We start from the raw sequence: 115,343 nt of genomic DNA on the forward strand, positions 1-115,343 counted from the left end.
TGCTTTAACACCAGAAACTTTAGCTGCATTAATACGTTCAATAGCTTCCGCTACTTCTTCATTTGTTGTATCAGGATTTAAAGGTGCTTGATCAATTTGTGCTTGAACAACTTCGTCAAATTCTTCAAGAGCTGCTGCTTTAGCTGTTGTAGCAGGTGTAGTTTGATTAATATCATTGATTGCTTTTGTTTTAATGGCTTCTACTTGTGCATTTGTTGTTGCTGCATCAATATCTTTAATTGCCTTTGTTTCAATTTTACCAATTTTATCATTTGCTACATCTTTTTCATCTTGTAATGATGCATTTGACTTTTTAATTTGTTGTTTACGAGTTGTAACTGCTTGGATAATATCTTGTTTCGCTTGAGGTTTAACTGTTGGTGTAATCACATCTTGTTCTAACACTGCGATACCATTATCTTTTTCAGTTGTGACACCTTGTGATGTTGTTTGTTTATTAATTTCTGCGATTGCATTATTTTTATCATTGTTAATTTTAGTCACAAGCGCTGCAACTTCATCTTGCGTAACTTTTTTACTTTGTTGTGCTGCTGTAACCTTTTCTTGAGCTTTAGTATCTAATTCAGCAATTGCTGCTTGATTATCAATTAATGCAGCTTGTAATTTAGTTACTAAACCGTCAATATCCGCTTGAGATGCACGATTTGCAGTTTCAACGTGATTCGCATCTTCATTTAAAATAGTGTCTGCTTGTTGTTTAAGTTTATTGTATTCTGCAATTGATGCTGTTGTGTAATGACTATTATCAACTTGTGAGTTTACTTGTTGTTGCAACGCATCTTTGTTCATTTCAACCGCTACTGAAAATGGATCTGCAGTTAGTGTAACTTCTGGTTGCGCATTATTAATTACAACATCTGAAGCAGTACGATATGTTAATTTTTCATTAAAATCAATATTTTTAGGTGTATCGATATTCGCAACATTAACTTTATATGATAATTTTAAAGATTTATCTGGGAATAAAACTTCTTTAGTGTGTGTACCACGTGCCGTTGTCACACCTTGGCTTGTAAATGTAACTTTATTTGCAGTTTGATCATAATTAACAGTCATATTTTTCAATACTGTACTGTCTTCATTACCATTAGGGAATGTTGTAGTTAATGAATCATTAACGTAAGTTACACCTTGTGGTAATGTTACTTCATATTTAAATTGATCTGCTTTTAATGAAGCACCAAAATTACCATTGTTACCGATTTCAGTATTAATAGTATATTCTTTATTGTTAGTTGCTTTCGGTGCTAAATCTCTATTTTTGACATATAAATGTGATCCTGAGAATAGACCTACATTATCAATGAATGAATAGTATTTATAACCATCTTTATTTGTTGTAATTCTTGAAGCATCAGCAACTGCTGTATTGTCAGGAATAAATTGTAAATCTAAACGATCAGCATCAGTTGGTACTTTAAATAAATGTGCAGTACCAGTCTTAGCAACATTTACAGTTGCTAATTCAGTATTTTTCTTAGCATCTTTAATAACTAAATTTGTTGTACCTTGCTTACTATTCGTTTGCATAGTAGTAAAGTTAATAATTAATTCTGAATCTGGTTTTACATTTACAGTTTTTGTAATACCGTTAAAGTTACCATGATCTGTAGAATCATTTGCATTCACACGACCTAATGCAGCCACGTTTCCTTTAGCTTGATAGTTTTGAGGGTTATTCTTATCAAACATATCGCTTCGTCTTAATTCTGAGTTAACGAAACCAATCTTACCGTTGTTAATTAATGAATAACCATTTACTTTATCTGTAACAGTTACAGTTGGATCCTGTCTATTCTCATCTGTTGATATGGCAGGATCATCAAATGTTAATGTCGTATTAATACTGCCTTCACCAGTATTGCTAGCATTTGGATCTTGAGTTTGTGCGTTTGCTGCTACAGGTGCTGCTGGTTGCGCTGCTGCTGGAGCATTCGCTGGCTGTGTTTGATTTGCCGGTGTTGCATTATTATTAGGTGTTGCTTGGTTATTTCCTTGACCTGCTTGGTTTGCCGGTGCTGCTTGATTTCCAGGTTGTGCTTGTGCAGCGTTATTCGGATCAGCTTGATTACCTTGTCCAGCTGGTTGTGCTGCTCCTCCTGCTGGATTAGCCTGTCCACCTTGGTTTGCTGGCTGTGCTGCAGGATTAGCTTGAGCACCAGCATTTGCGTTAGGCTGTGTATTGGCATCAGCTGGTTGTGCTGGTTGATTTTGTGCAGGCTGATTTTGCTCTGCTGCAGACGCTGTTGTCGGGTTAGTAGATATAAAAGTAACAGTGGCAATTAAAGCTGAAAAAATACCGACATTAAATTTTCTGATACTAAATTTTTGTTGTCTGAATAAATTCATTAAGTCATCCTCCTGGTTGATTATTCTCGCTGTTAAATGATTTCACTTAATCAACTGTTAAGATAAGTAGTAGCATCTGCGTTAAAAACACAAAGCAACTCTATCTAATTAAAATTAATTTTATCATCATTATATATTGAGTACCAGTGTATTTTATATTACATATTGATTACTTTGTTTTTATTTTGTTTATATCATTTTACGTTTGTACTATAAATTATTTCTAGAAACACAAAAAAACCGATGCATACGCATCGGCTTATTTGTAATACAGTATTTATTTATCTAATCCCATTTTATCTTGAACCACATCAGCTATTTGTTGTGCAAATCTTTCAGCATCTTCATCAGTTGCTGCTTCAACCATGACACGAACTAATGGTTCTGTTCCAGAAGGTCTTACTAAAATTCGACCTTCTCCATTCATTTCTACTTCTACTTTAGTCATAACTTCTTTAACGTCAACATTTTCTTCAACACGATATTTATCTGTTACGCGTACGTTAATTAATGATTGTGGATATTTTTTCATTTGTCCAGCTAATTCACTTAGTGATTTACCAGTCATTTTTATTACAGAAGCTAATTGAATACCAGTTAATAAACCATCACCAGTTGTATTGTAATCCATCATAACGATATGCCCAGATTGTTCTCCACCTAAGTTATAATTACCGCGACGCATTTCTTCTACTACATATCTGTCGCCAACTTTAGTTTTATTAGATTTAATTCCTTCTTGTTCAAGCGCTTTGTAAAAACCTAAATTACTCATAACAGTAGAAACAATCATGTCATTATTCAATTCTTGATTTTTATGCATTTCTTGACCAATAATAAACATAATTTGGTCACCGTCAACGATTTGACCATTCTCATCTACTGCTATGATTCTGTCTCCATCGCCGTCAAATGCTAACCCAAAATCACTTTCAGTTTCAACTACTTTTTCAGCTAATTTTTCAGGATGTGTAGAGCCACATTTCTCATTGATATTATATCCATCAGGACTACATCCAATTGTTTCAGTATCTGCTTCTAAATCACCAAATAAGAATGGCGCTAGTGATGATGTTGAACCATTTGCACCATCTAAAACAATTTTCAAACCTTCAAAGTTAACATCTACTGTTGATTTTAAATAGCTCAAATATTTTTGTGCCCCTTCAAAGTAATCTGAATAATGTACAATATCATTGCCAACTGGTCTTGGTAATTCTGGATTTTCTTGATCCAATAATGCTTCAATTTCATTTTCTTGTTCATCTGATAGTTTAAAACCATCTGATCCAAAGAATTTAATACCATTATCTGCAACTGGATTATGAGAGGCTGAAATCATTACACCTAACTCTGCACCCATATCGCGTGTTAAATATGCAACACCTGGTGTTGAAATAATACCTAATCGCATCACTTCTGCACCAATTGAAATCAAACCAGCTATTAATGCTGATTCTAACATTTCACCTGAAACTCTAGTATCGCGACCTACAAGTACACGTGGGTGTTTTTCACCTTTATTATGTGCTAGAACATAGCCACCGTATCTTCCTAATTTAAATGCCAATTCAGGTGTTAGTTCTTGGTTTGCGACACCTCTTACTCCGTCTGTACCAAAATATTTTCCCATTGTTTACTCTCCTTTAATTTAGCTATTTATTTTACATTTATATAAGCCTTCGTTTCACTTGGTTGTGCTTTAGTGACATGTTCTGGTAAATTGATTTTTACAGTCTTTTCAGTTGATTCTGAAATACCATCTAAATCTACTTCTGCATCAACTTCGCTTATATTTTGTAAGTCATCTCGACTACCGAAGATTTCAATTTCTTTATCTTCTAAATCAATCGAACTTAACTCTTTATCATCTGCTAAACTACCTTTCTGTTTAACATTTACTTTAACCTTTTTGCTAAAAGGCTCTACTTTAACTTGTAAATTCACTTCATTAGGTTGAATCGATACATTTAATTTATTCAGTTTTTTATCAAAAGCCGTTACTTCTGCGACATCTTTTGTGTCACCATTAATCTTTTTATTAGTTTTAAAAGTGGCTTTTAAATAAGCGATATCATTCAATTGTTCTTCTCCACCTGTTACTTTAACTGTTTGTGGTGAAACTTCTTGCTTTGTAATTTTATAAAGTGGATCAATATCACTCTGACTTACATCAGGTTGAACTGTCATCTTTTTAGTTACTTTGTTTTCAAGCGTAATATTTGCTAATTTAGGTTTTACAGAATAATGAATGTCATCAGCTAACCCTTTAACTTGATACTTCTCTTGATATTTTCCAGCTTTAGCATTTGATAAATCAATCACTACTCTTAAATCTTCTGGATTTTCAATTTTTATTATCTTTGATTGTGGTCCTGAAATAGTCACATTAACTGTTTCAGGCGCTTTTGTTAAATGCAAATCTTTAGTGTTATAAAGAATTTCAACGGGTACATCTTGAATCGTTTTACTAGACTTTTGACCAAGATTACCAGTGTTAAAGATATTTCCAAAAACATTGTTAACAGATAAAAAGAAAAACAATGCCAAAAGAAAGGCAATAAATCTCAAGCCCCATTTACTTTCTAGCATATTATTTCACACCTTTCTTTTGAAAGCGTGTGCCAAACCAATGTTCAGCAAGCAACTCTTCAAAAATTTCGTTTGAAATGTCTCGTCGTAATTTTCCATCAAATGTTACCGAAATATCACCAGTTTCTTCAGATACAATAACGGTAAATGCATCAGATACTTCTGAAATACCAACCGCAGCTCTATGTCTTGTACCCAAACTTTTAGATATCTTAGGACTATCAGACAATGGCAAATAACTTGCTGCTGCTGCAATCTTAGTGCCTTGAATAATCATTGCACCATCATGTAAAGGTGTGTTAGGTATAAAGACATTAATTAAAAGTTCTTGCGAAATATTTGAATCCATTGCAATACCTGTTTCAATATAATCTTGAAGACCTGTTTCTTTTTCAAAGACAATTAATGCACCTATACGTCTTTTAGCCATATATTGCACAGCCTTTGAAACCGATTGAATCAATTTCTCTTCATCTTTACTATACGTATTAGAAGTATAGCGTTTTAAAAAGCTACCTCTACCAAGTTGTTCTAACGCACGTCTAATTTCTGGTTGGAATATTACTATTAAAGCTAATACCCCCCATTGAATAACGATATCGAATAATTTAGATGTTGCAGTCAAGTTCAATATCATACTTATCTGCTGACCAATAACAATTACTAATATCCCTTTAAGTAATTGTATCGCTTTAGTTCCCTTAAAGACCGTGATGAGAAGATAAAGTACATACCAAACTATCAGTAAATCAAGGATACTCGTTACAATTTTTAACGTACTGAGGTTTTGAAAAAAGTTGGAAAAATCCATAACATCTCCTCCGGGTAATATTTTTCCATAATACCCATTATACCAATCATTTACATCACTGTCATACGAACATATATTTAAATAGAAAAAATTTATTTTAAAGATTATAACTACTCTTAATCATTTTAGTGAATTAAAAAAAGTAGTGCAAAAAGCAAAATATACTTTATACACTACAAATCATTTATTTATAATAAAGTTTCACCAAAAAATGTTCCAACTAATGAAACCGCTTGTTCAGCAGTATGATTATTACTGTCAATCAATGGATTTACTTCAACTAAATCCATTGAGGAAATTAAATGTGATTGATGCAGTAATTCCAATGCAAAATGGCTTTCTCTATAACTAAGACCACCCAAAACTCTAGTACCAGTGCCTGGCGTTTCAAGCGGATCTAAAGCATCAACATCTAAAGATAAATGAACGCCATCAACATTGCGTGACTTCAAATATTCTATTGTATTTTCAATTACTTCCTTTATCCCTAATTTATCAATATCTGACATAGTAAATGTTTTAATATTATGATCTTTGATAAATTGTCTTTCACCTTTATCTAAATCTCTCATACCAATTAGTACGATGTTTTCTGGCTTGATTACATTACTATTTAATTCTAAAAGTTCTTTGGGACCTTCGCCTGTCAAAATCCTTAGAGGCATACCATGAATATTTCCACTTGGTGACTCTTCAGGTATATTTAAATCACCATGTGCATCATACCAAATAACACCTAAATTATTATAATGTTTACTTATTGCTGATACTGAACCTACCGCAATAGAATGATCACCACCAAGAACTAGAGGAAATCTGTTATTTTCAATTGATGCTGAAACCTCTTTATTTAATTTTTGATTAACATCTATAATTTCATCATAATTTCTTAATCCTTTTTGTTCACTATGAAATTTTTCAATGTTCACAGCAGGTACCTTAATATCCCCCTTGTCATATACATCAAGGTCTAATTGCTTTAATCTTGAAATTAATCCAGCATATCTAATTGCTGTTGGTCCTAAATCAACACCTAATTTTCTTTGTCCAAATGTTGATGGTGCACCTATAATATCAATTGCTTTTGTCTTTGTCATAAGCGTCCCCCTTTGCTCTATGTAATTAAAGAATAATGTATGCGCTTACCATTATCAAGCAATAGCTACACATATAATCTGTTTATCTTATTACTTCATAAAAAAAAGCACTTCCCAAAAATGGAAAGTGCAAGTAGTGAGCCATAGAGGATTCGAACCTCTGACCCTCTGATTAAAAGTCAGATGCTCTACCAACTGAGCTAATGGCTCTAATGGCTGGGCTAGCTGGATTCGAACCAACGAGTGACGGAGTCAAAGTCCGTTGCCTTACCGCTTGGCTATAGCCCAATATATAGATGGTGGAGGGGGGCAGATTCGAACTGCCGAACCCGAAGGAGCGGATTTACAGTCCGCCGCGTTTAGCCACTTCGCTACCCCTCCAGCTTATTCATATAATTTAATAATCAAAATGGTGGAGAATGACGGGTTCGAACCGCCGACCCTCTGCTTGTAAGGCAGATGCTCTCCCAGCTGAGCTAATTCTCCAAAATAATGACTCCTACGGGACTCGAACCCGTGTTACCGCCGTGAAAGGGCGGTGTCTTAACCGCTTGACCAAGGAGCCATGGCTCCACAGGTAGGACTCGAACCTACGACCGATCGGTTAACAGCCGATAGCTCTACCACTGAGCTACTGTGGATTAATATTATGCCTGGCAACGTTCTACTCTAGCGGAACGTAAGTTCGACTACCATCGACGCTAAGGAGCTTAACTTCTGTGTTCGGCATGGGAACAGGTGTGACCTCCTTGCTATAGTCACCAGACATATGAATGTAAATTATACATTCAAAACTAGATAGTAAGTAAAAGTGATTTTGCTTCGCAAAACATTTATTTTGATTAAGTCTTCGATCGATTAGTATTCGTCAGCTCCACATGTCACCATGCTTCCACCTCGAACCTATTAACCTCATCATCTTTGAGGGATCTTATAACCGAAGTTGGGAAATCTCATCTTGAGGGGGGCTTCATGCTTAGATGCTTTCAGCACTTATCCCGTCCACACATAGCTACCCAGCTATGCCGTTGGCACGACAACTGGTACACCAGAGGTATGTCCATCCCGGTCCTCTCGTACTAAGGACAGCTCCTCTCAAATTTCCTACGCCCACGACGGATAGGGACCGAACTGTCTCACGACGTTCTGAACCCAGCTCGCGTACCGCTTTAATGGGCGAACAGCCCAACCCTTGGGACCGACTACAGCCCCAGGATGCGATGAGCCGACATCGAGGTGCCAAACCTCCCCGTCGATGTGAACTCTTGGGGGAGATAAGCCTGTTATCCCCGGGGTAGCTTTTATCCGTTGAGCGATGGCCCTTCCATGCGGAACCACCGGATCACTAAGTCCGTCTTTCGACCCTGCTCGACTTGTAGGTCTCGCAGTCAAGCTCCCTTATGCCTTTACACTCTATGAATGATTTCCAACCATTCTGAGGGAACCTTTGAGCGCCTCCGTTACCTTTTAGGAGGCGACCGCCCCAGTCAAACTGCCCGCCTGACACTGTCTCCCACCACGATAAGTGGTGCGGGTTAGAAAGCCAACACAGCTAGGGTAGTATCCCACCAGCGCCTCCACGTAAGCTAGCGCTCACGTTTCAAAGGCTCCTACCTATCCTGTACAAGCTGTGCCGAATTTCAATATCAGGCTACAGTAAAGCTCCACGGGGTCTTTCCGTCCTGTCGCGGGTAACCTGCATCTTCACAGGTACTATGATTTCACCGAGTCTCTCGTTGAGACAGTGCCCAAATCGTTACGCCTTTCGTGCGGGTCGGAACTTACCCGACAAGGAATTTCGCTACCTTAGGACCGTTATAGTTACGGCCGCCGTTTACTGGGGCTTCGATTCGTAGCTTCGCAGAAGCTAACCACTCCTCTTAACCTTCCAGCACCGGGCAGGCGTCAGCCCCTATACATCACCTTACGGTTTAGCAGAGACCTGTGTTTTTGATAAACAGTCGCTTGGGCCTATTCACTGCGGCTCTTCTGGGCGTTAACCCTAAAGAGCACCCCTTCTCCCGAAGTTACGGGGTCATTTTGCCGAGTTCCTTAACGAGAGTTCGCTCGCTCACCTTAGAATTCTCATCTTGACTACCTGTGTCGGTTTGCGGTACGGGCACCTATTTTCTATCTAGAGGCTTTTCTCGGCAGTGTGAAATCAACGACTCGAAGACACAATGTCTTCTCCCCATCACAGCTCAGCCTTAACGAGTACCGGATTTGCCTAATACTCAGCCTTACTGCTTAGACGTGCAATCCAATCGCACGCTTCGCCTATCCTACTGCGTCCCCCCATCGATTAAAACGATTATAGGTGGTACAGGAATATCAACCTGTTATCCATCGCCTACGCCTGTCGGCCTCAGCTTAGGACCCGACTAACCCAGAGCGGACGAGCCTTCCTCTGGAAACCTTAGTCAATCGGTGGACGGGATTCTCACCCGTCTTTCGCTACTCACACCGGCATTCTCACTTCTAAGCGCTCCACATGTCCTTACGATCATGCTTCAACGCCCTTAGAACGCTCTCCTACCATTGTCCAAAGGACAATCCACAGCTTCGGTAATATGTTTAGCCCCGGTACATTTTCGGCGCAGTGTCACTCGACTAGTGAGCTATTACGCACTCTTTAAATGATGGCTGCTTCTAAGCCAACATCCTAGTTGTCTGGGCAACGCCACATCCTTTTCCACTTAACATATATTTTGGGACCTTAGCTGGTGGTCTGGGCTGTTTCCCTTTCGAACACGGACCTTATCACCCATGTTCTGACTCCCAAGTTAAATTAATTGGCATTCGGAGTTTGTCTGAATTCGGTAACCCGAGAGGGGCCCCTCGTCCAAACAGTGCTCTACCTCCAATAATCATCACTTGAGGCTAGCCCTAAAGCTATTTCGGAGAGAACCAGCTATCTCCAGGTTCGATTGGAATTTCTCCGCTACCCTCAGTTCATCCGCTCACTTTTCAACGTAAGTCGGTTCGGTCCTCCATTCAGTGTTACCTGAACTTCAACCTGACCAAGGGTAGATCACCTGGTTTCGGGTCTACGACCAAATACTAAACGCCCTATTCAGACTCGCTTTCGCTACGGCTCCACATTTACTGCTTAACCTTGCATCAAATCGTAACTCGCCGGTTCATTCTACAAAAGGCACGCCATCACCCATTAACGGGCTCTGACTACTTGTAAGCACACGGTTTCAGGTTCTATTTCACTCCCCTTCCGGGGTGCTTTTCACCTTTCCCTCACGGTACTGGTTCACTATCGGTCACTAGAGAGTATTTAGCCTTAGGAGATGGTCCTCCCAGATTCCGACGGAATTTCACGTGCTCCGTCGTACTCAGGATCCACTCAAGAGAGACAACATTTTCGACTACAGGATTATTACCTTCTTTGATTCATCTTTCCAGATGATTCGTCTAATGTCGTCCTTTGTAACTCCGTATAGAGTGTCCTACAACCCCAACAAGCAAGCTTGTTGGTTTGGGCTCTTCCCGTTTCGCTCGCCGCTACTAAGGGAATCGAATTTTCTTTCTCTTCCTCCGGGTACTAAGATGTTTCAGTTCTCCGGGTGTGCCTTCTGATATGCTATGTATTCACATATCGATAACATGACATAACTCATGCTGGGTTTCCCCATTCGGAAATCTCTGGATCAAAGCTTACTTACAGCTCCCCAAAGCATATCGTCGTTAGTAACGTCCTTCATCGGCTTCTAGTGCCAAGGCATCCACCGTGCGCCCTTAATAACTTAATCTATGTTTCCACCATTTTTATAAGTCAAACGTTAACATGAAGTTACGTTCTTTTATAAAAAGATTTAAACGCGTTATTAATCTTGTGAGTGTTCTTTCGAACACTAGCGATTATTTCTTATGAATTCAAGCTTATTTAAAACTCTTTATTCACTCGGTTTTGCTTGGTAAAATCTATATTTTACTTACTTATCTAGTTTTCAATGTACAATTTCTTTTTAGTCAAGCGCTCGCATACTGCTTTATTTTCAAAAAATCAAATGCTCATTTACAAAAGTAAACTCCGCTTTAATTTTTCTTAATGCATTGTCTGACAATCGCTTTCTTTAAAAAGAATAGATTGTCAAGCGCTCGCATAAGCAATATCACTTTAACCAAAAAATATTTGAATGTTAAATAAACATTCAAAACTGAATACAATATGTCACGTTATTCCGCATCTTCTGAAGAAGATGTTCCGAATATATCCTTAGAAAGGAGGTGATCCAGCCGCACCTTCCGATACGGCTACCTTGTTACGACTTCACCCCAATCATTTGTCCCACCTTCGACGGCTAGCTCCTAAAAGGTTACTCCACCGGCTTCGGGTGTTACAAACTCTCGTGGTGTGACGGGCGGTGTGTACAAGACCCGGGAACGTATTCACCGTAGCATGCTGATCTACGATTACTAGCGATTCCAGCTTCATGTAGTCGAGTTGCAGACTACAATCCGAACTGAGAACAACTTTATGGGATTTGCTTGACCTCGCGGTTTCGCTGCCCTTTGTATTGTCCATTGTAGCACGTGTGTAGCCCAAATCATAAGGGGCATGATGATTTGACGTCATCCCCACCTTCCTCCGGTTTGTCACCGGCAGTCAACTTAGAGTGCCCAACTTAATGATGGCAACTAAGCTTAAGGGTTGCGCTCGTTGCGGGACTTAACCCAACATCTCACGACACGAGCTGACGACAACCATGCACCACCTGTCACTTTGTCCCCCGAAGGGGAAGGCTCTATCTCTAGAGTTGTCAAAGGATGTCAAGATTTGGTAAGGTTCTTCGCGTTGCTTCGAATTAAACCACATGCTCCACCGCTTGTGCGGGTCCCCGTCAATTCCTTTGAGTTTCAACCTTGCGGTCGTACTCCCCAGGCGGAGTGCTTAATGCGTTAGCTGCAGCACTAAGGGGCGGAAACCCCCTAACACTTAGCACTCATCGTTTACGGCGTGGACTACCAGGGTATCTAATCCTGTTTGATCCCCACGCTTTCGCACATCAGCGTCAGTTACAGACCAGAAAGTCGCCTTCGCCACTGGTGTTCCTCCATATCTCTGCGCATTTCACCGCTACACATGGAATTCCACTTTCCTCTTCTGCACTCAAGTTTTCCAGTTTCCAATGACCCTCCACGGTTGAGCCGTGGGCTTTCACATCAGACTTAAAAAACCGCCTACGCGCGCTTTACGCCCAATAATTCCGGATAACGCTTGCCACCTACGTATTACCGCGGCTGCTGGCACGTAGTTAGCCGTGGCTTTCTGATTAGGTACCGTCAAGATGTGCACAGTTACTTACACATATGTTCTTCCCTAATAACAGAGTTTTACGATCCGAAGACCTTCATCACTCACGCGGCGTTGCTCCGTCAGGCTTTCGCCCATTGCGGAAGATTCCCTACTGCTGCCTCCCGTAGGAGTCTGGACCGTGTCTCAGTTCCAGTGTGGCCGATCACCCTCTCAGGTCGGCTATGCATCGTTGCCTTGGTAAGCCGTTACCTTACCAACTAGCTAATGCAGCGCGGATCCATCTATAAGTGACAGCAAGACCGTCTTTCACTTTTGAACCATGCGGTTCAAAATATTATCCGGTATTAGCTCCGGTTTCCCGAAGTTATCCCAGTCTTATAGGTAGGTTATCCACGTGTTACTCACCCGTCCGCCGCTAACATCAGAGAAGCAAGCTTCTCGTCCGTTCGCTCGACTTGCATGTATTAGGCACGCCGCCAGCGTTCATCCTGAGCCAGGATCAAACTCTCCATAAAAATTATGATGTTTGATTAGCTCATAAATACTAAATAATGTTTGTAACTTATAGTTACGTTTTTTGGAATTAACGTTGACATATTGTCATTCAGTTTTCAATGTTCATTAATGTTCAATCTCTTTTATTCTACTTCATTTGTTTCTTGAAGTCAATAACTTTTTGAACGATTACTTTATTTATTCTATATTGTTTTTATAGTTATTTCAATGGTAAGTTTTACACTTTTGAAATTCTTCTTTAAAAACAACTGCGTCGTTTTTGACGACTTTATCATATTATCAACTTTGGAATTTAAAGTCAATAACTTTTTTAAAACTTTTTGTGTTCACAACCCGCTTCTTTTTCAACGCGTTTATTGCTTAACACAAGAACTTATTTTACCAGCATTCCAAAACAAATCAACATAAAAACGTACAAAATAAAAGTAATTTTGTACGTTTAGCATATATTATACCTATTTATTTGTAGCAGCTATAACTTTTTGTGCAATCGAGCTATAAATTTTACCTAGACGATCATCTGATTGATATATTGACGGTGCAAAATCTTTTGGATTCCAAGATGGTTGCTCTAAAGGTAATTCCCCAAGTAATTGAGTATTAAGTTCATCAGCTAACTTAGTTCCGCCACCTTTGCCAAAGACATATTCTTTATTACCCGTCTCTTTACTTTCAAAATAACTCATGTTTTCAATTACGCCAAGAATAGAATGATCCGTATGTTTTGCCATCGCACCTGCGCGAGCTGCAACAAATGCTGCTGTAGGATGAGGTGTCGTTACAATAATTTCCTTACTTGAAGGTAACATCGTATGAACATCTAAAGCTACATCTCCTGTTCCAGGTGGAAGATCGAGTATTAAATATTCAATGTCTCCCCATTTAACTTCTGTAAAGAAATTCGTCAACATTTTACCTAACATTGGCCCTCTCCATATAACTGGCGCATTTTCTTCCACAAAAAAGGCCATTGATATAACTTTAACGCCATGACGTTCAACTGGAATTACTTCCTTCCCTTTAATTCCAGGCTTTTCATCAATACCCATCATATCTGGTACACTAAATCCATATATATCGGCATCTACTAATCCGACTTTTTTCCCTTCACGAGCTAAGGCAACGGCTAAATTTACTGCAACAGTAGATTTACCGACACCACCTTTACCGGAGGCTATTGCAATAAATTCGACTGGATTATTTTGAGATAATAGGCCTTCTATCGTTTTAGGTTTATTTTCTTCTTTTGGTTTAAATTGATTTACTTTTTCTTCCGGCAATGTTTCAAATCGTATACCGACCGTTTTCGCACCGTTTTCTTTTAATGCATTAACAACAGCCATCTGTAAATCTAATTGCGGTGCACCACCTAATTGTGCCATTGCTAATTTAACACTCACATGTTCTTTTTCTTCCTTAATAGAAACTTCAACAATACCTTCTGTTTCTTTTAAAGGCACATCTATAATAGGATCTTTAATTTCTCCTACCAATTCTTTCACTTGATCTACCGTTAACAAAGCAAATCCCCCTTAATCATTTTAAGACATCTACATCATAGCAAATAACAATTTTTGCTTAGTCTATCACTAAAAGTATAAAACTTTTTATTAAATAAAAAAAGCAGTTAGCCTATTATTTTAAATAGACCAACTACTATAATTATTTTAAAATTTCCTTCTATTACTTTCTATTTCTTTAGGTTCTCTTATAAAAAGTGCTATCACATAAGCTGCCATAACAAGCACAGCTACAAAAGCAAATGAGATATCCACCCCTATAGCAATGGATTGCTGTTTAATTTCAGTTGCAGTTAAATGCGATGGCGATGTAGATAAAAATATTTTTGCACCAAAACTCATTAATGTAACCATTAAAGCTGTGCCTAGTGAACCAGCCATTACACGACCAAAGTTCATAATAGCCGTGCCATGTGAGATTTCTTCATTTCTCAAAGAATTAATTCCTGTAGTATTTATCGGCATCATGAGTAAAGAAACTGAAAACATTCTAATTGCATATACGACTATTAAATACGTATAAGATGTGTCTGTATGCAAGAAACACAACATAATTGTAGTAATTGTTAAAATTGTAAAACCAGTATAAATCAATGGTCTAGGACCATACTTATCATAAAATTTACCTGTAAAAACTGACATAATACCATTTATTATTGCACCAGGCATGATAACAAGTCCTGATAACAAGGCAGATAAAGATAAACTATTTTGAACATATAGCGGTATAAGCAGCGCAGGTCCAACCATTGACATCATTATAATCATTGAACTAATCGTACATAATGCAAATGTTCTATTTTTAAAAACCCTTAAATTTAAAAGTACATTAGTAATATTAAATTGTCTACGTATAAATAAATAGATAATAACCATACTTATTATCAACGCACCTATTACTATTGGACTTGTAAATCCTAAATCTCCTGCACTACTAAATGCGTATAGCATTAACCCGAATCCAATAGTTGAATACATTACTGAGCGCTTATCTAATTTCGTATATTTCACTTCATTGTAACTTGAGATTGAAACTAAGCCGAAAACAAAGGCAACTAAAGCAATTCCTACAATTATAATAAATGGTACTCGCCAACTCGCTTGATCAATAATTAATCCTGTAACTGTAGGGCCTATTGCTGGTGCAAATTGAATTACTAAACCTGCTAGTCCCATTGCAAAACCTCGATGTTCTTTACTGAACAATGTAAATAACGTAAATTGCATTAAGGGCATAAGTACGCCTGCACCCATCGCTTGAATTACACGTGCTAACATTAAAACTCCAAAATTCGGAGCTAAGGCTGCAACAATAGAACCTAATAAAAATGTCCCCATCGCCGCTAAGTATAAAGGTCTAGTTTTAATTCTATCCATTAGATATGCCGTCAGAGGTATCATGACGCCATTAACAAGCATAAACCCAGTAACTAGCCATTGCGATGTACTTTCATTAATATTTAATTCTCTCATTATACTAGGTAACGCTGTATTTAATAATGTTTGATTTAAAATAGCTACAAACGCACTAATCAACATAACAGCAACTATGAAGTTTCGTCTCCGGGTTGTTAATTCAACTTTAGCCATCATAATTCCTCCTTTTTAAAACAGATATACACTTGTCCCTTTAATACATATAGCCATTAACATAATGGGAGTAGTACTCAAATGATAAAGAAGCACTACATAATAAATCATTATTGGTTCTTACACATTAGGCACAGCTAATGTGTACTTAAAAAACTAACAATATAACATTGTAGGGCCTAATAATTTATTTTATTTCTCAGACTCATACAATGGTTATTTAACTTATTTACCACAAATTGAGCACTAAGACTCACTATTATCGATTCTTCTATTGAACAAAAAGAAGTTGGAACACATATGTGCCCTCAACTTCAGATATCTATTTTCTATTATTTAAATTTTTACTTTCAGGGTAAAATTGAAGCTTACAAACATATAAGAACCCTATAATAACCATGATGACCCAAAAATCGATATTGATATAAACATAATTTAAATGAATGATGAAATAAAATAACGTTGTTGCAACTGTGTAAGAAATCAAATGAAAAGTCGCGCCTCTAAAATATGCATTTTCAGGCAACATTTTTCTAAAATAATCCATTAAATGCTCGACTGCAAATATGATGAAGTACCCAAAGATTATATAACTGCCATAATATAATAGGTTATCGTACATACTTCTATTATATGTAAAGTCACCCAACCTAAAATAAATAAGTATTCTACTTAATCCATATAAACCAAACCCTAGAAATGTTAAAAAAATCGCACCAGAAAGTACAAAAATAAAGAGAACAATCATTGTAGTTAACAAGTTATAAAACTTATGTTTAAGATAATTCACAATCATTGGCCTCCTTATTAATAAAATATTGAACGATTTATCTAGTATCTAGGAAATTTATTATTTCTTACTTTAATTACACTACATCAATTTTAATCATAATTCTATTCTTTTGATTGAGATGACTGTTCTTTAAAAAATACGACCCATAAAACAATAAGCCCAATGCTAATTACAGCAACAGCACTTAACACATTGTGTAAGTTTGGACCAAAGATTCCTGATTGTATCGCATAAAGATATCCCATTATTGTTGAACCTATTGATGCCCCAAGATTTTTAGTTAATCCATAAAATGACATCATTTTCTTCATTTGTAATGGGCTAGTTTCCTCTTGGACAATTACACTATCTTTCGTATAAATATATCCAAAACTTAATCCTGCCAAAATTAACACAAATGCTATAAGTACCGGCAATTTAATACCAAATGAAATGATAATACTACTTACTAGTAACAATGTAAATGATAGTAAGTAAATAACTTTCCTTGATAGTTTTGCTTCAATTCGATGTAAATTAAAATTCAATGTAATCCAAGCTACAGATAAAGGAAAAATAACCAATCCACTTTGCAATGGAGATAATCCTAGTTGTTCTTGAAGGTAGACTGGAATATATAAATTGAATCCCATTAAACAAATAGCTGTTAGAAGGTCCGTTATAAAAACTAAAGTAATCGAACGATTAAATTCAACCACAGGTAAAAATGGTGAAGAAACATGTTTTTCTACTTTAAATAAACACATTGCCACAACGATAGCTAAGATAAAACTCAAGAAATTTAAAAGTAATAGCTGTTGGTTTAATAAAGCAAACATAATCAATCCAATAAATACATAAAATAGCGTGAGCCCTTTAGTATCAAATTTTGATTTAGCAACTGTTTCTTCCTCTGGAAAATGAAATGTCCATATAACTAATATAATGGCAATGATCGCAATCGGTATATTTATGTAGAATAACCAATGCCATGTTGCAAATTCTAATATACCACCACCTAGAAGCGGTCCAATGATACTCGAAATACCCCAAACACTGCCAACTATGCCCATAATTTTATATCGTAACGGAATTTCAAATGCTAACTTTGGAACAATTTGCGATAATGACATCAATACACCTGATCCAAAACCTTGTATCACGCGTGATATAATTAGCATAGTAAAATTAGTACTTAAACCACACATAAAACTACCTATACTAAATAAAAGTAATCCTGCAATTGCCACATAAATAATTTTAAATCTCGAAAGTAATTCTCCCACTATAGGATTGGCAATTACTAATGCGATAAAATACGCTGTAAAAATTAATGAAATTAAATTTCCTGCATTTAAATCTTGTTTAATTGTAGGTAATGCAAGCGAAATAATAGATGATTCAATCGCTGACATAAACATAATTAATATTAAAGCTATAACAGTTATGATTGACTTTAATCGCATGAAATACCTCCTTCTATATATTTATTTATAAGATTTTATTTACAAATAATTGGTTTTCATATGTATAAACACTTTTGACTTTCAAATCTTAACGATAATTCTATTACAATACAATCCCCTATTAGAATGATTTATGTAATAAAAAAAGCGGAGTTTCCCCCAGCTTTTCTAAACGACTACATAAAATATAAGATCGCAATTAAATGCAATAGTGATGCTATTACAATAAAAATATGCCAAATCATATGAAAATATGGTCTATTCTTTTGTGCATAAAACCGTGCACCAATTGTATAAGACACACCACCTAAGAAAATGAATAATATGAATATCCATGATGTGCGAATAAAAATAATTGGTAACAAGATAATACCTACCCAGCCCATCACTAAATAGACAATTAAGCTTAACTTTTGGTTAACTTTGACAGCTATGGATTTATATAAAATCCCCCAAAGTGTCGTTCCCCATAATAAAATAAATACTGTCCAACCTATCCAACCACCTACAACTGTTAACAAAATAGGCGTATATGTACCAGAAATTGCTACGTAAATCATACTGTGATCGATAATCCTTAAAATATATTTATGAGGTGTTTCATTTTGCATAGAATGATAAATAGTAGATGAAATAAACATCATAAAGATAGAAATAACATAAATAGACATACTCACAGACGCAAGCGTACCATGTGCAATATAACTGTGCACAGCCGCATAGGGTAACACTAATAATGTTAACAAAGCTGCAACACCATGAGATGCCGCATTACCAATTTCTTCTCCAAATGATAAAGGGATGATATCCTTAAATGTTTCTACGATTGTGTCATTACTTTTTTTAGTTGATTTGGACATCATAGTCACCGCCTATCATTAAATTAAACCCATTCTACGTAAATCTTCTGTTGCAGTTGCAACACTATCTTTACCTTCTTTATTTTTAAGAGGTGAAAATTCTTCTTCTCTAGGAACTTGTAACGTGACAAAACTAGTTCCATAAGTAAATATGTCAAAATAGAACAATTCGAATTTTAAAGTTGGTTGTTCAATAACCCCAAAGTTCTCATCTAATTGTTTCAAATTCTTAATAGCTAAATGATAAGGTAACTCACGATTTACAGCGTTTAAAATAAAACCAAGTTTAAATGCATGAATACCGATATTAGCATTGTTAAATTGATTTGCAACTTCTGGATCTAATTCTGAATACTCCAGTACTGTATCTTTACAATCGACATTAACTAAACGTCCAACACTTTCTCCTGGTTTTGGTTGAATCGTTTTAGAAGTAATATCGTAATCATGTTCTACCGTAAATCCTGCAAATAGTGGATCCAACACTTTTACTAAAACATTGTCGATATTATTCAAGAAAATATACTTAACGCCATTATTAGACATTTCTTCTAAGTATCCTGCCTTGTCTAAAGATTTAAACACGCCACCATTACCATTCGGCGTTTCCATAATACGACCCTGTTGATTTAAAATTAACTTCCCTTCTTCACTAAGCGCCACAATATTATCTTGTTTAAAGAAATGGATTGCTTCTTGATCATATCCAAAATAACTATGTGCTTCGAAATAAGCTAAAGTTTCTTCATGATTGATATCACTTGTCATAATATACCATTGAATCGTATGTCCAGATTGATGATTCAATGTTTTTAATTGGTTAGCTTGAAGTTCAAATAAACTTACACCTTCAATTTCAAACGAACCTTTAGGGCCCTTGTAACCAAGTCTTGTTCCTTGACCACCTGCCATCAAAAGTACTGCAAATTGTCCTTCTTTAATAGCTTGAAGTCCTTGTTCCTCTAAACGCTTAATCTCATCATCACTCATTTGTGATTTAATATCATATTTCACTTCAGAAACTGCAGATACATCATCTATTGTTTTCTTATTGATGTATAAATCGTTATATAATTTGGCAATAAAATCTAAATCTAATGACGCTACCTTCTCTTCAAGTGCTTCTTTTTCATTGTTACTCATTATTTTTTCATATTCACACAAATGATCTTGTTTATATTTAGCTAATTGATTTTTATCTAGCATTTTATGCCTCCTGCTGAGTTTGTAACCTTTAATAATTTATTTTCTATAAAAACTTAGTATTCCAGTTGCTTATTATATCATTGATGAAAGGCTGAAATAAAACATAAACTGTTCCGACCATTAACGCTGTAGCTAAAGATAAGTCTACAAGTCCACCTGTTTTAAATTGAATCGGTGTCTTCACATTAAACGGTAACGGATAAAATAATTTCACGCCTCTTGGTGTTATCATATCTAGTATAACATGTGACACTAACCCAATTATAATTGCTGCCATATAATAATTAGGCGTCTGAATAATTTGCAATAAAAATGCTATGATTGCGATAAATAATATTGAATGCGTAAAGGTTCGATGTCCAAAGATCAATCTCACAAAAAAACTAATTACCTTAAACCTTCTGCCAATCTTACTTTGAGTGTGACATATATCGGGTAATAAGCTAGCTAGAGTTGCTAGAATGATAACCGTAACCGACGAAAAAATATCCGTTTGAAAATATTGTGTTGTTAGCGCTCCAACGAGCATGCCACATGAAGCATGTGTTTTACCTGTCATATTTGTTCTCCTTTAATACTCACATTTTACCACATCCCTAACAAAAACACGAACATATTTTCGGGTTAAAATTCATTAGTATGACACAATTTAAAAAAGTATCACATAACTCTTGAAAACGATTACAAAATCGTTTATGATGTATTTACAAAATATTTAAAGGATGTGTTTGAATAATGGCAATGACAGTAAAGAAAGATAATAATGAAGTGCGTATTCAATGGAGAGTTGCTGATATCAAAATTCCTACAAGTGAAATTAAAAATATTACACAAGACCAAGATATTCATGCAGTTCCTAAATTAGACAGCAAAGATGTATCTAGAATCGGCTCAACGTTTGGTAAAACGAATCGCGTTATTATCGATACTGAAGACCACGAATACATTATTTATACTCAAAATGATCAAAAAGTTTACAATGAATTAACTAAATAAATTGTATAAAAAAATCATTCATGGTGAGGGCTTCATGAATGATTTTTTTAATTGATTCAACACCCAGCATAAACAAATACAAAAGGACAACTGTTCTCATAATTTTAACAGTTGTCCTTTTTCACATATATTTATAACAAAAGATGTGCCATCAAAGAAATAATTGGTAGTGTAATGATTGTTCTAATCAAGAAAATCATAAACAATTTGCCGATGCTTACAGGAATCTTCGAACCAAGTATGACGCCACCTACTTCAGACAAGTATATTAACTGCGATATACTAAGTGCCCCAATAACAAAACGAGTTATATCATTTTGTACACCTTCAATTAATATAGAAGGTAAAAACATATCGGCAAAACCGATAATAATCGTTTGAGAAGCCTGTGCCGCTTCAGGTATTTGCATTAACTCTAAAAATGGAACAAAAGGTTTACCCAATATGACAAAAAAGGGCGTGTAGTTCGCAATAATGGTAGCAATAGTACCAATACTCATCACTACAGGCAAAATAACAAACCACATATCAATGACTGTTTTTAATCCTGACTTAAAAAAGTCAATAACGCCCGGTGCTTTAATACCAACTTCTGTTGCAGTATCAAAGCCATGTCTCAATGCCGTCTTTCCTTCTGGCAATGCCTCAGTACGCGCACTTTCAGGTACCTCCTTAGCATACTCATCAGGAATTTTATTTAAAGGCCAAATTCTTGGCATAATGACTGCTGCAACGAGGCAGGATACTATCACTGATAAATAGAAAGCAAAAAATTGATTTTGCATGTGCACTGTTTCAGCAACTACAATTGCAAAGGTGATAGAAACTACACTAAATGTCGTTGAAATAACTGTTGCCTCACGACGAGAATAATATCCTTCACCATATTGTCTACTTGTAATTAAGACACCAACAGTTCCGTCTCCAATAAATGATGCTAAATTATCTACCGTCGAACGTCCTGGCAATGTAAATAAAGGTCTCATAACCGGTCTAAAAATAGGACCCAACATCTCTAACAAACCGTATTCCATTAATAGCGGTAAAAATAGAGCTGCAAATAAGAATACTGCCACTAATGTTGGCAATAAACTTGAGAACAATAATCCACCCGTTTCATCTGAGTAAATAACCTTTGAACCAATTCGTAAAAATGTCATCCATGCAAAAACAACTGCTAATATTCGTAAAATTAACCAACCAATTCTAACGTTAAAAGCATTGTTCATTAGCCCGTCAGGTTTCAATTTATCTTTTAAAATAGTTGAACAAATCAGAGTTATGATACCCGATAAAGTAATTATCGTCACAATTAAAAATGGCATTACGCCACCTAATACATCTTTAAGCACGCCTGCTAAAAATGCTACGGGCAACGTTGTTTGCTTCTGTCCATCTTGTTCGACTGGAATTGGTACTAGAAATAATAAGATACCAATTAAAGACATCGTAATAAACTTAAGTCTCCCAATAACTATCTCTTTCCTTGAAAAGCTATCCATAAAATCAATCCATTTCTCTATGTATTCGTTTTAAGTATATACAGAATTCTATTCAGTTAACAAACATATTCCTTATCATTCTATCTTTCAAAATGTTTATGTATGCAAAATAATGAATAATTACAGTTATTAAATATACGCTATTACTTGTAATTTTTCAAGATGAATTCAAAAAAGGTTAAGTACAATTACTGATTTCGTACTTAACCTTTTTTAAACTCTAATCATATGTTAGTTATTTCATTCTTCGTAATAATATTAAGAAGTATGGTGCACCGATAATTGCAATGATAACCCCTACAGGAATATCCAGTGGCGGATGAATGCCACGGGCTAAACCATCTCCAAATGTTAACAATATAGCACCAATTAACCCCGACATGATAATAACGTGTAATGTTTTATTTCCTATTAATTGTCTCGCAATATGAGGTGCAATTAATCCTAAAAAGCTAATACCACCGACAACTGAAATTGCGGATCCTGCTAATATTACTGCTAAAATTAGCAATAGCATTTTAATAGTTTTAACTTTTAAACCGAGTGCGGTTGCAACAGCATCACCTAGATTCAATACATCTAATTGATAACTCAATAAAATGATGATTGGTATCGTTATTAAAAACCAAGGTAATATAGTATAAATATTCGACATATCATGTCCATATAGACTACCTGTCAACCAAACAAGCGCTTTGTTTGCTTCCAGTGGATTTCTGATTAATAAGAACTGCACAATCGCCGTACATATTGCGCCTATTGCTAAACCAATTAAGGCAAGCTTTGAACCTTTAACATCATATTTTGAAATTAAAAATGATAAAAATAAACTTACTGCAAAGGCACCTAAGAATGAACCTATAGGTAAAACAAACAATGGTGCTGTTGGAAAGATCATAATAATAATTACAGCAGCTAAACTGGCACCTTTAGAAATACCTATAACATCAGGTGAGGCTAACGGGTTTCTTATTACAGCTTGTATAATTGCACCTGATATAGCCAAGCTACTACCGATAATAATACCAAGTAATGTTCTAGGTATACGATACTCATTTAAAATAAAATCATCTTGTGTAAAGATTCCCTTAATAGCATCAATCGGATGAATCATGACAGACCCTACACATAAACTTATGAATATACTCACAATTAAAAGGATTGTGATTAAACTATAACGACGTATAATTTTCGTTGTCATCATATTCTTTTCACCCCTTTAATCGTTATAAATAAGAAGTAAAGTGCACCTACGAATGATGTCACAATACCTACAGGTGATTCGTAAGGATAAGTGATTAAACGACTTAATACATCTGATAGTAGTAACAAATCTGCACCTATAATAAATGTTAATGGAATCATGACTAAATAATTCTTACTCACATAGCGTTTGACTATATGCGGTACGATTAAGCCAACAAATCCAATTGGTCCTGCCACTGACACCGACATACCTGTAAGAATAATGACTAATAGCCCAATGATAATTCTAACTTTATTTATATTTTGACCCAATCCCTTAGCAATGTCATCGCCTAGTTCCATAATCGTTAGTTGACGTCCAATAAAAATCGTTACAATTAAAGCACCAATAATCCATGGTAAAATGGTTAAAATTTCATCCCACTTCATACTGGATAATGAACCGACAAGCCAAAACATCACTTGTTCGTTTGAATTCTCATTCAAAATAATAATACCTTCAGTCATACTACTAAAAAACAAATGGATGGCCATACCAGCCAATGCTAATTTAATGGGTGTCATACCTTTCGTAGCACCTGAAAGTGTATAAACAGTTAAACCACCTATAAATGCACCTATCACACCTAAATATAATGCATAATATTCTAATGATGGAATGATAATCGTCACAAATACAATGAAAAACGATGCACCAGAACTGACACCAAAAATTTTAGGTGATGCTAGCGGATTGCGTGTCATTGCTTGCATTAACAAACCAGATACCGCTAATGCACCGCCAATAAATAACCCTGCAATCATCCTTGGCATACGTACATTATGCAATAAAAACGTTGCTTTCGTATCTGTATGACCAGTAACATAGTGAATGATATCGCTAAAATTAATTTTCGAAGAACCAATCGCCATATTTAAATATATACAAATAAAAAGAAAGCACAAACTCACTATATACGTGAGTGTTGTGCGTCTTTTTCTTTTATGATCTATGGCAGATTGGCTACTTATTTCTTTTATAGCCATTTACTTCCACCTTACTTTTGTTCTTTTTTTGATAATTCAACAAGTTCTTTAGCCATTTCTTCAGAAGAAATTAAGCCACGAGATCTTGCCCAAACATCACGGTCAACAATATCCACGCGATTATTTTTAACTGCATTCAACTTTTTCCATGTTGCATCTTCTTGTAACTTCTTGAATTCAGCAGAATCTTTTTTAGCATGATCTGTCATAATGATCATACGCTCTGGATTTAAATCAGCTAAATGTTCAGTGTCTAATTGTAAGTAAGGTCCTTTCAAATATTTACTTAAACCTTTTGTTACATCGTCACTTAATGCATTTTTAAATCCTAGTTCGTTTAAAAATTGTCCAACATATGAATAGTTTGGATGTGCTAATAAACCAGCTTTAGCAACTACTGCTGGAAGCACTTTTTGATTTCTATCAAATTTAATTTCATCTTTATACTTATTGATTAATTTATCATGCTCAGCAAGACGTTTTTCGCCTTCTTTTTCTTTATTTAAAGCTTTAGCAATTGTTTTGAACGAATTAATATTTTGTTTGTAGTCTCCATCAAAACTCTTTAATGATAATGTTGGTGCAATTTTGTTTAATTCTTTATTAATACCTTTATGTCTACTGCTATCAGCGATAATTAAATCCGGTTTTAATTTACTAATTTCCTCTAAGTTTGGCTGTTTACGTGTACCTACAGAAGTATAATCCCCAATTTTTTCTCTAACTGGTTTAATGATACGTTTTTTCTTACCATCATCAGCAATACCAACTGGTTTAACGTCTAATGCTGCTAATGCATCTGCAAATGAGTACTCTAATACAACGATACGTTTTGCATCTTTAGGTACTTTTACTGTACCATTTTCATCTTTTACCGAAATAGTATCTTTAGTTGATGATTCTTTTTTACTTGAATTATCCGTATTACCACAAGCTGCAACTAAAAGTAAGGCAACTATTAATCCCAATATACTAAAAGTTTTTAGACCTCTCATCGTTCCACTCCTTAATATGTATAACTTCATTTATTATTTTATTGATAACAATTATCATTGTCAAGTAGCGTTCAATCTTTTTTATATTTCTAAAATGTATGACTATATATTTCCTCTAATAATTATGACTACAATTAGCACATTTCCTTAGACAAAATACTGATAATGTATCATTGCTATATCATCTTTGCATTAATACAATTGACACCATTTAGCATGACCGTTATCCCTGTAATTCAGCTGATATTATCTGTTGCAATTTTATGTGACGAACTGTTGCACTTAATTTGATAAATCAACAAATACAAAAAATCTAAGTTGAACAATTATGATACAACCGTGCAAACGATATGTAGTATAACTTGTCAACTTAGAATTATTGATAAATATATTAATATTGGTTTACCATAGCAGGAGATTTCACATCAAAATTTTGAAGTAGCGTATCAATCTTTGAATCATCAATATATACCTTATGTAAATTTTTCATATACATCGAATGAGAAAGTGCTTCATAATTTAATGAAAAAGATATATGATCTCCAACTTGATAGTGTCCTTGACCATTTAAATCAAGCATTAAATGATCACTCGAAGCGCCTAAAATATTGATATGCTGATCCATAGGTGAAATATTATCGACTTTTGTATCTAAATAACCAATATCTACAATAGCTTGTAAGAATGATTCATGCGTTTGTGTATTAACTCGAGGTTTAATTTCTAAAATCTCAGCCTCCAATGTAATCGCATCTTGATATAACATAGCGATCGCTTGATTTGTCGTTGTATCAACACCTCTAAACAACGTTTCACCTATTCGCAATTCATTTATTTTACCCAAATCATTATATAAAAGTTGTGGTAACATGCTCGAATTACCACCTGAAATAATTTTCAATCGATATCCTATTTCTCTTTCAACAGCTGAGACGAATCGATTAATCATAAAGATATCATCATCACTTGGCGCATCAGATTTAAAACACATAAAATTGAATGCTAAACCTACAAAATGGATATTTTTCAAGTGAATAATCTCTTTAATATAATCTAAAACATCATAAGTCAGAACACCTTCACGGCCATCTTTCCAATCTACCATTAATAAAATCTTATGTTTTTTTCCTAAAACTTCTGCTACTTCATTTATTTGATGTATGGTAGATAATTCTGTTTGGATACTCATATCAACTTTTTCTATCATATCTGAAATCTCTTTTTTGGCAGGCGTACGCAATAACGTATATGTTAAATCCTGATCTGCAATACTAATTATGTTATCCAATCTGGATTCTGCAACATGATTGATACCTAACGCTTTTAAGCTTTCTACAATTGTACGGTCACCAGCTATACACTTAATTACTGGTGTGAATTGTATATTTTTACTTTGAAAAACTGTTTGAAGTACTTTGGCGTTATATTTAATCTTCGATATATTTATGTTAACGTGTGCCATGTAGTACTACACCTCTTTTTTTATCGGATTATCTAACTCAATATTTAAATATTGCTTTACTTTATTTTCCATTCTCATATTTAACAACGCTTTGACAGTAATTGTTGGTCCAAACAAAATATCTTTTAACTCATTTGCATGTGGTAGTGTTGGGTTAATAGCATGCGCTACTACTTGCTGTACTATGTTAAATAATTCGGTTTCTTCAACACAATCATACTGATTAAAATGATGGATTAATTCTGCCATTTGATTTTGAATAACAGCATGTTGGAATTTTGCAATCACTGCATCTATAGAATCAGCTATTAAACTATCATTTGTAATTTTAATATCTGATACACGATGTTGTAATGTTTCTAAATCAATTCTAGAACCACCTAAATCTCTCACTAAAAATTGAATGTCAAAATGTGGCCCCAAGTTCACTACTGTATTTTGCATGTGTGCTTCTAATGCAATTCCATAATTTTGAATAAAAGCAATTAAAGGCGGGATTAATGCTTGAGCGTATCGTTCAATAAATGTCGTAATACTTTCTTTAGTAATTCCTTGATTTAACCACTCTAAGTAACTATCCACGATAACTTTTTGATCTATTGGATTTTTATTAACTAGACTTGCACTAACTACTGTTGCACCTTTTCCATCAATTTCAGGCTTTTGTCTTATAATACAAGCAAGCTGACGTGCCCTATCTTTATCAACATTTGCATATTCACCGAACGGTTCCATAGCAACTTTAAATCCTGGATATTGATTCAACATGTTTTGTAAAGCATAACTTAACTTTGGTCCATCTACAGTAGTCACAGTTGAGACTGTTCTAACGGCACTTGTTGCTTGTGCATCGACGGGCAACTTAACATGGTATGGTTTATCAATTAAAGACATCGTCCTAAATGATAAAGTTGCTTTTGAAAGTATTGTAAACGGCGTTGGAATTAATATTTTTTTAGCAATCCATGCTTCAAAATATTTCCCTATCGTATGATCATATTGCCAAGGATGTACTAAAATCGCTCTATAGTCTTCACTTTTCAAACCTAAACTCTTTAAAAACACACGAATCTGATTGTAGTATTCGGGAATTATTTCATCAATAATAAATTGATCATTACCATCCATAGCTGTGCACACAACATGATCTTTTTCAATCATCATAATTTGCAAAGGGATTTCTTTTTCAAACTCAGGTGCATATGCTCGTACTTCTTCCATAGTTAAGGGCAATTTCGTTTTGGTTAAAGGGTGTGTTGGATGCCCCTCTGGTACCAAGCTCTCAGAATAAGTTAAATCATCTGTCTTATCACTATCTTTTACATGTTGTAACCATGAAAAAAAGTTAATATCTTGTGGTAATCTTGAAAATTTAAAACTTTGACTTATTAATGTTTGTCTGTGAGACATTTGCTTATATGTTTCAACTAAACTATCTCGACTGTGTATTAACTCTTCGCGTAGTCGCTCTGAAATAGGGATATCAAAGTCATGATTCAACACATCTAACAAACCTTCTAAAGTTATAATTAATGACGTTTCACCTTTATTTAAATAAGTAATATCACCTGTAAACTCATAGCGTTCTAATGCACTTTTTCTAACAACTTCAATAGTCAACACATGCATATGATACTGAATTTCAATTAAAGATCCTTTTTGCGAAATAAATGTTTGCTCGGGGTAAATACGTTCTTTAATAATGGCGTTAATTACACGATATTGAATATTTCTATCTGCCTTTGCCCATTCAAGATATACCATGATTACTTTCCTCCAACTTTAACTTCAACTTTCTATTTATAAAATAGAATACCATTGTAATGCATATAGTACTTATTCCCATTATTGAAAAAGTTCTAACAATGCCAAACACATCTGCACATATACTCATTAACAGACTTCCCAATGGAATCATACCTCTATCCATCATAATAATACTCAGTACTTTACCACGTTCATAATCTTTAACATTATTTTGAAAATAAACGCGATTTGTCGTACGTGCCCATTGACTAAATAACCCAATCAATGTAATACAAATGAACATGATGACAATATTGTGAAATACCACACCTAACAAAGCAATGCCAAATAAAAGTGAACTTAAATAATACATATTTACCATACCAATATATTTAAGTACTTTAGGTAAAACTAGCGTTGCAATAATACCACCAATGGCACACATCGTCATAGCGATACCAAATATTTCAGATTTCCCCGGAAATACTTTGTTTGTCAAAACTGGTAAAAGTGTCGTATATGAAAAACCTGTCGCCATAATCAATAATGATGTTATAAATATTTGTCGACCTTCCATATGTAATTTGAAGTAATCTATAATAACTTTTAACGGCATGTATCTTGTTGCATCTTCAGGTATTTTAGTTACTTTAAAATGTAATGGTAAGCATAATAAAGCTGCGATAAAATAACAAATTGCCTGTGCAAGAAATGTTGTTGGCGCATGATAGACTGCTAATATGACACCAGCAATGGCAGGCCCTATTGAACGACAAATATTAATGATGAATGAATGAAATGATACAGCTTGTGTAGTAGATATTTTATCTGATAAATCTGGTAAGATTGCTTGTCTTAAAGGTGTTTCAACCGCACTTAAAATCCCTCTTAATGTCGCATATATAATAATGACGCTAATTGGAATTGCAGTGAAACTATACGTGAGCACACATAAAATTGCAGTTACTAAAAATGATGATGAAATTGTAATTCTCAGCAATCGCCCTTTATCATATTTATCGGCAATTGCCCCTGCCCACACACTTAGTAATAATATTGGTACAAGTCTGCAAAAATTGACAATCCCCAGATAAACTGCGTTATGATAAGTGGTAAGTACAAACCAATTTAGCCCTATTTGTCCAATCCAATTACCTAGAAATAGTAGAAAAGAACTGCTAAAAAAATATTTTGTCATAAAACTTACACCCGCATTCTGTTGATAATAAGAATCATTATCATTAATATGGATTATACAAATCTATCTTGCTTTTGTAAAATATTTCATAGAGGTGAATTATGAACTTGAACTTAATTTTTAAAGAACAGACATTAAAATTTAACAAAGAAGAACAAGAAACATATTTATTTTTACAACAACATAATAGCGATTGGGCTAATATTTTTAAAGAGATGATTTTACAAGGAAGAGATAAAGTCACTCAGAGATTAGTCACATCAATGCATCGCGAAAACTTAGTTAAAGCGCGCACTCAAAGTAAGAAAATATTGAGTCGTGATTTGATTATGTTAGATATCTCAACGACTCATATACTAGAAATCCAGTTCCCACAAGCTAAGCAAACATTATATGCTCCTATCACTGGAGAACACGCCTTTGATCGAATTGATGTTGAAGGCCCTTTCTACATTAAAGATGACATTACAAATACGATTACACGAGTACACCATCCAAATGAAATTCTTGAGTGTATTTTAATTGAAGCACCAGATTTAAAAAATGCTGCTAGTGATCAATTTCAGCAAGATTTAATAAACAGTGCAACTAATATGACATTTGCAATTAGCTATCAAGCACTGTCAATGCAACATGATTCTGCACCTTTATTTAATATTATCGAAAATAGCGAAGATAGTTACTTGCGTTCAGAGCAAGCCGTTATTGAAGGTCATCCGCTACATCCTGGGGCTAAATTACGTAAAGGTTTAAATGCATTACAAACATTCCTATATTCTTCAGAATTTAATCAACCTATTAAGTTGAAAATAGTACTGATTCACAGTAAATTAAGTCGTACTATGTCACTGTCTAAAGATTATGATACAACTGTTCATCAGCTATTTCCGGACTTAATTAAACAATTAGAAAATGAATTTACGCCAAACTTTAACTTTAATGATTATCACATTATGATTGTACATCCATGGCAATTAGATGACGTATTACATTCTGATTATCAAGCAGAAGTAGATAAAGAATTAATCATTGAAGCAAAACATACGTTGGATTATTATGCCGGTTTATCTTTCAGAACATTAGTTCCTAAATACCCAGCTATGTCGCCACACATCAAATTGTCGACAAACGTTCATATTACAGGTGAAATTCGTACATTATCAGAACAAACGACGCACAATGGTCCACTAATGACACGTATTTTAAATGATATTTTGGAGAAAGATGTCATATTTAAGTCCTATGCATCAACAATTATTGATGAAGTTGCTGGTATTCATTTTTATAATGAGCAAGACGAAGTAGACTATCAAACTGAACGAAGTGAACAATTAGGTACATTATTTAGAAAAAACATATACCAAATGATTCCACAAGAAGTCACACCAATGATTCCTTCAAGCTTAGTTGCAACCTACCCATTTAACAATGAATCACCTATCGTGACATTGATTAAACGTTATCAATCAGCTGCATCATTGTCTGATTTTGAATCATCGGCGAAATCGTGGATTGAAACTTATAGTAAAGCATTGCTTGGTCTCGTAATCCCACTAGTTACTAAATATGGCATTGCATTAGAGGCTCACTTGCAAAATGCTATTGCAACATTTCGGAAAGATGGTCTATTGGACACGATGTATATTAGAGACTTTGAAGGTTTAAGAATTGATAAAGCACAACTAAATGAAATGGGATACAGTACATCTCATTTCCATGAAAAATCAAGAATTCTTACTGATTCAAAAACGTCTGTGTTTAACAAAGCCTTTTATTCTACCGTTCAAAACCATTTAGGCGAATTAATTCTTACAATCTCTAAAGCATCAAATGATTCAAACTTAGAAAGACATATGTGGTATATCGTTCGTGATGTACTAGATAACATTTTTGATCAACTTGTACTTTCGACACACAAATCTAATCAAGTAAATGAGAATCGCATAAATGAAATTAAAGATACCATGTTCGCGCCATTTATAGATTATAAGTGTGTTACAACAATGCGTCTTGAAGATGAGGCACATCATTATACTTATATTAAAGTTAATAATCCTTTGTATCGAGAAAATAATTAAAATTATAGAATTTTATTAATCGTGAGCTCAAGGATTACATTAACTTATTAAATACAATCTATACAAATGAGAGAATAATACATTTTCCATATTCAAATTATTAAAAATCACAAAAAAGCTCGGCACTAAAATGGTGTGCCGAGCTTTTTTATCGAATAACTTATTGTAAACCTTGTCTTTCTTGGTTATTGTTTTCATTATTTTTTTCGTGTTTTTGTTTCCATTCTTTTTGAGTCATTACATCATCAACTTGCATGTTAACTTCAACAACATCTAAACCAGTAATATATTTAACTTGTTCTTTAACTAATTCAGTTACTTTACGGAAGATTTTTGGTGCTGATTCACCATATTCTAAAATTACTTTTAAGTCTACAGCAGCTTGTTTTTCACCAACTTCAACAGATACACCTTGAGTAACGTTATTTCCACTTGAGAATGCATTAGTGAATGTATCAGTTAAGCCACCTTTCATGTCTAAGATACCTTTAACTTCACGTGCAGCGATACCAGCAATTTTTTCAACAACTTCATCAGAGAAAGTTAATTTATTTTTGAATTGAGGCTCTTGATTTTGTTCTTGTTGTTTTTGACGCTCTTCTCTTTCTTTTTCGTTAACACCAGTTTGATTGTCGTATGCTTGTTTTGCTTTATTGTTATCTACAGTCATAATAGATTCTCCTTTTACTTGTTAATTTTTATATTTTTTTAATTAAATTCTAAATTGATGAATTAACTCCATCGATTTAAAAAATTCATAAAATCTTGCTTACGGTCTTTCATATACCCAATACCTACACCAATTAAACATAAAACGATGATAAGTACTGTTTTCCAAAAACCTAACGTTAAGAATAATATCGCGATTAATAGAAACGCTAGGAAACCAACGATTCTCCATTTAAATACTTTTAAAAAATTAATCACTTGTTGTGTAGAGTCTTGTCCGTTTTGGTTATGATTGTTAGCCATGATATACCTCCCTTACAACACTCGTGGACCAGAAGTTTTCTGATCTCTCACATTAACTTCTAACTTACGTACTGGCATTTCTGTGAAATATTCTACATTCTTTTTAATATCCGAACGAATTGCTTCAGTTAAAGATTGAACTTGAACATTATTTGGTACGAAAAAGTCAGTTTTAATGTCGATATAAGATTTATTTTTTTTGTTATATAGTTTCGCAACTACATTTGGTTGTCTTACTTGATCATATTTTGCAACCGTATCGAATGCCGTCTTTTCAACAGCTTTACGAGATACGTAAACATGACCATCATCGAAGTCTTTGTATAATCCAGGTTTTCGATGCGTAGGTTTGAAGATACTAAATACTAATATAAGACCTATTAATATCAATAGTGCAGCAAGTGAAATAAGTAATGGTTGGAACCATTCAAATTGAAGGAAGTAGTCTTGATATTCAGTTATACGTCCATCTTGGATATACATGAATAACAGGAACCCCACGATTACTACTATTAATAAGCCAAGGATAAAGTTTTTAAGTCGTTTCACCCCTAACGACACCTCCTTAGTTAAAGTTAATTTAAAAACATATTAAATATGTACCCATCAGTTTTTTTCTTAAACATAATAAATTAATAACTTTAAATTTATTTTTAATATATAAGATGAAGTACCATTTAGTAATATATTCCCTAGTTTTTGTAAATAAAACCTCATTATTAATTAATTTTCGTCAATATGTTTTGAAGAACGATATTCTAAAATATCTGGGTCACGATGTTTAATTAAAACCTTATTACTATTTCTAGGTTTTTCTTCACTTAAAGATTTTAAAAGCGACCATATCATCGCTATAATGACCACGGAAAATGGTAACGCAGCAATGATTAATAAATTTTGAATCGCTTGAGTACCACCTGTGTAGATCATGATAATTGCAAATAATGCCATAATGATACCCCAACTCACTTTGACAAATGACTTCGGATTAATATCACCTCTTGAACTCAACATACCTAAAACATAAGTTGCCGAATCCGCTGATGTAACAAAGAAAATCATAATAACAAGTAAAGTAATTAAGCTTAATACAAAACCTAGTGGGTAATGTTGTAGCGTTGCAAAAGTTGCTGTTTCTGTCGCTGCTTTAGCAATATCGGCAATATGATTATCTTGTAAGTAAATTGCTGACGCGCCGAATACCGCAAAGAATATAAAGCAAACTAACGCCGGGACAAAAAGTACACCTAGAATAAATTCTTTAATCGTACGTCCTTTTGACACACGTGCAATAAATATACCTACAAATGGTGCCCAAGATATCCACCATGCCCAGTAAAAGATTGTCCAATTTTGTAACCATTGGAATTTTTGACCGCCTGACGGAATACGTAAACTCATACTAAAGAAATTTGCAATATAATTACCTAGACCATTTGTAAATGTATTTAAAATGTAAAGCGTTGGCCCAACAATAAAAAGACCAATAAGTACTACAAAAGCAAGTAACATGTTGATATTACTCAACGTTTTGATACCTTTATCGATACCTGACCATGCTGACCAAGTAAATAATATGGTTGCAATGACAATCAAGATTACTTGCATCGTGAAGTTACTCGGTACATTAAATAAAAAATGTAAACCTTCGTTTATTTGCAATGCACCGAAACCTAATGTTGCAGCAACGCCTGTTACTGTAGCTATGACTGCCAATACATCAATGGCACCACCTAAAGGTCCACGCATTGCCTTTTCACCTAATAAAGGCGTCAATGTAGCGCTGACTAAGCCAGGATATCCTTTATGAAAGCTAAAATATGCAAACACAAGCGCGACAATACCATAGACTGCCCATGCATGAATCCCCCAATGGAAAAATGAAAACTGCATTGCATCATTAATTGCAGATTGCGTGCCAGCTTTATGAATAGGCGTTAATTTGAAGGCATGACTGATTGGTTCTGCCGTTGTCCAGAACACAAGTCCTATTCCCATACCAGCACTAAATAACATAGCAAACCAAGACGGCAATGAGAATTCAGGATCTTCGCCTTCTTCACCTAATGTAATGTTTGCGTATCTCGAAAATAAAATATACACACAGACAAATAAAATAACTAAAACGAGCAATAAATAATACCAAGAAAAATGTAGCGCAATAAATGTAGTAATGTTTTGCGTGAGTTTTTCTAATTGTTTCGGAAATATTGCTCCAAAAGCAACAAATATCGTACATATCACTAAAGATACCCAAAACACTAGACTTACTGATTTATTTTTCATAAATACAAACCCTTTCTGTGTAATGGTAAGTTCATACCCATAACTGCAACATTTTAATCATTTGTAATTTTATATAGACACAATTAATAATGCCTCATCTTTTAAAAATGATATATAAAACACACTCAAATTATTTATCATTGAGCAACAAAGTATTTTATTGTATTTAAGTAATGCCTTTCTAGTGCATTATTGATTTGATACCTGTAAAGTTGCCATATTTCCGTTTAGAATCAATAGTCGCTAGACACAAAAAATAAGTCGCCCTATACAGTATTTTCTGCATAAGGCGACTTTACTTACTAATCTATATATTAATTACTAATTTCCCAATCATTGATTGTTTTTCCAACAATTGATGTGCTTGATATAAGTTTTCAGGTGATAAACCTTCAAAAACTTGTGTCGTTGTTGGTTGGTAATGCCCTAATTCTATATTTTTCGTAATATCTTCTAAATACTCATGTTGTTTAATCATATCAGGCGTTCGATGAATTGGACGCGCAAACATAAATTCATGTGTAAATGTTATACTTTTTAATTTTAATGCATTTAAATCTTGATCTTCATTAAAAGCTACGATAGTCGTAATATGCCCTAATGGTTTTATCAGTTCAATCATAGTATTGTAATACAAGTCTGTATTATAAGTGCAAAATATATAATCTACTAATGGAATTTCTTTTTCTTTAAATTGACGCACTAAATCCTCTTTATGATTCAATACGATATCTGCGCCCATCTTTTCACACCACTCTGTTGTTTCTTGTCGTGATGCTGTTGTAATGACAGTTAAACCATACCGTTTAGCAATTTGAGTGGCTATACTGCCTACACCACCGGCACCATTAATGATTAACACGGATTTACCTACATTTTCAGAAGGATTATGTGAAATTTTAAATGTATCAAAAAACGTTTCATATGCCGTAATACCAGTTAGCGGTAGACTAACCGCTTCATTAGCACTTATGTTGTGTGGTGCCTTTGCAACTATAGCTTCTGACACCAATTGATATGTCGCATTTGATCCTTGTCTATTTGGCGATCCAGCATAAAATACAACGTCACCCGGACTAAATAATGTAACGTCTGGTCCGATAGCTTCAACAGTACCAATAGCATCAAACCCAAGTACACGAGGTGCTTGAGTGACTTTCATTTGACGTTGTTTTGTATCTACAGGATTTACACTAATACTATTTACTTTGACTAAGATATCATCGTTTTCTGGCGTTGGCTTTCTTTGTTCGTATACTTTAAATAAATTTCCTTCTTCCAATTTAAAGGGCTTTTCAAATCCTATCATTTTCATATCGTTTCACCTCATTTATGAACTTATTTCTTATTATACAAAATAGAAGCCATGTGTGCTTATACCGCAGCATCATGACTCCTTTTTCATTTGAATATATAAATAATTACAGACGACTTTCGTATTACATTTTAGACTTATTTCTACCATGTTACTGAACAAATTTGCTTTAGATAAGAAAGTTATTAAATTTTGATCAATTAACAAAGTTAGTTTGTTAAAACGTATACTTTATTATTCCGTTACTTTAATAACTTGTTTACCAAAGTTATCGCCAGTAAATAAATTTTTAAATGCATGTGGCGCATTTTCAAAACCATCTTCAATGGTTACTTGTGACTGAATTTTACCTTCTTGAACCCATGTTGCGAGCTGTTCACTAGCTTCTTTAAAAGCATTAGCGAATTCACTTACTAAGAAGCCTCTCATCATTACTTGCTTCTTAATAAGCGTACCTTGAATACGTGGTCCGATATCTGCTTCAGGATGATTATATGACGAAATTGCGCCGCATACTGGTACACGTGCAAAACGATTTAAATGCTTAAATACTTCATCGCCAACTGTACCACCAACATTTTCAAAATAAACATCAATACCATCTGGTACTGCTTGTGCTAACGCTTCTGCAAAATCCTCTTTCTTATAATCAATACCAGCGTCAAAGCCCAGTGTCTCTGTTAAATAATTTACTTTTTTGTCGCCACCCGCAATACCTACTACACGGCAACCTTTAATCTTAGCAATTTGACCTACAACTGAACCTACAGCACCAGATGCAGCTGAAACCACAACAGTATCACCGGCTTTAGGTTTTCCAATATCAAGCAGACCATGATATGCTGTTTGTCCTGGCATTCCTAAAACACTTAAATATAAATCAAGTGGTACATCTGTCGTTGGAACTTTAGTAATTTGATCCGCTTGGACATGATTAATGATTCGCCAAGGCAACATACCTACAACGACATCTCCTTTTTTATAATCTGCGAGTGTCGAATCAATTACTTTTGCAACGACATGGCTAACAATCGGTTTACCAATTTCAAAAGGCTGTACATACGAATCTGCCTTAGTCATACGTCCTCTCATATATGGATCCACTGAAATATACAGCGTTTGTACAAGTACACCATCGCTCTCAAGTTTAGGCGTGTCAATCTCTTCAATTTTGAATGTATCCTCTTGAGGCATGCCTTCTGGTATTTTGTTAAAAAGAATTTGTTTATTTTGCATCATTAATCACCTTTCTTTATTTGAAACTTTTACTTATTTGTTACTTAAGCGTTAAGTTTTAATTGTGTCTTCGTGATGTCTGTATGCAAATACATTCTTAGTTGTTATATTTTGACTTAAGCACTGATTCATTTAACTTCAAGTACATTATATTTGCTGTAAACATAAATTAAAAATGTTACGACTTAGACATTTTATGGAAACTCTCAAACAATAGATAATTTTTGAAAAGCTCTAATATTACAAGCTTTTTTGCCCCAGAAAACTAGCAGTTGCTTTATTTTTTCCATAAGAAGTCGATTAACTCATTAGCAACATTTTCATTCTCATGAAGCTGACTATGTTGTGCAGGCTCACCTTCATATTTAGATTCTCGATAACTTTTCGGACTATTTCCCAGTAAATATTTTAATGATTTCGAAGAACTATTAGACACTCTGCCGTCTGAATGTGTACCATCTTTCAAATCTCCATAAATATTTAGCACTTCGATACCTTTACCTTTATAAATATCTTTTAGCACGCGTAATTGCTGATAAGGTTGATTCATTCGACTTGGTTTACCATCTTTATCAACTGTAATTTCATTGACATCTTCATTCATATTTAAAACACCATTAAATGTCCCTGCAATATTCACTTGTTTGTTTAACTGTGGCAGTGACTTGTCGTTACCATATGTCATCATATATTGTGCAAATGTTAAGTTCCCCATTGAGTGACCGACAAAGTTGAATTTATCGAAATTGTATTCAGATTGTAACTTAGTCAGTACATTTTTAAACCACGCAGCATTCTTATCCAAATAGCCTTGTCTGTTATTTTCAAGTTCAATTTTCACAATAGGATTCACTGCATCTTTTCTTAGTTTCCCTTTAAATGTCACTGCACCATCCTTTGAAACGTAAGCAGTGATGATATCTTTAGTTACCCCTCTTTTTTCTGCTTGCTTCACCATAAACTTTTCAGAATTGGCACTACCACCAAATCCATGTAAGAACAATGTTGGAATTGGCTTTTTAACAAATTGCTGTTGTTGTATTTTAAATGTTTGTGCCTGTCGTTGACTAAACACCACCGTAATAATAGAGCCTATAATAATAGCGACCGCTAACAATGTCGTAATAATTACAAAAATTTTCTTCACACTTTTAACTCCCATTCATGTCTTTTATATAAGTATAAAGGATGTGATTAAAAATGTCCTTTAGTTGATTTTGAATACATCATTAACTTTTAAGATGACTTTGGAAAGTTGTCCGTTAACGTTTGTTAATTGATTGCTTCTTTAGCTTTCAATGGTGTGTCACCCATTGATTAATATATAAATATGTATATACTTGTTTAATTTATCTCTTTCTATAAATAAAGACCTACCAGCACTCGACTGATAGGCCTTTTAATATCTATAATTATTTAATTTCTTTTGTTTCGGCTAACTCTTTGTACCAATAAGCACTTTTCTTAGGATAACGTTCTTGAGTCTCAAAATCGACATAGAATAAACCATATCGTTTTTCATAACCATTTGACCAAGAGAACACATCCATTAATGACCAAATAAAGTAACCTTTAACATTTGCACCATCTTTAATAGCATCTGCAATAACGTTCAAATGTTGTCTTACATAATCAATACGTGCATCATCATGAACTGTTTTTTCAGATTCAATAAATTCATCTTTATATCCTAAACCATTTTCAGTGATATAAATCTTGTGATAGTTAGGATAATCTTTAACAACACGCATGATTTGATCATATAAACCTTGAGGATAGATCATCCAGTCCCAGTCTGTGCGAGGTACGTCGACATCAAATTCACGTTGTCCGACACCTTTAAGTTGGTATTTAGAACCGCCTTTATCACCTGTCGCATTATGCGTGATTTCAGATTCTCCATCGTAACCTCTCATCCAGTCACTCATGTAGTAATTGATACCTAAGAAGTCGTTTAAATCTTTGGCTGCATCTAAAATGGCATAATCTTCATCTGTAATATTTAATTTACCGCCATTAACAGATAAGATATGTTGCACACCTTCCATCGTTTCACGAGAATACTTACCTAAATATGTTGCATCTAAGATGAATTTATTATGGATGATATCTTCTAATTCTGCTGCACGAACATCTTCAGGATTTGATGGATCGAACGGATATTTTGTTGGCAATGCGTGTACAACACCAATTTCTCCTTGATAGCCGCCATCTTTAAATAATTTTACTGCTCTTGCATGAGCAACCATCATATTGTGATGTGATTGGAAAACTTTTTCAAAATCATATTTAATACCTGGAGGGAATTTACCTACTAAATATTGACCATCACCAATAGGTCCAATTTCATTGAATGTAGTCCAATATTTTACTTCTGGGAATTCTTTAAAACAATATTCAGCATAATCTACAAAGTAGTCAATCGTTTTACGATTTAGAAAATCGCCATCTTTGTGTAACACTTCTGGTGTATCAAAATGATGCAATGTTACAAATGGTTCAACATGACGTTTATGACACTCTGCAAATAACTTATGGTAATACTCAACACCTTTAGGGTTAACTTCGCCATATCCATTTGGGAAGATACGTGACCATGCAATTGAAATACGGATACCATTAACACCGAATTTTTCACTTAATTCTAAATCCACTGGATATCTGTTATAAAAATCACTCGCTGGTTCTGCAGTGTACCAATAGTTTTCTTCCAAATACGTATCCCATGCAACACGACCTTTACCATCTGTATTTGTCGCACCTTCTGCTTGATATGCTGCTGTTGCTCCACCAAAAATAAAATCTTCAGGTAATGTTTTAGTCATATGAAAAACTCCTATTCTTAATTTTCAAATTGTTGTTGAACGAAATCAAGGGCTGCTTGGCCGTCTCGTGTCAATTTGATATATTCAGCACCTTGAGTCTTCGCTAATTTAATACCTAATCTATCTGTATCTTACTTAATATCTTCATAGTTAGACGCAACTTGTGGCGCTAAAATGATTAATTGGTACTCTTTCATAATGTCCATATGTGCGCCGTATCCGCCAGCTGCTGCTTTCACTGGCACATGATATTCTTCAGCTGCTTTATTAAGTGCGTTGGCTAATAATCCACTTGTACCACCACCGGCACAAAGTACTAAGACATTTGTTTGTTCTGTGATATTTGAAGCTTTAGCTGCATCGTCTGATACACCACTTGCCGCTAAAATTGAATCAGCTTTTTTCGTATCAAAGTTTGCTGCAACTTTTTCTTTTAAATCTGAATTACTTTCTTTACGTCCTTCTTCTTCATCAAGAATTTCACTATCATAAACTTTTAGGAATGGGTAGTAAATAATAATATCTACAACAATCAAAGTAATAGCTAGTACGAATGACCATAAACCAAAACCTGTACCCATGATAATGCCCAATGGACCTGGTGTTGTCCAAGGTAAATTTACACTAAAACTATTCATTCCTAACACTTCAACGAAAAGTTTGAAAATCCATACGTTAACAATTGGTGCTAATACAAATGGAATAAAGAACACAGGATTCAATACTAGTGGTGCACCAAATAAAATTGGTTCGTTTACACCAAAGAATGTTGGTACAACTGATGCACGTCCAATCGCTTTGTTTCGTTTAGATTTCGTCATCCACATAAACATGAACGGGACGACCAATGTTGCACCCGTACCTCCAAAAGTAACGATAAACATTTGTGTACCTGATGTAATAATTTTATCTGCGTGTTCTCCAGCTTGAAGCAACTTGAAGTTCGCTTCGATATTCGCATATGTAATGGCTGCAATTGCTGGCTCTACTATTGATGGACCATGAATTCCTACAAACCAGAATAATGCAAAGGCACCAAAGATAATTGTGACACCAATCCATCCATCTGCTGCTGTAAATAATGGTTCGAATAATTTTAAAATACCTTCCGCTACATTTGATTTAAAGCTGTTGCGAATGACTAAATCTAATGCATAAAGAATGATGATTACCGCTGAAAATGGAATTAAGTCCTTAAATACTTGTGAAATATTCGGCGGTACTTCTTTCGGCATTTTAATTGTAATATTGCGCTTCACACAGAAGTTATAAACAATAACAGTTACAAATGCTGATAAAAATGCTGTTAATAAACCTTTAGTTCCCATAAATGCACTTAAGAATCCACCATCTTTGGCTGGATCAGAAGCTAAGAACAAGAATCCACACATCGCTGCTAGCATTGTAGAAATAAAGTTAATTTGATTTGTACTTTCTAGCTTACGGTTAAATGAATCTGTTAAAGATTTCGCTGTCGTTCCTGCTACTAAAAATGCTACAAGCCCCATCGTATAGTTATATGGTTTCATTAAAATGGCTTCCATGCCTTTATCCCATTTAAAACCAAATATATTTGGCACGTATGCAATTAATAGAAAGATACTTGAGAATAAGATGACAGGCATTGCAGAAATAAATCCATCACGGATGGCTCTTAAATATATGTTACGTGATAATTTCTCGAAAAATGGCTTCCCTTTTTCAATTTGTGCGATCAATTTTTGCATCATTGTCATCACCCTCTTTTATAAAATTCTAATAAATGCTTCATTAAATCTTTCAGTAAAATTGTTGTCATTAAATGATCTTGACCATGCATCATCGTTACACTGTATGCAATATCATCACCTTGCGCTTCTTTAGCTAACAGGCTTGTTTGTGCTCTATGCGCTTCAGCAATGCAATTGTTTCCTTCTTCAATCAATGCATCTGCTTTTGCAAAATCTCCAGCTTGAGCTGCTGTCAATGCTTCTAAAAACTTAGAACGTGCATCCCCTGCAAATGCAACAATTTCAAAACCTAATAATTGGACTTCTTCTCTATTCATAGCATTAATCCCCTTTTATACTTATTTTCTTTGTTTCCAAGATGTCGCAGTATCTTTTAATACTTTATTTAAGTCATCAATATTTTTGAAACCAGTTGTACGTAACCATTCACGAGCAGCATCTTCACCTTGTTCAATGTATACTTGAACAGCACCAGACCATGTAGCACGGCCACAAAGTACACCGTTGAATTTAGCACCAGCTTCGTGAGCAAATTTTAAAGTTTCTTGGAATAATTCCGCAGAAACACCAGCACTTAAGTAAATGTATGGTAAATGAGTTGCTGCATCTTGATCTTTAAAGTGTTGTGCCGCTTCCTCTTTTGTATAAACCACTTCACCTTCAGCAAAGCCTTCTACATACTTCATGTTTACTGGTACTTCAACTTTCAATACATCAACATTAAAGCGTGGTTCTGAGAATAATTTCATTGCTTCGTTAACCTTTCTAGGCTTAACTTTTGCGAATTCAACACTACCGTTATCAGGAATGTTGTCATCGTATGTTAATACTTCTAAGAAGAAAGGAATGTCTTCTGCAACACATTCTGAACCGATTCTTTCAATGTATGCTTTCTTTTGAATGTTAATTTCTTCAGCATCATCAACATCATAGTAAAGTAAGAATTTAACAGCATTTGCACCTTGTTCTTTTAAACGTTTTGCAGACCACTCTACTAAACAGTCAGGTAAACGACCTTTAGCATTTACGTCATAACCAGTTTTTTCATAAGCTAGCAATAATCCACAATCTTTGTTACGTGCATCAGATGCTGGTAAACCGTATTCTGGGTCTAATAAAATTGAAGACGCATATTGTGTTAATTCTTCCGCAACCAATACTTTTAATTGTTCAATTTGAGCGACAGTTGGCTCTTCCGTTTGATGTTTAGCCATCATTCGTTTTAAAGCACCACGTTGGTCAAATGCTAATGCAGAAATGATACCTTCGTTATTACTTAATTGTTCAATTGATGCGATTTTTTGATTAGATTTTGACATTATTTACACCTCTAAAACTTCAATTTGATTGAATAATTCATCATAATTATTTAAATTGACATATCCTGTTTGTGCTTCTTGCGCATTCAGCATGCCTAAAGTATTAGCTTTTTTTAGTAAATCGTGGTCGTTTTCATGATTGAGAATTGCTGAAGTAATTCCAGCAACTGTAGAATCACCTGAACCAACCGGATTTAATACGTTTATTGTCGGAATATTCACTCTATAGAATGTATGATTGTGCTTAGCGAATGCACCTTGTGCACCTAAAGACACAATAATCCACTCAATCCCTTCGAATAAGGGTTGTGACACTGCCTGTTTCAAACTTTCTAAACTTTCATCAAGTGGCTGGTTAAGCAATTGATATAGTTCAGAAATGTTTGGTTTAATGACTGTTGGTTTGTATGGATTTTCCAAAACTGTTTGCAAAGTTGCACCCGAGCAGTCCAATATCACAGGCACACCTTTGTTTTGGCATCGTTCAATAATTTGTGCATAATAATCTTGATTTAATCCTTTAGGTAAGCTACCTGAAATAGCAACTGCTTCAACTTTTTCTAATAATTGTTCAAAATGTTTAATAAATCCTGCAGCCTCTTGATTATCAATCTCCGGTCCCTGCTCTAAAATTTCTGTTTGTTGCCCTTCATGTAAAATTGCAATGCAGTTTCGTGTTTCACCCTTAATGTTATAAAATGCATGCTTGATGTCGGCATGATCTAATTTTTTAGCAATAAATTGACCTAATTCACCGCCAATAAAACCACTCGCAAGGACTGGCTCGCCTACTTGCGCAAGTACTCTTGTTACATTTAAACCTTTACCACCAGCTGTTTTACTTACTTCTTGAACACGATTAACATCATCTAATTTCAATGCTGTTAATGGATATGAAATATCAACGGATGGATTTAATGTTAAAGTTAAAATCATATGTGTCGTCCCTTAATCGTGGTATTCGCCTCTGTCCCATTTTTCTAAGAATTCATCAAAGAAATGTGGATCAGCTTGATCTGCATTGCTTGTTTCTAAATGTTTAATTTTAGCGATTAATTTTTTGTTCTCTTCAGTTGCTTTATATTCAGCGTTAATAAATGCATCGATAATATCGCACATTAATAACTCACCTATAATACGTCCACCAAAGCCAATAACGTTCGCATTTAATTCTTCTTTAGCATATAACGCTGATGTCATATCACGTACTAGTGCTGAACGAACGCCAGGTACTTTATTTACAGCATTGTTAATACCAACACCTGTTCCACAAATACAAACACCTAAGTCTGCATTACCGCTAACAACTTGTTCGCCAACTTTTTTACCAAAAATTGGATAATGTGTTCTTGTAAAATCGTATGTTCCTACGTCAATGACTTCATGTCCTTTTGATTTTAAAAATTCAGATACACGCATTTTTGTATCTGTAACAATATGGTCGCATCCTAATGCAATCTTCATAGTAATTTTTCCTCCTTAGCACATTTTATTAAGCATATCTACGCGGATTTGGTGTCTACCACCATCGTATTTACCTTCAACAAAACCTTTAACGACATTTTTCGCTAATGTGTCTCCAACAATTTCAGATCCCATAGTGATCATTCTTGAATTGTTATGGCCTCTAGTCATATATCCAGAGCGTTCATCTGATACTTCAGCAGCAATCATGCCTTTGATTTTTGTAGCAACCATAAAGCTACCTGCACCAAATGCATCGATAACAATACCTAAGTTACCTTCTTGACTTTGAACATCTTTTGCTACAGCCAAAGTTGCATCAACAAAGTCAACTTCCTGTCCTTCTGTTACGTCAACAACATCATATTTATTGTCTAATAAGTATGATTTGATGACTTCTTTTAATCGTTTGCCAGCTTCATCTGAACCAATAATAATCGCCATAATAAGACTCCTTTTTACTTTAATTTTGAAATACCTTTCTTAAAATATGACATATTTATTTGTAGCTTATGAAAATCTTGAGAAAAGGCTTTCAATTTGATTACGTTTAAATTATAAACATAAACAAACAATAAATCAACATAATATGTTTATAATCTGTTTGTTTATGACATATTTTCAAACAATAAGTGAACATTCCTATTGTGGTGTTGTTTTAATTAGGTATTCGTCTGAAATTGTAGTAAAACTTTGTCGATGTTCCCGTTTACATAAATTTGCAAAAAAATAACCCATAAATGAATGCAAATTCACATTCACTTATGAGCATATAGATACATATTTTAACAATGCAGTTATACTTTTAATTTAGTCGACTACTTCAATATATGTTTTAATCGTTTCTACTTTTTCTTCATCTTCATAGTCCATGACCACTGCAGTCAATTCGTTTAACTGACAAAATGATGTAAAATCTTCTTTGCCAACTTTCGTATGATCGATTAACAAGTATTTTTCAATTGAATTACTTAGTGCCAATTGTTGCGTATAGGCTTCATCTAATGTAGATGTCATCACAGCACCTTTATTTACTGCGTTACTACTAAAGAACATCTTGCTAAATCTTAGTTTTTCCAACATGGCATTCGCCATTTCACCTACAAATGCTTCTGTAATATGGCGCATTTCACCACCAATTAAATAGACACGAAAATGTGCTGTTTGTTTTTCTAACAAAATTTTATACACCGGCAAACAATTCGTAATAATTGTGAGCGTATGATGATTGACTTCTTCTGCTAATAGTTCCACTGTTGTTCCCGGTCCGAAAAACAAAGTATCCCCATCTTCAATTAATGATGCAGCTTTCCTAGCTATATATCTTTTTTCAGCAATTTGACGAGTATGTTTTTCTTTATGTGATATTTCTTTATACTGAAATGTTGAATTACTGCGTGCACCACCATGAATCTTCGTTAAAATGCCCTTATTTTCCAACTCAATTAAATCTCTTCGAACTGTCATATCAGACACATTTAAACCTTCGACGATTTCATTCGTTCTTATCGTGCCCTTTTTATTCACTAGTTTAGCAATTTCGTCCAAACGTTCATGTTTATTCAATGTAAAATTGCCTCCTTTATTTAGGCGATGGGTCATTATCCTTTATGTTTAGACATCAATTTTAATATACATGCTTATTCTATAATAAAAATTGCGTAAAAACTAATATAATTTAACTGTTCGATTATATGTATAATTCATTTTTAAAAAGAACTGTTTAAACTGCGCTTTTGATAATCGTAAAATGAATATACTATAATAAAAGCAAAAGACGTTATAAATCATTCATTATTTTGATGGGGTGTTTATTTTGAGAAATGATTTAGAGACATTAAAACATATTATAGATAGTTCGAATCGTATTACATTTTTCACAGGTGCTGGTGTATCTGTCGCAAGTGGCGTTCCAGATTTCCGTTCAATGGGTGGCTTATTTGATGAAATTTCAAAAGATGGACTTTCGCCAGAATACTTGTTAAGCCGTGATTATTTAGAAGATGATCCTGAAGGTTTTATCAATTTCTGCCATAAGCGTTTACTATTTGTCGATACGAAGCCTAATATCGTTCATGATTGGATTGCAAAATTAGAACGTAATCAACAATCTTTAGGTGTCATCACGCAAAATATCGATGGTTTGCACTCAGACGCTGGAAGTCAACATGTTGATGAATTACATGGCACGTTAAATCGTTTTTATTGTAATGCATGTCATAAATCTTATACGAAGTCAGATGTTATTGATAGAACTTTGAAACATTGTGATAATTGTGGTGGTGCCATTCGACCGGACATCGTATTATACGGTGAAATGTTAGATCAACCTACCATCATAAGGGCATTAAATAAAATTGAACATGCTGACACCCTTGTTGTACTAGGTTCATCACTCGTTGTACAACCTGCCGCAGGATTAATATCACATTTTAAAGGCGACAATTTAATTATTATCAATAAAGATCGAACACCTTATGATAGCGACGCTACTTTGGTCATACATGACGACATGGTTTCCGTTGTAAAATCATTAATGACAGAGTAATCAGTAGGTAAAAAGCATTTCCCGAGTAACAGGGAGATGCTTTTAATTTTGGAGTTGCGTTTTTGGAATTTGGAGTTTGGTTTTCGGAATTCGACATTTGGAATTCAGAATTATAATGAGTGGAAAATTTTAATTATTGCGTGTTTAATGACTTGGTTTTGTAGCGATTTTTATTTGATGAATTGTTTTTTTGTTTAATGTTGGGATGCTACTTTATAACATTTTCAATCGCTAAAGGCCCATTCGTAAAAAATTAACTGTAAATCTTATGCTTACAACTCATTTTATTGTTTATTTTTATTGCGATTTTTCTTACTAAAGATATTTGTTTCATCAATAGATTTTTTATTACTAAAATAGACTGTAAAAATAATCGCCATTCCTGCAAATATTGGTATTTTATGATATCCAAATGGTACAAAGTACATTGCCGTGAGCATGACGATGCCTGTAATTAAAGTAATAATGGCAAAATGTTTATATTTCATGTTATTATCCCCTATACAATTTATTCTACATTCATTATATACTTCATTTTATAAAATTATCAATACTATAATTATTATCTTAGGTAAGTTATTGCATAATACAAAAATTCATAATAACTTATTTGCTTGCTCCATTCACTTTTTAAGAGTAATAAAATAACCTGCAACATAGACTTTAACATCCAAGTTTCAGGTTAGCGTAATGTAAATTATTTACTTTGTTATATTATGATTAAACATCTAATTCTCTGCTTGTAAGTGCTTTAATCATCTCTGGATCAGCATGTGAGAAAAATTGGCTATTACTTTCTTCTAATGTCGCAATTTGTTGTTTATCTTCTTCTGTAAGTTCAAAATCAAATATATCTAAGTTTTGAGCCATACGTTCTGGATTCACTGATTTTGCGAGTACAACAATGTCACGTTCTACTAACCAGCGTAAAATAACTTGTGCAATTGATTTGTTGTATTTATCTGCAATGGCCTGCAACAATTGATTTTGGAATAATTGATTTTTAGCTTCTGCAAATGGTGCCCAAGCTTCTACCACAACATTTTCTTGTTGAAGTGCTGCAACTTGTTCTTCTTGTTGATGGAATGGATTAATTTCTATTTGGTTCACTTGTGGTTGAATTTGATTGTGAATACCTAAATCTACAATTCGATCAACGCCGAAGTTAGATACACCGATTGCTTTAATTTTACCATTTTCTTTTAACTCTTCTAATGCACGCCATGAGCCATATACGTCATTGTAAGGTTGGTGAATAAGCACTAGATCAAGATAGTCCAAATTTAATCGTTGTAATGATCGTTCGATTGATTTGATAGTATCTTCATAGTTAACATTTTCAATCCATACTTTAGTCGTAATGAATAGTTCACTTCTATCAATACCTGAAGCTTCAATACCTTGACCTACTTCAGTTTCATTTAAATAACTTTGTGCTGTATCAATATGTCTATAACCCGCTTTAATTGCTTCTTTAACCGCTTCTGCTGTTTGTTCTTGAGGAATTTGAAATACTCCGAAACCTAATACTGGTATCTTTACATCTTTACTTATTTCAATATGATTCATAAAATGAACCTCCTTTATCTTGTATGTCCACTATAAACCATGGAGCGAACTCTATAGCAAGCCAGAGGTTTACTTTCTCTCCCAAAGACGTTCAACATTGTCATCATGATTATCACTAGCATTGATTTTAGCAATATGATTATCATAATTATCAATTTTATATTTTAGTAAATCTCTCGCATCATGAATTGTCTTTAAGTTTTCATTTAATTCTTCGAGTTGCTTATTTAAAATTTGCTTTTGCTGTGTTTGAATATTTTTATTTTTAGGAAGCTGCGCTAATCTACAAAATTCGATAAGCGATTCAATACTGACGCCTGCATTTCGCAAATTTTTCACTAAATAAATCCAATTTAAATCACTATCATTATATATTCTATATCCATTTTCATCTCGATTAACGGGTGGAATCACACCAACCTTTTCATAATATCTTAAAGTGTCTTGAGATATATTCATGAGCGCTACGACTTCTTTAGTTTTCATTGCGACTATCCTTTCAGTTATATTTGGGCATCTAAAGTAATGTTGTTTTATATATTGCCATCTTTGTTTGAATACTTCTTATTTTATTACTCAAATTTAAATTTGTCTCTTTTTTAACATTTTACATTTCATCGTTTTTAATTACTTTAAAAATTGTATAACTTAAATATTTAAAATGATATAATCACTAAGATTGATAATATTTATTTTTTTAAAAATTATTTTTGTTGCAATTTTTGGGTGATACGGAAAATTTGGGTGATCGATCGTTTATATGCATCAACATTCTTTGTGGATTGTTTGACAGTAGACAGTCATTTGTATACGTTAACGAATTTTGAAAATTTGAATCATTATTTAATCATATTATTAATTGCGCACGCACAACATAAAAAGGAGACATGTCAATGACATATAGAATGAAGAAATGGCAAAAATTATCCACCATTACGTTATTAATGGCTGGTGTGATTACTTTGAATGGTGGTGAATTCAGAAGTATTGATAAACATCAAATCGCTGTGGCTGATACGAATGTTCAAACGCCAGATTATGAAAAGTTGAGGAACACATGGTTAGATGTTAACTACGGTTATGATAAGTATGATGAGAAGAATGACGCAATGAAGAAGAAGTTTGATGCTACGGAGAAAGAGGCAGAGAAATTACTCAGTAGCATGAAAACTGAAAGTGGAAGGACTTACTTGTGGGATAGTGCAAAAGATTTAGATAACAAGTCTGCGGATATGACTCGTACCTATCGTAATATTGAGAAAATCGCAGAAGCGATGAGGCATCCTAAAACCACTTTAAATACTGACGAAAATAAGAAGAAAGTGAAAGATGCCCTTGAGTGGCTGCATAAAAATGCATATGGAAAAGAACCAGATAATAAAGTAAAAGAATTGACTGAGAATTTTAAAATAACTGATTCATCAAAGAAAAAAGCTTTAAATTGGTGGGATTATGAAATTGGAACACCTAGATCATTAACAAATACGCTTATATTGCTGAATGATCAATTTTCAAATGAAGAAAAGAAAAAATTCACTGCCCCTATTAAAACTTTCGCCCCAAAAAGTGATGAAATATTATCTTCTGTAGGAAAAGCTGAACCTGCTAAAGGCGGAAATTTAGTAGACATTGCTAAAGTAAAACTTTTAGAAAGTATTATCGAAGAAGATAAAGATATGATGAAAAATTCAATAGATTCATTTAATAAAGTCTTCACTTACGTTCAAGATTCTGCCACTGATAAAGAACGTAATGGATTTTATAAAGATGGTTCATATATCGACCATAAAGATGTCCCATACACTGGTGCTTATGGCGTTGTACTCTTAGAGGGGATTTCTCAAATGATGCCGATGATAAAAGAAACACCTTTTAATGATAAAACCCAAAATAATACAACCTTAAAATCATGGATTGACGACGGATTTTTACCACTCATTTATAAAGGTGAAATGATGGATTTATCACGTGGTAGAGCCATTAGCCGTGAAAATGAAACGAGTCACTCAGCATCTGCAACTGTAATGAAATCATTGTTGAGATTAAGTGATGCCATGGATGATTCAACAAAAGCTAAGTATAAAAAAATTGTCAAAACTTCAGTTAAATCTGATTCAAGTTACGGCCAAAATGATACATTAAGCTCTTATTCGGATATAAGCAAAATGAAGTCTTTAATGGAAGACAGCACTATTTCTACTAACGGTTTAACACAACAACTTAAAATATATAATGACATGGATCGTGTCACCTATCACAATAAAGACTTAGACTTTGCATTTGGTTTAAGTATGACGTCGAAAAACGTCGCACGTTACGAAAGTATCAACGGAGAGAACTTAAAAGGTTGGCACACTGGTGCTGGAATGTCTTATTTATACAATAGCGATGTGAAACACTACCGTGATAACTTCTGGGCGACAGCTGATATGAAACGTTTAGCAGGTACAACAACTTTAGAAAATGAAGAACCTAAAGGTACGGATGTTAAAAAGTCGAGTAAAACTTTTGTAGGCGGAACAAAATTCGATGACCAACATGCTAGTATCGGAATGGATTTTGAAAATCAGGACAAAACTTTAACTGCCAAAAAATCATATTTCATATTAAACGATAAAATTGTCTTCTTAGGAACTGGCATTAAAAGTACTGATTCATCAAAGAATCCAGTTACAACGATTGAAAATCGCAAAGCGAATGGGTATACGTTATATACAGACGATAAACAAACAACCGCTTCCGATAATCAGGGAACCAATTCCGTCTTTTTAGAGTCAACCAATAAACCTAAAAACAATATAGGCTATCATTTTTTAAACGAATCGAAAATAACTGTAAAAAAAGAAAGTCATACTGGTAAGTGGAGTGATATAAATAAAAGTCAAAAGCAAGACAGTAAAACTAATCAATATTATGAAGTAACTCAAAAGCATTCTAATACAGATAGTAAATATGCATATGTGTTGTATCCAGGCTTATCTAAAGATGACTTTAATACAAAAAAAGATAAAGTAACTGTCGTTAAACAAGATGATGACTTCCACGTTGTGAAAGATAATGAATCGGTTTGGGCTGGTGTTAATTATAGTAATAGCACTCAAACTTTTGACATTAACAACACTAAAGTCGAAGTTAAAGCCAAAGGAATGTTTATTCTTAAAAACAAAGATGATAACACTTATGAATGTAGCTTCTATAATCCCGAATCTACAAATACCGCTTCAGATATTGAATCTAAAATTTCAATAACTGGATACTCTATTACAAACAAAAATACATCAACTTCTAATGAATCCGGCGTACACTTTGAATTAACTAAATAAGCAAGAAAATCTCGACACTATACCATTTTTATAGTGTCGAGATTTTATAAGTATCGCCATCATTCACCTTGTAATCCGCAGACCACATCCCCTTTGATAAGTTCTAGATTATTTAAAAATCGAATTTTCAAAGACGTACATGCTTCAATATTCTTATCATTCATTACTTGGAAATGTATATGAGGTTCAGTAGAATTGCCAGAATTCCCAACCTTCCCAAGGAAGTCACCATATTTAACATTTTGCCCCTCATTCACAATGATTGAATATTGTTGTAAATGAGCTATTAAGCTATACTCATTTTCTGCGTGCTTAATTACAATATAATTTCCTAAAAACTGTGATTCATTCGTACTTCCAATACTGTTGTCTTGAACCCCATTCACTACTTTTTCAACTGTACCATTTGCTGGCGCAATGATATCTTTTCCAAAACAAAAATAATCAGTATTTACTTTTCCTTGATTCTTATATGTTTTATGATTTTCTTTAATAACTAAATCAATAGCATACCTTTGATGTAGGTATAAATAGTGATAATTATATAATTCATTATCTCCACCCCAAAAAACCTCATAGCAATCTGTTGTCGGCACTGCGTATTTTAAAGTCGTTTCATTCTTAATCGCATCATAATTGATTAACGGACGCATAACAAATCCGATAATACTATTATCTTTCCAAGTCACTGCCACTCCAAATTGATTTGCTTTATCTATCCATATTTGCTCCATAGTATCATCATTTTGAGTACACACTTTTAACTCATGTACATCAGACTGCCTTGTATAAGATTTGAAAAGTTTCCTAAACTGCCAATAACTAAACTCTCGCTTCAAATTTTGATCAAAAATCTTATATATTTTCCTGCTCTTACTTTTATTTAAATAATCCCCAAAGTTTGTTTTATTCATATATACTTAACCTCTTATATTAATTTTGGTATCAATTCTTTCTCCAGTTCCTGCGTCATTTTTGCGCTACCTGAATCGTCTACACTTAATTGGACAAATCAACATATAAATAATTTTTTAAAACTAAAGTGTAGTCTATTCACCATATTTTCTAATCATCCCTTAAATATTAATATTTGCACTTAAAAAGTATACATATCACTCAACTAATCAATAATCATACTTACCTTCAACAAATTCTTTAACATGCAGTGTTATCCCTTGATAATATGGATATTTTGTTAATCTAAATTTCTGCTTTAATGCTTCATCTCTACTATTCGACATCAAATATGCATGTTCAAGATAGCTTAAATATGCTTCGTCATTGCCGCTATCTCCAAAACCTAATATTGATTTTACTGGTATATTGTATTTTTTCATCAGAAATTGAGTAGCATATAATTTTCCAGCATTTGACGGTGTGAAGTCAATATCATACGCATTTTCAGGATCACCAGCTAATGGATTGCTTCGACTAAATCTCGCTGTATAGTTTTGGTCATTTGCGTATCTGACAAGTGCTTCTAGGATACGACTATCATTGTTGTGATTACCTGTTGAATGAAAATAAAAATTATAATGTGTTTCATTACCTTCAAATGCTCTTTGTGGAATAAATTCGACATTATATTGCGCAGAAATATGACGTAATATATCTTCAATATCTTCAAATAAAAATGGTTCGCTCAAGACTTTCTTTTTATATGTTTCTGATTCAACATATTCGCCATTATTCCAAGTGAACATTTTAGAACTCAAATCAGAAAAGATATGTAATGGTTTAAACGTCATATTAACTTGATCCATTTTATCCATGACACTTTGAAATGTACTTCCTGTCAATACAGCAGTGATCACTTCATTATTATTAGTTAGTTTTTCCAACAATTTTTCCATTTCTCTTAAATGACTTAAATCTTCTTCATTTGTATTATGTTTAAAATATGTTTCATCAAAATCAAACAATAATAGACGCTTTGACATACTCATTCCCCCATAATATTCTAATGAATTTATCTATAACTTAAATACACTATAAGTCTCAATTAAAAGTATAAGATCGACTATATGCTTTTCATGCTTATTATATACAACTAATGAATCCCTATAAACTAAAAACATTGCTTACCACTTTTCAAAATACACGGGTCATATCCCTCGTTAAAAACTATTACTAAAAATCAAAAATATAAAAAAATCAAAAAGTATGTTTTAAACTTTATGAAACGTGTTATATAAATAGTGTAATATACCACAACTTTAAAAGGAGATTGAGATATGAAACTAAAATCATTTGTTACTGCCACTTTAGCATTGGGATTATTATCAACAGTAGGTGCAGCTTTACCGAGTCATGAAGCATCTGCAGATAGTAATAACGGTTATAAGGAATTGACAATGGATGGAAAACACACTGTGCCTTACACGATCTCAGTAGATGGTATTACTGCATTACATCGAACTTACTTTGTTTTTCCAGAAAATAAAAAGGTACTTTATCAAGAAATTGACAGTAAAGTAAAAAATGAATTAGCTTCACAACGTGGTGTTACAACAGAAAAAATTAATAATGCACAAACAGCAACGTATACACTTACTTTGAATGATGGTAATAAAAAAGTAGTGAATCTAAAGAAAAATGACGACGCTAAAAATTCAATTGATCCAAGTACAATCAAACAAATACAAATTGTAGTTAAATAATAATTTGAAAATGAAAATAGTTACACAGGGCAAACGCTGAAAAATTGCGTTTGTCTTTTTAGTATGAAATGAATGATCGAACTTATAATTTCTTATTGATTGCTTCTACTGACAATAGATTAGATCGGCCTATACTAAAGTAAATTCTATATTAATGTCTTCCGCAATTTATAATCTAACATAACAGCAAATCTCAAATATCTGGAACCTAATAAATCCCCTCACTACTGCTAATAGTGAAGGGATTTATTTTATTACTTAGACGTAATTATAAATATATTTGTTCTATTGTAGTCATGGTTAATCATATTTACAAACTATCATTTCTAAATCGCGCATTATGAAGTCAATTTTCATAAACCGTCATTATATTTCTGGATTCATTATTCAGCTTCTCTAATTTCGTCTGCAATATCTTTATAGTCAATATTTGCTTTAGTGAAATCTTTATCTTGAATTGGAAAATGCTGTTCAAATGTTTCTATATTTTGGATTTCTACTTTAACATCTTCTACTTCAAAATCTAAGACATGTCCACCAAAGTTACGATCATCATTCGCAAAGTGTACATGAAATCCTGCTGATCCGATACCATGGAATAATTCTGGTGTAAAGAAACCAACGACTGAACCTTTGACATACGTTTCAGTTTGTTCAGGTTGTCTTCTAGCTGAATCGATTAAACGTGTATAAGGTGGTTCTTGAGCCGGCATCATACGTACATGCATTTTTTTAAATAAGCCTGAAATTTTTACTGCTGAAAATAAATTTTCACTCAACATCTTTTCCTTAATTTCTGCAAAAACTGCTTCTGAAGATTTATCTTTCGTTTCATAGCTTGTATCTGCTACAAATTTAGTTACAGTTGCATATGGTGTTAACTCGTCACCTTTTAATTCTACAAATTCTTTATGTTCATTTGCATGGTAAGCTTTTCCATCTAAAAAGATTACCTCACCGTTTGAACCTGTTAGTGTAGCGATACCTAAGTCACCATGTTGCAATAATTCATTTATTGATGCAGTTCCTTTTAATAATCCTGCCATTAATGTGCCTAATGTACCATGTTGGTATAAAACATTAGTCATAAAATCTCCCACTCCTCTTTAACATTTATATTTATTTTAGTTAAATACGTCAGGTAACATATTTGTTGAAAGTTTGATATTATCTTTGTAATTTACAGGTATATCAATTAATACTGGACCATCTGTTTCATAGCCCTCTTTAATTGCCGCTTCTAATTCTTCTTGATTAGTAACTCGTAAACCTTTCGCGCCAAATGATTCTGCATATTTTACAAAATCTACAGGACCGAAGTCTACACCTGACGAACGTTTATATTTCATTTCTTCTTGGAATTCAACCATGTTATATTTTCCATCATTCCAAATAAGCTGGATGATATTTAAATTTTTACGTACGGCCGTTTCTAAATCTTGTGATGAAAATAAAAAGCCACCATCGCCAGCAACGGACACAACTTGCGTATTAGGGCGCACAAGTGCAGCTGAAATTGCCCACGGTAATGCTACACCAAGCGTTTGCATACCATTGCTAAATAATAAATGTCTTGGATTGTAACTTCTGAAATTACGTGCCATCCAAATATAGTGACTTCCAACATCAACTGTTACAGTAGTATCATCAGTTAATACCTTTTGCATAGATTCAATAATTTCCACTGGATGTAGAATTCCTTCTTCATGCGTCGCTTTAATACCAGTTTCTTCATCAATATGTGTTCTTAATTGTTCTAATTCGTCTAAATGTTGTTGATTTATAAATGGCTCATCCACTTTTTCAGAAATCATTTCAATCGTTTTAGCAATATTACCAATCAACTCTTTTTTCGGTTGCATATAATTAGTAATTTCAGCTTGAACTTCGTCAATATTGATAATTTGTGTTTCTAATTCTTTATTCCAGTTACTAGCTTCGTATTCAATTGGATCATAACCGATTGTAACAACTAAATCACTTTTACGTAATAATTCATCACCAACTTGATTGCGGAATAAGCCCACACGACCGAAGAAATGATTTTCTAATTCACGACTAATTACACCTGCACCTTGGAATGTTTCTACAACTGGTAAATTCGTGCGCTCAACTAATTTGCGAATGGCATTTGTTTCTTCTGCACTTGAACTTCTCATACCAGCTAATAAAACAGGAAATGATGCATTTTTAATCGCTTCAATGACATCATTAATATCTTGTTCACTCGGTACTCCTAAATTTGGTTTTTGGCAAAGTGATATAGCTTTAGATTCAACTGGTGAAGAAATAACGTCTTGCGGAATACTAATAAAACTTGCGCCATTTTTTCCTGAAGTAGCAATTCGAATTGCATTTGTCATAACTTCTGATAATGATTCAGGATCTTGTACTTCTTCACTGTATTTTGATGAATATTTTAATAGCGCAGCATTATCAATACTTTGATGCGTTAATCGTAATAAATCATTACGTTTCACTTGGCCACCTAACGCTAATACAGGATCCCCTTCAGATGTAGCTGTTAATAGTCCAGTCGTTAAATTACTTACACCAGGGCCACTTGTAACAAGTACTACACCCGGTTTACCTGTTAATCTTCCAATACCTTGTGCCATCATTGCAGCATTTTGTTCATGACGAGTGACAATAAGTTCAGGACCATCATCAATTAAAGCATTAAATAGATAGTCTATCTTTGCACCCGGAATACCAAAAACATATTCTACCCCATTATTTTTCAAAGTATCAATAACCATATCGGCTGCAGTGTACTTTTTATCAGTCATTTATATTCATTTCCTTCCAATTGTGATGTATAGATGTGTATTACATGTAATTACATTGTGATTTGTAATCTAATGATAGTTACGCAAAATTAATGATGTTTATCAAAATTTTACATGTACGATTAGATTTGTAATACATAAAAATTGCCTTCATTACATTATATAACCTTTGTTAGATGAATAAAAATCGTTATTTGTAATACTAAGTATTCCAAAAATGCATGAGTAGATTTTGTGCGTTGTGATTATGAGGGATGTTGGATTGATTGATGTATAGGATTGTTACGATATTTTGGGATGAGGTGTTTAGTCAATGGCGGTTTGAAATTGTCGTTTTATGGTGGGCTGAAAATGCTGTTTTATGTCGGGCTTGAATTTGTCGTTTTATGGAGATATAAAAATGCTGTTTTATGGCGGTTTCAAAATGGTGTTTCGATTAATAAGCCACAGCAAGACTTAGATCTAACTATGACTTATACATTTCACACTTATATTAGCGATTATTTTTATAGTTATAAATGATAGATGCAGTTCCTAAACAAATTAAGAAGATAATCATTAAGTATATAGAAAAGTTATCTGTTTTAATATAAAACCTAAAAAGTAGAAACACCAGCATCGCAACAATAAAATAAACAGGAATAAAAGCTTTCTTCCAAAATATAGAATCTTTCAATTAGGTCACTCCTTATTTTGATAATACTCTTTAATTAAGGCTCTTGAGTTATCGTCCGGTCGTTCTTTCCCTTGAACCACTATGATTAGAACACAATCGTCTGGTTATCGTCCACCCTCCGCAAGCTAAATGACAATTTAATAATGTACACTTTTGATTGTGTAAACATGTACAAATTATACGTGTAAATCAATAATCCATAGTTGAATTAATTCTATTCCTAAGACATTAAATAAAGGAAAGTCCATTTATACTCTACACATTTCATATTCCCCACACAAACGCAAAAAAACACCTCGACATAACATCGAGGTGTTTTGTATATATCGTCCGACAATTAACGTTTTAAGAAATGAGGTGAACGACGAGCTGCTTTAAGACCTGGTTTACTTTAGGATTTCGTATAGTTGCATATACTGTCTTAAGGCATGATATTAAAGGATTTCTAATTTTTTTGATAGTATTGGGTTTCCTCTAATTTAACCTAGGGGTATTAAAATATAATAAAAATCTGCTGGCTGGTGGTAAATTTCAAAAGAAATATTAACTAAAATATATTAATTATTAAGCGGTTTAATTTATCCAATGTAGTTCTATATCATCAAAGTCAATATTATCTCTGTACATGTTAGACGATTCTATATTACCTAGTACTTCATTAAATTTCTTTTGTAAACTAACGCCTTTCTTGAAATCAATCATTTTAATAAAACTGATTTTTCCATATATACTCATAATAAATTGCTGCTCATAATCCAATGAATAATTATTTCGAATTAAGTGTTCTTCTAATCCAAACTTATTTACAAAATAAATTTGCTTCCTGACCTCTCTTATTAAAGTTTTAGGAACCGATATTTTTTCATTAACTATAATACCAGTAACTTTTTTTCTGTCTCCTGGTTTAAACATAATTGTCTTACTTTCATTAATTCTAAAATTATATTGGTTTACTATTTCCCTGATAATTTCTTTACTAAAACTTACTTTATTAGATCCAGAAATAGTAATATCATCAGCATATCGAGTATATCTCAAATTATTTTTTTGACAATAAGAGAAGATTCTTTTATCTATATTGTAAAAGATGATATTAGCTATATATGGACTGGTTGGTGCACCTTGAGGCAACTGATTATTCACTGTACACAAATTTGCGAGTGCTGTCGCAAGTTCAAATTTATAGCCCATCTCAGAAAATATTTTTCTAACCTGCTTAAATGTGATACTCGGAAAAAAGTTTTCTATATCCATTTTCAATATATATTTCTGCCCAACGTGTGGGATTGCATTGTTCACTATTGATTTCCTAGGAACAAAACCAGTTGCACATTTATGAACTTGCCTTCTGTACAATACATTATCTAAAATCCACCTTTGGATATTTTTGAGAGCCATATTAGGAATCATCAATTCTCTATATTCATCTTTTTTTCGTTTAGGTATTTTGATAACATTATAAAAATGGTCATTCACATAAAGACATTTATAAAAATAGTCTGATTTAATACCAATCATATTTCTTAATTCTTCCAAAGAATTAATTGCAAGATATGTCTTATTAACTATTTCATTCTCAATTTTCTCCATTTAATTCTCCATTTTTTATCTAAATGAGCAACTCTTGCTAAACCATCTTCTTTTAATTATTACATTATTTAGTCGTTAGGGGCCCCCCTAACTATTAAATAATATAAATAATTATCTCAAAAAATGACCTCTTAAATTAAAATAATTATTTATAGTAAAATTTTCGAAGAAAAATTTACTGTAATCAATTGTATACCTTAATTCTTAGATAAGACGACTCGCTTATCAGACACTCTTGCTCATTTTATTTATTACCATCAAAATTTTTCTGCTGATGTAATCCGTTACTCTTAAATTCATAAAGTATATTACTTAAAGTTATTTTTTCTAATCCATATTTTTTTAGTAATTCTATTCCTGCATAAGTAATAATATAAAAATCTGTTTGTTTAATTAGAAATTTTTGAGAAAGACATTCTTGCAATATATTGTCATTATATAATAATATCCTATTAATCTCAATTTCTAAAAATTTCGATTTCATATCAGCATGATTTTTAACATACATTATTGCTATAATTTTATCTACCAAAATTTTAGGAACTTTTTTATATGCCAGAAACCATCTAATAATATGAACCTTTTCTTTCCATTTATTACTAAAATCATTTTTAGCTTTTCTTTTAAATAAAGGTTTCCACTGATCATTCTCATGCCAAAAAAGGCTCAGTGTATTATTTGGAGTATTTCTAAAATTTGATACTAATGCTTGAGTATTTTTATAGCCTAAGTTGTAGTACTTACCTGGATTTACAATATCCTTTTCAAATTCATAAAATTTTTTCTCTAGCTCTTTATTATTTATAAAATATTTCTCTGTTTTTTGTACAAAAGCTATTTTTATCTCAATACCGTTTTTTATTGAAGTATCCATTATTTTTTTTTCTGCATCTTCGGTTATATGTATGCAAAATATAATAATCTCTATTTTTAATGTTAGTATATACTTTTTTATTGCATCAATAAAGTCGCTGATTGATTTTCCTGTCCCTGAAAAATCATCTATCAAAATTAAATAACTTTTTTCGCCTAAAACATTTCTAAAATACTCGTCTAAATACTTTTCATATCCATCTCCATATATTTCCTTGTTTTTTGCAAAATAATATTCCACTGCTTTAGAAAAATTAGATGATAGATTATTTGGTATATTGTTTGCAGTTAAAAATAATGAAGTTAAGATACTTGAACTATTAGTTTTTTCTGCATCTTTATTTAATATATTTGTAAAGTGACAATCATTGATTTGATTTCTGTGCTCTTTTATATGTTCTATAAGATCTTGACAAAACTTTATTAAATATTTCTTCGTATTTTCTTGATCATAATAATAATATTCATCTTTAATAATTTTTATAATCTCTTGCTTTATTACATTATTACTATTCAAAAAACTTTGACTTAGAAATTTTCCGAATTTATTTCTAAAATTTTTTATATACTCATCATTAGATGATTTATTTATTTTATTTCTTTTATTAAACTTAATAACCGCTTGATTAAATTCTACATTTTGTTTCAAATACTCACCACACAGTGTATTATATTAAGAACAGCATGACAAAATAATTTTTCGAATATAATATATAATTAATTTATTACTAGTAATTGGATTTTAGACTATTATGATGTTTATAAAGCATCTGTAAGTTTCCACGCTCTGTTTTTCCACCTTTACTCCATGGTATAATATGATCTCCTACCATATCTTTATAATTCCATATATGTGTTTGGTGATCATATTGTAAATCTGTATTACAAATAGGACAATTTGAAGCTTCACTTTTTCGAGCATTATTAGTTTGCTCTTGATATTTAGACTTTTTATTCGCTTCAGTGAAAGCTCTAATTGATAGTTATTTTATAAATTCTAATTTTTCTCCGCTTAATAAATACTCAAAAATTCCTAGCTTCCTTGAAACATCACTATCTTCATATAAACTTAAAAGTTTATATTCTAATACTGAAGGATTTTAAGAGTTGTTATGATATGTTTCATATAAACTTCTCTATTCTAATCCCCGCATTTCTTTTTCTACATTAATAAAAATGCTCGATATCCAATCTATAACTGAGTTAAAGTATGTTTTTAAATCATTTATATCATTATGATGTCTTGACATGTATCCATTAATATCACCTTTACTTCCCCCATTTAGAGCTTCTTCTAATATTTCTTATCTATTTGGAATTCCTTTAATATAACTTTGCCATTTTTTGCTGATTAGCATTCATAGAATTAGAAAATTCATACTTTGCTTTTGTTATAAATGGACCTGACTAGATTGCATTTCTAAGTTCTTGTTGATTTAATGGATTTGTTTTGTATTAGCCATTAGCTTTCTCCTCTTATAAATATCTTCACTTTTTATATTTATACTTTTCTTCAAGTATATCATTTTTTCTTCACGATAAATGTTCTAATATTTGTTTTTTTGCAATCAAAACTATACTCCTCATGATAAAATGCCACCTAAAATGGATGGACAAATTAATTATATCGGTTGTCTGTGAATCGTCTACATTTAGTTGGATGTAAATGTCAATATTAAAATCTACATAAATGATTGTATAGAAATGTACAAAATTGTTTGCTAAGTAATTTTCTTTTTAGGTGAATGATTTTTTAATCTATACGATTTTCCTGTGATTTTTACTACACTTGAATGATGCAATATCCTATCCAAAATCGCATTTGCGATTTTGGGATCATCAAATATTTCATTTTATAAGTTGAAATTGATATTTGTGGTAAATATTGTGCTTTTCTTCTCATACCTTAAATCTATTAATTTGGAAGAATATTTTGGCAGCTTCACTTCCAATAGGTAAGTACCCAATCTCATCAATGATTAATAACTTATACTTGCTATAGTGCTTCAATCTATTTTCTAAGCTGTTCTCAAGTTTTGCTTTTCTTAAATTCTCTTTCAAATGATGACACTTAATAAAGTAAGTACTTATTCTATTTTTACTAACGACATTTGAGTCTAAAAAGACTATGTTTTCATATTTTCCTATAAAACGTAAATCCGTAAAATCCAAAACATCTTGTTGATTGATGCTCGGTTGAAAATTAAAGTCAAAGGCTGATATTTCTTTTTAAACGGTAACGCCATAACCTTTACCATCGATTCAATCAAATTTTTCTCCTTAATTTTGATTTTGTAATCGCTTAATTTAATTAATGTGTCTATGAATGACAGGTTGTGTTTATAAAATCGATAACATCATCAAGATGGTTAATCATCTGATTCATTTTCAAATATTCTAAATTTGCTTTTAAGCGCTTATAATTCGTTGAATTATTCATCATAAAACTATCCAATCGCATTTAAATTATCTATCGTAATCTGATTAATATCATCCTTTTCTCTATTCCCAAAAGAGGATGGCAGTGATTCTAAATAATGTTCTTTTTGATAATTTAATTTACGTTGTGTGATGAGATGTTCACAAATCAATTTAGTCTTATATTAAACGTGTTGTTTTTGATCATAAACTTGAACTTCAACTGTTTTCCCACAATATTCAGCTGATGCTGAATATTGATTGGACTTATATGTAATCATATTAGAGCGGTTGACTTTCAAATATTTATGTTTCACTTTATATGAGTTTCTTACATTCACATTCGGTAGTGATTGTAAGAACTTTTTCTTTTTCTAAGGCAATAATAGGCATTTTACCTGTACTCACATGAACTGAGTAGTTCAGTCGCTCTTTAAGATTAGAAATAAACTTAGGAACCTCTTCTAAATATAATACTATCAGTTACAAGTACATCAGGCACATCTCACATTAGCTCAAACGCTTGTGTAAATAAATTAAATAAAACATCACTCGATTTATTCATTGTCACTTTCATGATTACAAAACGGGAGTAAGAAAGTAGTAACACGCCTATATTTAGTGAAACTATTTGATTATCATTCGTTTTAAAGTTAATGCCTTCTTTCCAGTCAAACTGTGCTTGATGACCGGTTTTTGTCTCGATTCTCGTTGTACCTTTAGGCGACATCTGTTGATAACCTTTCATAAAATAACGATTAAATACAACATGCTTAAGGACATAAGCTCTAAATGCAGAATAGACACAGGTTAATCTAAGTTTAACCTTCAAATATTGTCAAAATACACCATTATAGTAGAACTATTATTCACTAGTGTGAAAGTAACTTTTGGATGATTGGATAATACTTGTCAATAATAGACTGACGGTTCCTCTTCTTGGTCGGCTCAAAACCATTTAATTATTTATCAACTGTTCTTCTATCATCCCCCATATGTCTTGCTATTTCACTTTTGTTTATTTCATGATTAAGTTCTGCTTAACAATTTTTAATTTTGGTAAATCTGTAAGAGTAATAACTTAAAAATCCATATTTATGTCTAAAGATAATTTCATTGTTGTTCGCCTCAATAAAATTATCTCTAGGTTTTTAAAAATTTTACATGTTTAAACAATCATAAGTGTACATTATTAAATTATAATTTCCAGTGAAAAATAAACATGTATTGCAACCACTAAAAAAATGTGAGTATCAAAGATGGATAGATATTGGTATTCAAACTATAAATAAACTTTTACAATGGAAAGAAGAACAAAATCTACAAAATGAAGAATATGGATTTTCAGTCTCTAGTGATAAAGAGCAACATATCTTTTCAACATACCATACATAGTAGACTAAATGAAGTACATGCGTGTATCGATGCCTAATGACGAATTAGAGGTATTCTTTAAATGATATTCAAATCTTCATAAGATACACGTTCATAGCTTCAGGCATACTCGTGCTTCACTATTATTCGAATCAGGTGCAACAACTTAAAGAAGTAAAACTAGATTAGGTCATAGTGATATAAAGACGACTATGGACATTTATAAACACATTACAAAATCATCTAGAGAAAAATTGGCAGATGAATTTCAAAAACATATTAATTTTTAGGAGGATTTTATAATGAAAAAGAGTATTTATATCTTACCATTAGCTTATATAGTTATTGAGTCACCTTTACAAATTGGCAATGTTATCTTAACCCCATCTTTAAAAGTAATTGAATCAGGTCATTTTCATACAGACTTTTCACTAATATCAATGTTTAACAAAAAAGAGTTTTTATCTATTTTATCTACTTCGCAATTAAAAGAAGATGCACTAGTTATTTTTAAGGACGATTTCTTTGAACCTACCACGGTAGACCAAAATTATTATTTTATTAATAAGTTAAGTCAAAAAGCCGACAGAACTCTAGATATTATAAGAATAAACGAAAATAATTTTGGTGTTCCTGAACAATTACCAGGTATACCAGGTATTACCTCAAATGGTTGGCAAGTAGCTGAACAATTGACTGACCACAAACTTAGAACAATTAATGGAAAAGTCATGTTTATGATTCGAGAAGGAATAGGATTATATCCAATTGACTTATCTTCTAATATTTATGAAGATAAATTATATAATTGTCTTTATGTTACTTCAAATGAAATTAATTTACTTTTCAGAGAAGCTATCCACAGAGTTTCTGAATCAATGTACATGAATAATTTAAATACATCATTTGTTTATCTTTTAAGTACATTAGAAATGCTATCAAGTCGTGAATATTTAAACTTTAAAAAAACTAAATCTAAAATCCTTCCTTTTATTTCTTATTCTAAATATCAGTATCATAAGTGCAGTGAGTATCTAAGAAATATTAGTGAAAATCTAAGAACTGAAATTATTCACAATGGTAAAAGTATATTTGATTTATATGATAATTATGAGGATGTGTACAAGCTATTAAATTGGATTAAATTAATAATTATTGAATATATAAGTAACATAGTTAAAAAGAATATACAAACTTTTGATGACCTCGAAAAAGAAAGGAAAAAAATTATTAATTCTCTTGGAATTTAGGTTCAAAACTTTACGCTCCAAAAAATAAAAAGGAAGTTAAGCAATGTTTAGTTGCCTAACTTCCGATATTGAATGCATCAGTCCAATTTGATATAGAGCCAAATAATTTTAAAACACACAAACGCAAAAAAACACCTCGACATAATATCGAGGTGTTTTGTATATATCGTCCGACAATTAACGTTTTGAGAATTGAGGTGAACGACGAGCTGCTTTAAGACCTGGTTTTTTACGTTCTTTCATACGTGGGTCACGAGTAAGTAATCCAGCGCGTTTTAAAGAACCTCTGTATTCAGGATCTGCTTCTAATAATGCACGAGCGATTCCGTGACGGATAGCTTGAGCTTGTCCAGTGAAACCACCACCATGAACGTTAACTAAAACATCATAGTTACCTTTAGTTTCAGTTACATCAAATGGTTGGTTTAAGTCTAAAATTAATGATTCGAATGGTAAGTATTCGCGTACGTCACGGTTATTAACTGTGATGTTACCTTCACCTGGTACTAAACGTACACGTGCTACTGAGTTTTTACGACGGCCTGTGCCTCTATATTCAACTTGTGCCAAAGTCATTTCCTCCTTCTAATTAACCACGTAATTCGTAGTTTTCTGGTTGTTGTGCAGCGTGTGGATGTTCAGCGCCACCATATACAAATAATTTTTTACCTTGTTTTTCGCCTAAACGAGTGCTTGGTAACATACCTTTAATTGAGTTTTCAATTAAACGTTCTGGGTTAGTTCTTCTTAATTCACCAGCAGTGATTGATTTGATACCACCTGGATGATTTGAGTGACGGTAGTAAACTTTGTCAGTTTCTTTGTTACCAGTAAATTCGATTTTTGATGCATTAATAACGATTACATAATCACCAGTATCAACGTGTGGTGTGTAAGTTACTTTATTTTTACCGCGTAAGATAGATGCTACTTCTGATGATAAACGACCTAATGTTTGGCCTTCAGCATCGATAACATACCATTTGCGCTCAATGTTTGATTCATTTGCCATAAATGTTTGACGCATAATAATTGTCCTCCTAAAAAATAAATGCTTCTATTCAAGCTATAAACAGTTTCATAACCTAATAGATGATTTCATTTGTTTCATTTTTAAAACGTTTAATTTCATTTATTTTGTTAACTGTTGTTCGTTTCTGCTTATATATCTTGTAACACAATAAGTTTCCGGGGCTTATCGTGGGGTGGATATAAAACAATACCGTTAATAATCTTATAATTTCACAAGCTTTTTGTCAATGGCAATCAGTCATTTTGTAATGATTTTTTGCGATGTATTTTTATATCGTTGCCAAAGTCTTTTAATAACTCATTTTCATCTAAATAAATCTTCTCTAAATATAGTCCTTCAGCCGGTGCAGTGAAAGGAACATTCTTACGATTCTTTGATTCAAGTAGCTTCGGCACATCAGAAATTTCATGTCGCCCTTTTCCAACTTCTATTAAAAATGCAACTAAGACACGCACCATGTTATATAAAAATCCAGATCCAGTGACAATATAATCAAAGCCATCATCTGTCTTTACGATTTCACTTTGGTATAATGTTCTAACTTTGCTTTCTACTTCAGTTTTTTGCGAACAAAACCCCGTAAAATCATGTGTACCTATGAATTGTTGCGCCGCTCTGTTCATTTTGTCTAAATCCAACGTTTCAGGAATAAATGTTTTCAAACCACTTTGAAATGGATCGCGGTGTTGTGCTTGATATACTTTATATCGATAGCGTTTACCGACACAATCGTAACGACAATGAAAATCGTCATCGACTGTAACTACATTATTGACATAAATATCATCTGGTAACGTTCGGTTCATTGCATATTGCCATTGTGACATAGGTATATTCAGCTCTGTGTCGAAATGAAAGTACTGCTGTATCGCATGTACACCTCTATCAGTCCTACTTGAAGGATGGATTCTCACATGTCTTTTATGCATGCGTTGTAATAGCTTTTCAAATTGTTGCTGTACCGTACGTCCATTCTGTTGAATTTGAAAGCCTAGAAAATTATTTCCTTGATACGCAATTTCTACTAATATACGCATGAATTTACACTCCTGAATATTTTAATACGAATAAAATAATTGCAATTGGGATAATCATGGTTAAAGATATCGTATCTCTCAATTGCCATTTAAGCTGTCTGTAGCTCGTTCTCTTAACATTGGCATCATAACCCCTAACTTCCATTGCGACCGCTAATTCTTCGGCGCGTTGGAAAGCTGAGATGAATAGTGGCACTAGTAATGGAATAAATGATTTAATACGTGTTGCAATGTTCCCTGAACTTATTTCAGAACCACGCGACTTTTGCGCCAAAATAATTTTATCTAACTCATCCATTAACGTCGGGATGAATCGTAACGCAATGGACATTATCATACTTAATTGATGAACTGGTAATTTAAACATCTTTAGTGGTGCAAGTAATCTTTCAAACGCATCTGTTAAATCAATTGGACTTGTAGATAGTGTCATAATTGTTGCAATCATCACAATCCCAATTAAACGCAATGATATATATAGCCCTTCTAAAATACCATTAGTTTCAATCGTGATGCCATGCCATTCAACTAATACATATCCACCTTTAGTTAAAAATATATGCATCATTAATGTGAAGATTAAAAAGAAAAATATTGGTGTTAAACCTTTGATTAGGAACCATAATTGAATTTTTGCTAATCTCATAATGAATAAGATAAGTGCAAACACCCAAAGATATGTTAATGGTGAATGACAGAAAAATATTAATATAATAAAAAGAAAAACAAACATTAACTTTGCTCTTGGATCAAGATGATGAACAAAAGAATTAATTGGTAAATATCGCCCTATAATCAATTTATTTTTCATGTTGCCACTCCTTATACAAGCTTACAAATGCTTCTTCAGTTAAGGCAATATCTTTTAATTTTGTTTGATATTTTTGTTCAAAGTCATATTGTAACTGAACAATTTCTGGCAAACCAATATGCCAATCCGCCAATTTTTTTTTATCTTTGAAGAGCTCTTTTGGTGATGTTTGCGACACTATACTACCTTCTTTCATAACGATGACTTCATCTGCATAACGCGCGACTTCATTCATATCATGTGAAATTAGGATAATTGCCTTATTTTCATCTGTTTGTAGTGACTTTAGTAATCTCATTACTTGTCGTTTACTTTGTGGATCAAGTCCTGCTGTAGGTTCATCAACCACGATAATATCAGGATTCATTGCCAATATCGATACAATCGCTATTTTACGCATTTGTCCACCTGACATTTGAAATGGTGATTGTGACATTACATCTCTTGAAAAGCCTAAATCCATCAACAGACGATGGGCATAGTTTTTGGCTTCATCTAAATTCATTTTAAAGTTTTTAGGTCCAAATATCATTTCACGCTCTACTGTGTCCTCAAATAATTGAGATTCGGGAAATTGAAATACCATTCCAATTCTTTTTCTTACAGGTCTAATATATTTATCTTTGGTCTTATGTGTAATAGTAATGTCATCAACTGTAACTGTCCCAGTAGTCGGCTTTAACAGCGCATTAATATTTTGTATCAACGTTGATTTACCACTACCCGTTTGTCCAACGATGGCGTAATATTTACCTTGTTCAAATTCTGTATTAACATCATGAATAGCTTGATGCTGATATGGTGTCCCTTTTTGATAGGTATAACTTACATTGTCAAACCGTATAGTCATAGTTGATCCACCAGCCCTTCATAAGTTAAGAATGATGTTTGGTGTCCCAGCATTTGATTTATTTTGATTGGGAATGGCAAATCTAGACCTATTCTTGTTAACTCTTCTGCATGGTCGAAAATTTCAGTCGCTGTGCCTTCTTTATAGACAGTCCCTTTATTCATAACGATAACATGATCTGCTTCCATCGCCTCAGATAAATCATGCGTAATAGAAATGATTGTAATATTATGTTCTGATTTAACTTTTCTCACTAAATCCAATAAATTTTGACGTGCATCAGGATCTAACATAGAAGTCGCCTCATCTAATATAATGACAGAGGGGTTAAGTGCTAATACACTTGCTATAGCCACACGCTGCTTCTGTCCCCCCGATAATGCATTAGGTTCATAATCTGCACGTTCTAACATATCAACTTGTTTAAGTGCTTCGCTGACTCTTCTATGCATTTCGTCATGTGGAACCGCATGATTTTCGAGTCCAAATGCCACATCGTATTTTACAATTGAACCAACAAATTGATTATCCGGATTCTGAAATACAATTCCTATGTCTTTTCTTAACTTTTCAAAATTATCATCAGTTATAGCTTGATTATTATAAAAAATTTCTCCAGATTTAACTTTCTCTATGCCAATCATTAACTTGGCAATTGTAGATTTTCCAGAACCGTTATGACCAACAATAGATGTCCACTGACCTTTAGGTATATTAAAAGAAACATCTTTCAATGTGAAGGATGCATCACTTTGATATTGAAATGAAACATTTTTAAATACAATAACTGAATTCTTATCCTCCACTTGTCTCTCTCCTTTACGATTCGTGTATCTATCATATTTTACAATATTTATAAATCGCTGTATATGACATTGACTGGGTTTGCTATATATTACTAGTATTTTCTAACTCATTTCTAGTCTTTAAAGTGTTGTTTAACAACTAATGATAAGGACATTTATTCCTCTCTAACAATTATGTATAAACGTTAATAAAATAAATGATTTACTAATATAGGGGTGGTCGCGTTTGGTTCAACGATAATACTTTCACTTCATTCAGTTCTAGTGAAATTGATCAAACTAGCTTGATCATATTTTTAGATTCGCACTCAAAAAAGTAGATATAAAGAAATCGGACTTAAAAACATTTCTGTTCATAAGTCCGATATCTTATTCAATAAAAAAGCGCGCACCCCATCATAAGTTTGTTGAGTTCACGCTTTAAATCTTTATTTAGTTGATGGGGTACTCTGAGCTAGACAATATTTGTATGTGGCAAACATTATCGTTGCACTCATTTGCTTTATATAAAAGTAGTTAGTGTATTTATATAAATTCTTATACTAATTCGATAATTACTGATTCAGCACCGTCACCGCGACGAGGGCCTTGTTTAAGGATACGAGTGTAACCACCTTGACGTTCTGTGTAACGCTCTGCGATTTCACCAAATAATTTTTGAAGTGCAGTTTGTGTAGTTTCATCTTCGTTTAAGATTTCAACATTACGTAAAGTTTTAGCTGCATTACGACGAGAAGCTAAATCTCCTTTTTTACCTAAAGTGATTAATTTCTCAACAACACTGCGAACTTCTTTTGCACGAGCTTCTGTAGTTTCAATACGTTCACTAATAATAAGTGATGTAGCTAAGTCACGTAACATAGCTTTACGTTGATCAGAAGTACGACCTAATTTTCTGTAACCCATGAGTTAACCTCCTTTATCAATCTTCTTTTCTTAATCCTAATCCTAAATCTTCTAATTTGTATTTAACTTCTTCTAAAGATTTACGACCTAAATTACGCACTTTCATCATGTCAGCTTCAGATTTGTCAGCTAACTCTTGAACAGAATTGATTCCTGCGCGTTTTAAGCAGTTATATGAACGTACAGATAAGTCTAATTCTTCAATAGACATTTCTAATACTTTTTCTTTTTGATCTTCTTCTTTTTCAATCATGATTTCAGCGTTTTGCGCTTCATCAGTAAGACCAACGAAGATATTCAAGTGTTCAGTCATTATTTTTGCTGCTAATGAAACTGATTCTTGTGGTGTGATTGAACCATTAGTCCAAACATCCAATGTTAATTTATCAAAATCACTGCTTTGACCTACACGTGTATTTTCAACAGTATAGTTCACACGTTCAACAGGTGAATACAATGAATCAACAGGGATTACACCAATTGGTAAATCACTAGTATTATTTTGTTCTGCTAATGCGTAACCTCTACCCTTGTTAGCAACTAGACGAATTTTTAAGTGACCACCTTTAGATACTGTTGCAATTTTAAGCTCTGGGTTTAAAATTTCAACATCACTATCATGTGTAATGTCGCTTGCTGTTACTTCGCCTTCATCACGTACATCAATTTCTAAAGTTTTATCTTCTTCAGAGTAAATTTTCAATGCTAATTGTTTAATGTTCATAATAATTGTAGAAACATCTTCAACTACATTGTCTACTGCTGAGAATTCATGTAAAACTCCCTCAATTTCAATATACTTAACGGCTGCACCTGGTAATGAAGATAGTAGGATACGACGTAAGGAGTTTCCTAGTGTAGTACCGTAGCCACGTTCTAGTGGTTCAACAACGAACTTACCGAATTTAGCATCTTCACTAATTTCAATTGTCTCAATTCTAGGTTTTTCGATTTCTATCATTTAAATATCCTCCTTATATACGTCGACTTAATTTAAAATGTTTGCTCAGTGACCTGTAACAATACCATCATAAATTATACACGACGACGTTTTGGTGGACGACAACCGTTATGAGGTACTGGAGTAACGTCTCTGATCGCAGTTACTTCTAAACCTGCAGATTGTAATGCACGAATAGCTGATTCACGACCTGGACCAGGTCCTTTAACTGTTACTTCAACTGTTTTTAAACCATGCTCCATAGCTGATTTAGATGCAGTTTCAGAAGCCATTTGTGCTGCAAATGGTGTTGATTTTTTAGATCCTTTGAATCCTAATGCACCAGCTGATGACCATGATAAAGCATTACCGAACTCATCAGTGATAGTTACAATAGTGTTGTTGAATGTTGAACGGATGTGTGCTACACCATTTTCAATATTCTTTTTCACTCTACGTTTACGAGATACTTGTTTACGTGCCATTTAAAATTTGCCTCCTTTACCTATTATTTTTTCTTGTTAGCTACCGTTTTAACTGGTCCTTTACGAGTACGCGCGTTGTTTTTCGTTTTTTGACCACGAACTGGTAAACCACGACGGTGACGGATACCACGGTATGATGAAATTTCCATTAAACGTTTGATATTTAAGTTAGTTTCACGACGTAAGTCACCTTCGACTTTATAACCGTCTACAACTTCACGGATGCGACCTAATTCGTCATCAGTTAAATCTTTCACACGAGTATCAGCTGATACGTTAGCTTCTTCAAGAATTTTTTGAGCAGTTGACGTACCGATACCGTATATATAAGTTAATGAGATAACTACGCGTTTTTCACGTGGAATATCTACTCCTGCAATACGTGCCATATTAATTTACACCTCTCTTTTATTAACCTTGTCTTTGTTTGTGTTTTGGATTTTCACAAATTACCATTACTTTACCTTTACGTTTAATGACTTTACATTTTTCGCAAATAGGTTTTACTGATGGTCTTACTTTCATTTTTATACCTCCCTATATTATGGAGTGACGATTATTTATAACGATAAGTAATTCTTCCGCGTGTTAAATCGTACGGAGACATCTCAACAGTTACTTTGTCGCCAGGTAGAATACGAATGTAATTCATTCTGATTTTACCACTTACGTGAGCTAAAATCTCATGACCATTTTCTAATTCTACTTTAAACATTGCGTTCGGTAAAGTATCTAATACAGTACCTTCTAATTCAATTACATCTTGTTTAGCCATTGATTAACTTCCCCCTTTTTGCAATAGTAAGGTAATCGTCAATAGACAACTTTATTGTTACGAATCTATCAGTGATTAATTTTATAAGTTAAACAAAAATTACGGGAATTAATTATCGTTAATTGCCACTCTCATCTATCTAATATGATTAAATCATGCCTCACTTAAAATAGACCGCTAAAAGTTGATCTATTACAAATGATCTAAAATATCAATGACATCTTTGGTAACGTCGCTAATATCTTTTGAACCATCAATATTTTTCAATACACCTTTTTGATCATAGAAATCTAAAATAGGCTTAGATTGTTTAATATTAACACTCAAACGATTAGCTACCGTTTCAGGATTATCATCTTCTCGTTGATACAATTTACCACCATCGATATCACAAATACCTTCGACCTTCGGAGGATTAAATACAAGATGATACGTTGTACCACATGACTCACAGATTCGACGACCTGTAAGACGGTTCATTAATTCTTCTTCCGGAACTTCGATATTGATGACAGCATCAATGTTTCTGTCAAGCTCAGACATAATATTATTTAATGCCTCAGCTTGCTCGATTGTTCTTGGGAAGCCATCTAATAAAAAGCCTTTTTTTGCATCGTCTTCAGAAATTCTTTCCTTAACGATACCTACAGTCACTTCATCAGGAACTAATTCGCCACGGTCCATATAAGACTTAGCTTCTTTACCTAATTCAGTTTCTTCTTTTATAGCTTTTCTGAACATGTCACCAGTTGAAATGTGGGGTATTGGGAATTTCTTGACAATTTCACTTGCTTGAGTTCCTTTACCTGCGCCAGGTAAACCCATCAAAATGATATTCATAAGTGCCCTCCTAAAATTATCTACCACCAAAGCCTTTATATTCTTTTTGAGATACTTGAGCTTCTAAAGATTTCATTGTTTCAATCGCTACACCAATAACGATAAGTAAACTTGTACCACCAATCTGAATTGATTGTGGTAATCCCATAAACTTAGTTGCTAATATTGGTAGAATTGAAATAACGGCTAAGAAGATAGAACCTACAAAAGTTAAACGATATAAAACTTTAGTAATATATTTTTTGGTTTGTTCACCAGGTCTAATGCCTGGAACATAGCTACCTTGTTTCTTAAGGTTATCAGCCATTTTTTCCGGATTAACTTGTACAAATGCATAGAAGTATGTGAATAGTATAATTAGTACAATATATACAACCATACCAACATTACTTGAAGGATTTGCAGCATTCGCAATGTTTTGTGCCCATTCTTTATCTGGATAGAACAACGTTAATGTTCTAGGCAGTAAGAAGAACGCCATTGCAAAGATTACAGGAATAACACCGGCTGAGTTCACTTTTAAAGGTAGATAAGTTGCCTGTGAACCTAATCTTTGAGCAGTTTGTTTCTTAGCATATTGAATCGGAATTTTACGAACGGCTTCAAGTACATAAATAGCACCTACAGTTAATAGTATCAGTGACACTAAAAGTCCTAATACTTTCAACCATGCTAATGATGTATCTTCTTGCCCAACGAACGCAGTTTGTCCAAATTGAATTAGACTGGCTGGCAACGTTGATAAAATACCCGCAAATATGATAATAGAAATACCATTACCAACACCGAACTGAGTGATTTGATCACCAAGCCATATTAAGAAAGCAGTTCCTGCTGTCAAAACTAGTGCTATTAATAAATAACTCATAATTGACTGATTGATAATCAGCGCACCTTTGAGATAATTATTAAATTGGAATGCCATACCTATAGATTGGATAAATGCTAAAGAAATTGCTAAATAACGAGTAACGTTATTTAACTTTCTTCTACCTACTTCACCTTGTTTTGCCCATTCTGAGAATTTAGGGACAATATCCATTTGTAATAATTGCATTACGATTGATGCAGTGATGTAGGGTACAATACCCATTGCAAAAATAGAAAATCGTTTCAAGGCTCCGCCACCAAAAGTATTTAATAACTCAGTGGCACCTTGAGAACCTTGGGGATTATCAAAAGCTGCAGGATTTACTCCTGGAGCTGGTATATAAGTCCCTATTTTAAAAATTACTAACATTGCTAGTGTGAAGAAAATCTTGTTACGAACCTCTTTTGTTCTAAAGAAGTTCACAAGGGTTTGAATCATTAGATCACCTCGTGTGCTCCACCTTTAGCATCAATAGCTTCTGCTGCTGAAGCTGAGAATTTATGAGCTTTCACTGTCAATTTCTTATCAAGTGAACCATTACCTAGTATTTTGATACCAGATTTTTCATTCTTAACAACACCAGATTCTACTAATAAAGCTGGAGTTACTTCAGTACCATCTTCAAATTTATTAAGTTGGTCTAAGTTAACAATAGCATATTCTTTACGATTTATGTTAGTAAAACCACGTTTTGGTAAACGACGGAATAATGGTAATTGACCACCTTCAAATCCTGGTCTTACACCACCGCCTGAACGAGCTTTTTGACCTTTGTGTCCGCGACCACTTGTTTTACCATTACCTGTCGCAACACCACGTCCAACACGATTGCGTTCTTTACGTGAACCTTCTGCCGGTTTTAACTCATGTAATTTCATTTCGGCACCTCCTTGATTATTTTTCTTCTACTGTTACTAAGTGCTTAACTTTGTTGATTTGCCCACGAATAGCAGGGTTATCTTCAACAACTACTGAACTGTTAGTCTTTTTAAGACCTAAAGCTTCAACAGTTTTACGTTGTGTTTCAGGACGACCAATAACACTACGAGTGAGGGTAATTTGTAATTTAGCCATAACTAGTTTTCCCTCCTTAATTGTATAATTCTTCTACTGTTTTGCCACGTAATTTCGCAACATCTTCAGCATTTTTAAGGTTTTGTAAACCATCGATTGTAGCACGAACCATGTTGATTGGTGTGTTTGATCCTAATGATTTACTTAAGATATCAGTGATACCTGCTAATTCAAGTACGGCACGAACAGGACCACCAGCGATAACTCCTGTACCAGGTGCAGCCGGTTTCATAAATACGCTTCCTGAACCGTAACGGCCAGTAATTGTGTGTGGAGTTGTACCTTCAACACGTGGAACAACTACTAAATCTTTTTTAGCTGCTTCAACAGCTTTTTTGATTGCTTCTGGTACCTCTTGAGCTTTACCAGTACCGAAACCTACACGACCATTTTTGTCTCCAACTACAACTAATGCAGTGAAACGGAAACGACGACCACCTTTTACAACTTTTGCTACACGGTTGATTGTAACAACGCGTTCTTCAAATTCTTTCGTCTCTTCTTCTCTACGAGCCATGTATTTGTCCCTCCTTTAAATTAAAATTCTAATCCGCTTTCTCTTGCTGCTTCAGCTAATGCTTTAACACGTCCGTGATATAAATATCCTCCACGGTCAAATACGATTTCTTTAATGCCTTTGTCAGCAGCTTTTTTAGCAATTGCTTCACCGACTTTAGTTGCTAATTCAACTTTAGTTGCTGTAGTAGCAATGTCGCTGTCTTTTGAAGAAGCTTGAGCTAATGTTACGCCTTTATTATCATCAATAATTTGAGCGTAGATATGCTTGTTTGAACGATATACGTTTAAACGTGGCTTTTCAGCTGTACCTGATAAGTTAGTACGAACACGAGCATGTCTTTTTAAACGCACTTTATTTTTATCAATTTTACTGATCATTTCAATACTCCTTTCTTTAGAGTTTATCTATTATTTACCAGTTTTACCTTCTTTACGGCGAACGTATTCACCTTGGTAACGAATACCTTTACCTTTGTAAGGCTCTGGAGGTCTTACTGAACGGATGTTAGATGCTAATGCTCCAACTTGTTCTTTTGAAATACCTTCAACTTTAACGACTGTGTTTTTCTCAACTGAGAAAGTAATGTTTTCTTCAGCTTTAATTTCTACTGGGTGAGAATAACCAACGTTAAGGATTAAGTCTTTACCTTGCATTTGAGCACGGTAACCTACACCAACAAGTTCAAGTACTTTTACGTATCCTTGAGAAACACCTTGTACCATATTGTTTAATAAAGCACGAGTTGTACCATGGTTTGTTCTATCTTCTTTAGAATCAGATGGTCTTACAACTTCAATTGTGTTTTCTTCTTGTTTGAATGTCATTCTTTCATTTAAAGTTCTTGATAATTCACCTTTAGGACCTTTAACAGTTACATGATTTCCATCAAAAGTTACTGTTACGTCACTAGGGATGTCAATAATTTTCTTACCAACACGACTCATGTTATGGCACCTCCTTATTTTTTATTACCAAACGTATGCGATAATTTCTCCACCAACATTACGTTTTCTTGCTTCTTTGTCAGTGATTACACCTTCAGAAGTTGATACTAATGCAATACCTAAACCATTTAATACTTTAGGCATTTCGCTAGCTTTTGCATAAACACGTAAACCTGGTTTTGAAATACGTTTTAATCCTGTGATAACACGCTCATCGTTTTGACCATATTTTAAGAATAAACGAAGTACACCTTGTTTATCATCTTCTACGTATTCAACATTTTTAATGAAACCTTCACTCTTTAAGATTTCAGCAATTTCTTTTTTAATATTTGATGCAGGTAATTCTAACTTCTCGTGACGCACCATGTTTGCGTTTCTTACACGAGTAAGCATATCTGCGATTGGATCTGTCATTGTCATTGATTGTTGCCTCCTTTCAGACTCTTTTTTATTACCAGCTAGCTTTACGAACGCCAGGGATTTGGCCTTTGTAAGCTAATTCACGGAAACAAATACGGCATAATTTAAATTTACGATATACAGAATGTGGACGGCCACAACGTTCACAACGAGTGTATTCACGAACTGCATATTTTTGTTTTTTTTGTTGCTTAGCAACCATTGAAGTTTTAGCCACTTAATTAGCCTCCTTTAAATAATTATTTACGGAATGGCATACCGAAGTTAGCTAACAATTCACGAGCTTCTTCATCAGTGTTAGCAGTCGTTACGATAACAATATCCATTCCTCTAACTTTACTTACTTTATCATAGTCGATTTCTGGGAAAATTAATTGTTCTTTAACACCTAAAGTGTAGTTACCGCGTCCGTCAAATGCTTTTTTAGAAACACCTTGGAAGTCACGTACACGTGGTAATGATACTGAAATTAATTTGTCTAAGAATTCATACATTCTTTCACCGCGAAGTGTTACTTTCGCACCGATTGGCATACCTTCACGTAAACGGAAAGTCGCGATTGATTTTTTAGCTTTAGTTACTAATGGTTTTTGACCAGTGATCAATTCTAATTCTTCAACAGCATTGTCTAATACTTTAGAATTTTGTACTGCGTCACCTACACCCATGTTCACAACGATTTTATCTATTTTTGGTACTTCCATTACTGAACTATAATTGAATTTTTTCATTAAGTTTTCAGTAACTTCAGTGTTAAACTTTTCTTTTAAACGGTTCAAAGTGGGATCCTCCTTTCAACTTGTTATTAATTATTAGATTTAATTTCTTCGCCAGATTTTTTAGCGATACGAACTTTTTTACCATCAACAAATTTGTAACCTACACGAGTTGGTTCGTTTGTTTTAGGGTCCAATAATTGTACATTAGAAACATGGATTGCTGCCTCTGTTTCTAAGATTCCACCTTCAGGATTTAATTGAGTTGGTTTTTGGTGTTTTTTCATAATGTTAACACCTTCCACAACGACACGGTCTTTTTTAGGTAGAGTAGCAATTACTTTACCTTCTTTACCTTTGTCTTTACCTGCGATAACTTTAACGTTGTCACCTTTTTTGATATGCATGTGGGCACCTCCTTATTTGTATTGGTTGTTATTAATTAAAGTACTTCTGGTGCTAATGATACGATTTTCATGAAGTTACCTTCACGTAATTCACGAGCAACAGGTCCGAAGATACGAGTACCACGTGGGCCTTTGTCATCACGGATGATAACACATGCATTTTCATCAAATTTGATGTATGAACCGTCATTACGACGAACACCTGACTTAGTACGTACGATTACAGCTTTGACAACGTCACCTTTTTTAACAACGCCACCTGGTGTTGCATTTTTAACAGTACATACGATAACATCGCCGATGTTTGCTGTTTTACGACCAGATCCACCTAATACTTTGATTGTAAGAACTTCACGAGCACCAGAGTTGTCTGCTACTTTCAAGCGTGTTTCTTGTTGGATCATTAGTTAAACCTCCCTTATCTCTAAACTTGTATTAAATAATTACTGACTCTTCAACAATCTCTACTAAACGAAAACGTTTTGTTGCTGATAAAGGACGAGTTTCTTGAATTTTAACAATGTCTCCTAATTTAGCTGAATTGTTTTCATCATGAGTTTTGTATTTTTTAGAGTATTTTACTCGTTTACCGTATAATTTGTGTGTTTTGTAAGTTTCAACAAGTACTGTAATAGTCTTGTCCATTTTGTCTGAAACAACTTTACCTACATAAACTTTACGATCGTTTCTTTCGCTCACTTTTGTAACCTCCTCTTACTTAATTATTGATTAGCCTTACTTTGTTCAATTTCTCTTTCACGAGCAACAGTTTTTAGACGTGCAATCGTTTTTCTTACTGTACGAATACGTGCAGTTTCTTCTAATTGACCTGTAGCTAACTGAAAGCGTAGGTTAAAAAGCTCTTCTTTTGAAGATTTGATTTGTTCTTCGATTTCTGAAGTGGTTAAGTCTCTAATTTCCTTAGCTTTCATTTGTTTCACCACCCAATTCCTCACGTTTTACAAACTTAGTTTTTACTGGAAGTTTGTGACTTGCTAAACGTAGTGCTTCACGCGCAACTTCTTCAGAAACGCCAGCAACTTCGAATAAAATTCTACCTGGTTTAACAACTGCGATCCAGCCTTCAACCGCACCTTTACCAGCACCCATACGTACTTCTAAAGGTTTTTTAGTATATGGTGTATGTGGGAAGATTTTAATCCAAACTTTCCCGCCACGTTTCATGTAACGTGTCATTGCTATACGAGCAGATTCGATTTGACGAGATGTGATCCAAGACGTTGTTGTAGCTTGTAAACCAAACTCACCAAATGTTACGTAGTTACCGCCTTTAGAACGACCAGTTGTTTTAGGACGATGTTGACGACGATATTTTACACGTTTTGGTAGTAACATTATTATTTTCCTCCTCCACTAGTGTTCTTAGTAGGAAGAACTTCTCCACGATAGATCCATACTTTAACGCCTAATTTACCGTAAGTAGTGTCAGCTTCAGCGTGTGCATAATCGATGTCAGCACGTAACGTATGAAGTGGAACAGTTCCTTCTGAATATTGTTCAGCACGAGCGATGTCAGCTCCGCCTAAACGACCAGATACTTGAGTTTTGATACCTTTAGCACCAAGTTTCATAGCTCTAGTGATTGCTTGTTTTTGTACACGACGGAATGAAGCACGGTTTTCTAATTGACGTGCGATGTTTTCAGCTACTAAACGAGCGTCAAGATCAACTTTTTTGATTTCAATTACGTTGATGTGTACTTTTTTATCAGTTAACGCATTTAATTTGTTGCGTAATTTTTCGATTTCTGAACCGCCTTTACCAATTACCATACCAGGTTTACCAGTATGAATTGCAATGTTGATACGGTTTGCAGCACGTTCAATCTCTACGTGAGAAACTGATGCTTCTTTTAATTCATTATCAATAAATTTACGGATTTTTAAATCTTCGTGTAAAAGTGAAGCGAAGTCTTTTTCAGCATACCATTTAGCTTCCCAATCACGGATAATACCAACACGAAGTCCGATTGGATTAATTTTTTGACCCACAGTATTCCCTCCTTAAAAGTTAATTAAGCTTCTTTAGCTTCTTCTTTACCGTCACTTACGACGATTGTAATGTGGCTTGTACGTTTGTTAATCGCACTTGCACGACCTTGCGCACGTGGACGGAAACGTTTTAATGTTGGTCCTTCGTTAGCATATGCTTCTTTAACTACTAATTCATCTGTGTTCATGTCATAGTTATGTTCAGCATTAGCTAAAGCGGACATTAATACTTTTTCAATTACTGGTGATGAAGCTTTGTTTGTTAATTTTAAAATTGCAATAGCTTCAGCAGCATTTTTACCTCTGATTAAGTCAAGAACTAGTCTTACTTTACGAGGTGCGATTCTTATTGTTCTAGCAACCGCTTTTGCTTCCATTAGGATGTCCTCCTCTACTTAATAGATATTATCTTCTTGTTTTCTTGTCGTCTGCAACGTGTCCTTTGAATGTACGAGTAGGAGCAAACTCACCTAATTTATGACCTACCATATCTTCAGTTACATATACAGGTACGTGTTTACGTCCGTCGTATACTGCAAAAGTATGTCCGATGAAATTAGGGAAAATTGTAGAACGACGTGACCATGTTTTGATTACTTGTTTCTTTTCGCTTCCTTCTTGAGCTTCAACTTTTTTCATTAAATGCTCATCGACGAAAGGTCCTTTTTTAATACTACGAGCCATTTGGGCGCCTCCCTTCTTATTATGTGCGTGCAGCTTTAAGCCGCACACCCAAATAAGTTGATTATATTATTTTTTCTTACGTCCACGAACGATAAGTTTGTCTGATGATTTTTTACCACGACGAGTTTTCTTACCAAGCGTAGGTTTACCCCATGGTGACATTGGAGATGGTCTACCGATAGGAGCACGACCTTCACCACCACCGTGTGGGTGATCGTTAGGGTTCATTACAGAACCACGAACTGTTGGACGGATACCTTTCCATCTTGAACGTCCGGCTTTACCAACGTTAACTAATTCGTGTTGTAGGTTACCAACTTGACCGATTGTAGCACGGCAAGTAGATAAGATCATACGAACTTCACCAGATCTTAATCTGATTAATACGTATTTACCTTCTTTACCAAGTACTTGAGCACTTGCACCAGCTGAACGAGCGATTTGTCCACCTTTACCAGGTTTAAGCTCGATGTTGTGTACTACTGTACCAACTGGAATGTTTTGTAATGGTAATGCGTTACCAACTTTGATGTCAGCTTCAGCACCACTTTCAACGATTTGACCTACTTCTAATCCTTTAGGAGCAATGATATATCGTTTTTCACCGTCTGCATATACAACTAAAGCGATGTTTGCTGAGCGGTTTGGATCATATTGAATAGAATCAACTTTTGCATTGATACCATCTTTGTTACGTTTAAAATCGATAACACGGTATTGACGTTTGTGTCCACCACCATGGTGTCTTACAGTCAATTTACCTTGGTTGTTACGTCCCGCTTTTTTCGGTAGCGGTTTTAATAATGACTTTTCAGGTGTAGTTTTCGTGATTTCTGCGAAATCTAACGAAGTCATATTACGACGACCATTTGTTATTGGCTTATACTTTTTAATAGCCATTGTCGCTTACCTCCTTAATGGTAATTGTTTTATTAGTTAAATAAGTCGATTGATCCTTCTTTAAGAGTTACAATCGCTTTTCTTCTTTTGTTTGTATAGCCTTGGTAACGGCCCATACGTTTTTTCTTAGGTTTGTAATTCATGATATTAACACTTGCAACTTTTACGTTGAAGATTTCTTCAACTGCCATTTTTACTTGTGTTTTGTTAACACGAGTATCAACGTCGAAAGTGTATTTGTCTTCAGCCATTGCTTCAGAAGATTTCTCAGTGATTACGGGGCGCTTAAGAATATCTCTTGCTTCCATTATCCGAGCACCTCCTCAACTTTTTTAGCAGCAGCTTCAGTAATTACTAAGCTGTCAGCATTAGTGATATCTAAAACATTTAAACCTTGAGCAGTTGTCACTTGAACGCCAGGGATGTTGCGTGCTGATAATTCAACATTTACATCTTCGTTTTCAGTAACTACTAATACTTTTTTAGGTTGTTCTAATGTAGATAATACATTTTTGAATTCTTTAGTTTTTGGAGCTTCGAAGTTGAATGCGTCAACTACAGTTAAGCCATTCTCTTGAGCTTTGAAAGATAATGCTGAGCGTAAAGCTAAACGACGCATTTTCTTAGGCATTTTGTATGCATAACTTCTTGGAGTTGGTCCGAATACGATACCACCGCCACGCCATTGTGGAGCACGGATTGTACCTTGACGAGCACGACCTGTTCCTTTTTGCTTCCATGGTTTACGTCCGCCACCGCTTACTGCTGAACGATTCTTAACAGCATGCGTACCTTGACGTAATGAAGCACGTTGTAAATTAATAGCTTCGAATAAAACGCTATTATTTGGCTCAATACCGAATACTGCATCGCTTAATTCGATTGAACCTGATTTAGTTCCGTCTAATTTTAAAACATCATAATTAGCCATTATGCATTTCCTCCTTTCACTTCTTATTATTTATTACCTTTTTTAATTGAAGTTCTGATTTCTACTAAACCTTTTTTAGGTCCAGGTACGTTACCTTTTACTAAGATAACTTTGTTTTCTGTGTCAACTTGAACTACTTCTAAGTTTTGAACAGTTACAGTGTTTCCACCCATACGTCCTGGCATTTTTTGGCCTTTAAATACTCTAGAAGCATCTGAAGCCATACCTACAGAACCTGGTGCTCTGTGGAAATGAGAACCGTGTGACATAGGTCCACGAGATTGTCCGTGGCGTTTAATTGCACCTTGGAAACCTTTACCTTTTGATACGCCTGTTACGTCAATAACGTCGCCAGCTACAAAAGTATCTACTGAGACTTCTTGACCTACTTCGTAAGCATCCACGTCTACATTGCGGAATTCACGAATGAAGCGCTTAGGTGCTGCGTCAGCTTTTTTAGCGTGACCTTCAGCTGGTTTATTAGCATATTTATTAGATTTTGCATCTTTTTTGTATGCTTTTTTGTCTTCAAATCCAACTTGGATTGCGTTGTATCCATCAACTTCTACAGTTTTCTTTTGTAATACAACATTTTCTTTAGCTTCTACTACTGTTACAGGGATTAATTCACCGTTTTCTCCGAATACTTGTGTCATCCCAATTTTTCTTCCTAAGATTCCTTTGGTCATCGAAAGTCCACCTCCTAAAATTGTCTATTATAATTTGATTTCGATGTCTACACCAGATGGTAAGTTTAAGCCCATTAAAGCGTCAACTGTTTTTGGTGTTGGGTTTACAATATCGATTAAACGTTTGTGTGTACGTTGTTCGAATTGTTCACGTGAATCTTTATACTTATGCACGGCACGGATGATTGTGTAAACTGATTTCTCAGTTGGTAACGGAATTGGTCCAGAAACATCTGCACCAGAACGTTTCGCTGTTTCTACAATCTTCTCTGCTGATTGATCAATCACGCGGTGATCATAAGCTTTTAATCTGATTCTGATTTTTTGTTTTGCCATAATTTTCCCTCCTTATTCGTCTACATTTAGTGATAGACTTCTCCACGAAAACTATCTTACACAGCGCCATGGCAAAGCGGCCGGGTGTGTCAGTAACCTTTCGCTTCATCGCTTTTCTTAAAGTCCAACGTTAGTTATATTACACGAAAAACATCGATAAATCAAGGCTTTTCACATAATTTTTCTATCTGTCTAACACATACTTTTATATTTTACTTTATATACTTAGTCAGTTCAACTATTTTCGAGATATTTTTTATTTCCTTCTTTATTGTAAATTCGTACCTTGAATCATTTTATTATTATCATTGAAAATTATTCTATATAATTAGTCATAAGAACGGTGGTGAATGAATATGAAAAATGGACCAAAATTATCTTTAGCACTTATAGGTATCTTTTTAATACTTTGTGAGTTTTTCTATGGCATTCCTTTTTTAGGTGCAACGTTTATTTTAAGTTTTGGATGGCAGCCTTTACTCTTTAATGCATTACTTTATCTAATTCTTACTATTATATTATTAGTGAATAGACAAAATGCGATTAGACCTATAGCGATTATTCCAATATTTGGTATAGTAGGTAGTTTTTTAGCTATCATCCCCTTCTTAGGAATTTTGATTCATTGGATTTTATTTTTCCTAATGATTCTATTTGTCCTAGTTGTATTATCAGCGCCAACCTATATACCTAATAAAAATGCTCGTGTCATTTACACACAATACAAAGATGGACATAGAGAATAATTCTTAAAACCTTTTTAATTAGGTATATAATATAGAAGAAACACGTCCAACAATTTTAAAAGAAGTATATTTATATCGGATATTTAAAGACATTCATAATATTGCTTTATGTTATTTCGCTTCTTATTTTATCCTTACTTCAAAGAAAAAACGACTACCAATCATTGGCAGTCGTTTTTTGTGTCTGGATTTAACCATGAACAAATATGAAGTACAGAATGAATAGTACCATTAATACATACATTATCGGATGTACTTCTTTATGTTTTTTAGAGATAAGCATTGTAATTGGATAGAAAATAAATCCACACGCAATACCAGTTGCAATTGAGTATGATAAAGGCATCATAATGATTGTAATGAATGCTGGCACTGCAACTTCAAAACTTTTCCAGTTTATCTCAGCAAAGTTTGCAGCCATTAATACACCTACCACCACTAAAGCTGGTGTCGTAACTGCACTTGTTACAACAGCGATTAACGGACTAAAGAACAGCGCTAATAGGAAACAACAACCTGTTACGATACTAGCAAATCCTGTTCTAGCACCTACAGCAACACCTGAAGTTGATTCGATATAAGAAGTTGTTGTAGTTGTTCCAAAAACTGATCCTACAATCGTAGCTAAAGAATCTGAGAACAATGCTCTACCAGCTCTTGGTAATTTATTATCTTTCATAATACCTGCTTGAGTAGCAACAGCTACTAATGTACCAGCTGTATCAAAGAAATCAATAAATAAGAACGTTAAAATAACAATTAAGAACTGTATCGTTAATAATTGACTTGGGTCTTTAAACGCTTCAAATGCAGCACCGAACGTTGGTTCAATACTTGGAATCTTACCTACAATACCAGATGGCATTTGAATCAATCCAGTGAACATACCAACGATTGCTGTGATGATCATACCGATAAAGATAGAACCCGGCAATTTAATTGCATATAAAATAACTGTAATAACGATACCGAATATCGCCAAAAGTACTGGTGGATCAGTTAAATGTCCCAATGTTACTAATGTAGATTCATTTTTAACTATAATACCCGAACTTTGTAAACCTACAAATGTAATGAATAATCCTATACCTGCTGAAACAGCCATCTTCATTTGATAAGGAATTGCATTAATAATAACTTCCCTAAACCCTGTGACGGTTAATATCGCAAAGAATATACCTGAGAATAAAACACCTGTTAAACCAACTTGCCAAGGAATACCCATGGTTAACACAACAGTAAATGCAAAGAATGCATTTAATCCCATACCTGGTGCTAATGCGATTGGATATTTAGCTATTAGTCCCATGAATAGCGAGCCTACAAATGCTGCTAATGCAGTCGCTACAAAAATGGCACCTTGGTCCATTTTCATATCTTCTGATACGCCTTTAACACCTGCTAAACTTAAAACTTGCGGGTTAACCGCTAAAATATAGGCCATAGATAAGAAAGTTGTGATACCGCCTAAGATTTCTCTTTTAAAGTTTGTTCCATATTTATCGAACTGGAAATAGTTTTTCACGAATGGATGCTCCTTTTTTTAAAATACCTTAATAGTTTAATATCATTCTTAATAAAAAACAATACCAAAAGCGAACTTTTCGTTTTTCTGATTCAACTTTGTTCGATTTTATCTATAAATTCAAGTTCTTTAATGCATCTTTAAACGGATTATTGTCTAAACCTTCATTTTTATTCATATACTTTTTCATTTCTTTACGAGATACTTTACCAGAGGATTTAGACTTCATACGCTGATCCATATGTGCTTGCGTTTCAGAATGTCCACAAACACAACGATATACCGCTTCTTTCCCTTTACCAAACAACGTTAATTTCTTTTTACAGTTTGGACATCTTGCATTTGTTTTGCGCTGTACATTCTTTTTCGTCTTACAAGATGGATCTTGGCACACAAGCATCTGACCATTTTTAGTTTTAACTTTAATCATGAATTTACCACACGTTGGGCATTCTGTGGTTGTTAAATTATCGTGTTTATATTTACGATCACTATTTTTAATCCCATTTACAACATCTTTCGTAAAATCTTTCATTTCATTAATAAATGTTTTCGCCTGATATTTACCACGTTCAATTAAAAGTAATTTTTCTTCCCATTGTGCAGTTAAAAGTGGCGACGTTAATTCTTCTGGTGCTAATTCTAATATTTGTTTACCTTTTGACGTTACTTTAATTTTACCGTCTCTTGATTCAATGGCATTCATATTAAATAATTTATCGATAATGTCGGCCCTTGTTGCAACTGTGCCGATACCACCTGTTTGTTTTAAAGTTTGCGCATATTTTTTATCCTTCAATTGAATAAAGTTCTGAGGGTTCTCCATCGCTTTTAATAACGAACCTTCATTAAAATATTCTGGAGGTGTTGTTTCATGTTCTCTAATGTTTGTTTTTGAAATCTTCACTTCATCGCCTTCTGAAAAAGGCTGTTGCATCTCTGTAATAGATTCACCTTGTCTAATAGATTTAAAACCTAAAACAGTTGTTACATTCTCTTTCAAAACAAATGTGTGCCCTGCAACCTCTAAAGTTACAGTTATCGCGTCATACTCGTGCGGAGGCATTAAAGCTTCTAAAAAACGCTCGACAATCATATCGTATAACTTTAATTCTCTATTACTTAAGTCTGACATGACAGGTCTCACTTCTGTAGGAATAATTGCATGGTGATCAGATACTTTTTGATTATTAAATATCGACATTTTTGATGAAAATGTTTTAGACATTAATGGGCGTGCTTGGTCTTTATATGTTGTTGCCATCGTCGCCTGAATACGTTCTTTCATAGTATCTACCATATCAGTTGTTAAATAGTTTGAATCTGTTCTTGGATAGGTTACGACTTTATGTCTCTCATATAAGCTTTGAAGTGTATTCAATGTTTCTTTAGGTCCAATTTTATAACGTCTATACATATCTTGTTGTAAATCTGTTAAATTGTACAGTGATTGCGGATACGACTTCTTATGTTTAGTAGCAACAGATTTAATCTTACCATCGACATTTTTCAAATTATTAACCATCTGTTCTAAAGTTTCTTTATTGGTATATCGCTGATTTGATTCTAGCTGAAAATCAAACCCTTTTACCGTTAATGATAATGTAAAGTATTGTTGTGGTTTGAACTGATTAATCTCTTGTTGTCGTGTATTTACTAATTGAATCGTTGGTGTCTGAACACGTCCCAGGGATAGCTGTGCATCATACTTTGTTGTTAGTGCACGCGTTGCATTAATCCCAACAATCCAATCTGCCTCGCTTCTCGCTAACGCTGCATAATACAAATCGTTATATTGACGACCGTCTTTTAAATTTTTAAAACCTTGTTGAATAGCTTTTTTAGTAACTGAGCTAATCCATAATCGACGGATTGGCTTTTTGTTACCAACTTTATCCAAAATCAATCTTGCAACTAGTTCACCTTCTCGTCCAGCATCTGTTGCAATAATAATATCTTTCACTTTATTATCTAAAATTAACGCTTTTACTGTTTTAAATTGTTTGCTTGTTTTACCAATAACAACAGTTTTCATATATTTAGGTATAATTGGAAGGTCTTCTAATCGCCATTCCTTTAAATTTTTATCGTATTGTTCAGGTGTCGCATTTGTCACTAGATGACCTAACGCCCACGTGACAATATATTGGTTATTTTCAAAGCAACCATTACGCTTCTGATTTATTTGTAAAGCATCAGCAATATCTCTTGCAACTGATGGTTTTTCAGCTAATATTAAAGATTTCATAAATTATCCTTTCTCATACGTTCTTTTATTTCGAACGTGCTTCATCTATTCCACTAATCTTTGATTTAAATTCAATGGTGTTAAATGTATTGTAACATGTTAATATCACTATTAACTTTCATTTCAGTTGAAATACTATATAATAAAAGTAACAAAAAGTACGGAGGTAATGACATGAGCATAGTTCGGTTATATGATATTACACAAATAAAATCGTTCATTGAACATTCGAATTATGAATCAGCATCATACTTATATAAACTTCCTCAACAGTACAATGAAATAGATGTATTAATAACCGATGCGATTGAATCACCTGGTGTATTTTCGATTAAAGAAAACGATTCAATCAAAGCAATCATATTGTCTTTTGCATACGATAAAAATAAATTCAAAGTCATAGGCCCATTCGTGGCTGACAATTATGTATTATCTGTCGATACGTTTGAAACGCTATTTAAAGCAATGACTTCGAACCAACCTGACGATGCCGTCTTTAACTTTTCTTTTGAAGAAGGCATTCAACAATACAAACCATTAATGAAAGTTATTCAAGCAAGTTATAACTTCACTGACTATTACATAGAAGCCCGTACAAGATTAGAAGAAGATATGCACCAACCAAATATCATTCCTTATCACAAAGGGTTTTATCGTGCTTTCAGCAAATTACACACAACTACATTTAAATATCAGGCACAGTCACCGCAAGATATCATTGATAGTTTAGACGACCATCATCATTTGTTTTTATTTGTTAGCGAAGGTTTACTTAAAGGTTATTTATACCTTGAAATTGATTCACAACAGTCAATCGCCGAGATTAAATACTTCAGTTCTCATGTAGATTACCGTTTGAAAGGTATCGCTTTCGAGTTGCTTGCGTATGCATTGCAATATGCTTTTGATAATTTTGATATTAGAAAAGTTTATTTTAAAATTCGTAATAAAAATAATAAACTCATCGAACGATTTAATGGTCTAGGTTTCCATATCAACTATGAGTACATTAAATTCAAATTCGAATCACGTAACGTAAAAGATCAAACAATCCCTGAATAAAATACCAAGCAAATACCCCACAGTACTTCATTAGCATGTATTGTGGGTTTTTCTACTTTTTGTAAATATTGAAAATTATAAGTAGTTGTTTTTTACTATTAGGGCAGAATGCTTTACAATAACATGCAAGTGTCAATTAAGGGGAGCACTTGCAAAAATAGTATAGGAGAGTGAGTAGTCTTGCAATTTCTTGATTTCTTAATCGCACTTTTACCTGCTTTATTCTGGGGAAGTGTCGTTCTTATTAATGTGTTCGTCGGCGGTGGACCTTACAACCAAATTCGTGGTACGACGCTAGGCGCACTCATTGTTGGATTAGGTTTACTTATTACTGGTTTCGCAAAATTCAATAATCCTACTGTAATTATTGTCGGTCTTATTTCTGGTGCATTATGGGCGTTTGGACAAGCGAATCAGCTTAAATCTATTAGTTTAATCGGTGTATCAAATACTATGCCAGTTTCTACAGGTATGCAATTAGTTGGTACAACATTATTCAGCGTTATCTTTTTAGGTGAATGGTCTTCAATGACTCAAATTATCTTTGGTTTAATCGCCATGATATTATTAGTTACTGGTGTAGCACTTACTTCACTTAAAGCCAAAAATGAACGTCAATCAGATAATCCTGAATTTAAAAAAGCAATGGGTATTTTAATTGTATCTACAGTTGGATATGTAGGTTTCGTTGTACTTGGTGACATCTTTGGTGTTGGTGGAACTGATGCATTGTTCTTCCAATCTGTCGGTATGGCAATTGGTGGCTTTATCCTATCCATGAATCATAAAACATCACTTAAATCAACAGCACTTAATCTATTGCCAGGTGTGATTTGGGGAATTGGTAACTTGTTCATGTTCTATTCTCAACCAAAAGTTGGTGTAGCTACAAGTTTCTCATTATCACAGTTACTTGTTATCGTTTCAACATTAGGTGGTATTTTCATTTTAGGAGAAAGAAAAGATCGTCGTCAGATGACGGGTATTTGGGCAGGTATTATTATTATCGTGATAGCTGCTATAATTCTAGGTAATTTGAAATAGAAAGTTAAATACTCATGTAACGTAAAAATGTAATCACTTCTGAAAATAACCATTCACTTATAGAATGATTAAAATTAATTTTCGGGAATTTTACGTTGAATGTTCCTCTATATGTCCTAGGAAATACGTGGCTCTAAAAACAAAACGCAATAACACATCATGACATTAATCATGCGTTTTAAGACTTTAAAATTAGCGATACTTTTAAAATCTTGATGATATTCATTTATCAAGTATGCGCCATACATATGAAGTGGATAGCTGCATAGGGAGTGGGACAGAAATGATATTTTCGCAAAATATATTTCGTCGTCCCACCCCAACTTGCATTGTCTGTAGAAATTGGGAATCCAATTTCTCTTTGTTGGGGCCCCTCCCCAACTTGCACATTATTGTAAGCTGACTTTTCGTCAGCTTCTGTGTTGGGGCCCCTGACTAGAATTGAAAAAAGCTTGTTACAAGCGCATTTTCGTTCAGTAAACTACTGCCAATATAACTTCGTAGAGCATAGAATATTGATTTATGTCCCGGCCTGTTGAACAACTATGTCATAAATAAAAGCCCCCTTTTCACAATATGCATTTACATGTTGTGGTAAAGGGGGCTCTCATTTTCTACGAATACTAAAATGGATTTTATTTTCAAATGTGTAAACTAGACAAACACTGCCTGATACACGTACAAAATAATGATACTAATAATGATTGTCAAATTGGTCGTCATACCTATAAATGGCAGTGTTCGATATTTAAACTGAATACCATAAGAAATAATTGCGACACCAACCGGGAACATCCAAGTGACCAACAATGTCGTCTTAATCATATCATCTGATACCGGTAACAACACATGTACTAACAATCCCGCAACTAATGCTAATCCATAATGCAAACATAAATATTTAATAGTAGCAGGTATATACTTTCTTTCCAGAGTAAAATTCAACATAACACCTAGCAAAATCATTGATAACGGCATATTTGCATGGGAAAGTATGCTAAAGAAATCGATTGCCACATGTGGTAAATGGATGTGATTTATATTCAATATAAACATTACAATGTATGTAACGAGTGGCACTGACTGTAATAATTTCTTACCTAAATATTTAAAATCGAATTGATCACTACCTTCACTAAAGTAGCTACCTACAAAGTAAGTAATTCCAAACATCACAAAGGCACCACCTATATCAGCCATACCAAAATAAATAAGCCCCGTTTTAGGCCATATCACTTCAATTAGTGGATATGCAAACAATCCAATATTCATAGCACCAGTCATCATACCTACTGATCCACGCATGTGATTATCATATTTTCTAAAAAACCAGACAGCAATCATTTTCGCCACAATACCATATATAATCATTAAAATTGGTAAAATGGAGAATGACAATTTTAATTCTGCACTGTTTAAATTCACAATAACTAAAGATGGGAGTGTGACATTAAGAACTAATGTAGCAATGACTTGACTATCTGTTGCCTTTATAAAATTAATGCGCTTCAAAAAGTAACCAAGCGCAATTAATAAAATAATCATAGTAAATTGTTCTGTCACTGTTATCCCTTCTTTCAATAATCTTCATAATTTATAACTTTAACATACTCCACAGATATTTTAGAAGTCTACTGTTTCATGCTATAATCTACATTAAATGCACTTAATTATATTTCAAAGGAGTGTTATAGTATGTCTTTAGAAAACCAACTAGCCGAACTTAAATATGATTATGTTCGTCTTCAAGGTGACTTAGAAAAACGGGAATCTTTGAATTTAGATACTTCCGCACTTGTTCGTCAACTTAAAGATATTGAAAATGAAATTAGAAACGTTCGCGCTCAAATGCAAGATTAATAATCTATCATTCAAGCAATAAATGCTTTTCGTTACATAAATTTGACTAGCATTGCTCTGAATACGTTATATTGATGAATTGCTTTATTTTTCGCTCAATTACATCTAGAATCACAAGATGTTGTCGTGTTATGATTTAGTGTTTCATTAACAACATACACGCATATCTATCCCAACACTGCTATTTATGTTTTCTATGCTGCTGTACTACATGAACCCTTTGAAACGGAGAGGAAGTTATCATATGCAATTTTATCTGATTTTACTAGCAATACTTTATCTAATTGTTAGTTTTATTAGTATTTTTAAAATGGAAGTTGTATTTACTCGCATTTTGAGAATTATTATGGGTGTGTTGTTATTGTTCGTCTTAGCATTAACGACGATGAGTTTTCCAAAAGAGAATTGGTGGGTATTTATCGTCTTACTACTCTTAGTCGGCAATGTCGAAGTGACAGGATTTAAAATGCTTAAAAAAGATCTAAAAGGTGTAAACATCTTGAATTTAATGTCATTATTTATCTTTGTCATATATTTCATCTTAACCATCGTATTATTCTAAATAATAAACAAAACATGCAATAACATAATTGCAATTTTATTTTATTATCGTACATGTTGAATGCCAGTATTGTTTTATTAACACATCGATTAAATCGCACGTGAAATAAGGTCTAAAATTTCAAATTTTAAAAAGCCATAAAAGTAGTCAATATCATGACCGCTTTTATGGCTTTTATATTATCTATCGTTTAGTGAATCGTTTTTTTAAAGTAAAGAGAATTTCATATATTACTGGTACAACTACAAGTGTTAATAAAGTTGATGAAATTAAACCACCAATAACTGTAGCAGCTAATCCTTTCGAAATAAGAATCGAGCTATCTTGACCAAATAACAAAGGAACTAATGCACCGATTGTTGCAATCGCCGTCATTAATATCGGTCTAATTCTAGTACCGCCTGCTTCGATTAATGCTTCTTTCATCTCCATGCCCTGCTGCTCATTATTAATGACACGGTCTATTAACACAATGGCATTTGTTACTACGATTCCAATTAACATTAGCATACCAATTAAACTTGGTACTGATATTGTTTCTCCTGTGATTAATAGTGCAATAATTACACCGATAACTGTAAATGGTAAAGAGAATAAAATTGTAAATGGCGCTAAGCCACCTTTAAATGTAATAACTAGGATTAAATATACGATAATGATTGCAGCTAACATTGCAAAGGCTAATTGTGTCATTGCATTGTTAATATCATCTGATGCACCACCGATATTAACCTTTACATTATTCGGTTTGTCCAAATTATTTATTTTAGACATCACTTGTCGTGTTGTGCCACCCACATCTTTATTTGTTACTTTAGCAGATACCGTCGTTGCATAATCACCTTGTTCTTGCGTCAATTTACTTGGTGTCGTTGTTTTAACTAACGTAGCGATATCTCCCAATTTAATCGTACCACCAGTCGGCTTTTTCAAAGTTATATTATTCAACTTATCTTCTGACCAGTCTGTTTGCTTATTTTGTTTGACTTTAACATCAACAGTTTTACCATTTTCTTTAACAGTCGTAACTGTTTTTTCTGGTAAGTTTTCATTCAAGTGCATTGCAAGTTGACTTGCAGAAATACCATTTTCTGCCGCTTTATTTTGATCAACTTTAATTTCATACTGATCATATGTTTGCGATAAATCAGATTTGACATTGGCTAGTCCTTTAACCTGTTTCATTTTCTGTTCAATATCTTTTACAGTTGATTTTATGGCATCCATTGATGGGCCTTTCACAGTAACCTCTACAGATTTATTACCTGCACCTGTTCCTAAATCTTGATTTTTCCACTCTCCAGGATGTTTAAAGCCATCTACATGTTTAATAACCTTATCTGCTTCTACATCAAAATTAGGCGTGTCATTATCATATTCAACCATGATTGCCATACTATTTGTACTACCCGTTGGATCTACTGGACTACTACCACCAACTGAGTATTGAATTGTTTTTACATGCTTTTTCTGTTTTAAATATTTTTCAACATCTTTCGCATGATTCAACACTGCTTGCTCCGTTTCACCAGGCTTCGGTGTATAAGTAATAGCTAAAAATTTATCGTCACCTGCTGAAATAAAGCTAGTGCCTAGTCTCGGTCCTCCAAATACAATAGTTGCAACCAAAATTAATGTACTTAATATAATTACAATCCACTTATGATTTAGTGACCAATGCAATACTTTTTTATAAGTTGTACTAACAACACCTAATCCTTCTTGATGTTGTTTATTACGACGTTTAACGCCTTTTTTAAATAGTGTTGCTGCCAAAGCTGGAACGAGTGTAATTGACACTAATAACGATGCTAATAAACTAAATGCAATAGCCAATGCAAAAGGTCTAAACATTTCGCCTACTGAACCTGATACAAACACAAGTGGTAAGAAGACGATAATAGTAACTAGTGTCGATGACATTATTGGTTTAAATACTTCAGTTGTCGCACTGATAATTAAATTTTCACCTTTTAGTTGTTCTTCTGAATCTGTTAAGCGTCGATAAATATTTTCAACAACTACAATCGAATCGTCTATCACACGTCCAATCGCTACTGTTAATGCACCTAACGTTAGTATATTCAATGAAACATCACTCAATTTCAGAGCAATAAGCGCCATAAGAAGTGATAACGGAATGGATATAATAGAAATTGCCGTCGTACGAATGTTTCTTAAAAACAGCAAAATAACTATAATTGCCACGATTGTACCTAATGATGCTTTTTCAACCATCGTATAAAGTGATTTCTCAACAGGCTTTGCAGTATCCATTGTTTTTGTGACATTAAAATCTTTATTTTCATCAACGAATGTATCAATTTTACGTTGTACATCTTTGGCTACTTGAACTGTATTGGCATCTTGAGCTTTAGTTATTTGTAGATTAACCGCATCCTTTCCATTCGTTTTAGAAATAGAAGTACGCACATCACCAACTGTAATATCAGCTAAATCTCCTAGTTTCGCTGTCGGCATACCACTTATATTATTTGGTGCTGACGCTTTTGAATTTTGCTGCGGTGATGCCTGATTAACGTCTGACATGGCTGAATTTTGTTTATTATCACTTTGGGATTGAGATTGCCCTTGCCCTCCTGCCAACGTTAATGGAATATTTATGTTTTTAAAAGCATCAACAGATTGATATTGACCATCAACAACAATTGATTTATCTTTATCACCAAATTGGAACAATCCAAGTGGTGTTGTTCTTGTTGCTGTTTTTAGATAGTTTTCTACATCATCAGCAGTCAACCCATATTTTTCAAGTTCATTTTGCTTAAATTTAAGGGTGATTTCACGGTTCGTCTGCCCATTTAATTGCGCATTTTGCACACCATCTACCGTTTGTAATTTTGGTATTAATTGTTCATTCAGTACTTTCGTTACTTTTTTCAAGTCATTCTCTTTATTTGAAAATGAATATGCTAAAACCGGAAAAGCGTCCATCGAATTACGTCTTAATTCTGGTTGACCAACTTCATCTTTAAATTTAATTTTATCGATTTCTTTTTTAAGCTGTTCTTCTGCTTTATCCATATCTGTATTATTTTCATATTCAACTGTTACAATTGAAGCATTTTGTATGGATTGCGTTTTAACATTTTTCACATATGCCAACGATCTTACTTGATTGTCAATTTTACTACTTATTTCATCTTGGGTACTTTGTGGCGTTGCACCCGGCATTGTTGTTGTAACTGAAATAACTGGATTTTGTACATTTGGTAGTAATTCTAATTTCAATTTAGCACTCGCGTATACACCGCCCAAGACAACTAAAACAACCATTAAAAAGATAGCAAACTTATTCCCCAAAGAAAATTGTAATAGCTTTTTTATCACAGTACTTCCCCCTCTTTCACTATATTCAAAAATATTTTACTCAACCATTCTATATTGTGTAAAAAAATCTGAACGCAAATGACAGTCTTATGAGCGTTCAGATTTCAGTCGTTAATCTATTTTCGTTTTAATTTACGAGATATTTTAATTTTAGCTTTTGTTAAACGCGGTTTAACTTGCTCAATTAATTGGTACAATGGCTGATTCAATATATAATCAAATTCACCAATCTTTTCACTTAAGTATGTTCCCCACACTTTTTTAAATGCCCATAAGCCATAATGTTCAGAGTCTTTATCTGGATCATTATCTGTACCACCGAAATCGTAAGTTGTTGCACCATGTTCACGTGCATACTTCATCATCGTATACTGCATATGGTGATTTGGTAAAAAATCTCTAAATTCATTAGAAGACGCACCATATAAGTAATATGATTTTGAGCCAGCAAACATTAATAGTGCACCAGAAAGATAAATACCTTCAGGATGTTCCTTTTCTAAAGCTTCTAGGTCTCGTTTTAAATCTTCATTTTTAGCAATTTTATTTTGCGCATCATTAATCATATTTTGCGCTTTTTTAGCTTGCTTTTCAGATGTTTCCATCTTCTGCTGCCATTTAGCTATTTCGGCATGAAGTTCATTCAATTCTTGATTTACTTTCGCTATATTTTCTTTTGGGTCCAACTTTACTAAAAATAGTTCAGCATCTCCATCTTCATGCAACGCATCATAAATATTTTCAAAGTAACTAATATCACGCGTTAAGAAGCCATCGCGTTCCCCAGTGATTTTCATTAATTCAGCAAATGTTTTTAAACCTTCTCTATCAGATCGTTCTACTGTCGTACCTCGCTTTAAAGCCAAGCGCACTTTTGAACGATTTCGGCGTTCAAAACTATTTAATAACTCATCATCATTTTTATCAATTGGTGTAATCATAGTCATACGTGGTTGGATGTAGTCTTTTGATAAACCTTCTTTAAATCCTTTATGTTTAAAACCAAGCGCTTTCAAATTTTGCAAAGCATCTGTACCTTTATCAACTTCAACATCAGGATCGATTTTAATTGCATACGCTTTCTCAGCTTTAGCAATTTCTTTTGCACTGTCTAACAATGCATTTAACGCTTCTTTATTACTATAATCAACAACAAAACCACGTGAAATATAACATAGCGTATACGGTAATTTAGGTACTTTTTTAAAAAGTAATTGCGCAACACCCTGAACTTCACCGTCACGACCTACAGCGATTCTTCGCGCGTACCATCCAGTTAATTTCTTTGTTTCTGCCCATTTCGTTAATTGTAATAAATCTCCATTTGGGTGAGATTTAACAAATGCGTCATGTTCCTGATTAGTGATATGCATCTTTTCCATGATTTATGATATCTCCTTCTATTTAACAATACCTTTAATTATACAGTTTGTATCTTATAGTGTCGATTCAGAGCTTGTGTAAGATTTGAACTCTTATTTTTGAAATGTCCATGCTCCAATTAATAGTTTAGCAAGTTCAAATTTACCCATTTTAATTGTGAATCATTTTATATCTATGTTTCGTGTTAAATTTAATGTTATCGTACAATTAATACTTTTCAACTAGTTACCTATACTTCAATATACTTTCATCATCTAACACGATATTCATTTCTAAAATGAACCAACTTGACTTCAATGAATAAATTTTTCCTCAAGCAACCACATTAATGTTCATATACAATTACCCCTGTTATAATGTCAATAATCTAACAATGAGGTGTTTGATATGAGAACAATTATTTTAAGTCTATTTATAATTATGAACATCGTTGCAATCATTATGACATTGAGTCAACCTCTCACCGTGAATTACTTTAGTTTACGGGTTATACTTATCTTTTTCACATTTATATTATCAATCTTTTTCATTTTAATTAAGTCATCCCGATTAAATAATATATTAACGATTCTTTCCATTGTGCTTGTCATTATTCATATGGGCATTCTCGCTCATAGCACTTACGTATATTTATACTAATGGTTCAAAGCGATAAATAGCACCTCTGATAAAAATTGAATATGGTGAAGTTGCTTGTGCGTCTTTTATGATAACCGAATGATATTTTGAAACTTTACCATCTTCAATTCTAAAATAAATATCATCATTTTTTAAAATCAAATCTGTGTAATGGTCATTCTCTTCTACAATGTCCATATCAAACCATTTCAACCAATTCGATACTGTTTGTGATCGGTTTTTACTTTTCACAATAACAGTTTCAATTGAAAATTGTTTTTGAAAATATTTTTGCAATTTTTTAGTACGCATGGAATCACTTTCTTCCCATTGAATAAAAAATGGTGGCTTAATTTCATCATCATCCTGATTCATTATATAAAGCAATTGCCACTTTACCTTACCATCTTTATGTGTATCTCTTTCCATTTGAATCGGCCCTACTACTTCAACCTGCTCACTTTGTAGTTTATTTTTAACTGCCTCTATATCATTTGTACGCAAACAAATATTTTTAAAGCCTTGCTCATACTTCTCTTGAACAATTTGAGTAGCAAAAGCGACTCCACCTTCTATCGTTTTTGCCATCTTTTTCAACTTTTCATTATTTTCTACATCCAGTAGCTCAATATAATTTTCATTGATATAACCTAATTTATTGAATGTTCCATATTTATGATGATACCCACCTGAATGTAATTTTATAACATCTCCTGGAAAACTAAACCGATCTAACTGATCTATATAATGAATGATGTGATCAAATTTCAATATCATTAGTATCCCCCTATTTACATGTAATTACGCTTATTTTAACAAAGTATAATTATTTTTGCTCTTAATAATTATATATTGATTTCTAATTGCTCCCGTTTTATAATTACTATTGTTGTAAAAAGGTTAGCTAAGCTAACTATTTTGTCTTAGGAGATGTCACTATGCTATCACAAGAATTTTTCAATAGTTTTATAACAATATATCGCCCCTATTTAAAATTAGCAGAGCCGATTTTGGAAAAACACAATATATATTATGGTCAATGGTTAATCTTACGCGATATCGCTAAACATCAGCCCACTACTCTCATTGAAATTTCACATAGACGTGCAATTGAAAAGCCTACTGCAAGAAAAACTTTAAAAGCTCTAATAGAAAATGACCTTATAACAGTAGAAAACAGTTTAGAGGATAAACGACAAAAGTTTTTAACTTTAACACCTAAAGGGCATGAATTATATGAGATTGTTTGTCTTGATGTACAAAAGCTCCAACAAGCAGTAGTTGCCAAAACAAACATTTCGCAAGATCAAATGCAAGAAACCATAAATGTGATGAATCAAATTCATGAAATATTATTAAAGGAGGCACACAATGACTAATCAAGGCTCATTAAATAAATCACCTATTTTCACCAAAAGTTTTACAATCAACTTTTTTGTCAACTTTATCGTATACCTATGCATGTATTTGTTACTTGTAGTTATTGCTGGCTATAGTAAGCAAGCTTTCGACGCTTCCGATTCATTAGCCGGATTAGTTGTAGGACTATTTATTGTCGGGTCTTTAATTGGTCGATTTGCTACAGGTAAATTTGTAAATCAAATCGGACCTAAACGATTATTATTTATTGGTTTAATTGCTTTAATTATCACGCAATTACTTTATTTTATTGATGGATCTTTAGCTTTTTTAATCTTTGTACGTCTCATAAACGGTATCGCAACTGCAGTTGTGACAACTGCAACAGGTACTATTGCGGCATACGTTACCCCTGTTAATAGAAAAAGTGAAGGCATCAGTTTATTTTCCTTAAGTTTAGTATTAGGTACAGCGATTGGCCCATTTCTAGGCATGTTACTTATTACAAAATACGCAATTGATTTACTGTTTATTATTTGTGTCATATTAGGCATACTCGGACTCATTATCTCATTATTTATAAAAGTTGATTTCGAAGTAACAAATAATAAAACTGAAACTGATGTCATTAATAAACCAAGATTTAGTATTCATCAATTTATTGCAAAAGAGGCCATTCCTGTTGCTGTAATTATGCTTTTAATTGGCGTTACCTATGCGTCAATCCTAACTTATTTACAAGCATTTGCTTTAGAGCGACACCTAGTCACTGCAGCAAGCTATTTCTTTATTTGCTATGCTATAGCATCGTTAATTACTAGACCTATTGCTGGTAGATTGATGGATGATAAAAATGAAAATATTATTGTCTATCCAGCATTTATCATGCTTTTCCTTTCATTTGTGTGCTTAATTTCAAGCTATCAAAGCTGGTTAATATTACTTGCTGGTGCTTGCCTAGGTTTAGGGTATGGAAATTTATCATCTGCAATGCAATCTATTGCGATAAAAGTCTCACCCCCGATTAAATATGGTATCGCGACATCTACTTTTTACGTTGGTCTAGATGCAGGTGTCGGCTTCGGTCCATCATTCCTTGGGTTATTTACTCATATGTTTTCATATAGTGAAATCTTCGGCTTTATGGCCGCTTTAGCAATCATTACTATGCTTGTTTACTTCTTAATTCATGGACGTCATGTAACTAGAAATGCCATGAACTAAATATTTATATTCAAAAATAAAAAGCATGCCAATCTCTATTCATCATTTGTCTGTCCCCAAGACGCAAATATGATGTACTGATTGGCATGCTTTTTAAGTTTTTAGTTTGTAACGCTTAACACTTCTATTTCTTTAGTAATTTTATCTAACAATTTCTTTTGAGAAGTACTATAGAAATAGAATACTTGTCTTTCATCCGTTTCAGAACGCAATTTAGAAATAAGCTCTTTTTTATAGATTTTACGGATAATCACATCGATTTTACTTGTATCCCATAGCATTTCAAAATGTAATGTATCCCTCAATTCTTTACCGCTAATCTTTTCAGCTTCATACACTTTAAAAAGTACTACAAATTCTTCAATTGAAATCTTATGTGTTGTTTTTAACCAGTGCTTTAACTGACTTAACTCCCTTTCTGCTTCTATAAAACGTTGAACTTTATTACTCATAATATGATGCCTCCTATGTTTCTTCTTAGATGTTTGTAATTCATATTATTATACAATTACTTAAATTTATTATATATCAAACTTAGCATTTTATCTATTACAAATATTAAATTGCTGGCTATATCTTGTTTAGATTTATATCTTTTGGACAACTTGTTGTTTATTCGACAACATTTATACCTAAAAAAGATATATTACAACTCAATGACTTGGAGTGTGACATCAATGTTAAAGAGCCCTTAAAGATTAATTATGTAGTGATTTTTGGGAGTGGGACAGAAATAACATTTTCACAAAATTTATTTCGTTGATCCCCAACTTGCATTGTCTGTAGAATTTCTTTTTGAAATTCTCTATGTTGGGGCCCCGCCAACTTGCACATTATTGTAAGCTGACTTTCTGTCAGCTTCTGTGTTGGGGCCCCGCCAACTTGTAAAAACTTTAAAAACGATCATTTCTATTAAATCTGGCATAGATATGACCGTTTTTACTTTAATAAATAATATTGTATTTTAGGGAGTAAGACAGAAATATTAAAACATCTCTAATGATTTAATATGTAGTGGTCCCTACACATTAACCACCAATATAATTCATGTTTATCTTTTTACGTTGACGATTGGCAACTGTTTGAGCAGTTCTCTCATCTGAATATCGATCATCTCTTATTTGCCATAAAGCTTTAAATTGTTCTTTTAATTCTTCGTCGGTCACGCCAGAACGAATAAACGCTTTAACGTTAAATCCATCGACAGTTGCAAATAAACATCCGTAAAACTTCCCATCTGATGACAGCCTTGCGCGTGTACATGTAGAACAAAATGATTGTGAAACACTTGTAATCAAACCAAATTGAACACCATTATCCTTATGGCGATAATATTTTGCTACTTCCCCAAAATATTTTGGTTCTACAGGATCGATTTCAAAGTGCTGCTCTATCATTGTAAGCATTTCATCTTTAGTTACAACTTTACTGAAATCCCATCCATTATCATTACCAACATCCATAAATTCTATAAATCGAATCTCTATATGTTTATCTTTAAAATATTCAAGCATTGGTATGATTTGATCATCGTTAATACCTTTTTGTATAACAACATTTACTTTTACATTCAAACCAATAGACGTCGCGTAATCAATTTGTTCTAAAATCGTAGTCGCTTTAATATTACGATTATTGATTGATTGAAATAGCGTATCATCAATAGCATCCAAACTGACATTAATTCTGCGTAGCCCAGCATCATATAACTTTTGTCCATGCTTTTTTAATAACAAACCATTTGTAGTCAAACCAATATCTTCAATACCATCGATTTGATTTAATTTAGCTATAAGTACATCTAAATCGCGTCGCATCAATGGTTCTCCACCTGTAATGCGTATTTTTTTTACACCTAATTCTGCATATACCTTAGCGATTCTAGCCATTTCATCAAACGTTAACAGTTCATTTTTAGGTAAAAATACGAAATCATCTCCAAATACCTCTTTAGGCATGCAATAATCACACCTAAAGTTACACCGATCTGTCACAGATAACCGTAAGTCACGGATGGGACGTCCTAGTTTATCTTTTATTTGTTCTACCATTTGTGGACCTCCTAACAGCTTACAATTTTTGAATTAAAGCGTCCAAATCATGCTGATAATTTATATTTTTGTACCAATATGAGGGCGCATCTACATCCCTGACATCCAAATAATCCGTTGATAATTCATGATATATATTTTTAAAACTGTAATTATCAGAATGTAGTGCTTTAGTTATAGCGCCTAATGCATTCGGACTATAAAATGCAATTGTTGGAATAAAACGTCCATCTTCTTTAAAAGCTGCGACATCTAAATGATTTTCAATAAGATGAGAAACTAAAAACTGATACAACGTGCTTACAGCTTTACCAGTAATCATTGGTGTATCAACAGAAACGACAAAAAACAATTCTTCTTCAGGATGTTGCTTCATGATTGTATAAATTCCTGCTAATGGACCTTTATCATTATGATTCTCATCATCTATAACAACATTTGGATATTTAAATTGCGTTGCCAATTGCGCATTTGTACTAATAATAATTTCATTGAACATATTTGTTGATTCTAATGTCTTAATTACTCTACTATAAAAGGTCTCACCGTTCACTTCCGCAAAAGCTTTGGGCTTACCAAATCGCACTGAATGACCACCTGCAAGAATTATTGCTTTCATGCTCCCTTAACCTCCACTAACCGGTGGAATTAATGCAACAGTATCATTAGGTTGAATGAAATCTGATTTTTGTACAAATTCCTCATTTACAGCAACTTGAAACTTTTTATTATTGATTTGCGGATAACGTTCAAACAATAAATCTTCAAATTGTTGTACAGTCAATGCTTGTTCAAGCACAATATCTTCCTGTGCTTTTTGTAATATATCTTTAATTTCTGCGAAGTAAAGTACCTTCATCTCTCTTATTCCTCCCTCTTCGCTTCTTCATAATTCCCTTTTTGATGCCCTTGCCATTTTGAACCATCTTCCCAAATTTCTTTTTTCCAAATCGGAACAATTTCTTTTATACGCTCAATTGCATATTCATTTGCTCGATAGGCATCTTTACGATGCGGTGAAGAAACTGCAATTAATACAGCGATATCTGAAATTTGTAATGGCCCTATTCTATGAACAATACTCGTTATCGTTCCAGGCCATTTTTCATTTATTTCATCTCCAATTTGTGCCAATTTCTTTTCAGCCATTGGAATATACGCTTCATATTCTAAATATTCCGTTTTGACGCCTTTAGTCCATTCGCGAACATGACCGGTAAAAACAACTACTGCACCTTGATATTCATTTATAGTGAATTCACGATATTGTTCTGTTTGTATCGGTTCTATCACGATTTCAAATTGTTTCATTCATTTCAATCCTCTATGTTAATTGTGTATCACAATCATTTTTAATTTTATTTAATAACCATTGCTCAAATGCTGTAAAATCTTCATGCTCCCTTACATTAATGCTATAACAAACATTCGACAATTGTTGTAATACTTGCAACTCTTCTTCATCTCGATAGACTACGACTTTTTCAAAATCAGCATTTTTAAAGCCTTCAACTAATACGATATTGGTGTCAATTGTAACAGATTTCTCAATAATTTGAGTAAGATTTTGATTATCTACACGTGTTACAGTTTGCTGATATTGAAAACCTTGTACAATACTTTGATCTGCCCCCGCTTCAAAATGCTTCATGTGATCGACGTCTGAATCCTGTAATTGAATATCTTCCTTAGCATGCCCATGATGTTTAATAGTAGCAACTGTATAACCATGTGTCTTTAAGAAAGAGACAATATGCCTCATCAATGTTGTCTTACCAGACTTTTTGTAACCTACAATTTGTAAAATCATAAAAGAAGTTCCTCTTCAGCAGCGTCAGATTCAGTCAATATAATATCTACTGTATGCCCCGCTTTAAAACCACGTGACCCTCCTGGTAACATGACCATACAGTTAGCATGTGCAATCGCTACAACCGCACCTGATTTATTGAATCCTGAAGGTACTACAGTAGCTCCAGCACTTGTTAACGTTGCTTTAGCACGTATAAATCGTGTGAATGGGTTTGCCTTGGTAAAATCTTCCATTAATGTTGCTTTAATTATTTGCGGGAAGACTTCTAGTGCGCCACACATATGTTTAACAGCTGGTTTCACAAATAGTTCAAATCCTGTAAAACAAGCTGATGGATTTCCAGATAATCCAAACAAATACTTTCCATCTGCAAATGCAACCGTTGTTACGCTACCAGGACGCATTGCTACTTTATTAAATAACACTTCCGCCTTTACAGCCTTATAAATCTCAGGTAAATAGTCAAAGTCTCCAACAGAAACTCCACCCGTTGTAATAACGATATCGTGTTTTTCCATAGCTTCTTTAACGACTTGGATGCCACTATCTAAATCATCTTTTTGTGTTTTGTAAATACCAACTTCAAGACCTAATTTTTTTGCTAAGGCACGAATCATTGGGCCATTAGAGTTACGAATTTTTCCATCTTCTAATACATCATTAACATCTAATAATTCGCTTCCTGTTGCAATAACAGCGACACTCGGTTGCTTAATAACTTTAACCTCTGCATAGCCATATGTTGCAAGGACCGCGATAGCCCCTGGGTTAATTACTTGTCCTTTTTTTAGAACAACATCGCCTGTCTTTGTTTCTTCACCTTTTAAAGATATATTTTCATTTTTTGAAAATGGTTTACGAATTGTAAATGTATCTTCTAGTTCAATCGTTTGTTCAAACATAACAACAGCATCTGCGCCATTTGGTATTTGTGCTCCAGTCATAATACGCACCGCTTCGTGATCCCCAACTAATTTATCAGAAACTGAACCTGCACCAATATGATCAATCACTTTAAACTCAATGCGATTCTGACCACTTGCCCCTTGTGAATCAACACTGCGAATTGCAAAACCATCATAAGGTGATTTATCAAACCTTGGTATATCATAAGTAGCTACAATATCTTCTGCTAAGATATGATTTAGACTTTTTTCAAGTGCTACCGTAATTGCCGGCATTGAACTCTGCTGATTAACGATACGTTGAATTGCTTCTTTAACTGGGATTGGGTTTCTTTTTTCTACTACCATTAAAAATCATCTCCAAAACTTTTATTTTTTCATGATATACTAGATGCACTAGGAGGGGTAAAATGACTGAGTTTACTCATATTAATCAACAAGGCCACGCCAAAATGGTCGATGTATCAGACAAACAAATTACAAAAAGAACTGCTGTCGCTCATTCAAGCATTACTGTGAATGAAACTATTTTTAAGCAGATTTCTAATAACACCAATACCAAAGGCAATGTATTGAACACTGCTCAAATCGCTGGTATTATGGCTGCCAAAAATACATCAACAATTATTCCGATGTGCCATCCATTACCATTGACTGGCATAGATGTTCACTTCAGCTGGGATGAAACAAATGCACCCCTTTATACTTTAAACATTCAAACAACTGTCTCTACAACTGGCAAAACCGGTGTTGAAATGGAAGCTTTAACCGCTGCATCAGCAACGGCTTTAACCATTTACGACATGACGAAAGCAGTTGATAAAGGTATGATTATTGGCGAAACCTACCTTGAAAGCAAGTCTGGCGGTAAATCTGGAGATTTTCAACGCCAATCAGGTCAATAAATTATTTTGTAAGCTCATGAATCAGATGATTTAATTCTGGTTTAATGAGCTTTTCTAATGCTAATTTAACTGCGCCTGTTGATCCTGGAATCGAAAATATCAATTTATTATTAACTGTACCTGCTACAGCACGAGACAATAATGCACGCGTGCCAACATCTTCAACATAACTCAAATATCTAAACAATTCCCCAAAGCCTTCTATCTCTTTAGTTAAAAGTGGTTTTACTGCTTCAATCGTCACATCACGTTGTGCAATACCTGTTCCACCAGTCGTAATGATGACATCAATATCTTCTTCTAACCACTTCTTCACCTGCGTCGTGATGGCTACTTTTTCATCTTTCACAATTGTATAATGTGCGTCACTCACTTCAACGTCATCTGCTTGTAATAGTTGGCGCACGCATTGACCACCTTTATCTGTAACAAAGTCTCTAGTATCTGATACCGTTAGTACGGCTGCTTTAACTGTACGATTCAATTTAACGTTTTGATGTTCGCCCATAATATTACACTCCTTTTGTCTTATCTTTTTTTATCCAAACAATAAATTCATTAGATGTGTGGCATCTGATGTGCGTGTCATGCCATGTATTAAAAACCTTCCACCTTTAAAAGCAACAATGCGGTGTCCTTTAAATTCAAACATAACCATATACGAATTACTGCGATAATTTAGTTGATGTTGTTTTAAAAATTGAACAAGAATGTCGTGTGTAATTGATGCATTTTCATACTGTACAGTGTCTCTACCACACAATGTTGCATAACGTTGTTCATTCTTGTTTAAATACGGATAACTTGGTACATCTCCACAAGTTGTACAGTCTGAACGTTGCATTTTACTGAAACCAAATGAATAATGACTACCTTCCCAAATATCGCCATAAGTTATTTTTGTGTCAATTGGTTGTTCCGTTAATACTTTCATCGCATCTCTTAATTGTAAACTTGTTGCCATCGTCACGGCAGGTTGAATGACCCCTACTGTATCACATGTTAAATTTAATGCTGGCAATTGTGGTACCAAACAGTTAAAGCAAGGTGTTTTACCAGGTATAAATGCAGCTTCTGTATATGTACTCTGTACAACACCACCATAAATCCAAGGTATACGATGTTTATATGCAAAATCATTAATCAGTTGTCGTGTTTCAAAGTTATCGGTTGCATCAATAATAACGTCAACGTCCTGTCCATGTGTTTCCAAAAAATAATAATCCACATGGGCAATACAACCATCAATATCAACATCACTACGTAACGCTAGCAAATGCTTTTTAGCTGCAACCACTTTAGGCATCATTTTCAAAGCATCTTCTTCAGTAAACAATGTTTGTCTTTGTAAATTACTAAATTCAATATAATCTCTATCAACAATGATTAGTTTAGCAATGCCTGCTCTAACAAGTCCTTCGGCCACATGTGTACCTAATGCGCCCATACCAATAATCAACGCACATTTTTGATTTATTTTGCTTTGACCTATTTCACCTATTTGTTTAAATAAAATTTGCCTTGAATAACGTTCTTGACTCACATTAAGTTATCCTTTCTTTTTATCATTACTTTCATTATATGACGCGCGTCAATGTCTCTCAAAAAAACTGCCCCTAAAAAAGAGTTTAAAACATCATTAAAATGCTGATAGAAGCATTCACTTCTACAATTTTAAATACGTTCTAAACTCTTTAATGGCAAATAAATGATTACCCAATTGTAATAATTTCATGAGCCATTTGTTCTGCTTCATAGTTTGAATGTGTCACAAATATGATTGGTATTTGCCATTCGTTGAAAATACGTTTAACTAATGTAATACTCTCATCTTTTGTAGTATCATCCAAACTAGAAAAAGGTTCATCTAATAAAATTAAATCTGGTTTCGTGCTAAGTGCACGTGCAAGTGCTACACGTTGTGCCTCTCCACCTGACAATGTCATAGGATATTGTTTCATCAAATGATTAATGTTTAAAGTTTGAATTAATTGATCGATGTGTTTAGATGGTTCAGCCATAAAAGTAATATTTTTATAAACCGTCATATTAGGAAACAATTGGTAGTCTTGAAACAGATATCCAATACGTCGTTGTTGAATTTTAACATTCACGTTTTTTGTCGTATCAGTAAGCAATTGCCCATTCACTTCGATAATAGCTTCATCTGCTTTACGTAATCCGGCAATCATATTTAAAACAGTAGTTTTACCAATGCCAGATGGACCACGAACTGCATAAATTTTTGGTTCAGTATCATCTATATTGATGCGAATTAAAGTGTTCTTTAATTGATATTTCACATTGATTTTAAGCATCTAGTCGACCTCCTTATATTTATCTTTATTCAATAAATTAATTGTAGATATAACCACAATAGAGAATGCGACTAGCACTAATACCCATAACCACGCTTCATTTTCTCTACCTTGTTCCACTAAGAAGTATATTTCTAAAGGTAGTGTATTCGTTTTATTTGGAATATATCCTGCAACCATTAATGTAGCACCAAACTCACCTAATGCACGAGCAAAACTCATCATTATACCTGCTAAAATAGAGCGTTTAGCTAATGGTAAAATTAATTTGAGGAAAATTTTCGTTTCACTTGCTCCCATCGTTCTAGCTGTATTAATCATTTTCGTGTCTATACCTCTGAAGCCTTGCACAGTATGTTGATACATTAGTGGAAAACTAACAATGACAGATGCTATCACAGCACCTGTCAAAGTGAACACTACAGGTAAATGTAGTACATTCGCAAAGAATTGACCGATTGGTCCTCTTGGCGAGAAGATGATTAATAGAATAAAACCTAATACCGTTGGCGGCAAAACAATAGGTAATATCAATAAACTTTCCAATACTTTAACCCACGAACCCTTACGACGATACAACCATTTAGATATAAAAATACCTAAAACCGTTACAATAATCGTACTGATTACAGCAACTCGTATTGATATCCAAAAAGGTGTTAAGTCAGGCATGGATTACAACTCCTTATGCTGCAAAGTGGTATTCTTTTAATATTTCTTTAGCTTTATCTGATTTTAAGAATTCCATCCACTCTTTTGCTAATTTACTATCTGATGTAGCACCAGCTTCGTATGTGATTGGTTTCTTAAGTTCTACTTCTTTAATTACTTTTACAGTATCAATTTTTTTGTTTTGTTTATATAAGTCAGTTTTATACACAAAACCTTGTTTCGCATTACCCTTTTCAACATAATTTAATACTTGTTTTACATCTTTAGCATAAACGATTTTACTTTCGACTTCTTTAAATAAGTTATTGTTATCTAAATACTGTTTCGCATATTTTCCTGCTGGTACAGTTTTCACTTCACCTAATGCTAATTTATCATTGTCTTTTAAGTCTTTTACTGAAGTGTAATTTGAATCTTTATCACCAATTAATACTAGACTATTTTTCGCATATTTATATGTATCATGCGCTTTATTCTTGTCTTTTAATGCATCTACATCTTTAGTATTTGCAGACATAAATACGTCAACAGGTGCGCCTGATTCAATTTGTTTTCTTAATGCCCCTGATCCACCATAGTTAAATTTAATATCAGCATTTTTATGCTCTTTTTTAAATTCTGAAGCTAATTTCTTGGTTACATCTGTTAAACTTGCTGCCGCTGCAACTTGAATCTCTTGTTTCTTACCATTGTCTGCGTCATCTTTTTTACTTTCATTATTATCGTTAGAATTAGAGCAACCAGCTAATACTAAAAATAATGCCATTACAATAGCTATAAAACGTTTCATTTTCATTGAGTGAACCCCCATTTTTAATAATATTTACATTTTCATTATACACTTACTATTATATTTGAAAAGAACCGTTGCCTGTTTATATATTGATTCAAACAATTGTCAAATTTGCATAAGATTGATATTTATTAATTGATCCCCTAGTATGTATACTCTCGAATTCAATTTAAATCAAACAGATTGCTCGCTATTAATTTTATAAATCAAATTTCAAACTTAAGCAAATATGTTAAAATTTTAAGCAAATTGCTTTAAAATAAAGTTTAAGCTAATTAAAGGGGTTAGATAATGAACAAAGATGTATCTTTAGGTCAACCAATTGTTAGATATGAAGATGGAAAATTATTCAATACAACAGATCAATATGTGACAGAATTTCCACTTACAATTATGGTGAATGGTGAAGAATTTGCGACTGTTATATGCAGTCCAACAAACCTTGAGGAGTTAGTCATTGGATTTCTGGCTTCGGAAGGTGCCATTTTAAAGCGAGATGAATTAAAATCTGTGCTGATTGATGATAGTAAAGGTTTTGCCCATGTTGAACTTAATAAAGATTTAGGCGATCGCTTTCAATATTCCACAAAACGAATGATTGCATCTTGTTGTGGAAAGAGTCGTGAGTTTTATTTTCAAAATGATGCTGCTATCGCTAAAACTTCTATGTCTAAAATCACTTTAACTCCAATACAAATTATTAACATGATGACTCGATTACAAAGTGCAAGTCATATTTACCAAGAAACAGGTGGCTTACATAATGCTGCTATAAGCGATGGTTTGACATTTTTTGTACATCGACAAGACATTGGTAGACATAACGCTCTAGATAAATTATATGGATTTTGTATCCAGCGACATATTACTGTCCGAGATAAAGTATTAATTTTTAGTGGACGTATTTCATCAGAAATTTTAATTAAAGCCGCGAAAATCGGTGTTGGCGTCATTTTATCTAAATCAGCTCCGACAACGCTTGCTGTAACCTTAGCTAATGACCTAAATATTACGGCAGTAGGTTTTATTCGAAATGGTGGCTTTAATATATATAGTCATCCAGAACGTATCATCGACTCTGAACAATAACATATTCATTATAGTGTGTCATAATGAACGATATTCTACATGAATCAACAATTTAAACGCACTATTTTTATAAGTATAAGTAGCTCAAAACAATTTAAAAAGCAGTAAGTTGATTTCTACTCGAAACCAGCTTACTGCTTTTTTATTCTAATACAAACCTATCATCAATCGTTAATTTCCAATATCTTCTTTTAATATTTGATAACAAAACGATTGATAGACATAACCTTGCTTTGCATACATATCTTTTGCTGTATCTTCACCATCTGTAACTAATATGATTGGTTTGTGATTTTTTGATATGGCGTATTCACCTATCAACGATTGAATTGTAGATCCAATTCCTTGGTGTCGAAATTGTTCTAATACACCAAATCCATCTAATTCAATGTAATTTTCACTTTCAATGACATCTACAACGCCAATAGGTTCATTATTTAAATAAGCTACTAAGCGTTTAATCACATCTTTTTGATAATGTTCCCTTACCATTTCTTCATGTGCATCTGCATAGTCTTTTCCAAATGGCAGACTAAACTGATATGCAACTTTTAAATAGGCATCTATATGCGACTCGTCAACGACGGCAATTTCAACGTCAGAGTTACGCGGCAAATTAGCAAGCGCATCACTTTCTATGGCATACAATTCCATAATACCTAGTTCAAAATTCATATCTTTAAACATAGCCATCCAATGATTATCAAGTTGTTCATTTTCCGGGAAACTAAACGCATAATGATTTGAACCTTGATTTGTATGTAATTGATGTTGACGTTCTAAGTCTTTCAGCCATCGCTCTTGGGTAGGCGTCTTTTTATATATCCATGTGTTGCTTGTGTATCGTTGTGGAAAAGAAGGCGTTAAATAAATTAACTGCTCGTCGTCATTTTCAAATATAGTGCCGTTACAATATATATCTGACATACTTATACTAGCCATTGACACCTACTCCTTTCACTTTTATAAATTTCAAAGCAACTTATTCAATTACTTTATTATCTTAACTTAAATATGATTATTTTAATCCCATAATTTGACGAAACTGCGAGTGATTAAGTAAAGCTGTACCAATCAAACTTGCTACAATTGCTTTTAATATATCACCAGGCAAATAAGCTAATGAAATTGAAATAGCTTTCGTAAATGGTATGTTAATAATCATGCCCATAATCAATGTACCAATAACATCTAATGCTATAACACCAAAAACTAAAATACCAACGAATAAAATCCAGAAATTAATTTCATTGATGAATCTATCACGAATCGCACCAATCATGAATGCTACAACTGGATATAATAGTAAAAACCCTGCTGAAGGACCTGCGAATACACCGATGCCACCGCGACCACCTGATAACAATGGCAAGCCAGCAACTACTAATAATAAAAAGACGATAACACTTAATGTGCCATATTTACGTCCTAAAATCACACCTGCTAAGAAAATACCAATGTTTTGAAGTACAATTGGTACTGAAGAAAATGGTAGTGGAATTACCGGTACCATTCCTAAAATAGCGATAATCGCTGTCATTAAAGCTGTATATACTAACTGTTTTGTTGTCATTTTTTACTTCCTTTCGTATTTCATGACCATTATTATAGCACCATTGTAAACTTTAAGAAATGAAAAGTTTACAATAAGTTGTTCTATATAAATTAAAACCTTAATTATTCTACACAGCTGTTAATTTACTTTTTTAGCAAGTGCAGTTATATAATCAAAAAATGCGTTGTTATCTACATGATTTATGACATTAATTTTGCGCCCATCTTTACACTCAAATGTCTTACCTTGACTTGGTCCATAACTTATTACATCGACTTTTTTCTCAATTGAATGAACCAAGTCCTTGTTACCAATATAAGCAGTCGTTAAAACATCCCATAAAAAGTAAGTAGAATTTGTTATAAAGTGTGTTAATGGTGGTACCGCTGCATAACTTACTCCTAAAAAATCAATGCCCGTATATTGGCGTTCATTCGCCCATCTTTGTCTAACATCTAACGTTAGCGGCACTTGATTCGTACTTTCTAAAGCAACCATATCAATCTCTATATCGCTATCAAAAACAATTTTAACCGCTTCTGGATCCCAATATGCATTCCATTCTGCAGAACCATCATGCTCAGGTTCTTCAACATTTCCTTTTGGTAAAAAGGTGCCACCCATCCAAACTAATTTTTCTATATACTGAACGATAGATGAATCTTTTTGTAGTGCTTTTGCTAAATCTGTAAGCGGGCCTGTAAATAATAATGTTACTTTTTCTGATTGTCTCTTTAAAGTTTGAATAATGTCTTCAAAGGCTTCTTTGTCGCTC

Annotated in this window: 122 protein-coding genes, 6 tRNA genes, 3 rRNA genes and 5 pseudogenes (2 of these 136 cut by a window edge); 21 read left to right on the forward strand and 115 right to left on the reverse strand. The window is 33.6% G+C overall.

The features are described from left to right. The 22 genes and pseudogenes from NSS86_RS09665 to NSS86_RS09770 form a co-directional block, all read right to left on the reverse strand. On the reverse strand, window positions 1-2,370 hold the 5' portion of the coding sequence (locus NSS86_RS09665; RefSeq protein ID WP_001048272.1) for a SasC/FmtB family protein. The gene continues 4,554 nt to the left of window position 1, outside the view; the window shows 2,370 of its 6,924 coding nt (coding positions 1-2,370); its start codon is at window positions 2,368-2,370; its stop codon lies off the left edge, out of view. A 277-nt stretch (window positions 2,371-2,647) separates the two neighbouring features. Further along, a complete protein-coding gene (glmM, locus tag NSS86_RS09670; protein ID WP_000521495.1) occupies window positions 2,648-4,003 on the reverse strand; it encodes a phosphoglucosamine mutase in 1,356 nt (451 codons plus the stop codon). A gap of 26 nt (window positions 4,004-4,029) precedes the next feature. Next, window positions 4,030-4,962, reverse strand: coding sequence for a YbbR-like domain-containing protein (locus NSS86_RS09675; RefSeq protein ID WP_000894032.1), 933 nt, complete (start codon window positions 4,960-4,962; stop codon window positions 4,030-4,032). A gap of 1 nt (window position 4,963) precedes the next feature. Continuing rightward, window positions 4,964-5,773, reverse strand: coding sequence for a diadenylate cyclase CdaA (gene cdaA, locus NSS86_RS09680; protein WP_000347896.1), 810 nt, complete (start codon window positions 5,771-5,773; stop codon window positions 4,964-4,966). Window positions 5,774-5,961: 188 nt separating this feature from the next. Then, window positions 5,962-6,870: an arginase gene (rocF, locus tag NSS86_RS09685; RefSeq protein WP_000167867.1), complete on the reverse strand. Its 909-nt coding sequence runs from the start codon at window positions 6,868-6,870 to the stop codon at window positions 5,962-5,964. 137 nt (window positions 6,871-7,007) lie between these two features. Beyond that, a tRNA-Lys gene (locus tag NSS86_RS09690) sits at window positions 7,008-7,080 on the reverse strand. A 3-nt stretch (window positions 7,081-7,083) separates the two neighbouring features. Then, window positions 7,084-7,158: transfer RNA gene (locus tag NSS86_RS09695), tRNA-Gln, on the reverse strand. Between the two features lie 9 nt (window positions 7,159-7,167). After that, window positions 7,168-7,251 (reverse strand) — tRNA-Tyr (locus tag NSS86_RS09700). Window positions 7,252-7,280: 29 nt separating this feature from the next. Next, window positions 7,281-7,356 (reverse strand) — tRNA-Val (locus tag NSS86_RS09705). A gap of 7 nt (window positions 7,357-7,363) precedes the next feature. Then, window positions 7,364-7,435 (reverse strand) — tRNA-Glu (locus tag NSS86_RS09710). A 1-nt stretch (window position 7,436) separates the two neighbouring features. Then, window positions 7,437-7,511: transfer RNA gene (locus NSS86_RS09715), tRNA-Asn, on the reverse strand. A 10-nt stretch (window positions 7,512-7,521) separates the two neighbouring features. Then, a 5S ribosomal RNA gene (rrf, locus tag NSS86_RS09720) occupies window positions 7,522-7,636 on the reverse strand. Between the two features lie 72 nt (window positions 7,637-7,708). After that, window positions 7,709-10,631: ribosomal RNA gene (locus NSS86_RS09725) — 23S ribosomal RNA — on the reverse strand. 471 nt (window positions 10,632-11,102) lie between these two features. Continuing rightward, window positions 11,103-12,654 (reverse strand): 16S ribosomal RNA (locus NSS86_RS09730). The 16S, 23S and 5S rRNA genes sit together here with 6 tRNA genes alongside, the layout of an rRNA operon. A gap of 183 nt (window positions 12,655-12,837) precedes the next feature. Further along, a pseudogene (locus NSS86_RS09735) lies at window positions 12,838-13,022 on the reverse strand (hypothetical protein). An 88-nt stretch (window positions 13,023-13,110) separates the two neighbouring features. After that, window positions 13,111-14,175, reverse strand: coding sequence for an Mrp/NBP35 family ATP-binding protein (locus tag NSS86_RS09740; RefSeq protein ID WP_000958531.1), 1,065 nt, complete (start codon window positions 14,173-14,175; stop codon window positions 13,111-13,113). Between the two features lie 147 nt (window positions 14,176-14,322). Then, window positions 14,323-15,765: a multidrug efflux MFS transporter LmrS gene (lmrS, locus tag NSS86_RS09745; RefSeq protein WP_001141007.1), complete on the reverse strand. Its 1,443-nt coding sequence runs from the start codon at window positions 15,763-15,765 to the stop codon at window positions 14,323-14,325. Between the two features lie 322 nt (window positions 15,766-16,087). After that, the gene (gene sepA, locus NSS86_RS09750; RefSeq protein WP_000636857.1) at window positions 16,088-16,561 is read right to left on the reverse strand and encodes a multidrug efflux transporter SepA; all 474 of its coding nucleotides are present in this window, start codon (window positions 16,559-16,561) and stop codon (window positions 16,088-16,090) included. Window positions 16,562-16,659: 98 nt separating this feature from the next. Beyond that, a complete protein-coding gene (sdrM, locus tag NSS86_RS09755) occupies window positions 16,660-18,003 on the reverse strand; it encodes a multidrug efflux MFS transporter SdrM (protein ID WP_001237506.1) in 1,344 nt (447 codons plus the stop codon). A gap of 176 nt (window positions 18,004-18,179) precedes the next feature. After that, on the reverse strand, window positions 18,180-18,863 hold the full coding sequence (locus NSS86_RS09760) for a hemolysin III family protein (RefSeq protein ID WP_339302219.1): 684 nt from the start codon (window positions 18,861-18,863) through the stop codon (window positions 18,180-18,182). 18 nt (window positions 18,864-18,881) lie between these two features. After that, complete coding sequence (locus NSS86_RS09765) at window positions 18,882-20,069, reverse strand: UDPGP type 1 family protein (protein ID WP_000884735.1); 1,188 nt, start codon at window positions 20,067-20,069, stop codon at window positions 18,882-18,884. Window positions 20,070-20,112: 43 nt separating this feature from the next. Beyond that, window positions 20,113-20,628 (reverse strand): metal-dependent hydrolase, encoded by a 516-nt coding sequence (locus NSS86_RS09770; protein WP_000147095.1) that lies wholly within the window; start codon window positions 20,626-20,628, stop codon window positions 20,113-20,115. Between the two features lie 176 nt (window positions 20,629-20,804). On the opposite strand from NSS86_RS09770, the gene NSS86_RS09775 reads away from it, so the two are divergent. Next, window positions 20,805-21,065: a hypothetical protein gene (locus tag NSS86_RS09775; protein ID WP_001251935.1), complete on the forward strand. Its 261-nt coding sequence runs from the start codon at window positions 20,805-20,807 to the stop codon at window positions 21,063-21,065. A gap of 131 nt (window positions 21,066-21,196) precedes the next feature. On the opposite strand, the gene NSS86_RS09780 is transcribed toward NSS86_RS09775, so the two are convergent. The 4 genes from NSS86_RS09780 to NSS86_RS09795 all read right to left on the reverse strand — a co-directional run bounded on the left by NSS86_RS09780 (window position 21,197) and on the right by NSS86_RS09795 (window position 25,794). Continuing rightward, on the reverse strand, window positions 21,197-22,567 hold the full coding sequence (locus NSS86_RS09780) for a YjiH family protein (RefSeq protein WP_001549577.1): 1,371 nt from the start codon (window positions 22,565-22,567) through the stop codon (window positions 21,197-21,199). A 235-nt stretch (window positions 22,568-22,802) separates the two neighbouring features. Beyond that, the gene (locus NSS86_RS09785) at window positions 22,803-23,771 is read right to left on the reverse strand and encodes an iron chelate uptake ABC transporter family permease subunit (RefSeq protein WP_000989088.1); all 969 of its coding nucleotides are present in this window, start codon (window positions 23,769-23,771) and stop codon (window positions 22,803-22,805) included. Next, window positions 23,768-24,799 carry an iron ABC transporter permease gene (locus tag NSS86_RS09790; protein WP_000974909.1) on the reverse strand — a complete coding sequence of 344 codons (1,032 nt, stop codon included), beginning with the start codon at window positions 24,797-24,799 and terminating at the stop codon, window positions 23,768-23,770. The genes NSS86_RS09785 and NSS86_RS09790 overlap by 4 nt, the downstream gene beginning before the upstream one ends. Window positions 24,800-24,810: 11 nt before the next feature. Further along, on the reverse strand, window positions 24,811-25,794 hold the full coding sequence (locus tag NSS86_RS09795) for a Fe(3+) dicitrate ABC transporter substrate-binding protein (RefSeq protein ID WP_001214661.1): 984 nt from the start codon (window positions 25,792-25,794) through the stop codon (window positions 24,811-24,813). A 165-nt stretch (window positions 25,795-25,959) separates the two neighbouring features. Here NSS86_RS09795 and NSS86_RS09800 point away from each other — a divergent pair, with 165 nt between their 5' ends. Then, complete coding sequence (locus tag NSS86_RS09800; protein ID WP_001789076.1) at window positions 25,960-26,085, forward strand: hypothetical protein; 126 nt, start codon at window positions 25,960-25,962, stop codon at window positions 26,083-26,085. A 100-nt stretch (window positions 26,086-26,185) separates the two neighbouring features. Here NSS86_RS09800 and sfaC read toward each other — a convergent pair whose 3' ends face one another. From sfaC to sfaA, 3 genes are read right to left on the reverse strand one after another with little or no spacing between them, the layout of a single operon-like run. Next, window positions 26,186-27,256: a staphyloferrin A biosynthesis protein SfaC gene (gene sfaC / locus NSS86_RS09805; RefSeq protein WP_000951624.1), complete on the reverse strand. Its 1,071-nt coding sequence runs from the start codon at window positions 27,254-27,256 to the stop codon at window positions 26,186-26,188. Window positions 27,257-27,262: 6 nt separating this feature from the next. Then, the gene (sfaB, locus tag NSS86_RS09810) at window positions 27,263-29,020 is read right to left on the reverse strand and encodes a staphyloferrin A synthetase SfaB (RefSeq protein ID WP_000262640.1); all 1,758 of its coding nucleotides are present in this window, start codon (window positions 29,018-29,020) and stop codon (window positions 27,263-27,265) included. Further along, window positions 29,007-30,200 (reverse strand): staphyloferrin A export MFS transporter, encoded by a 1,194-nt coding sequence (sfaA, locus tag NSS86_RS09815; protein WP_000170400.1) that lies wholly within the window; start codon window positions 30,198-30,200, stop codon window positions 29,007-29,009. Before sfaA ends, sfaB begins: the two co-directional genes overlap by 14 nt. 101 nt (window positions 30,201-30,301) lie before the next feature. On the opposite strand from sfaA, the gene sfaD reads away from it, so the two are divergent. Then, entirely contained in the window at window positions 30,302-32,278 is a 1,977-nt protein-coding gene (gene sfaD, locus NSS86_RS09820; RefSeq protein ID WP_001052571.1) for a D-ornithine--citrate ligase SfaD, read from the forward strand. Between the two features lie 160 nt (window positions 32,279-32,438). On the opposite strand, the gene NSS86_RS09825 is transcribed toward sfaD, so the two are convergent. The 15 genes and pseudogenes from NSS86_RS09825 to NSS86_RS09895 all read right to left on the reverse strand — a co-directional run bounded on the left by NSS86_RS09825 (window position 32,439) and on the right by NSS86_RS09895 (window position 46,991). Then, window positions 32,439-32,948, reverse strand: coding sequence for an Asp23/Gls24 family envelope stress response protein (locus NSS86_RS09825; protein WP_000215236.1), 510 nt, complete (start codon window positions 32,946-32,948; stop codon window positions 32,439-32,441). Window positions 32,949-33,010: 62 nt separating this feature from the next. Then, window positions 33,011-33,250: a DUF2273 domain-containing protein gene (locus NSS86_RS09830; RefSeq protein WP_000002683.1), complete on the reverse strand. Its 240-nt coding sequence runs from the start codon at window positions 33,248-33,250 to the stop codon at window positions 33,011-33,013. Window positions 33,251-33,262: 12 nt separating this feature from the next. Continuing rightward, entirely contained in the window at window positions 33,263-33,799 is a 537-nt protein-coding gene (gene amaP / locus NSS86_RS09835; protein ID WP_000825819.1) for an alkaline shock response membrane anchor protein AmaP, read from the reverse strand. Window positions 33,800-33,973: 174 nt separating this feature from the next. After that, the gene (locus NSS86_RS09840) at window positions 33,974-35,536 is read right to left on the reverse strand and encodes a BCCT family transporter (protein ID WP_000792342.1); all 1,563 of its coding nucleotides are present in this window, start codon (window positions 35,534-35,536) and stop codon (window positions 33,974-33,976) included. A gap of 307 nt (window positions 35,537-35,843) precedes the next feature. After that, window positions 35,844-36,851, reverse strand: a complete 1,008-nt coding sequence (locus NSS86_RS09845; RefSeq protein ID WP_000781951.1) for a zinc-binding alcohol dehydrogenase family protein — start codon at window positions 36,849-36,851, stop codon at window positions 35,844-35,846. Between the two features lie 234 nt (window positions 36,852-37,085). Further along, window positions 37,086-38,087: an NADP-dependent oxidoreductase gene (locus tag NSS86_RS09850; RefSeq protein ID WP_001180219.1), complete on the reverse strand. Its 1,002-nt coding sequence runs from the start codon at window positions 38,085-38,087 to the stop codon at window positions 37,086-37,088. Between the two features lie 277 nt (window positions 38,088-38,364). After that, the gene (locus NSS86_RS09855; RefSeq protein ID WP_000719329.1) at window positions 38,365-39,234 is read right to left on the reverse strand and encodes an alpha/beta hydrolase; all 870 of its coding nucleotides are present in this window, start codon (window positions 39,232-39,234) and stop codon (window positions 38,365-38,367) included. A gap of 265 nt (window positions 39,235-39,499) precedes the next feature. After that, window positions 39,500-40,912: a 6-phospho-beta-galactosidase gene (gene lacG / locus NSS86_RS09860; RefSeq protein ID WP_000169224.1), complete on the reverse strand. Its 1,413-nt coding sequence runs from the start codon at window positions 40,910-40,912 to the stop codon at window positions 39,500-39,502. Window positions 40,913-40,929: 17 nt separating this feature from the next. Further along, window positions 40,930-42,642 (reverse strand): annotated as a pseudogene (locus tag NSS86_RS09865) (lactose-specific PTS transporter subunit EIIC). 5 nt (window positions 42,643-42,647) lie between these two features. After that, a complete protein-coding gene (locus tag NSS86_RS09870) occupies window positions 42,648-42,959 on the reverse strand; it encodes a PTS lactose/cellobiose transporter subunit IIA (protein WP_001078309.1) in 312 nt (103 codons plus the stop codon). Between the two features lie 21 nt (window positions 42,960-42,980). Further along, entirely contained in the window at window positions 42,981-43,961 is a 981-nt protein-coding gene (lacD, locus tag NSS86_RS09875) for a tagatose-bisphosphate aldolase (protein WP_000047009.1), read from the reverse strand. A gap of 3 nt (window positions 43,962-43,964) precedes the next feature. Next, a complete protein-coding gene (gene lacC, locus NSS86_RS09880; protein WP_000604134.1) occupies window positions 43,965-44,897 on the reverse strand; it encodes a tagatose-6-phosphate kinase in 933 nt (310 codons plus the stop codon). A 12-nt stretch (window positions 44,898-44,909) separates the two neighbouring features. Further along, the gene (lacB, locus tag NSS86_RS09885; protein WP_000684743.1) at window positions 44,910-45,425 is read right to left on the reverse strand and encodes a galactose-6-phosphate isomerase subunit LacB; all 516 of its coding nucleotides are present in this window, start codon (window positions 45,423-45,425) and stop codon (window positions 44,910-44,912) included. Between the two features lie 15 nt (window positions 45,426-45,440). After that, entirely contained in the window at window positions 45,441-45,869 is a 429-nt protein-coding gene (gene lacA / locus NSS86_RS09890; protein ID WP_000974608.1) for a galactose-6-phosphate isomerase subunit LacA, read from the reverse strand. A 366-nt stretch (window positions 45,870-46,235) separates the two neighbouring features. Further along, window positions 46,236-46,991 (reverse strand): DeoR/GlpR family DNA-binding transcription regulator, encoded by a 756-nt coding sequence (locus tag NSS86_RS09895; RefSeq protein WP_001032746.1) that lies wholly within the window; start codon window positions 46,989-46,991, stop codon window positions 46,236-46,238. A gap of 241 nt (window positions 46,992-47,232) precedes the next feature. Here NSS86_RS09895 and NSS86_RS09900 point away from each other — a divergent pair, with 241 nt between their 5' ends. Together NSS86_RS09900 and NSS86_RS09905 are read left to right on the forward strand one after the other, a co-directional pair. Next, window positions 47,233-47,973: an NAD-dependent protein deacylase gene (locus NSS86_RS09900; protein WP_001557494.1), complete on the forward strand. Its 741-nt coding sequence runs from the start codon at window positions 47,233-47,235 to the stop codon at window positions 47,971-47,973. A 36-nt stretch (window positions 47,974-48,009) separates the two neighbouring features. Further along, on the forward strand, window positions 48,010-48,171 hold the full coding sequence (locus tag NSS86_RS09905) for a hypothetical protein (protein WP_001791678.1): 162 nt from the start codon (window positions 48,010-48,012) through the stop codon (window positions 48,169-48,171). An 86-nt stretch (window positions 48,172-48,257) separates the two neighbouring features. Here NSS86_RS09905 and NSS86_RS09910 read toward each other — a convergent pair whose 3' ends face one another. From NSS86_RS09910 to NSS86_RS09920, 3 genes are all read right to left on the reverse strand, one after another. Further along, window positions 48,258-48,461, reverse strand: coding sequence for a hypothetical protein (locus NSS86_RS09910; RefSeq protein ID WP_000875476.1), 204 nt, complete (start codon window positions 48,459-48,461; stop codon window positions 48,258-48,260). Between the two features lie 232 nt (window positions 48,462-48,693). Continuing rightward, window positions 48,694-49,542, reverse strand: a complete 849-nt coding sequence (locus NSS86_RS09915; protein ID WP_001015498.1) for an aldo/keto reductase — start codon at window positions 49,540-49,542, stop codon at window positions 48,694-48,696. Window positions 49,543-49,611: 69 nt separating this feature from the next. After that, window positions 49,612-50,028, reverse strand: coding sequence for a MerR family transcriptional regulator (locus NSS86_RS09920; protein WP_000850015.1), 417 nt, complete (start codon window positions 50,026-50,028; stop codon window positions 49,612-49,614). A 243-nt stretch (window positions 50,029-50,271) separates the two neighbouring features. Between NSS86_RS09920 and NSS86_RS09925 the strand changes: the two genes are divergently transcribed. Beyond that, window positions 50,272-50,439 carry a hypothetical protein gene (locus NSS86_RS09925; RefSeq protein WP_072398278.1) on the forward strand — a complete coding sequence of 56 codons (168 nt, stop codon included), beginning with the start codon at window positions 50,272-50,274 and terminating at the stop codon, window positions 50,437-50,439. After that, window positions 50,436-52,865 carry a polysaccharide lyase 8 family protein gene (locus NSS86_RS09930; RefSeq protein WP_000222267.1) on the forward strand — a complete coding sequence of 810 codons (2,430 nt, stop codon included), beginning with the start codon at window positions 50,436-50,438 and terminating at the stop codon, window positions 52,863-52,865. Before NSS86_RS09925 ends, NSS86_RS09930 begins: the two co-directional genes overlap by 4 nt. Before the next feature lie 59 nt (window positions 52,866-52,924). Here NSS86_RS09930 and NSS86_RS09935 read toward each other — a convergent pair whose 3' ends face one another. After that, a complete protein-coding gene (locus NSS86_RS09935; RefSeq protein WP_001044441.1) occupies window positions 52,925-53,779 on the reverse strand; it encodes a M23 family metallopeptidase in 855 nt (284 codons plus the stop codon). Window positions 53,780-53,989: 210 nt separating this feature from the next. After that, entirely contained in the window at window positions 53,990-54,805 is an 816-nt protein-coding gene (locus NSS86_RS09940) for an HAD-IIB family hydrolase (protein WP_000044362.1), read from the reverse strand. A gap of 294 nt (window positions 54,806-55,099) precedes the next feature. Here NSS86_RS09940 and NSS86_RS09945 point away from each other — a divergent pair, with 294 nt between their 5' ends. Beyond that, on the forward strand, window positions 55,100-55,525 hold the full coding sequence (locus NSS86_RS09945) for an MAP domain-containing protein (RefSeq protein ID WP_000769705.1): 426 nt from the start codon (window positions 55,100-55,102) through the stop codon (window positions 55,523-55,525). Window positions 55,526-55,908: 383 nt separating this feature from the next. Here the strand turns inward: NSS86_RS09945 and budA are convergent, their stop codons facing one another. After that, window positions 55,909-56,613, reverse strand: a complete 705-nt coding sequence (budA, locus tag NSS86_RS09950; protein ID WP_000186134.1) for an acetolactate decarboxylase — start codon at window positions 56,611-56,613, stop codon at window positions 55,909-55,911. A gap of 36 nt (window positions 56,614-56,649) precedes the next feature. Further along, entirely contained in the window at window positions 56,650-58,314 is a 1,665-nt protein-coding gene (alsS, locus tag NSS86_RS09955; RefSeq protein ID WP_000130149.1) for an acetolactate synthase AlsS, read from the reverse strand. A 232-nt stretch (window positions 58,315-58,546) separates the two neighbouring features. Here alsS and NSS86_RS09960 point away from each other — a divergent pair. After that, window positions 58,547-58,836: pseudogene (locus tag NSS86_RS09960) on the forward strand (hypothetical protein). Here NSS86_RS09960 and NSS86_RS09965 read toward each other — a convergent pair. The 6 genes and pseudogenes from NSS86_RS09965 to NSS86_RS09990 all read right to left on the reverse strand — a co-directional run bounded on the left by NSS86_RS09965 (window position 58,808) and on the right by NSS86_RS09990 (window position 63,893). Then, on the reverse strand, window positions 58,808-58,990 hold the full coding sequence (locus tag NSS86_RS09965; protein ID WP_000655241.1) for a hypothetical protein: 183 nt from the start codon (window positions 58,988-58,990) through the stop codon (window positions 58,808-58,810). The pseudogene NSS86_RS09960 and the gene NSS86_RS09965 overlap by 29 nt on opposite strands. 573 nt (window positions 58,991-59,563) lie before the next feature. Further along, the gene (locus NSS86_RS09970) at window positions 59,564-60,580 is read right to left on the reverse strand and encodes a retron St85 family RNA-directed DNA polymerase (protein ID WP_000411031.1); all 1,017 of its coding nucleotides are present in this window, start codon (window positions 60,578-60,580) and stop codon (window positions 59,564-59,566) included. Between the two features lie 244 nt (window positions 60,581-60,824). Continuing rightward, window positions 60,825-61,454, reverse strand: coding sequence for a hypothetical protein (locus NSS86_RS09975; RefSeq protein ID WP_000381244.1), 630 nt, complete (start codon window positions 61,452-61,454; stop codon window positions 60,825-60,827). Window positions 61,455-61,457: 3 nt separating this feature from the next. Next, window positions 61,458-62,102 (reverse strand): annotated as a pseudogene (locus NSS86_RS09980) (hypothetical protein); the annotation flags it as partial. 79 nt (window positions 62,103-62,181) lie between these two features. Further along, window positions 62,182-62,430: an HNH endonuclease signature motif containing protein gene (locus NSS86_RS09985; protein WP_001797059.1), complete on the reverse strand. Its 249-nt coding sequence runs from the start codon at window positions 62,428-62,430 to the stop codon at window positions 62,182-62,184. 744 nt (window positions 62,431-63,174) lie between these two features. Beyond that, window positions 63,175-63,893, reverse strand: a pseudogene (locus NSS86_RS09990) (ATP-binding protein). A 1,654-nt stretch (window positions 63,894-65,547) separates the two neighbouring features. Between NSS86_RS09990 and NSS86_RS09995 the strand changes: the two are divergent. Further along, window positions 65,548-66,495, forward strand: a complete 948-nt coding sequence (locus NSS86_RS09995) for a hypothetical protein (protein WP_000748518.1) — start codon at window positions 65,548-65,550, stop codon at window positions 66,493-66,495. 177 nt (window positions 66,496-66,672) lie between these two features. Here NSS86_RS09995 and rpsI read toward each other — a convergent pair whose 3' ends face one another. The 35 genes from rpsI to rpsJ all read right to left on the reverse strand — a co-directional run bounded on the left by rpsI (window position 66,673) and on the right by rpsJ (window position 85,485). Further along, window positions 66,673-67,065, reverse strand: a complete 393-nt coding sequence (gene rpsI, locus NSS86_RS10000; RefSeq protein ID WP_001790547.1) for a 30S ribosomal protein S9 — start codon at window positions 67,063-67,065, stop codon at window positions 66,673-66,675. Window positions 67,066-67,084: 19 nt separating this feature from the next. Continuing rightward, complete coding sequence (gene rplM, locus NSS86_RS10005; protein WP_001250038.1) at window positions 67,085-67,522, reverse strand: 50S ribosomal protein L13; 438 nt, start codon at window positions 67,520-67,522, stop codon at window positions 67,085-67,087. Between the two features lie 239 nt (window positions 67,523-67,761). Continuing rightward, a complete protein-coding gene (gene truA, locus NSS86_RS10010) occupies window positions 67,762-68,565 on the reverse strand; it encodes a tRNA pseudouridine(38-40) synthase TruA (protein ID WP_001221853.1) in 804 nt (267 codons plus the stop codon). A 4-nt stretch (window positions 68,566-68,569) separates the two neighbouring features. Next, on the reverse strand, window positions 68,570-69,376 hold the full coding sequence (locus tag NSS86_RS10015) for an energy-coupling factor transporter transmembrane protein EcfT (RefSeq protein WP_000791620.1): 807 nt from the start codon (window positions 69,374-69,376) through the stop codon (window positions 68,570-68,572). After that, entirely contained in the window at window positions 69,366-70,226 is an 861-nt protein-coding gene (locus NSS86_RS10020) for an energy-coupling factor transporter ATPase (protein WP_000155386.1), read from the reverse strand. The genes NSS86_RS10015 and NSS86_RS10020 overlap by 11 nt, the downstream gene beginning before the upstream one ends. Continuing rightward, window positions 70,223-71,032: an energy-coupling factor transporter ATPase gene (locus NSS86_RS10025; protein WP_000389658.1), complete on the reverse strand. Its 810-nt coding sequence runs from the start codon at window positions 71,030-71,032 to the stop codon at window positions 70,223-70,225. Before NSS86_RS10025 ends, NSS86_RS10020 begins: the two co-directional genes overlap by 4 nt. Before the next feature lie 537 nt (window positions 71,033-71,569). Continuing rightward, on the reverse strand, window positions 71,570-71,938 hold the full coding sequence (gene rplQ / locus NSS86_RS10030; protein WP_000542274.1) for a 50S ribosomal protein L17: 369 nt from the start codon (window positions 71,936-71,938) through the stop codon (window positions 71,570-71,572). A gap of 16 nt (window positions 71,939-71,954) precedes the next feature. Beyond that, window positions 71,955-72,899: a DNA-directed RNA polymerase subunit alpha gene (locus tag NSS86_RS10035; RefSeq protein ID WP_000569649.1), complete on the reverse strand. Its 945-nt coding sequence runs from the start codon at window positions 72,897-72,899 to the stop codon at window positions 71,955-71,957. 74 nt (window positions 72,900-72,973) lie between these two features. Then, entirely contained in the window at window positions 72,974-73,363 is a 390-nt protein-coding gene (gene rpsK, locus NSS86_RS10040) for a 30S ribosomal protein S11 (protein WP_000101625.1), read from the reverse strand. A gap of 23 nt (window positions 73,364-73,386) precedes the next feature. Then, entirely contained in the window at window positions 73,387-73,752 is a 366-nt protein-coding gene (gene rpsM / locus NSS86_RS10045) for a 30S ribosomal protein S13 (protein ID WP_000090796.1), read from the reverse strand. A 22-nt stretch (window positions 73,753-73,774) separates the two neighbouring features. After that, window positions 73,775-73,888: a 50S ribosomal protein L36 gene (gene rpmJ, locus NSS86_RS10050; protein ID WP_000868342.1), complete on the reverse strand. Its 114-nt coding sequence runs from the start codon at window positions 73,886-73,888 to the stop codon at window positions 73,775-73,777. 31 nt (window positions 73,889-73,919) lie between these two features. Beyond that, complete coding sequence (gene infA / locus NSS86_RS10055) at window positions 73,920-74,138, reverse strand: translation initiation factor IF-1 (RefSeq protein WP_001118443.1); 219 nt, start codon at window positions 74,136-74,138, stop codon at window positions 73,920-73,922. A 192-nt stretch (window positions 74,139-74,330) separates the two neighbouring features. Beyond that, on the reverse strand, window positions 74,331-74,978 hold the full coding sequence (locus NSS86_RS10060) for an adenylate kinase (RefSeq protein ID WP_001021468.1): 648 nt from the start codon (window positions 74,976-74,978) through the stop codon (window positions 74,331-74,333). 16 nt (window positions 74,979-74,994) lie between these two features. Continuing rightward, window positions 74,995-76,287: a preprotein translocase subunit SecY gene (secY, locus tag NSS86_RS10065; protein ID WP_000616784.1), complete on the reverse strand. Its 1,293-nt coding sequence runs from the start codon at window positions 76,285-76,287 to the stop codon at window positions 74,995-74,997. Further along, window positions 76,287-76,727 (reverse strand): 50S ribosomal protein L15, encoded by a 441-nt coding sequence (gene rplO, locus NSS86_RS10070; protein WP_000766074.1) that lies wholly within the window; start codon window positions 76,725-76,727, stop codon window positions 76,287-76,289. The genes secY and rplO overlap by 1 nt, the downstream gene beginning before the upstream one ends. Before the next feature lie 16 nt (window positions 76,728-76,743). Continuing rightward, on the reverse strand, window positions 76,744-76,923 hold the full coding sequence (gene rpmD / locus NSS86_RS10075) for a 50S ribosomal protein L30 (protein ID WP_001096577.1): 180 nt from the start codon (window positions 76,921-76,923) through the stop codon (window positions 76,744-76,746). 16 nt (window positions 76,924-76,939) lie between these two features. Further along, window positions 76,940-77,440, reverse strand: a complete 501-nt coding sequence (rpsE, locus tag NSS86_RS10080; protein ID WP_000113851.1) for a 30S ribosomal protein S5 — start codon at window positions 77,438-77,440, stop codon at window positions 76,940-76,942. A 20-nt stretch (window positions 77,441-77,460) separates the two neighbouring features. Then, a complete protein-coding gene (gene rplR / locus NSS86_RS10085) occupies window positions 77,461-77,820 on the reverse strand; it encodes a 50S ribosomal protein L18 (protein ID WP_000623881.1) in 360 nt (119 codons plus the stop codon). 30 nt (window positions 77,821-77,850) lie between these two features. Further along, window positions 77,851-78,387: a 50S ribosomal protein L6 gene (rplF, locus tag NSS86_RS10090; protein ID WP_000091975.1), complete on the reverse strand. Its 537-nt coding sequence runs from the start codon at window positions 78,385-78,387 to the stop codon at window positions 77,851-77,853. A gap of 24 nt (window positions 78,388-78,411) precedes the next feature. Beyond that, the gene (gene rpsH, locus NSS86_RS10095) at window positions 78,412-78,810 is read right to left on the reverse strand and encodes a 30S ribosomal protein S8 (protein ID WP_000178881.1); all 399 of its coding nucleotides are present in this window, start codon (window positions 78,808-78,810) and stop codon (window positions 78,412-78,414) included. A gap of 31 nt (window positions 78,811-78,841) precedes the next feature. Further along, window positions 78,842-79,027, reverse strand: a complete 186-nt coding sequence (locus tag NSS86_RS10100; protein ID WP_001140799.1) for a type Z 30S ribosomal protein S14 — start codon at window positions 79,025-79,027, stop codon at window positions 78,842-78,844. 22 nt (window positions 79,028-79,049) lie between these two features. After that, window positions 79,050-79,589, reverse strand: coding sequence for a 50S ribosomal protein L5 (rplE, locus tag NSS86_RS10105; protein WP_001080824.1), 540 nt, complete (start codon window positions 79,587-79,589; stop codon window positions 79,050-79,052). Window positions 79,590-79,615: 26 nt separating this feature from the next. Further along, window positions 79,616-79,933 carry a 50S ribosomal protein L24 gene (rplX, locus tag NSS86_RS10110; RefSeq protein ID WP_000547687.1) on the reverse strand — a complete coding sequence of 106 codons (318 nt, stop codon included), beginning with the start codon at window positions 79,931-79,933 and terminating at the stop codon, window positions 79,616-79,618. Between the two features lie 35 nt (window positions 79,934-79,968). Continuing rightward, the gene (gene rplN, locus NSS86_RS10115; protein ID WP_000615921.1) at window positions 79,969-80,337 is read right to left on the reverse strand and encodes a 50S ribosomal protein L14; all 369 of its coding nucleotides are present in this window, start codon (window positions 80,335-80,337) and stop codon (window positions 79,969-79,971) included. Window positions 80,338-80,368: 31 nt separating this feature from the next. Next, window positions 80,369-80,632: a 30S ribosomal protein S17 gene (rpsQ, locus tag NSS86_RS10120; RefSeq protein ID WP_000004086.1), complete on the reverse strand. Its 264-nt coding sequence runs from the start codon at window positions 80,630-80,632 to the stop codon at window positions 80,369-80,371. A 23-nt stretch (window positions 80,633-80,655) separates the two neighbouring features. Beyond that, complete coding sequence (rpmC, locus tag NSS86_RS10125) at window positions 80,656-80,865, reverse strand: 50S ribosomal protein L29 (RefSeq protein WP_000644737.1); 210 nt, start codon at window positions 80,863-80,865, stop codon at window positions 80,656-80,658. Beyond that, complete coding sequence (gene rplP / locus NSS86_RS10130; RefSeq protein ID WP_000926310.1) at window positions 80,855-81,289, reverse strand: 50S ribosomal protein L16; 435 nt, start codon at window positions 81,287-81,289, stop codon at window positions 80,855-80,857. Before rplP ends, rpmC begins: the two co-directional genes overlap by 11 nt. 2 nt (window positions 81,290-81,291) lie before the next feature. Further along, a complete protein-coding gene (rpsC, locus tag NSS86_RS10135; protein ID WP_000529877.1) occupies window positions 81,292-81,945 on the reverse strand; it encodes a 30S ribosomal protein S3 in 654 nt (217 codons plus the stop codon). A 23-nt stretch (window positions 81,946-81,968) separates the two neighbouring features. Then, the gene (gene rplV / locus NSS86_RS10140; RefSeq protein ID WP_000387527.1) at window positions 81,969-82,322 is read right to left on the reverse strand and encodes a 50S ribosomal protein L22; all 354 of its coding nucleotides are present in this window, start codon (window positions 82,320-82,322) and stop codon (window positions 81,969-81,971) included. Between the two features lie 28 nt (window positions 82,323-82,350). Then, entirely contained in the window at window positions 82,351-82,629 is a 279-nt protein-coding gene (rpsS, locus tag NSS86_RS10145) for a 30S ribosomal protein S19 (protein ID WP_000124353.1), read from the reverse strand. 66 nt (window positions 82,630-82,695) lie between these two features. Beyond that, the gene (gene rplB / locus NSS86_RS10150) at window positions 82,696-83,529 is read right to left on the reverse strand and encodes a 50S ribosomal protein L2 (RefSeq protein ID WP_000985472.1); all 834 of its coding nucleotides are present in this window, start codon (window positions 83,527-83,529) and stop codon (window positions 82,696-82,698) included. Window positions 83,530-83,561: 32 nt separating this feature from the next. Beyond that, complete coding sequence (gene rplW / locus NSS86_RS10155; protein ID WP_000388082.1) at window positions 83,562-83,837, reverse strand: 50S ribosomal protein L23; 276 nt, start codon at window positions 83,835-83,837, stop codon at window positions 83,562-83,564. Next, entirely contained in the window at window positions 83,837-84,460 is a 624-nt protein-coding gene (rplD, locus tag NSS86_RS10160) for a 50S ribosomal protein L4 (RefSeq protein ID WP_000024827.1), read from the reverse strand. The genes rplW and rplD overlap by 1 nt, the downstream gene beginning before the upstream one ends. Before the next feature lie 26 nt (window positions 84,461-84,486). Beyond that, window positions 84,487-85,149, reverse strand: coding sequence for a 50S ribosomal protein L3 (gene rplC, locus NSS86_RS10165; protein ID WP_000160212.1), 663 nt, complete (start codon window positions 85,147-85,149; stop codon window positions 84,487-84,489). 27 nt (window positions 85,150-85,176) lie between these two features. Beyond that, window positions 85,177-85,485: a 30S ribosomal protein S10 gene (rpsJ, locus tag NSS86_RS10170; RefSeq protein ID WP_001118667.1), complete on the reverse strand. Its 309-nt coding sequence runs from the start codon at window positions 85,483-85,485 to the stop codon at window positions 85,177-85,179. A gap of 356 nt (window positions 85,486-85,841) precedes the next feature. Between rpsJ and NSS86_RS10175 the strand changes: the two genes are divergently transcribed. Next, on the forward strand, window positions 85,842-86,231 hold the full coding sequence (locus tag NSS86_RS10175) for a hypothetical protein (protein WP_000788443.1): 390 nt from the start codon (window positions 85,842-85,844) through the stop codon (window positions 86,229-86,231). Between the two features lie 190 nt (window positions 86,232-86,421). Here the strand turns inward: NSS86_RS10175 and NSS86_RS10180 are convergent, their stop codons facing one another. From NSS86_RS10180 to NSS86_RS10190, 3 genes are all read right to left on the reverse strand, one after another. Further along, window positions 86,422-87,756, reverse strand: coding sequence for an NCS2 family permease (locus NSS86_RS10180; protein WP_000800700.1), 1,335 nt, complete (start codon window positions 87,754-87,756; stop codon window positions 86,422-86,424). 112 nt (window positions 87,757-87,868) lie between these two features. Next, window positions 87,869-90,004 (reverse strand): DNA topoisomerase III, encoded by a 2,136-nt coding sequence (locus NSS86_RS10185; protein ID WP_339302228.1) that lies wholly within the window; start codon window positions 90,002-90,004, stop codon window positions 87,869-87,871. Between the two features lie 25 nt (window positions 90,005-90,029). Further along, complete coding sequence (locus NSS86_RS10190; protein WP_031761989.1) at window positions 90,030-90,113, reverse strand: hypothetical protein; 84 nt, start codon at window positions 90,111-90,113, stop codon at window positions 90,030-90,032. Window positions 90,114-90,178: 65 nt separating this feature from the next. On the opposite strand from NSS86_RS10190, the gene NSS86_RS10195 reads away from it, so the two are divergent. Together NSS86_RS10195 and NSS86_RS10200 are read left to right on the forward strand one after the other, a co-directional pair. Beyond that, window positions 90,179-91,066, forward strand: a complete 888-nt coding sequence (locus tag NSS86_RS10195) for a GNAT family N-acetyltransferase (protein WP_339302229.1) — start codon at window positions 90,179-90,181, stop codon at window positions 91,064-91,066. Between the two features lie 180 nt (window positions 91,067-91,246). Next, window positions 91,247-92,110: a GRP family sugar transporter gene (locus NSS86_RS10200; protein ID WP_001159898.1), complete on the forward strand. Its 864-nt coding sequence runs from the start codon at window positions 91,247-91,249 to the stop codon at window positions 92,108-92,110. Window positions 92,111-92,226: 116 nt separating this feature from the next. Here NSS86_RS10200 and NSS86_RS10205 read toward each other — a convergent pair whose 3' ends face one another. Together NSS86_RS10205 and NSS86_RS10210 are read right to left on the reverse strand one after the other, a co-directional pair. Continuing rightward, window positions 92,227-92,358 carry a hypothetical protein gene (locus NSS86_RS10205; protein ID WP_001792137.1) on the reverse strand — a complete coding sequence of 44 codons (132 nt, stop codon included), beginning with the start codon at window positions 92,356-92,358 and terminating at the stop codon, window positions 92,227-92,229. Between the two features lie 406 nt (window positions 92,359-92,764). Continuing rightward, complete coding sequence (locus NSS86_RS10210; protein ID WP_000139181.1) at window positions 92,765-93,673, reverse strand: AEC family transporter; 909 nt, start codon at window positions 93,671-93,673, stop codon at window positions 92,765-92,767. A gap of 132 nt (window positions 93,674-93,805) precedes the next feature. On the opposite strand from NSS86_RS10210, the gene NSS86_RS10215 reads away from it, so the two are divergent. Both NSS86_RS10215 and mspA read left to right on the forward strand, forming a co-directional pair. Next, window positions 93,806-93,970 carry an SE1832 family protein gene (locus NSS86_RS10215; RefSeq protein WP_000051210.1) on the forward strand — a complete coding sequence of 55 codons (165 nt, stop codon included), beginning with the start codon at window positions 93,806-93,808 and terminating at the stop codon, window positions 93,968-93,970. 244 nt (window positions 93,971-94,214) lie between these two features. Continuing rightward, complete coding sequence (gene mspA, locus NSS86_RS10220; protein WP_001161085.1) at window positions 94,215-94,532, forward strand: membrane stabilizing protein MspA; 318 nt, start codon at window positions 94,215-94,217, stop codon at window positions 94,530-94,532. A 183-nt stretch (window positions 94,533-94,715) separates the two neighbouring features. Here mspA and NSS86_RS10225 read toward each other — a convergent pair whose 3' ends face one another. Next, entirely contained in the window at window positions 94,716-97,883 is a 3,168-nt protein-coding gene (locus NSS86_RS10225) for an efflux RND transporter permease subunit (RefSeq protein ID WP_000592307.1), read from the reverse strand. Between the two features lie 116 nt (window positions 97,884-97,999). Beyond that, a complete protein-coding gene (gene femX / locus NSS86_RS10230; RefSeq protein WP_000413862.1) occupies window positions 98,000-99,265 on the reverse strand; it encodes a lipid II:glycine glycyltransferase in 1,266 nt (421 codons plus the stop codon). Between the two features lie 388 nt (window positions 99,266-99,653). Between femX and NSS86_RS10235 the strand changes: the two genes are divergently transcribed. Then, complete coding sequence (locus NSS86_RS10235) at window positions 99,654-99,905, forward strand: hypothetical protein (RefSeq protein WP_001549681.1); 252 nt, start codon at window positions 99,654-99,656, stop codon at window positions 99,903-99,905. On the opposite strand, the gene NSS86_RS10240 is transcribed toward NSS86_RS10235, so the two are convergent. Next, a complete protein-coding gene (locus tag NSS86_RS10240) occupies window positions 99,897-100,661 on the reverse strand; it encodes a VOC family protein (RefSeq protein ID WP_000600967.1) in 765 nt (254 codons plus the stop codon). The two genes, NSS86_RS10235 and NSS86_RS10240, sit on opposite strands and share 9 nt — an antisense overlap. A 161-nt stretch (window positions 100,662-100,822) precedes the next feature. Between NSS86_RS10240 and NSS86_RS10245 the strand changes: the two genes are divergently transcribed. Both NSS86_RS10245 and NSS86_RS10250 read left to right on the forward strand, forming a co-directional pair. Then, the gene (locus NSS86_RS10245) at window positions 100,823-101,263 is read left to right on the forward strand and encodes a MarR family transcriptional regulator (protein ID WP_000951058.1); all 441 of its coding nucleotides are present in this window, start codon (window positions 100,823-100,825) and stop codon (window positions 101,261-101,263) included. Then, window positions 101,256-102,467 carry an MFS transporter gene (locus NSS86_RS10250; protein WP_000184404.1) on the forward strand — a complete coding sequence of 404 codons (1,212 nt, stop codon included), beginning with the start codon at window positions 101,256-101,258 and terminating at the stop codon, window positions 102,465-102,467. Before NSS86_RS10245 ends, NSS86_RS10250 begins: the two co-directional genes overlap by 8 nt. A 101-nt stretch (window positions 102,468-102,568) precedes the next feature. Here NSS86_RS10250 and sarV read toward each other — a convergent pair whose 3' ends face one another. Next, a complete protein-coding gene (sarV, locus tag NSS86_RS10255) occupies window positions 102,569-102,919 on the reverse strand; it encodes an HTH-type transcriptional regulator SarV (RefSeq protein WP_000066900.1) in 351 nt (116 codons plus the stop codon). 125 nt (window positions 102,920-103,044) lie between these two features. Between sarV and NSS86_RS10260 the strand changes: the two genes are divergently transcribed. After that, window positions 103,045-103,230: a hypothetical protein gene (locus NSS86_RS10260; RefSeq protein WP_001792132.1), complete on the forward strand. Its 186-nt coding sequence runs from the start codon at window positions 103,045-103,047 to the stop codon at window positions 103,228-103,230. Window positions 103,231-103,495: 265 nt separating this feature from the next. Here NSS86_RS10260 and moaA read toward each other — a convergent pair whose 3' ends face one another. The 6 genes from moaA to glp are packed head-to-tail and all read right to left on the reverse strand — an operon-like array spanning window position 103,496 to window position 107,584. Then, on the reverse strand, window positions 103,496-104,518 hold the full coding sequence (moaA, locus tag NSS86_RS10265) for a GTP 3',8-cyclase MoaA (RefSeq protein WP_000230173.1): 1,023 nt from the start codon (window positions 104,516-104,518) through the stop codon (window positions 103,496-103,498). 19 nt (window positions 104,519-104,537) lie between these two features. Then, window positions 104,538-105,137, reverse strand: a complete 600-nt coding sequence (gene mobA, locus NSS86_RS10270; RefSeq protein WP_000643986.1) for a molybdenum cofactor guanylyltransferase MobA — start codon at window positions 105,135-105,137, stop codon at window positions 104,538-104,540. 6 nt (window positions 105,138-105,143) lie between these two features. Then, window positions 105,144-105,377, reverse strand: coding sequence for a molybdopterin converting factor subunit 1 (moaD, locus tag NSS86_RS10275; protein WP_000866971.1), 234 nt, complete (start codon window positions 105,375-105,377; stop codon window positions 105,144-105,146). Between the two features lie 5 nt (window positions 105,378-105,382). After that, complete coding sequence (locus NSS86_RS10280; RefSeq protein WP_000808495.1) at window positions 105,383-105,829, reverse strand: molybdenum cofactor biosynthesis protein MoaE; 447 nt, start codon at window positions 105,827-105,829, stop codon at window positions 105,383-105,385. A 13-nt stretch (window positions 105,830-105,842) separates the two neighbouring features. Further along, on the reverse strand, window positions 105,843-106,328 hold the full coding sequence (mobB, locus tag NSS86_RS10285) for a molybdopterin-guanine dinucleotide biosynthesis protein B (protein WP_000602950.1): 486 nt from the start codon (window positions 106,326-106,328) through the stop codon (window positions 105,843-105,845). Continuing rightward, window positions 106,325-107,584 (reverse strand): gephyrin-like molybdotransferase Glp, encoded by a 1,260-nt coding sequence (gene glp, locus NSS86_RS10290; protein WP_000259721.1) that lies wholly within the window; start codon window positions 107,582-107,584, stop codon window positions 106,325-106,327. Before glp ends, mobB begins: the two co-directional genes overlap by 4 nt. A 62-nt stretch (window positions 107,585-107,646) precedes the next feature. On the opposite strand from glp, the gene moaC reads away from it, so the two are divergent. Continuing rightward, window positions 107,647-108,141 (forward strand): cyclic pyranopterin monophosphate synthase MoaC, encoded by a 495-nt coding sequence (moaC, locus tag NSS86_RS10295; protein WP_000134526.1) that lies wholly within the window; start codon window positions 107,647-107,649, stop codon window positions 108,139-108,141. 1 nt (window position 108,142) lies between these two features. Here the strand turns inward: moaC and NSS86_RS10300 are convergent, their stop codons facing one another. The 5 genes from NSS86_RS10300 to modA all read right to left on the reverse strand — a co-directional run bounded on the left by NSS86_RS10300 (window position 108,143) and on the right by modA (window position 111,927). After that, window positions 108,143-108,649: a molybdenum cofactor biosynthesis protein B gene (locus NSS86_RS10300; RefSeq protein ID WP_000503822.1), complete on the reverse strand. Its 507-nt coding sequence runs from the start codon at window positions 108,647-108,649 to the stop codon at window positions 108,143-108,145. Between the two features lie 30 nt (window positions 108,650-108,679). Next, entirely contained in the window at window positions 108,680-109,684 is a 1,005-nt protein-coding gene (locus NSS86_RS10305; protein WP_000076930.1) for a ThiF family adenylyltransferase, read from the reverse strand. Between the two features lie 169 nt (window positions 109,685-109,853). Beyond that, entirely contained in the window at window positions 109,854-110,459 is a 606-nt protein-coding gene (locus NSS86_RS10310) for an ATP-binding cassette domain-containing protein (RefSeq protein ID WP_000913024.1), read from the reverse strand. Continuing rightward, the gene (gene modB / locus NSS86_RS10315) at window positions 110,460-111,131 is read right to left on the reverse strand and encodes a molybdate ABC transporter permease subunit (protein WP_001113093.1); all 672 of its coding nucleotides are present in this window, start codon (window positions 111,129-111,131) and stop codon (window positions 110,460-110,462) included. A 13-nt stretch (window positions 111,132-111,144) separates the two neighbouring features. Beyond that, window positions 111,145-111,927 (reverse strand): molybdate ABC transporter substrate-binding protein, encoded by a 783-nt coding sequence (gene modA / locus NSS86_RS10320; protein WP_000782736.1) that lies wholly within the window; start codon window positions 111,925-111,927, stop codon window positions 111,145-111,147. Window positions 111,928-112,215: 288 nt separating this feature from the next. Here modA and fdhD point away from each other — a divergent pair, with 288 nt between their 5' ends. Next, the gene (gene fdhD, locus NSS86_RS10325) at window positions 112,216-113,013 is read left to right on the forward strand and encodes a formate dehydrogenase accessory sulfurtransferase FdhD (protein WP_001030823.1); all 798 of its coding nucleotides are present in this window, start codon (window positions 112,216-112,218) and stop codon (window positions 113,011-113,013) included. A gap of 171 nt (window positions 113,014-113,184) precedes the next feature. Here fdhD and NSS86_RS10330 read toward each other — a convergent pair whose 3' ends face one another. From NSS86_RS10330 to NSS86_RS10340, 3 genes are all read right to left on the reverse strand, one after another. Next, on the reverse strand, window positions 113,185-113,955 hold the full coding sequence (locus NSS86_RS10330; RefSeq protein ID WP_000146747.1) for a GNAT family N-acetyltransferase: 771 nt from the start codon (window positions 113,953-113,955) through the stop codon (window positions 113,185-113,187). Window positions 113,956-114,031: 76 nt separating this feature from the next. Next, window positions 114,032-114,586, reverse strand: a complete 555-nt coding sequence (locus tag NSS86_RS10335) for a biotin transporter BioY (RefSeq protein ID WP_000208742.1) — start codon at window positions 114,584-114,586, stop codon at window positions 114,032-114,034. A 120-nt stretch (window positions 114,587-114,706) separates the two neighbouring features. Next, a protein-coding gene (locus tag NSS86_RS10340) for a nucleoside hydrolase (protein ID WP_000163416.1) crosses the window boundary here: on the reverse strand, window positions 114,707-115,343 show its 3' portion. 305 nt of this gene lie beyond the right edge of the window; only the last 637 of its 942 coding nucleotides appear in the window; its start codon lies beyond the right edge, outside the window; it ends in the stop codon at window positions 114,707-114,709.

It is taken from the genome of Staphylococcus sp. FSL W8-0056 (assembly GCF_037963075.1).
GTDB classification, from domain to species: Bacteria; Bacillota; Bacilli; order Staphylococcales; family Staphylococcaceae; genus Staphylococcus; species Staphylococcus aureus.

Excerpts from the sequence above, each read along its gene's own strand:
- glmM (WP_000521495.1), bottom strand. The coding sequence starts at position 4,003 with ATGGGAAAATATTTTGGTACAGACGGAGTAAGAGGTGTCGCAAACCAA.
- NSS86_RS09675 (WP_000894032.1), bottom strand. The coding sequence starts at position 4,962 with ATGCTAGAAAGTAAATGGGGCTTGAGATTTATTGCCTTTCTTTTGGCA.
- cdaA (WP_000347896.1), bottom strand. The coding sequence starts at position 5,773 with ATGGATTTTTCCAACTTTTTTCAAAACCTCAGTACGTTAAAAATTGTA.
- rocF (WP_000167867.1), bottom strand. The coding sequence starts at position 6,870 with ATGACAAAGACAAAAGCAATTGATATTATAGGTGCACCATCAACATTT.
- lmrS (WP_001141007.1), bottom strand. The coding sequence starts at position 15,765 with ATGGCTAAAGTTGAATTAACAACCCGGAGACGAAACTTCATAGTTGCT.
- sepA (WP_000636857.1), bottom strand. The coding sequence starts at position 16,561 with ATGATTGTGAATTATCTTAAACATAAGTTTTATAACTTGTTAACTACA.
- sdrM (WP_001237506.1), bottom strand. The coding sequence starts at position 18,003 with ATGCGATTAAAGTCAATCATAACTGTTATAGCTTTAATATTAATTATG.
- NSS86_RS09760 (WP_339302219.1), bottom strand. The coding sequence starts at position 18,863 with ATGTCCAAATCAACTAAAAAAAGTAATGACACAATCGTAGAAACATTT.
- NSS86_RS09765 (WP_000884735.1), bottom strand. The coding sequence starts at position 20,069 with ATGCTAGATAAAAATCAATTAGCTAAATATAAACAAGATCATTTGTGT.
- NSS86_RS09770 (WP_000147095.1), bottom strand. The coding sequence starts at position 20,628 with ATGACAGGTAAAACACATGCTTCATGTGGCATGCTCGTTGGAGCGCTA.
- NSS86_RS09775 (WP_001251935.1), top strand. The coding sequence starts at position 20,805 with ATGGCAATGACAGTAAAGAAAGATAATAATGAAGTGCGTATTCAATGG.
- NSS86_RS09780 (WP_001549577.1), bottom strand. The coding sequence starts at position 22,567 with ATGGATAGCTTTTCAAGGAAAGAGATAGTTATTGGGAGACTTAAGTTT.
- NSS86_RS09785 (WP_000989088.1), bottom strand. The coding sequence starts at position 23,771 with ATGATGACAACGAAAATTATACGTCGTTATAGTTTAATCACAATCCTT.
- NSS86_RS09790 (WP_000974909.1), bottom strand. The coding sequence starts at position 24,799 with ATGGCTATAAAAGAAATAAGTAGCCAATCTGCCATAGATCATAAAAGA.
- NSS86_RS09795 (WP_001214661.1), bottom strand. The coding sequence starts at position 25,794 with ATGAGAGGTCTAAAAACTTTTAGTATATTGGGATTAATAGTTGCCTTA.
- NSS86_RS09800 (WP_001789076.1), top strand. The coding sequence starts at position 25,960 with ATGTATCATTGCTATATCATCTTTGCATTAATACAATTGACACCATTT.
- sfaC (WP_000951624.1), bottom strand. The coding sequence starts at position 27,256 with ATGGCACACGTTAACATAAATATATCGAAGATTAAATATAACGCCAAA.
- sfaB (WP_000262640.1), bottom strand. The coding sequence starts at position 29,020 with ATGGTATATCTTGAATGGGCAAAGGCAGATAGAAATATTCAATATCGT.
- sfaA (WP_000170400.1), bottom strand. The coding sequence starts at position 30,200 with ATGACAAAATATTTTTTTAGCAGTTCTTTTCTACTATTTCTAGGTAAT.
- sfaD (WP_001052571.1), top strand. The coding sequence starts at position 30,302 with ATGAACTTGAACTTAATTTTTAAAGAACAGACATTAAAATTTAACAAA.
- NSS86_RS09825 (WP_000215236.1), bottom strand. The coding sequence starts at position 32,948 with ATGACTGTAGATAACAATAAAGCAAAACAAGCATACGACAATCAAACT.
- NSS86_RS09830 (WP_000002683.1), bottom strand. The coding sequence starts at position 33,250 with ATGGCTAACAATCATAACCAAAACGGACAAGACTCTACACAACAAGTG.
- NSS86_RS09840 (WP_000792342.1), bottom strand. The coding sequence starts at position 35,536 with ATGAAAAATAAATCAGTAAGTCTAGTGTTTTGGGTATCTTTAGTGATA.
- NSS86_RS09845 (WP_000781951.1), bottom strand. The coding sequence starts at position 36,851 with ATGAAAATGATAGGATTTGAAAAGCCCTTTAAATTGGAAGAAGGAAAT.
- NSS86_RS09850 (WP_001180219.1), bottom strand. The coding sequence starts at position 38,087 with ATGCAAAATAAACAAATTCTTTTTAACAAAATACCAGAAGGCATGCCT.
- lacG (WP_000169224.1), bottom strand. The coding sequence starts at position 40,912 with ATGACTAAAACATTACCTGAAGATTTTATTTTTGGTGGAGCAACAGCA.
- NSS86_RS09870 (WP_001078309.1), bottom strand. The coding sequence starts at position 42,959 with ATGAATAGAGAAGAAGTCCAATTATTAGGTTTTGAAATTGTTGCATTT.
- lacD (WP_000047009.1), bottom strand. The coding sequence starts at position 43,961 with ATGTCAAAATCTAATCAAAAAATCGCATCAATTGAACAATTAAGTAAT.
- lacC (WP_000604134.1), bottom strand. The coding sequence starts at position 44,897 with ATGATTTTAACTTTAACATTAAATCCATCCGTTGATATTTCATATCCA.
- lacB (WP_000684743.1), bottom strand. The coding sequence starts at position 45,425 with ATGAAGATTGCATTAGGATGCGACCATATTGTTACAGATACAAAAATG.
- lacA (WP_000974608.1), bottom strand. The coding sequence starts at position 45,869 with ATGGCGATTATTATTGGTTCAGATGAAGCTGGCAAACGATTAAAAGAA.
- NSS86_RS09905 (WP_001791678.1), top strand. The coding sequence starts at position 48,010 with ATGCTTTTAATTTTGGAGTTGCGTTTTTGGAATTTGGAGTTTGGTTTT.
- NSS86_RS09910 (WP_000875476.1), bottom strand. The coding sequence starts at position 48,461 with ATGAAATATAAACATTTTGCCATTATTACTTTAATTACAGGCATCGTC.
- NSS86_RS09915 (WP_001015498.1), bottom strand. The coding sequence starts at position 49,542 with ATGAATCATATTGAAATAAGTAAAGATGTAAAGATACCAGTATTAGGT.
- NSS86_RS09920 (WP_000850015.1), bottom strand. The coding sequence starts at position 50,028 with ATGAAAACTAAAGAAGTCGTAGCGCTCATGAATATATCTCAAGACACT.
- NSS86_RS09930 (WP_000222267.1), top strand. The coding sequence starts at position 50,436 with ATGACATATAGAATGAAGAAATGGCAAAAATTATCCACCATTACGTTA.
- NSS86_RS09935 (WP_001044441.1), bottom strand. The coding sequence starts at position 53,779 with ATGAATAAAACAAACTTTGGGGATTATTTAAATAAAAGTAAGAGCAGG.
- NSS86_RS09940 (WP_000044362.1), bottom strand. The coding sequence starts at position 54,805 with ATGTCAAAGCGTCTATTATTGTTTGATTTTGATGAAACATATTTTAAA.
- NSS86_RS09945 (WP_000769705.1), top strand. The coding sequence starts at position 55,100 with ATGAAACTAAAATCATTTGTTACTGCCACTTTAGCATTGGGATTATTA.
- budA (WP_000186134.1), bottom strand. The coding sequence starts at position 56,613 with ATGACTAATGTTTTATACCAACATGGTACATTAGGCACATTAATGGCA.
- alsS (WP_000130149.1), bottom strand. The coding sequence starts at position 58,314 with ATGACTGATAAAAAGTACACTGCAGCCGATATGGTTATTGATACTTTG.
- NSS86_RS09970 (WP_000411031.1), bottom strand. The coding sequence starts at position 60,580 with ATGGAGAAAATTGAGAATGAAATAGTTAATAAGACATATCTTGCAATT.
- NSS86_RS09975 (WP_000381244.1), bottom strand. The coding sequence starts at position 61,454 with ATGGATACTTCAATAAAAAACGGTATTGAGATAAAAATAGCTTTTGTA.
- NSS86_RS09995 (WP_000748518.1), top strand. The coding sequence starts at position 65,548 with ATGAAAAAGAGTATTTATATCTTACCATTAGCTTATATAGTTATTGAG.
- rplM (WP_001250038.1), bottom strand. The coding sequence starts at position 67,522 with ATGCGTCAAACATTTATGGCAAATGAATCAAACATTGAGCGCAAATGG.
- truA (WP_001221853.1), bottom strand. The coding sequence starts at position 68,565 with ATGCGTATATTAGTAGAAATTGCGTATCAAGGAAATAATTTTCTAGGC.
- NSS86_RS10015 (WP_000791620.1), bottom strand. The coding sequence starts at position 69,376 with ATGAAAAATAAATTGATTATAGGGCGATATTTACCAATTAATTCTTTT.
- NSS86_RS10020 (WP_000155386.1), bottom strand. The coding sequence starts at position 70,226 with ATGACTATACGGTTTGACAATGTAAGTTATACCTATCAAAAAGGGACA.
- rplQ (WP_000542274.1), bottom strand. The coding sequence starts at position 71,938 with ATGGGTTACAGAAAATTAGGTCGTACTTCTGATCAACGTAAAGCTATG.
- NSS86_RS10035 (WP_000569649.1), bottom strand. The coding sequence starts at position 72,899 with ATGATAGAAATCGAAAAACCTAGAATTGAGACAATTGAAATTAGTGAA.
- rpsK (WP_000101625.1), bottom strand. The coding sequence starts at position 73,363 with ATGGCACGTAAACAAGTATCTCGTAAACGTAGAGTGAAAAAGAATATT.
- rpsM (WP_000090796.1), bottom strand. The coding sequence starts at position 73,752 with ATGGCACGTATTGCAGGAGTAGATATTCCACGTGAAAAACGCGTAGTT.
- rpmJ (WP_000868342.1), bottom strand. The coding sequence starts at position 73,888 with ATGAAAGTAAGACCATCAGTAAAACCTATTTGCGAAAAATGTAAAGTC.
- infA (WP_001118443.1), bottom strand. The coding sequence starts at position 74,138 with ATGGCTAAACAAGATGTAATTGAATTAGAAGGTACTGTATTAGATACT.
- NSS86_RS10060 (WP_001021468.1), bottom strand. The coding sequence starts at position 74,978 with ATGAATATCATTTTGATGGGTTTACCTGGCGCAGGTAAAGGAACTCAA.
- secY (WP_000616784.1), bottom strand. The coding sequence starts at position 76,287 with ATGATTCAAACCCTTGTGAACTTCTTTAGAACAAAAGAGGTTCGTAAC.
- rplO (WP_000766074.1), bottom strand. The coding sequence starts at position 76,727 with ATGAAATTACATGAGTTAAAACCGGCAGAAGGTTCACGTAAAGAACGC.
- rpmD (WP_001096577.1), bottom strand. The coding sequence starts at position 76,923 with ATGGCTAAATTACAAATTACCCTCACTCGTAGTGTTATTGGTCGTCCT.
- rpsE (WP_000113851.1), bottom strand. The coding sequence starts at position 77,440 with ATGGCTCGTAGAGAAGAAGAGACGAAAGAATTTGAAGAACGCGTTGTT.
- rplR (WP_000623881.1), bottom strand. The coding sequence starts at position 77,820 with ATGATCAGTAAAATTGATAAAAATAAAGTGCGTTTAAAAAGACATGCT.
- rplF (WP_000091975.1), bottom strand. The coding sequence starts at position 78,387 with ATGAGTCGTGTTGGTAAGAAAATTATTGACATCCCTAGTGACGTAACA.
- rpsH (WP_000178881.1), bottom strand. The coding sequence starts at position 78,810 with ATGACAATGACAGATCCAATCGCAGATATGCTTACTCGTGTAAGAAAC.
- rplX (WP_000547687.1), bottom strand. The coding sequence starts at position 79,933 with ATGCATATCAAAAAAGGTGACAACGTTAAAGTTATCGCAGGTAAAGAC.
- rplN (WP_000615921.1), bottom strand. The coding sequence starts at position 80,337 with ATGATCCAACAAGAAACACGCTTGAAAGTAGCAGACAACTCTGGTGCT.
- rpmC (WP_000644737.1), bottom strand. The coding sequence starts at position 80,865 with ATGAAAGCTAAGGAAATTAGAGACTTAACCACTTCAGAAATCGAAGAA.
- rplP (WP_000926310.1), bottom strand. The coding sequence starts at position 81,289 with ATGTTACTACCAAAACGTGTAAAATATCGTCGTCAACATCGTCCTAAA.
- rplV (WP_000387527.1), bottom strand. The coding sequence starts at position 82,322 with ATGGAAGCAAAAGCGGTTGCTAGAACAATAAGAATCGCACCTCGTAAA.
- rpsS (WP_000124353.1), bottom strand. The coding sequence starts at position 82,629 with ATGGCTCGTAGTATTAAAAAAGGACCTTTCGTCGATGAGCATTTAATG.
- rplB (WP_000985472.1), bottom strand. The coding sequence starts at position 83,529 with ATGGCTATTAAAAAGTATAAGCCAATAACAAATGGTCGTCGTAATATG.
- rplW (WP_000388082.1), bottom strand. The coding sequence starts at position 83,837 with ATGGAAGCAAGAGATATTCTTAAGCGCCCCGTAATCACTGAGAAATCT.
- rplD (WP_000024827.1), bottom strand. The coding sequence starts at position 84,460 with ATGGCTAATTATGATGTTTTAAAATTAGACGGAACTAAATCAGGTTCA.
- rplC (WP_000160212.1), bottom strand. The coding sequence starts at position 85,149 with ATGACCAAAGGAATCTTAGGAAGAAAAATTGGGATGACACAAGTATTC.
- rpsJ (WP_001118667.1), bottom strand. The coding sequence starts at position 85,485 with ATGGCAAAACAAAAAATCAGAATCAGATTAAAAGCTTATGATCACCGC.
- NSS86_RS10175 (WP_000788443.1), top strand. The coding sequence starts at position 85,842 with ATGAAAAATGGACCAAAATTATCTTTAGCACTTATAGGTATCTTTTTA.
- NSS86_RS10185 (WP_339302228.1), bottom strand. The coding sequence starts at position 90,004 with ATGAAATCTTTAATATTAGCTGAAAAACCATCAGTTGCAAGAGATATT.
- NSS86_RS10195 (WP_339302229.1), top strand. The coding sequence starts at position 90,179 with ATGAGCATAGTTCGGTTATATGATATTACACAAATAAAATCGTTCATT.
- NSS86_RS10205 (WP_001792137.1), bottom strand. The coding sequence starts at position 92,358 with ATGTATGGCGCATACTTGATAAATGAATATCATCAAGATTTTAAAAGT.
- NSS86_RS10215 (WP_000051210.1), top strand. The coding sequence starts at position 93,806 with ATGTCTTTAGAAAACCAACTAGCCGAACTTAAATATGATTATGTTCGT.
- mspA (WP_001161085.1), top strand. The coding sequence starts at position 94,215 with ATGCAATTTTATCTGATTTTACTAGCAATACTTTATCTAATTGTTAGT.
- femX (WP_000413862.1), bottom strand. The coding sequence starts at position 99,265 with ATGGAAAAGATGCATATCACTAATCAGGAACATGACGCATTTGTTAAA.
- NSS86_RS10235 (WP_001549681.1), top strand. The coding sequence starts at position 99,654 with ATGAGAACAATTATTTTAAGTCTATTTATAATTATGAACATCGTTGCA.
- NSS86_RS10240 (WP_000600967.1), bottom strand. The coding sequence starts at position 100,661 with ATGATATTGAAATTTGATCACATCATTCATTATATAGATCAGTTAGAT.
- NSS86_RS10245 (WP_000951058.1), top strand. The coding sequence starts at position 100,823 with ATGCTATCACAAGAATTTTTCAATAGTTTTATAACAATATATCGCCCC.
- NSS86_RS10250 (WP_000184404.1), top strand. The coding sequence starts at position 101,256 with ATGACTAATCAAGGCTCATTAAATAAATCACCTATTTTCACCAAAAGT.
- sarV (WP_000066900.1), bottom strand. The coding sequence starts at position 102,919 with ATGAGTAATAAAGTTCAACGTTTTATAGAAGCAGAAAGGGAGTTAAGT.
- moaA (WP_000230173.1), bottom strand. The coding sequence starts at position 104,518 with ATGGTAGAACAAATAAAAGATAAACTAGGACGTCCCATCCGTGACTTA.
- mobA (WP_000643986.1), bottom strand. The coding sequence starts at position 105,137 with ATGAAAGCAATAATTCTTGCAGGTGGTCATTCAGTGCGATTTGGTAAG.
- moaD (WP_000866971.1), bottom strand. The coding sequence starts at position 105,377 with ATGAAGGTACTTTACTTCGCAGAAATTAAAGATATATTACAAAAAGCA.
- NSS86_RS10280 (WP_000808495.1), bottom strand. The coding sequence starts at position 105,829 with ATGAAACAATTTGAAATCGTGATAGAACCGATACAAACAGAACAATAT.
- mobB (WP_000602950.1), bottom strand. The coding sequence starts at position 106,328 with ATGATTTTACAAATTGTAGGTTACAAAAAGTCTGGTAAGACAACATTG.
- glp (WP_000259721.1), bottom strand. The coding sequence starts at position 107,584 with ATGGTAGTAGAAAAAAGAAACCCAATCCCAGTTAAAGAAGCAATTCAA.
- moaC (WP_000134526.1), top strand. The coding sequence starts at position 107,647 with ATGACTGAGTTTACTCATATTAATCAACAAGGCCACGCCAAAATGGTC.
- NSS86_RS10300 (WP_000503822.1), bottom strand. The coding sequence starts at position 108,649 with ATGGGCGAACATCAAAACGTTAAATTGAATCGTACAGTTAAAGCAGCC.
- NSS86_RS10310 (WP_000913024.1), bottom strand. The coding sequence starts at position 110,459 with ATGCTTAAAATCAATGTGAAATATCAATTAAAGAACACTTTAATTCGC.
- modB (WP_001113093.1), bottom strand. The coding sequence starts at position 111,131 with ATGCCTGACTTAACACCTTTTTGGATATCAATACGAGTTGCTGTAATC.
- modA (WP_000782736.1), bottom strand. The coding sequence starts at position 111,927 with ATGAAAATGAAACGTTTTATAGCTATTGTAATGGCATTATTTTTAGTA.
- fdhD (WP_001030823.1), top strand. The coding sequence starts at position 112,216 with ATGAACAAAGATGTATCTTTAGGTCAACCAATTGTTAGATATGAAGAT.
- NSS86_RS10330 (WP_000146747.1), bottom strand. The coding sequence starts at position 113,955 with ATGGCTAGTATAAGTATGTCAGATATATATTGTAACGGCACTATATTT.
- NSS86_RS10335 (WP_000208742.1), bottom strand. The coding sequence starts at position 114,586 with ATGACAACAAAACAGTTAGTATATACAGCTTTAATGACAGCGATTATC.